Here is a 111,792-nt window from a genome sequence, read left to right as displayed (position 1 = left end):
GCCCCCACGAACAGCCATTTGCCCATGCCCGAGATGTCGCGCTTGATCACGGTCGAGAGGTTGGCCATGATGAAGAACACGCCGGCGGTGCCGCCAAACGCGGTCATGATCAGGCTGGAGCCGTTGGAGAAGCCCAGCACCATGGCCAGCATGCGCGAGAGCATCAGGCCCATGAAGAAGGTGAAGCCCAGCAGCACCGGCACGCCGGCGGCGGAATTCTTGGTCTTCTCGATGGCGAACATGAAGCCGAATGCACCGCCCAGGAACACGATCAGTCCCAGGCCTCCGCCCAGGCCGGCGGTGATGCCGGTCTGCACGCCCACCCAGGCGCCCAGCACGGTGGGCAGCATGGACAAGGCCAGCAGCCAGTAGGTGTTGCGCATGACTTTGTTGCGCTGCGCATCGCTCGATACCGCGGTGCCGAAGCGGCCGCTGGTCTGTACGTGGTCGGTCATGGTGGTGATCTCCTTCATCATCTGACGCGGTGGGCCGGATTCCGGGCATCTGGATGACGCCCGACCGGGGAAAGGGCATTGTAGGGTTCTGACCCACCTGTGCCACGCTGGAGTGCAAACCGCCTGTTTTGGTAAGGTCACTTGTGACCCCATGACCCTCAATGGTCGCGGTATCGTTCTCCCCATGGCACCCGGCGTGTTTCGCCCCGCCTGCTGCCTCCCTCTGACACCCCCACAGGACCAAAGTTCATGAAAAACAAACCCATGCTGGAAAGCGCCGACGTCAAACTGATTGCTGCGGCGGCCGAAGCCGAGGCGCTGAAGAACAACTGGGCGGTCACGATCGCCATCGTCGACGACGGTGGCCACCTGCTGGGCCTGCAGCGCCTGGACGGTGCACCGGCGATCTCGGCGCACATTGCACCGGCCAAGGCCCACACGGCGGCCATGGGCCGGCGCGAGAGCAAGGTCTATGAGGACGTGATCAACCAGGGTCGCGTGTCCTTCCTGAGTGCGCCGGCCCTCTCGGGCATGCTCGAAGGGGGCGTGCCGATCATGAAAGACGGGCAATGCCTGGGCGCGGTGGGCGTGAGCGGCGTGAAATCGACCGAAGACGCGCAGATCGCGCGCGCCGGCATCGCGGCCATCGGGCTCTGAGCCGCCGGGGCCGCACCGGCGATCAAAAAAAAGACCTGGCTAACCGGGCAGAAGGCCCGCTGGCTGGTCAAAAACGACCCGCGGGATGACGAATGCCCCGGGTCGCCCCACGATGGTGTCGCCTATTTGGTGAGGATCAGCTTGCCCTGGCGGGTGGTCTGAAGGCGGTAGAGGGCGCCGTTGTGGCGGATCGTCACGGCTTTCTGGCCGCGCAGCAGTGCCGTGCTGCACAGGCAGGGCAAGTCGTTTCCGGCGGTCTCGTCTTTCTGCGCGGTCAGCGCACCGGCTTCCCGGGCCCGATCCGCATGCGCGCCGGTGCTCATGGCGCCGGCTCGGTGATGAAACCGATCTTGCGCAGCCCGCTGCGCTGGGCGGCGGCCATGGCCTGGGCCACGCGCTCGTAACGCACCGCCTTGTCGCCGCGAATGTGCAGCTCGGGTTGCGGTTGCTGCGCCGCGGCGGCCTGCAGGCGGGCTGCGAAGTCGGCGTCCTGCACCGGCTGGTCGTTCCAGAAGTAGGCGCCGTCGGCGTTCACCGAGAGGCGGATGTTCTCCGGCTTGTCCTGCACTTTTTCGAGGCTGGCTTGCGGCAACTCGATGTTGACCGCGTGCTTGATCACCGGCACGGTGATGATGAAGATGATCAGCAGCACCAGCATCACGTCGATGAACGGGATCATGTTGATCTCGCTCATCATGTCGTCGTCGTCCTGGGTGGTTCCAATGGCCATGGTGGTGTTCCTCCTCAGGCTTTCTTCATCGGCAACACCTTGCCGTCGCCACCCGCGGTGACGCGGGCGCCAGTCACGAAATAGGCGTGCAGGTCGTGGGCGAAGCGGTTGAGCTGGTGGTTGATGCCCTTGTTGCCCCGCACCAGGGCGTTGTAGCCCAGCACCGCAGGAATGGCCACCAGCAGGCCCAGCGCGGTCATGATCAGCGCTTCGCCGATCGGGCCGGCCACCTGGTCGATGCTGACCTGGCCGGCGGCGCCGATGCCCAGCAGGGCGTGGTAGATGCCCCAGACCGTGCCGAACAGGCCGACGAAGGGCGCGGTGGAAGCCACCGAGGCCAGCACCGACAGTCCGGCCTGGGCGCGGGCATTGAAATCGTCCACGCTTTTGCGCAGCGAGCGCTCGACCCAGTCGCTCACGTCCAGGCTGTCGTGCAGCTGGCGTTGGGGCGGTGAGCCGTTGTGGCCGTCCTTGTGCAGGATGTGGCGGGTCGATTCGCGGCCTTCCAGGGCCACGGCGCGAAACGGATTGCCGTCGGGCGAACCCAGCTTGTCCAGGCCCTCGGCGAAGTCGGCGCTGTGCCAGAAGCCTTCCACGCCCCTGGCCTGGCCGCGCTGGGCGCGCTGGTCCAGCGCCTTCCACACGATGATGATCCAGGTGGCCAGCGACATGACCAGCAGCACGAGGGCCACCGAGCGGGTGACCCAGTCGCCCTGGGCCCAGACGTGGGCGATGCCCGAGGCTGCGAATTGCGGTTCCATGATGTTCCTGACTCCTGGGGACGGGGTTTATTCCAAAACGAAATTGATCGGCACGTTGAACCACATGGCCTCGGCCACGCCGGCGCGTTTGCCGGGCACGTAGCGCCAGCGCAGCACGGTCTGCAGGGCCGTCTGGTCCAGTCGCTCGAAGCCACTGGACCGGCGCAGCTCGGCACGCGAGGCGGTACCGTCCACCTCGATGAACACGCGCACCACCACCTGGCCCTGCTCACCCAGTCGCCGGGACAGTGGCGGGTAGGGCGGACGCGGGTTGTTGAGGTAATCCGCGCTGCTCGAGGGCAGGTCGATGCGGGGGGGCGCCGGGGGCGCGGGCGGGGCCGGCGGGACGACCGGCGCCGATGCGACGGGGGCGGGTGGTGCGGGGGGTGCGGGTGGACCGGGTGGGACCATGGGCGCCAGCACCGAGGGCTCGGGTGTCGGCACGGCCACCGGTTGCGGCAGGGGTTGGGGGACCGGCCGGGGTTTCGGTTTCGGTGGTGTCGGCGCCGCCACCGGTGGTGCCGGTGGTGGAGGCTCGACCACCGGCTGCGGCGGCTCGATGAATTCGGCCAGCACCTGCACCGGAATCACCAGTTCGACCGCCCGTCGCAGCAAGCCGTTCTGAAGCGCCCAGAGCGCGGCCACATGAAGCGCCACCACCGCAAGCACGATGGCAAGGCGGCGCTGCAGGCGGGAGGGCGCGGCGGCGAACATGGTGGTGGGAGAGGGCGCCAGGGTGGCGCTGAGTGGGCTCATCAGTTTAGCGAGGTGGGGCGTGCGGGCATCAGGTGCGAAAGATCCAGCACACGGCACCCAGGGTCAGGATCAGGCTGCTGCCGAGGGCGACAAGTCCAGTGGTCATGACGGGTCCTTCAGAGGGTTGGCGAGAGAGGCATTCACGGTGTCCATCATAAATGAGAATGCTTCGCATTTGCATGAAGGCACGGGAAAATGTTCAAGGGCCGGTGGCGAACAGGACGCCCGGCGCGTCGGCCAGGCTGCGGCAGCCGGTCAGCGCCATCGCGATCTCGAGCTCGTCGCGCAAGAGGCGCAGCACATGGGCCACACCGGTGGCTCCGGCATTGGCCAGGCCGTGCAGCACCGGTCGACCGACCAGCACGGCCGACGCGCCGAGCGCCATGGCCTTGAGCACGTCGGTGCCGCGCCGAATGCCGCCATCGACCAGCACCGGCGCATCGCCGGCGACCGCCTGCAACACACGCGGCAGCAACGCGGCGGTGGCGGGCATGGTGTCGAGGGTGCGCCCGCCATGGTTGGAGACGACCAGCCCGGCCGCGCCGCAGGCCAGTGCCTGCCGGGCATCGTCCGGATGAACCACGCCCTTGAGCAGCACCGGCAGGTGGGTGATGGAGCGCAGCCAGGCGATGTCGTCCCAGGTGGGGGCGTGGGTCATGAGGTCGTCGAACAACGCGCTCTGCCCCTGCTGCAGCGCGCGCCTGGCGGGCGCCACGCGCCCGGCCAGATTGACCGCCGTGATGTCGGGAGGTCGGCGAAAGCCGGCGCGGCGCTCGCGGTCGCGCGCTCCCTGCACCGGCGCATCGACCGTGAGCACCAAGGCGTCGAACCCAGCCGCCTCGGCGCGCTGCACCAGGGTCTGCATGAATCCGCGGTCGGGCAACAGGTACAGCTGGAACCACAACGGCCCGCGAGCGGCCTCGGGCAGGAAGGTGCGCGCCACGTCTTCGAGCAGGGTGCTGGCCTGGGTGCTGAGCACCAGGCCCGCGCCGAGTGCGGCTGCGGCGAGCGCGGTGGCCTGCTCGGCGTGCGGATGGGCCAGCCGCTGGTACGCCATCGGCGCAACCATGATGGGGTGGGGCCATTCGCGGCCCAGCAGGTTCACCCGGGTGTTTGCGCCGGACACACGGCGCATCACACGCGGCAGAAGTTGCAGCTGTTGCCAGGCCTGCACGTTGCCGCGCAGGGTGATCTCGTCGGCCGCGCCGCCGTTGAAATAGGCCCAGACCGATTCGTCGAGCACCAGGCGCGCGTGGTGTTCGTGATCGGCCAGGCTGACCACGCCTTCGGGCAGCTCCACGGGCGTCATGTGTCGGCCCACTGGCGCAGCAGGTTGTGGTAGGTACCGGTGAGCGCGGTGGTCTCGGGGGTCTCGCCGAGGCGCTGGCGCAAAGCGAGCAGGTTCATGTCGAAGTCGAACAGCAAACGGCGCTGCTCATCGCTGCGCACAAGACTCTGCACCCAGAAGAAGCAGGCCAGGCGCTCGCCCCGCGTGACAGGTGTGACCTGGTGCAGGCTGGTGCCGGGATAGATCACTGCGTGACCGGCGGGCAGCTTCACGCGGTGTTCGCCGTAGGTGTCGGACACCACCAGCTCGCCACCGTCGTAGTCGGCCGGATCGTTCAGAAAGACGGTGCATGACACGTCGGTGCGCACGCGCTCGCCGCCCTGCAACACACGAACCGCGTTGTCGATGTGATGGCCATAGGCGTTGCTGCTGCCGGCGTAGCGGTTGATGCGCGGTGTGAAGACCTTGAGCGGGAGCGCAGCCGAAAAGAAGCTTGGGCTGCGATCGAGGCCTTCCAGCACCATGGCGCGTATGGTTTGCGCGGCTTCGCAATCGTGCGGCAGCTGCAGGTTGTTCTTGACAGCACGTGCCTGCGGGCCGGCGCTGTCGCCGCCGTCGCTCCAGGGGGCCTTGCGCAGGGCCTCCCGGACCGCGCGCAGGTCGTCGGGATTCAGGATATCGGGCAAGGTCAACAGCATGGGAAGCGTTTCTTTGTGGCGTGGGGAACTGGCAGAAAGCCGCCCCAGGTGTCTGCAGGGCGGCCCAAGCCGCGGGTGTGGTGGAGTCAGAACTTCAGGCTGGCGGTCACCTGCAGCGTGCGGCCCGCCCCCGGTACGTAGTGCGCCGGGTACAGCGCGTCGGCATAGAGCTTGTTGGTGATGTTGGTGAGGTTGGCCTTGAGGATCAGGTTTTCGAAGTCAAAGCGGTACTCGGCCATGAGATCGGCGGTGACAAAGCCGGGCACGTGGAATTCCGACCGCAGAGGCTTTTGTTTGCTGCGGAAGTTCAGGCCGGCGCCCATGCGCAACCTGGGCGTGAGCTGCCAGGTGCTCCACACCGTGCCGCTGTGTTCGGGGGTGAGGGTCGGGCGATCTCCCACGCGCTCACCCGGGGTGTTCTGCGTGCAGGCACCCGTGGCCGGGCAAGGGGCCGCCTTGTCCACCCTGGCGATCGGGATCCACATGTAGGAGCCATAGACCTCCCAGATGGGCGACAGGCGCCCCGACATGTCGACCTCGAAGCCGGCCACATGGCGCTTGCCCGAGAGCGTGACCACCGGCAGGTCGGGGTCGGTGTTGCGCTCGTTGAGCTTGGTCGAGCGAAACAGCGCCAGCCGAGTGGTGAAGCGCTTGTCGGCCGAGTCCAGCTTGGCGCCGATCTCCAGGTTGATGCTTTTCTCCGGTGGCGTGTCCACGTTGCTCGCACCCAGCGAATAGGCGTCGCCCGAGGTGTTGAACGAGGTGCCTGCCGACGCGTGGAACGAATGCAGGGCATCGGGTTGCCACAGGGCGCCCAGGCGCTGGCTCACTTCGGACACTTTCATGCGGTAGCTGGTCGTTGTGACCGGGCCGGGGGCGTTGTTCGGGATGCCGAAGGCGTCGTAGTCGCCGGTGAGCTTGTCGTAGCGCACGCCACCCACGAGCTTCCAGGTGGGTGTGAGCTGCACCATGTCCTGCACATAGGCGCCCCAGCCGGTGGACACGTACTGGTTGTTCACCCGCAGCACGCGCAGGGACTCGTCCACGAATGCGCCGTCGTTGGGTGTGCCCACGGTGGTGAGTGGTTTGGTCGGGACCACGCCGCCTTGCAAGGCGTTGCGCGCGGCGTACACCGTCTTTTCTTCGCGCGAAGCGTCCACACCGGCCAGGATCTCGTGCTTGAAGCCCAGCGCTTCGAATGTGCCGTTGTAGTCGCTCTGCAACTGCACGGTGTCCATGTCCTGGATCTTCAGGTGCAGGTTGCGCTGCAGAACGGTGTCGGGGCCGAAGTTGGTCAGGTTGGCCGCCACGCCGCCGGGCTGGAAGCCTGCGGCCGCAAAGCGGATCGCTCCCGAGCGCTGGTCACGCCTGAACTGGCCCACACGCACCTGGGTCTTGACCTCGCTCTCGCGATCGAGCCGGTGGATGTGGCTGAAGCCGGCAATGGTGGCACTGCCGTCGTTGTAGTCGCTGGCCAGACCGTAGTGGTTCTTCGGGTCCAGCGGCAACAGCACGCGTTCGGTGGCGGGCGCGCCGGCGTACGGCGCGATGAACGGAATGCCGTAATTGATCCCGTTGTTGTTGTCCAGGTTGTAGATGCTGGCCTGAAACTCGTTTCGCTCGCCAATGCCCCAGCGGTAGGCTGCCGCCACACCGTTCTTGTCCAGGCTGGAGCCCGAGCCATTGTTGTCGGCCCTGGTCACCATGGCGTTGATGCGCAGCGCCGCGTCGGGCCCGGTCTGGATGTTGAAGTCCCCGGTGGCGCGCCGGTAGGCGTGGCTGCCCAACGTCAGGTCGACCTGGTGCTCGGTGATCAGGCGCGGCACCTTGCTCACCTGGTTGACCGCGCCACCGGTGGAGCCGCGGCCGAACAGCATGGAGGCGGAACCTCGCAGCACTTCCATGCGGTCGAGGTTGAAGGTGTCACGTTCGTAGAAGGCCGGGTCGCGCATGCCGTCGATGAACAGGTCTCCGGTGGCCTGCAGTGAAAAACCGCGCAGGCGAATGTCTTCTTCGGCGCCTTCGGCGGCCAGAAATGTGATGCCGGCGGTGTTCTTCAGTGCTTCCTTGACGGTGTCGAGATTGCGGTCGTCGATGAGCTTCTCGGTCACCACGGTCACCGACTGGGGAATGTCGCGCAACTGTTGGCGGCCCTTGCCGATCCCGGTTTCCGTGGCTCGCAGGGCGTCCTTGCCTTCCGGGGCTTCGGCCTGTTCGCGCACCGTCACGGTGGGCAGCGTGTTCGATGGCGTGGTTTGTGCCAGGGCGCTCAGGGAGCCGGCCAGCAGCATGGCGCCCAGGGGCAGCATCGCGGTGGATGCCGTGGAAGGCGCGGAAAAGGCGGGGCGAAGGGCGGTGACGGTGCGCTGGCGGGTTTTCCGTTGGGACATGGTGGCAACAAGCTGAAGGGGTTTTCGGCTGGCTGCACGCAGGGCGTTCTGGCTGGCTGGAAGGCCGATTCTATAACAAACAAGAACGATTCGCATTCAAGTAAAAGGCGTGTTTCTGCTGCAGCGCAACACCCTGGCTATCGACCAGATAGTGACTATCAATAAAGAATATCGATAGATCCGGGCTATAGTTCAACCCATCGCTGCGCAGGCAGCTCCGTTTTCACCCTTCCCGCAACTTCATCATTTCCAAGGAAACCACCATGTCTTTGATCAACACCACCGTCCAGCCCTTCCAGGCCCAGGCCTTCCACAACGGCAAGTTCGTGCCCGTCTCCGACGCCAGCCTGCGCGGCGAATGGTCGGTCCTGATCTTCATGCCCGCTGCCTTCACCTTCAACTGCCCGACCGAAGTGGAAGACGCTGCCGACAACTACGCCGAGTTCCAGAAGGCCGGTGCCGAGGTCTACATCGTGACCACCGATACCCACTTCGCGCACAAGGTGTGGCACGAGACCTCGCCCGCCGTGGGCAAGGCCAGGTTCCCGCTGATCGGTGACCCGACCCACACGCTGACCCGTGCGTTCGGCGTGCACATCGAAGAAGAAGGCCTGGCACTGCGCGGCACCTTCATCATCAACCCCGAAGGCGTGATCAAGACCGCTGAAATCCATGACAACGCGATCGCCCGCGACGTCAAGGAAACCCTGCGCAAGCTCAAGGCCGCCCAGTTCGTGGCCAACAACCCGGGCCAGGTGTGCCCGGCCAAGTGGAACGAAGGCGCCAAGACCATCACCCCTTCGCTGGACCTCGTCGGAAAGATCTGAGGCACCCCCGCGCCGCGCCTGCGGCGCGTCACCCCCTTGAGGGGGCCATGCCTGCGGGCCGGCGCAGCCGGACCCGCGGCATTCCGGGTGGATCCACGCGATCTCCCAGCACTGCTGAGTACCGCAGCCCGATGGGCCTTTCCGGCTCATCCACCGGCGGCATTGATGCCTCAACCCCTTTCAGGAGAATTTCATGCTCGACACCAACCTCAAGACCCAGTTGCAGGCTTACCTCGGCAAGCTTCAGCGCCCGATCCGTTTGATCGCTTCGCTCGACACGAGCGCGGGCGCGGCCGAGATGAAGGAGCTGCTGCAGGACATTGCAGCGCTCTCCGATCTGGTGAGCTTCGACGAGAGCGGCAGCGATGCGCGCAAGCCGTCGTTCGTGATCGCCCGCGACGGAGAAACCACCGGCGTGCGTTTCGCGGCGATTCCGCTGGGCCACGAGTTCACGTCCCTGGTGCTGGCGCTGCTCTGGACCGGTGGCCATCCTCCCAAGGTCGAGGCCGCGGTGATCGATCAGATCAAGGGTCTGGAAGGTGACTTCCATTTCGAGATGTACATGAGCCTGTCGTGCCACAACTGCCCCGACGTGGTGCAGGCGCTCTCGCTGATGTCCATCCTCAACCCCGCCGTGAAGGCCACCGTGATCGACGGCGGTCTGTACCAGGCGGAAGTGGAAGAGCGCCAGATCCTGGCCGTGCCGATGGTGTTCCTCAATGGCGAGCTGTTCGGCTCGGGTCGCATGCTGCTCGAAGAGATCGTGGCCAGGCTGGACGTGAAGTCCGACGAGCGCGAAGCCGCCAGGCTCAATGCCAAGGATCCCTACGACGTGCTGATCGTCGGCGGCGGTCCGGCCGGGGCCGCTGCTGCCGTGTACGCCGCCCGCAAGGGCATCCGCGTGGGTGTGGCCGCCGAGCGTTTTGGTGGCCAGACCAACGACACCATGGCGATCGAAAACTACATCAGCGTGCTGGAAACCGACGGCCCGAAGTTCGCCGCCGCGCTGGAAGCCCAGGTGCGCCACTACGACGTGGACATCATGAACCTGCAGCGCGCCGACAAGATCGTGCCGGCCACCGAGGCGGGTGGCCTGGTGCAGGTGCAGATGGCCAACGGCGCGGTCCTGCAGGCGCGCAGCGTGATCCTGTCGACCGGCGCGCGCTGGCGCAATGTCAACGTGCCCGGTGAAGCCGAGTACAAGAACAAGGGCGTGGCCTACTGCCCGCACTGCGATGGACCGCTCTTCAAGGGCAAGGACGTGGCGGTGATCGGTGGTGGCAACTCCGGCGTGGAAGCCGCGATCGACCTGGCCGGCATCGTCGGGCACGTCACGCTGGTGGAATTCGCCGACGCGCTCAAGGCCGACGCGGTGCTGGTGAGCAAGCTCAAGAGCCTGCGCAACGTGAGCATCCATGTGAACGCCCAGACCACCGAGATCACGGGCGCTGGCGGCAAGGTCAATGGCCTGTCGTTCAAGGACCGGGTGAGCGGCGAGGTCAAACACGTCGAACTTGAAGGCGTGTTCGTGCAGATCGGCCTGGTGCCCAACACCGAGTGGCTCAAGGGAACCGTGGCGTTGAGCCGCCATGGCGAAATCGAGATCGATGCCAAGGGTCACACCAACGTGCCAGGCGTGTTCGCCGCCGGCGACTGCACCACCGTGCCCTACAAGCAGATCGTGATTGCCGCAGGAGATGGCTCCAAGGCCGCGCTCAGCGCCTTCGACTACCTGATCCGCCAGCCGGTGGTGGCTGCCGAATCCCGGGAGGCTGTGGCGGCCTGAGCCCCTTCGCCGGGGCGGGCAGCCCGCAGCGGCGATTCGATGAACCGGCACCTCAGGGTGCCGCGTGGCTGCGCAGCACGGCCAGCAGGTCTGTTGCAGCCCGCTGGTCGGCGCCGGACATGCCGCGCAAATGCTCCAGCACGAAGCCCAGCTGGTCGGCGACCGAGGCCCACATCCAGCGGGTTCCGGCGCGCCGGTGCAGGTCGTCGAAGCTCGCCAGCACGTCCGGCAATTGCTGCGCCAGTGTGTGACTTGCCAGCGCCTCGTAGACGCTGAGCTCGGGCAGGCCCACCACGCTCCAGAAATCGGGGTCTTCGCGCCGCTTGCACTCCAGGCTTTGTCGCAGCCGCTGGATGCGATCGGCCTGCGCAGCCGTCTGGCGTTGACCGTTGGCGCGCACCAGCAGGTCGGCCGCCACCAGATTCAAGGCAGGGTAGAAGAGGTCCGAGAGACCGGTCTGCATCGCCAGTGCTTCGGCTCGGCGGTAGTGATCGGCCATCTGCGTGAGGGCATGGGTGGTGGCCGCCGAGGCCTGGCCCGCTGCCGCCAGCGCCTCGAGCCGGGCGATGCGCTTCCAGGTGGAGCCGAGCAGACTCTCGCGTTCCACCGTCGGCGCCAGGCCCACGAGCGCGTCCAGCCGCCGGACCGCCTCGCCCAGCTCGGTGCGGCCCTGTGCGACCAGCGCCTTCACGGTGGCGGGCCGGGCGCCCCGGGTGAGCGCGTCTTGCAGCCGTGTCCAGGCCTGGCGTGCTCCCAGGTTGGCCAGCTGTTCATTGGCTTTCACCGATGCACTGCCGTCGTTGGCCGCCACGGCGCGCCGGTACCAGTGCAGCGCGCGGTCGATGTCGCGCGCCGCGGCCCAGGCCACGCCATAGGCTTCGGCCACCGCACCCATGCCGCCCCATTCGCCTTCGAACCGGGCCTCGAGGTAGCGGATCTTCTCGCGCTGCGACGCTTCCGTCGCGCCCTGCGTGGCGCTCTGCACCGCCAACGTTTCCAGCGCCAGCGTCAGCGCCACGGGCGAGGCGATGCCGGCGTACAGCGTGGTCAGTGCGGGTGGCGCGCGGCGGGTGTCGATCTCGTGGCGTTGCCAGACCCAGTCCGGGTCGCCGTAGCACTGGTAGGCGGCCCAGGTATTGCCTTGCGGGTTGGCGTTGTAGGCCGCCAGGCGTCCGGCGTGCACCGCGTCCATGAAGCGCTGGCCCGACAGCAGCGAGCGGTAGAACGCGCCGGCAAACAGGTTGGCCGGTTCGTCTTCGACCGCCCAGCCGGCCGCCACCACGCAGCGCACGCCGACCCGGATCAGCTGCCTGGCCACACCCGCTGCGAACAGGGCCCGGTCATAGCCGGTCTTGAGCAGCTTGTCGGGGTCGGCCGCGAGGTGGCAGCAGTTCAAAAACACGAGTTCGGGCACCACCCGCATGGCCTGCACCTCGCGTGGGCCGAGGAAGGTGTCGTCGCTGAGCACCACGCCACGCAGCAGCGGCGGCTTGCCCGGGCGGTGCAGTTCGGGTTCGCCGTGACCGGCGATGTGCACGATGCGGTAGCGCCGCGCCAGCAGCGCGGAGGTCACCGCGGCAGCGTCCGGCCCCGGCTGGTCGCCAACGGCGTTGAGCGCGTGCACCCGCGAAGGGTCGAGCCCGAGCTGTCCGCTGAGCGCCTCGACCACGGCGTCGGCCTCGGCGCGCGCGGCCGGCAGCGGGGGGTAGCGCGCCGGGTCGCACAGGGGTTCACCGATCACCAGCACACCGTCTTCGAGGCGGGCATCGCTCACCTGGCTGCGAAAGGCGGCGGTGCGCAGGCGGCGCAGGAGCTTGTTGCGGATCGCCCAGGGCGCCGGCGGCCCGCCGCGCCCGTCGTCGGGCGCATCCAGCAACTCCCACGGAATGGCGGCGGTGCCGTCGTCGACCTCGAGCAGCAGCTCGGTCGTGCCGCCCAGGCTGGCTTCCATTTCCACCGGCACCAGCAGCTGGAACAGCGTGCGACCGATGCTGCGGTCGCGGTTGGCGTCGTTGGACGCCCGGCGCACCAGCTCGCCCACCAGCCGCGCCTGGGTGGCCTGCGCGCGCACCTCGGCGCGTGCGCGCTGCGTGTCCAGGGTGTAGACGATGCTGGGCTCACCCGCCTCGTCGTTCTCGGTCACAGCGCTGATGAAGTCGTAGGCGGTGCCGCGGTAGCCGTTGTCCAGCGGCCGGCGCAACGCCCCCACGCCGGAGCGGACCGTGGGCCAGAGCGTGAAGTGGTCGGGTGCGGCCGCGCTCAACAGCTTCAAGGCGTTCCACGCGTCGGTGGCGCGGTCGAGGTAGAGCTCCACGATATGCAGGTGCTGAACCTGCGGCCAGCCGCCCGCCTGCAGTTTTTCGTTGGCCTCGCGCACGCCCTGGGCCAGCGCCTGCGCCGAGGCGTTCACGCTGATGCCGCTGCCACCGCTGCCCACCAGCGTGATGGCCAGTTCAAAGCCGCTCGGGCCGCCCCCCGGCCCCTCGGCCACCCGCTGCGCCCAGGCCAGCGTGGCCTGGCGCACGGTGTGGGTGATTGCCGGGCTGCGCAGCTTGCCCTCCGCGCCCAGCCCCACCACCACCACATGGGGCGGGCGCGGCAGCGACAGCGGGCTGTCGGGGTCCTGCCGGTTGTTGATGAAGATCTGGTGGGAGCCGGGCACTTCGGGGTACAGGCCGGCGGCCAGCGAGGCGGACATCGCCCCCCCGATGAAATGGTCCACCACCGCCTCGGTGCCGCTGAGGGTGGAGGCCACGTAATGGCCGACCATCAGTGCCCGGCTGGTGAACTTGAGGTTGGTGTTGTGCACGCTGATGTGCAGCAGCTGGCGCGGCGCCTCGGTCGCGGTGGAGGGCTCGGCCACCGGCGCCATCAGCTCGGCCAGGCCGGTGGGTGGCACGACCACCACGCTGCGCTGGCGCGACGGGCGGTTGCGCACCAGCGCACTGGCCGGCGCAGCGCTGCCGCGCAGGCCTGCAGCCGCGCCCACCGCCGGCAGTCGCTGGGTCTCGCCTTGTTCCAGCAGGTCCAGGTAGGCCGGGAAGGCGGCTTTCACATCGGGCAGGTCGCCGTGAGAGCTGTCCACCCGCCAGGCACGCACGCCGGGCAGCAGTGCGTTGTCCAGCGTCACGCGACCGTCACCGCCCTCGGGCTGGTCGAGATACACCAGGCCCTCGCGTGCATCGAGTTCGAAACCCGCCGGTGTGAAGCGGGCCTGGCCCACCACCATCACCAGCCGGTCGCAGAAACCCGGCAGGGCGGCGTCGCGCTGCTGGTCGAGCCGGCGGCGCAGCGCCACCGCCTGGTCGAGCACTTCCTGCGTGGGCACGCCCCAGCGGTAGATGGCGCGCTGGCTGGCCGGGTCGTGCCAGAAGTTGGCGTCTTCCAGCGCCTTCATGTCCTGCTCGGCGAGGGTCTGCCAGCGTTCGCTGTGAGACAGCCCCAGCGACGGGTCGAGCAGGCCGGTCTGCAGTTGAAGGAAACCCGGCATGGCCGCCATCAGGCGGCGCGCCTGGTGGTCCTGGAACGGCAGGCCGAAGGCGGCCAGCGCATTGCCCATGGTGTCGTCGCCCGAGAGCACCTGCATCGGCGCGAACGAGCCGCCGTTGGGCGTGCCCAGCATCAGCAGCCGCGCGCCGGGACGCTCCAGCCAGCGCTGCCACACGTCGGGCCGCTCCAGTTGCACGGTGCGGGCGACCACGCCGCCCATGGAGTGCGCGAGCAGGCGCACCGGCTGGCCGCTGGCCGAGCGCGCCGTCAGGGCCTGGTCCATGACCTCGGCGAGCCGAACCGCTTCTTCCTCGATCGGGCGGCGCCAGTCGAACGAAAACTCGATGACCTCGTGGGTGGCCGACAGGAACGAGGCGAGGTCGTCGTAGACGCTGCCGATGGCGCCATCGGGCAGCACGCGCTCGCCGCTGTCGGGATAGGCCAGGCGCCCGAGACCGCCGAGGATGCGCGCGCTCAACCAGATGCGTTTGCCACCCACGCTCAGGTGACTGCCCAGGATGCCGGGCAGCAGGATCACCGCCGGGCGCCCGGACGCCGGTGGCAGGCCGGCCGATCGCGGCACGCCGCGCAGCCCGTCGCTCGAACTCCCGGCCCACGACATCGGACCGATCGGGCGGAAGCCCGCCGGCGTTTCCTGCACCAGCGCGTTGCAGATGGCCTCGGCCGTGCCCGGCTCGCTGAAGTAGCTGAAGTGGGTGACCTTGCCGCCGCGTTCGAGCACGAAGGTGGCCGCCGCATGGCCACCGGCCGGGGCGCGCGGGGCGCCGCCATACATCGAGCGCGTCTGCACCACCAGGTCGTTGTCGGTCCAGTAGAAGGCATCGGCCAGCAGGGTCTTGACCCAGGCGGTGATGGAGTCGCCCTGGATGTCGCCCGCCACCACCCGCAACTGGCCCGGCAGCGGCCCCGCGTCCTTGCCTTCGCTGGTGTGCAGCCACTGCACCAGCGGGCTCTGCGGCATCATGCATTCGAGTCCCGGGAGCAAGGCCGGGTCGGTGCGCTGGCTGGCCACCTCGCCGATGAAATCGAGCAGCGTGGGCGCCACCGGAATCGCGGCCAGCTCGAGCGACCACTTGAGCACCGACACGTAGGCGTCGAGCCGTCTGGAAGCCAGCAACGTGCCGCGGGCCGGGCAGGCCACGCGCACCACACGCTCGACGCGGATGTCCCGCTCCTTGAGCTCGGCGGCCAGCTCGCGCAGCGCCTTGAGCTGGTTGCGGTGCGCGGCCACCTTGAAGGGAGCCAGGGACTGTTCGTCGAGATCGGGTTTGGCACACACGCGCGCCAGCACCTCGGCCACCAGGCCGCCACGCGAATGGGTGAGCAGGTGCAGCCGCGCGCCATCGGGCAGCGCGCGCACCAGCATCAGCGCGTTGTCGATCGGGCTGGCCGTCAGGGTGGGGTGGTCGAAGCCGTAGACCCGGTCGCCGTGGCGCGCGAACAGCTCACGCACCCGTTGCGGATGGTGCTGCCACAGCTTCGCGAAGGTGCCGTGGGTGTTGGAGAAGGTGCCATGCAGCAGCACCAGCAAGGGGTCGGCAGGGTTGGCGGCCGGCGGCACCCTGGCGAGCCGTTGACCCGCGCCCTTGAGCGGGGCGGCGAAGGCGGCGGCCGACAGCGCGTAGAGGCCTGGCTCCACCTGGTCGTCGACGCGCGCGGCGATCCTGGCGGCGGTGACGCGGGAAGCCGGCTCCAGCAGCAGACCGGTGACCACCTCGATCGCCGACAGCAGCACATCACCGAGCCGTCCACGGGTGGCCCCGCGGGAGGCGCCCGCCTGCTCCAGCCCTTGCCAGCCGAGCTGTGCCGGCACCTGAACCTCGGTCGTCGGCCCGCCGGCCGAACGGCTGCGGCCCTGGGCCGCCAGGCCGCTGCGCGTGAGACCCGACTGCGCCAGCATCAGGTCGCGCGCGGTTTCGGGGTGCAGCATGAGCGAGGGGCCGTTGCTGATGTGCAGCACGACCGCGTCGAGCCCGGGCCGGGCGCTCAGGCGCACCGCATCCACGCTGCCCCGGGTGGCGCCCACCTGCACCCGTTGCACCGAGGTGCCGCGTCCGCCGAAGGAACTGCCTGCGGCAGCGCCCCCGCTGCGTGTGCGGCCGGCGTCCGTCGTGGTCTGCCCGCGGACGATGAAGGTGATGGGTGGGGAAGGTGCGTGGGAGGTGGTGGCCATGGGGATCTTTCGGCAGCGGGTGGGTCGGGATCAACGCGGGGTGCGGGGGGTGGCCCGGGTGGGCAGCGGCACCGCGCGCTGCGTGCGCGAGAGCACGGCCGGCCCGGAGCGGGTGGCCGCCTGGCGGGTCACAAAGTCGTTGCAGACCCAGCCTTCGAGGTCGGTGTCTCCCACCACCGCCACCCGGCTCCAGCGGTCGCGCGGCTCGAGCAGCAGCAGTTCGGTACCGCGCTTGAGCGCGGGCGCCAGCTTGGGATGCTCGGCAGCCGGTCCGCTGCGGATGTTCAGGCGTGGCGCCACCACCACCAGGCGCACCGGCACATCGGCACCCCGGCCCAGCGCGCGGGCGCGCACGGCGGCCAGCGGAAACGCAGGACCCGGGTCGAGCTTGCGCCCGCGCGCCACGTCTTCATGACCCAGCACGTCCTCCAGTCCGTAGTGCGCCACCAGCAGCTCGCACAGCTGCAGCGCGCGCTCGATCTGCACCTCGGTGTAGTGGTGCCAGGGCTGCAGGCCACCGCCGAACCGGTGTTCGGCCACCACCACCTCGCTGTCGGGGTAGGCCTTGCCGAACCACGAGACACAGCGCTCGCCCTCGCGGTGCAGCAGCCCGGCGTTGTCCAGCTCGATGCCGATGGCGTGGTGGTTCAGGCCATCGAGCCCGTTCCACTGGCTCACGCCGGCGTGCCAGGTCACGGCGTTGAAGGGCGCGAGCTGCACGATGCGCCCGTCGCGTCCGAGCACGATGTGCGCCGACGCGTTGCCCTGCGGCTTTTTGGTGCAGAGCGACTCCGCCGCGCTCTCCAGCGTGCGGCCGGCCGTGTAGTGCAGCAGCAGGTAGCGCGGGCGCAGTGCGCCGCCCACGTTGGGGGTGGCGCGAAAGCTCACCGCGGGGCCGGTCAGTCGATGTTTGAGGATGCCGAGCATGAAACCCTCCCAGGGTTGCCGGGTGCACGAAGTGGCGCTTGCCGGGTTGCCTCAGAGGGCGAACGGCTGCTGCTTGAGAAACGCCCCCGAGGGGCCGAGCGTGAACAGGTTGGGCGACTGGCTCGGCGGCAGGCCCGCACGGATGCGCGCGTGCCAGCTGGCGTAGCTGCCCTTGAACGCCCCGTTGTTCCAGATGCGCAGCAGTTGCTCGGTGAAGGCGCCGTTGTGATCGCCATCCATGGAGAACTGGTTGTCCTGGCAGCCCGAGATCAGGATCAGCGAGGGCTTGAAGTCCTTGACGATGCCGGTGAGCCGGGTGCTCACCGCCACGTTGGCCAGCGCCGTGTCGGGGTCACTGACCCGAGCGCCTGCCTGTTGGGCCACCGCCGTCTGCAGCTGGTCGTAGAACGCCTTGTGCGCCGCATAAACGCGCAAGCCCACCGCCGGTGGCAGGATGCGCGGGCGTTGCGCGCTGCCGCCTGGCGGGCGCGCCGCACGCACCACGGTGCCGCTGTGGCAGCTGTCCGAGAGCACCAGAATGCGCACACCGCGCGCAAAGCGGCTGAGTTCGAAATAGAGCTCGTCGTCGATCAGCTGGCCGTCGAACAGGCACCAGGTCTCGTCCTGTTTGTCGTCTTCCTCGCCACTCACGTCGGGCACCTGACCCCCGTGGCCCGAGAAGCTCAGGAAGAAGAAGTCACCCGCCACCAGGGCCTTGGCCGCCTTGCGCAATGCGGCCAGCAGGTTCGAGCGGGTGGCCTTCCTTGTGATCAACAGGGTGCTCTTCATGCCCCGGGAGCGGGCGATGGCCGCCATGTCGTGGGCATCGAACTCGCAGGCGGCGAGCGGTCCGGTCCAGCCCTCGTAGTGGGCGGCGCTCACCTCGTTGACGCCGATGTGCAAAGACAAGGCCCGGGGCTGTTTTGCCGCCGGTACGGACACAGGTTTGCTGGCCATTTGAACTCCCCCGCCTGGCTGTTTCAAATTGTTCTGGCTGTGCGATTCCTCACAAATTCTGGGGAGTTTGTCTTCATGAAGCAAACCTGAAGTTGTAAGCGAATGTCTGTTCTGCGTGCTTTCTGATTACCGGTGCGCCGTGCTGCAGTCGGCCGGTGATCCTTTTGCAAACCTGCTCGCCTGTGCCCGCGGCACCTCCATCGCGCTCTCATTTTGAAAGCTGGGCGTCAGGTTCACAGCTTTCTCTTAGGGGCATACCCTAGGTTTTCCGGCGATGGGGCGGGATCGCAATTTAGCTGTAAGAAAGCGCCAACACAGTGCGCCTCGTAGTGCCACGAGCCTTCGGGTTGGTGGAATGCACAAGCGGGTGGCCAAGGCTGCCCATCCCGGCAAGCATCACTCCAAGGAGATGACTTTCATGAACAGCGACAGCAACGCAAAGGCCTACTGGTCCGCCACGCTGGGACTGCTGACCAAGGTATTGGTCGTGTGGTTCCTGGTTTCCTACGGCGCGGGCATCTTGTTCGCACCTCTGCTCAACAACATCTCGCTCGGTGGCTACCCGCTGGGCTTCTGGTTCGCCCAGCAGGGCTCCATCTATGTGTTCATTGCATTGATCTTCTATTACGCCCACAAGATGGGCCAGATCGATCGCAAGTTCGGCATGCAGGAAGACTGAGAGAACACCATGGCACTTCAAACCACCATCTATCTGTTCGTCGGGCTCAGCTTCGCGCTGTACCTCGGCATCGCCTTCTGGGCACGCGCGGGCAGCACGTCCGAGTTCTATGTGGCTGGCGGCGGGGTTCACCCCATCACCAACGGCATGGCCACGGCCGCTGACTGGATGTCGGCCGCGTCCTTCATCTCCATGGCCGGCCTGATCTCCAACATGGGCTACGGCGGCGCCGTGTTCCTGATGGGCTGGACCGGCGGCTACGTGCTGCTGGCGATGCTGCTGGCACCCTACCTGCGCAAGTTCGGCAAGTTCACCGTGCCCGAGTTCATCGGCGACCGGTTCTACTCCAAGGCTGCGCGCAACGTGGCCGTGTTGTGCCTGCTGGTTGCATCGCTGACCTACATCATTGGCCAGATGACCGGCGTGGGCGTGACCTTCGCGCGTTTCCTGGGCGTGACCAGCGACCAGGGCATCTACATCGGCATGGCCATCGTGTTCGCCTATGCGGTGTTCGGCGGCATGAAGGGCATCACCTACACCCAGGTCGCCCAGTACATCGTGCTGATCCTGGCCTACCTGGTGCCTGCCTTCTTCATCTCGCTCAACCTCACCGGCAACTTCCTGCCGCAGCTGGGTCTGGGCTCGGCCATGGCCGGCACCGACGTGTCGCTGCTGACCAAGCTCGACCAGGTGGTGACCGATCTGGGCTTTGGCCAGTACACCACCACCACCGCGGGCACCACGCTCAACATGTTCTTCTACACCGTGTCGCTGATGATCGGTACCGCGGGCCTGCCCCACGTGATCGTTCGCTTCTTCACCGTGCCGAAGGTGGCTGATGCGCGCTCGTCCGCTGGCTGGGCACTGGTCTTCATCGCCTTGCTCTACACCACGGCACCCGCTGTGGGCGCCATGGCCAAGCTGAACCTGCACGGCACCGTCAACTCGGCGGTGGGTCTGGTGCGAAGCGCCGAAGGCGGCATCGGCGTGAGCGCCGACACGGTCAAGGCCAATGGCGACCTGTACGCCACCGAAGCCAGCCTGGTTTACGAGCAGCGTCCCGACTGGATGAAGCGCTGGGAGAAAACCGGCCTGCTGAAGTGGGAAGACAAGAACGCCGATGGCCGTATCCAGTACTACAACGACAAGACCAAGAACGAAGTCGCCAAAGGCAAGGCCGAAGCGGCTGGCTGGAAGGGCAACGAGCTGACCGTGAACGCCGACATCATCGTGCTGGCCAACCCGGAAATCGCGCTGCTGCCCAACTGGGTGATCGCACTGGTGGCTGCTGGTGGCCTGGCCGCTGCGCTGTCCACCGCTGCCGGTCTGTTGCTGGCCATCTCGTCGGCCGTCTCGCACGACCTGATCAAGGGCGCCATCAAGCCCGACATCAGCGAAAAGGGTGAGCTCATGGCCGGCAAGATCGCCATGGCCGCTGCCATCTTCGTGGCGGGCTGGCTGGGCCTGAACCCACCGGGCTTTGCGGCCGGTACCGTGGCCCTGGCCTTCGGTATCGCAGCGTCCACCATCTTCCCCGCGTTGATGATGGGCATCTTCAGCCGCACCGTGACCGACAAGGGCGCCATCGCCGGCATGCTGGCCGGCCTGTCCGTGACGCTGTTCTATGTGTTCGCACACAAGGGCATCTTCTTCATCAAGGGCACCGACTTCGTGAACATGGTCGGCGGCGTGAACGGCTTCTTCACCATCACGCCCGAAGCCTTCGGTACCGTGGGCGCCATCGTGAACTTCGCGGTGGCCTATGCGGTGAGCAAGATGTCGGCACCAGTGCCCAAGCACATCCAGGAACTGGTGGAGTCGGTTCGCGTGCCCAAGGGCGCGGGCACGGCCACCGGCCACTGATCGCTTGACACCCCACAGACCGGGCAGCCGCCCGGCCTGTTTGTGACCCAGACCCCGCCGGTGCGCCGGCGGGGTTTGGCGTTTCTGGAGAGCGCTGGAGGACAATCCGGCATCAACACACCGCGCACCATGAACCTGCCCAGCGTTTTCATCTTCAACTGGATCTTCCTGATCGCCCTGTTTCCGGTGGCCTTCTTCTGGCTGCGCCGCGCATACCGGATCCTCGTCAAGCGCGACTTCTCCGAAGTGGCCCTGAAAAAAGGCGTACCGCCGCCCAACGCGGAAAAGTACGCGCCCTACGAGATGGCGTTCAACCTCGTGGGGGGCATCGTGCTGGTGGGCGTGCTGGTGGCCGTGCTCGGCTTTCAGGCACTGGCCTCGGAAGACTGGATCGCCGTGGCCGGTGTGACCTTGTGGATGAAGCTGCTGGCTTCATTTGCACTCGGGCGCCAGGCGCACGGCCTGGGGCCGGGCCGCAAGAAGGGCTGACCGACAAGTCGATCCGGCGCCGGTTCAGTATTCGAGACGCTCGGGTCTGATTTCCTGAAGGATGGTGGTCGCGATTTCTTCAATCGACTTGGTCGTTGTCGACAGCCACCGGATGCCTTCGCGGCGCATCATGCCCTCGGCCTCGCTCACTTCCATGCGGCAGTTGTCCAGGCTGGCGTAGCGCGAGTTGGGGCGGCGTTCGTTGCGGATCTCGCTCAGGCGCTCGGGCGCGATCGTCAGGCCAAAGATCTTCTTGCGGTGCGCGACCAGCGCAGGGGGCAGCTTGCGGCGTTCGAAGTCTTCGGGAATCAGCGGGTAGTTCGATGCCTTCAGGCCGTACTGCATCGCCAGGTAGAGCGAGGTGGGCGTCTTGCCACTGCGGCTCACGCCCACCAGGATCACATCGGACCCCTGCAGGTCCTTGTGGCTCTGGCCGTCGTCGTGCACCAGCGAGAAATTGATGGCTTCGATGCGGTCGTTGTAGGCCTTGCTTTTCGAGGCGTCCGAGAAGCGCCCCACGCGGTGGTTGGACTTGATGCCCAGTTCCTTTTCCATCGGCTCGACAAAGGTGCCGAACATGTCGAGCATCATGCCGTTGCAATGGTGCTGGAACACCGCGAGCACCTCCATGTTGACCACGGTGGTGAAGACCAGCGGGCGCCGGCCTTCGATCTCGGCGGTGTGGTTGATCTGCCGCACCGCCTGGTGCGCCTTGTCCACGCTGTCCAGGAAAGGCAGCCGCACGCGACGCACCTCGGTCTCGAACTGGGCCAGCAAGGCGTTGCCGAAGGTCTCGGCGGTGATGCCGGTGCCGTCGGAGATGAAGAAGACCGTGCGGTTGGGCATGGGGGCTCGTCCTTACAATACCGGATGTTGTGTCGGGGTCATTATCAATGGCCCTGCCGTCTCATTTGCGTTCCTGCCCGGTGCCAGACCCACAACAGAACAACAGGTCGCCCGCCCCCTGCATGGACAACCCGGTTTTTCAACCTTAGGAGTTTTCCCATGTCCCACCTGTTTGGAGCGGCCGATCTGGTCGTGCCTTTCGAAAAGTTGCGAATGACCGATGTCGAGTCGGTCGGCGGCAAGAACGCCAGCCTGGGCGAGATGATCTCGCAGTTGCCCAGCGGCGTGAAAGTGCCCACCGGCTTTGCCACCACGGCACACGCCTTCCGCGAATTCCTGGCCTTTGATGGCCTGACCGATCGCATCAACGCCCGCCTGGACGCGCTGGACACCGAAGACGTGCGCGCCCTGGCCGAGGCCGGCGCCGAGATCCGCGCCATGGTGGAGAACCAGCCCTTCCCGGCCGATCTGGAACAGGCCATCCGCGACGCCTTTGTCACCCTCACCCACGGCAACGACACGGCCTCGTTCGCGGTGCGATCCTCGGCCACCGCCGAAGACCTGCCCGATGCTTCGTTTGCCGGCCAGCAGGAAACCTTCCTCAATGTGATCGGCATCGAAGAGGTGCTGCACAAGATGAAGGAGGTGTTCGCCAGCCTGTACAACGACCGCGCCATCAGCTACCGCGTGCACAAGGGGTTCGCGCACGCCGACGTGGCGCTGAGCGCCGGCGTGCAGCGCATGGTGCGCTCCGACCTGGGTGCGGCCGGCGTGATGTTCACCATCGACACCGAGAGCGGCTTCGAAGACGTCGTCTTCATCACCAGCAGCTACGGCCTGGGCGAGACCGTGGTGCAGGGCGCGGTCAACCCCGACGAGTTCTACGTGCACAAGCCCATGCTCAAGGCCGGCAAACGCGCGCTGATCCGCCGCAACCTGGGCAGCAAGCTGATCCAGATGGGTTTCACCTCCGGCACCGAGAAGGCCGGCGACGGCATGCACAAGGGCAAGCTGGTGAAGACCACCGATGTGCCGGTGGAACTGCGCAACCGCTACAGCCTGACCGACGCCGACGTCGAGCAGCTCGCCCGCTACGCCGTGGTGATCGAGCAGCACTATGGCCGCCCGATGGACATCGAGTGGGGCAAGGACGGCATCGACGGCGAGCTCTACATCCTGCAGGCCCGCCCCGAAACCGTGAAGAGCCAGAGCGCCGGCAAGACCGAGGTGCGCTACAAGCTCAAGGGCAAGGGCGTGGTGCTGGCTTCGGGCCGCGCCATTGGCCAGAAGGTGGGCACGGGGCCGGTGCGCCTGGTGCACAACATCAGCGAGATGGACAAGGTGCAGCCCGGCGACGTGCTGGTGACCGACATGACCGACCCGAACTGGGAGCCGGTGATGAAACGGGCGAGTGCCATCGTGACCAACCGCGGCGGGCGCACCTGTCACGCGGCCATCATCGCGCGCGAACTCGGGATTCCGGCGGTGGTGGGCTGCGGTGACGCCACCGAGCACCTGAAAGACGGCACGCTGGTGACGGTGAGCTGCGCCGAGGGCGACACCGGCCACATCTACGACGGTGTGCTGGAGACCGAAATCACCGAGGTCCAGCGCGGCGAGATGCCACCGCTGGACGTGAAGATCATGATGAACGTGGGCAATCCGCAGCTGGCCTTCGACTTCTGCCAGATCCCCAACAGCGGCGTGGGCCTGGCGCGGCTGGAATTCATCATCAACAACAACATCGGCGTGCACCCCAAGGCCATCCTCGACTACCCGCAGATCGATGCCGACCTGAAGAAGGCGGTGGAGTCGGTGGCACGCGGCCATGCCTCGCCGCGTGCGTTCTATGTGGACAAGGTCGCCGAGGGCGTCGCCACCATCGCTGCGGCCTTCTGGCCCAAGCCGGTGATCGTGCGCCTGTCCGACTTCAAGAGCAACGAGTACCGCAAGCTGGTCGGCGGCTCGCGCTACGAGCCCGACGAAGAGAACCCGATGCTCGGCTTCCGTGGTGCGGCGCGCTATATCAGCGAAGACTTCCGCGAGGCCTTTGCCATGGAGTGCGAAGCGCTCAAGCGCGTGCGCGAAGAGATGGGCCTGGACAACGTGCAGGTGATGGTGCCCTTCGTGCGCACGCTGGCCCAGGCCAGGCGCGTGACCGAGCTCCTGGCCGAGAAGGGCCTCCAGCGCGGCGAGCACGGTCTGAAGGTGATCATGATGTGCGAGATCCCGAGCAACGCGGTGCTGGCCAAGGACTTCCTGCAGTACTTCGACGGCTTCTCGATCGGCTCGAACGACCTGACCCAGCTCACCCTGGGCCTGGACCGCGACTCCGGCCTGGAGCTGCTTGCGCACGACTTCGACGAGCGCGACCCGGCCGTCAAGGCGCTGCTGCAGATGGCCATCGGCGCCTGCCGGGCCGAGGGCAAGTACGTGGGCATCTGCGGCCAGGGGCCGAGCGACCATCCCGACTTCGCGCAGTGGCTGCGCGACGAGGGCATCAGCTCGATCTCGCTGAACCCGGACTCGGTGGTCGACACCTGGCAGTTGCTCTCTTCGAGCCAGAAGTAAGCGCCCGGCCTGCGCCCGGGCGCAGAGGGGAGACAGCGGCAGCGGGCAACCCTGCCGCTTTTTTCATGGTCGCGAGCGTCAGTCTGTGGTCAGTGCATGGCGCACAATCGAACCGCCCGCCGGTGGCCCAGGTTTGCGGTGGACGATCGAGGAGACAAGCATGTTCAAAGGTCTTGCCGCCCAGCGACTGGTGGCCCTGTTCTTCGCCGCGGCGGCGTTGTTCAACTTTCCGTTGCTGGCGCTCTGGGACCACGATGCCCGCGTGCTGGGCCTGCCGCTGTTCCCGCTCGCCCTGTTCGTCATCTGGGGTGGCCTGATCGCGGCGCTGGCCTGGGTGATGGAGTACCACGGCAACGTCCCACCAGCCGACTGACCATGCTCTCGGCACCGCTGGTCATCGGCGTTTCCTTTGCCTACCTGCTGCTGCTGTTCGCGGTGGCCTACTGGGGCGACTTGCGGGCGGCGCAGGGCCGGTCGGTGATCTCCAGCCCCTGGGTGTACGCCTTGTCCATGGCCGTGTATTGCACCGCCTGGACCTACTTCGGCAGCGTGGGGCGCGCTGCGAACTCGGGTGTGTGGTTCCTGCCGATCTACCTCGGTCCCATGCTGGCCATGCTGCTGGCCTGGATGGTGGTGCGCAAGATGATCCGCATCGCCAAGACCTACCGCATCACCTCCATCGCCGACTTCATTGCCAGCCGATATGGCAAGAGCCCGCTGCTGGCCGGTCTGGTGACGCTCATCACGGTGGTCGGCATCGTTCCGTACATTGCCCTGCAGCTCAAGGCCATCGCCAGTGGTTATGCGGTGCTCACGTCGCCACTGGGCATGCCGGCGGTTCAGAGCGCCGACTGGTGGAGCGACAGCACGCTGTACGTGGCGATCGCGCTGGCGGGTTTCACCATCGTCTTCGGCGCGCGCCATCTGGACAGCACCGAGCGCCACGAAGGCATGGTGGCGGCGGTCGCGTTCGAGTCGGTGGTCAAGCTGGTGGCCTTCATGGCGGTCGGGCTGTTTGTCTGCTTCGGTCTCTTCGCCAGCCCGGCAGCGCTGTTTGACCAGGCGCACGCGGTGGACGAACTGCGCCGCCTGATGCAGTTCGGCCAGGGCCAGCCGTTTGCCTACGCGCAGTGGCTGGGCCTGACCTTGCTGGCGATGTTGTCGGTGATCTTCCTGCCGCGCCAGTTCCAGGTGATGGTGGTGGAGAACGTCGACGAGAACCACCTGCGGCGTGCGGTCTGGGCGTTCCCGCTGTACCTGCTGCTCATCAACCTGTTCGTGTTGCCGATCGCGCTCGGTGGCCTGCTGCACTTCGGCCCCGGCCGCATGGACCCGGAGACCTTCGTGCTCTCGCTGCCGCTGTCGCAGGGCCAGAGTGCGCTGGCGCTGTTTGCCTTCGTGGGCGGTCTCTCGGCCGCCACCGGCATGGTGATCGTGGAGGCGATCGCGGTCTCCACCATGGTGTGCAACGACCTGGTGATGCCGTTGCTGCTGCGCATGCGCCGTTTCGGCGCGCGCGCCAGCGGCGACCTCACCGCGGTGCTGCTGCGCATCCGGCGGCTGGCGATCCTGGGCATCCTGTTGCTGGGCTATCTCTACTTCCACCTGGCCGGCGAGGCCTATGCGCTGGTGAGCATCGGCCTCATCAGCTTTGCCGCGGTGGCGCAGTTCGCCCCCGCGCTGCTGGGCGGCATGTACTGGAAGGGCGGCACGCAGCGCGGGGCGCTGGCCGGCCTGCTGCTGGGCTTTGCGTTCTGGGCCTACACGCTCATGCTGCCCTCGCTCGTGAAGTCGGGCTGGCTCACCGCGGGCTTCATGGAGCAGGGGCCCTTTGGCTGGTGGTTGTTGCGCCCCGAGGCCTTTCTGGGCCTGGCCGGGCTGGACAACCTGACGCACTCGCTGATCTGGAGCCTGCTGGCGAACGTGGCGGGTTATGTGGGCGTGTCGCTCTGGCGCTCACCCACCGCGCGCGAAACCAGCCAGGCGCTGCTGTTTGTCGACGTCTTTCACCGCACGCCGGCCTCGCGCCCGGTGTTCTGGCAAGGCAAGGCGCAGGTGTCGGCCTTGCTGCCGCTGGTGGGACGTTTCCTGGGTGTCGAGGCCGCGCAGCGCCTGTTTGCCGACTACGCCCTGCGCGTGGGGGCACGGCAGATCGACCAGATTCCGGCCGATGCGCGGCTGGTGCACTTTGTGGAGACCCAGCTGGCGGGCGCCATCGGCAGCGCCTCGGCCCGCGTGATGGTCGCGTCGGTGGTGGAAGAGGAGGCGCTGGACCTCGACGATGTGATGCGCATCCTGGACGAGGCTTCGCAGCTGCGCGCCTATTCGCACGCGCTGGAGGAGAAATCACAGTCGCTGGAGCGCGCCACGGCCGAACTGCGCCAGGCCAACGAGCAACTCAAGAGCCTGGACCGCCTCAAGGACGACTTCATGTCGTCGGTGACCCACGAACTGCGCACACCCTTGACTTCGATCAGGGCTTTGGCCGAACTCATGCGCGACGATGTGCACATGGAGCCTGTGCAGCGCCAGCAGTTTGTCGGCATCATCGTGGCCGAAACCGAGCGGCTGAGCCGGCTGGTGAACCAGGTGCTGGACATGGCCAAGATCGAGTCGGGTCACGCCGAGTGGCATGACAACGAGGTCGAGATGACCAGTCTGCTGGAGCAGGCCGCCAGCACCATGGCCGAGCCGTTTCGCGAGCGCGGCGTGGCCTTGCAGCTGGAACTGCCCGAGCGGGTGGGTGTTCTGCATGCCGACGCCGACCGCCTGATGCAGGTGGTGCTCAACCTGTTGTCGAACGCGGCCAAGTACGCGCCGCGCGACACCGGGCAGGTGGTGTTGCGGCTGCGGGAGAGCGGGGAGGGCGTGGAGGTCGAGGTGCAGGACAACGGCCCGGGCATTGCGCCCGATCAGCAGGCCATGGTGTTCGAGAAGTTTCGCCAGGTGGGGGGTGATGCGCACTACCGCCCGGGAGGCACCGGACTGGGTCTGCCGATCAGCCGCCAGATCGTGGCGCATTTCGGCGGCCGCATGTGGCTGCGCTCGGAGGTGGGGCAGGGCGCCGTGTTCGGTTTCTGGCTGCCGCGACAGTTATCGACAACAACAACGCACAGTGCGAAAGGAGACGCGACATGAGCCACAAGATACTGATTGCCGATGACGAACCCAACATCCTGATCTCGCTGGAATTCCTCATGAAGCGCGAAGGCTTCGAGGTGGTGCTGGCGCGCGACGGGCAGGAAGCCATCGACGCGATCGTGCGCGAGCATCCGGCGCTGGTGCTGCTCGACGTGATGATGCCCGTCAAGACCGGCTTTGACGTGTGCAGCGAGGTGCGCGCCAACGAGGCCCTGAGCGACACCCTCATCGTGATGCTCACCGCCAAGGGCCGCGACACCGACATCGCCAAGGGCCTGGCATTGGGCGCCAACGCCTACATGACCAAGCCGTTCTCCACCAAGGAGCTGGTGCAGAAGGTGCGTGAATTGCTGGAGCCGGCCGCATGAGCCGGCGTCGGGTCGACCGGCGGGTCTGGCTGGGCGTGGCGCTGGCCGGTGGAGCGCTGCTGCTGTGGCTGGGGCTGACGGCGGGCATCGTGTGGTCGACGCTGGACCTGGAGCAGCGCCGTGTGCTGGCCGGGGTGCTGGTCGCGAGCAGCACCCTGGTGGCGATGATGCTGGTGGTGTTGCTCGGCGTGCTGGCCTTTGCCATGCGCTCGCTGGTCGCCCGCTTCATCGAACCCGCCGCCCAGCTGATGGAAGAAGGCATGGTGCTGGTGCGCACCGACGTGGCCCGCACCCTGCCGGCCCAGGGCAGCGCGGAGAACCGGGCCATCACCGGCGTGATCAACCAGCTGGTGGAGCAGCGCACCCGCCTGCGCGACGAGATGGGAGCCCGGGTGCAGGAGGCCAGCCGCAACATCGAGCAGGAAAAGAGCCGGCTGGCCGCGCTGATGTCCGAGCTCACGCAAAGCGTGGTGGTGTGCAATCTCGATGGCCGCATCCTGCTCTACAACCAGCGCGCGCGGCTGCAGTTCCGCGCGTTGTCGCAAGCGCCCGAGGTGGCCGGTGGCGCCGAGCTGATCGGCCTGGGCCGCTCGATCTACGCGGTGTTCGAGCGCAAGCTGGTGGCCCATGCGCTGGAGACCATCCAGCAGCGCATGCTCTCGGGCGTGGCGCAGCCCTCGGCCCAGTTCGTCACCACGACCGCTGTCGGCCAGTTGCTGCGTGTGCAGATGGCGCCGGTGCGCTCCAGCCAGGCCCAGGCGGCCGAAGACGCGGCCGACCGCGCCGAGCTGACCGGCTTTGTGCTGATGCTCGACAACATCACCCGCGAGTTCGAGGCCGAGTCGGCGCGCGACCGGGTGCTGCACACCCTGACCGAGGGCACGCGCTCGGCGCTGGCCAACACGCAGGCCGCGCTCGATGTGCTCGACCACCCCGAGCTGGAGGCGGCCGCCCGGGAACGCTTCCTGCGGGTGATCCGCGAGGAAACCACCGGGTTGGTGCGCCGCATCGCTGCCATCGAGGCCGACGCGGCAAAGAGCCTGAAGACGCGCTGGCCGCTCGAAGACATGCTGGGCGCCGACCTGGTGTCGGCGGCCTTGCGCCGCATCGAGATCGTGACCGGCCTGCAGACCTCGGTTCTGGAAGTCAACCCCGCGCTGTGGCTCAAGGTCGAGAGTTTTTCACTGCTGCAGGTGCTGGTGTATCTCGCCGGTCGCCTGGCTGATGAGTTCTCGGTGCGTTTTGTGCAGCTGCGCCTGGACCACGCTTCGGGCAGTGCGGGCAAGGCGCAGCTCGACCTGGTGTGGTCGGGCCAGGCCATGAGCAACGAGACGGTGATGAGCTGGGAGATGGACGCCATGACGGCGGGCAGCGAGGCCACGGGCCTGACGGTGCGCGACGTGGTGGAGCGCCATGGCGGTGCCTTCTGGTTCGAGCGCGAACGATCGCGCCACCAGGCGTTTTTTCGCATCCTGCTGCCGCTGGCCGACCCCCGTGACCAGAGCGACGCCGTCAACTTCGTGCGCAACGAGAGCCGGCCCGAGTACTACGACTTCGATCTGTTCAAGACAACCGAGCAAACGCGCTCGCTCGACGAGCGCCGTCTGGTCGATCTGGTCTACACCGTGTTCGACACCGAGACCACCGGACTGGAGCCCTCGCAGGGCGACGAAATCATCCAGATCGGGGCGGCTCGCATCGTCAATGGCAAGCTGCTGCGCCAGGAATGCTTCGAGCAACTGGTGGACCCGCAGCGCAGCATTCCGGCGGCCTCGATACCGATCCACGGCATCCAGCCGGCGATGGTGGTGGGCCAGCCGAAAATCAGCGAGGTGCTGCCTGCGTTCCATGCCTTTGCCCAGGACACGGTGCTGGTGGCGCACAACGCGGCGTTCGACATGCGGTTTCTGCAGCTCAAGGAAAAGTCCACCGGCGTGGTGTTCGACCAGCCGGTGCTCGACACCTTGCTGCTGTCGGCGGTGATCCACCCCAACCAGGACTCGCACCGCCTGGAGGCCATTGCCGAGCGCTTCGATGTGACGGTGATCGGACGCCACACCGCGATGGGGGACGCCATGGTCACGGCCGAGGTGTTCATCAAGCTGATCCCCTTGCTGGCGCAACAGGGCATCCACACCCTTGGCCAGGCGCGGGAAGCGGCCCAGAAGACCTACTACGCCCGCCTGAAGTACTGAAGCAGTGACCCCCGGCGCGGGTCACGTCCCTCCCGTGTTTCCTCAGAACTTGTAGCGGTTGGACAGGACGCTTTGCAGCGTCTGCACCACCTGGAACGCATCCCTGAGTTGTGTGCGCTCGAAGTTGGAGATCTCCGCCGGGTCGAGGAAGTTGTCGGGCGCCTCACCCTGCGCGATCTGGCGTGCCTGGTGCTGGATGCGCAGTGCGGCCAGAAACTCCAGTGCGTCGCGCAGGTCGCGTGCACTTTGCGGGCTGATGTCGCCGCCGTCTGCGGCACTCAGCAGACGGTCGTGGCTGTTGACCTCGGCGTGTCCGCCGGCGAGCGCGTAGACACGCGCCAGATCGACGATGGGCACCACGCCGGTGTGCTTGAGGTCGATGGTGCCCTTGTGCTCTCCGCTGCGCGCGGGCGTGAGGCCCTTGAACATGCCCAGCGGGGGCTGGTGGGTCAGGGCGTTGCCGACCATGTGGGCCAGGAAGAGGGTGTTGCCGCGGGTGCGCTGCAGCACGTCGCGGCGCAGACCGTCGAGCAGCGCGCTCTGGCCGTGAATGGCGCGCAGGTCGAAAAACACGCAGGTGAGCATAAGCGCCTTGGGCTCGGGTTCGCTGGTCCAGCGCCGGAAGTATTCGGCCCAGCGTGCACGCGGCTGGCGCCAGGTGTCGGTCATGGCCATCATCTCCCCGGGGCAGAACACATAGCCACAGGCGTCCAGGCCACTGCACACGAAATGCGTGAGCTGGCGAAAGTAGTCGCTGTGCAGGGCCTCGTCGAACGCATCGTCGAGCACCATGCAGTTGTCCTGGTCCGACTTGGCGGTCTGCTCGCTGCGGGCCTGGGAGCCCGCCGCCACCCAGACGTAGTCCACCGGCGCCGGACCCAGCCGCGCTTCGCCCAGTTGCAGCAGCCGGGTGGTGATGGCGTCGGTGATGGCGGTGATGATGTGGCCGGTGTTGTAGGCGGTCGCATCGGCCGCTGCCAGGCTTTGCTGCAGGGCCCGGATCCGGGTGCTGGCGCGCTGCAGACCCTCCACGCTGGTCTGCTTGTAGATGTCGCCCGCCAGGTAAACCGCCGACGTGCTGTGCTGCTCGGTCAGGTCGGTCGCGGTGATCATGCCGGCGATCCGCTGGCCATCGAGCACCGGCACGTGGTGGATGTTGTGGCGCGCCATCAGCAGCAGGGCATTGAACGCCGGGTCGTTCAGGTTGACGAAGAACGGCGCCAGCGTGGCGATGTCCATGATCGGACGCGAGGTGTCCAGGCCGGCCGCGATCACGCGGTTGCGCAGGTCGCGGTCGGTGATCAGGCCAAAGAGGTGGCCTTGCTCCACCAGCAGGATGGACGACACCCGCTGCTCGTTCATGAGCTGCGCGGCGGCACGGATCGTCGTCTGCGGCGGCAGCGTGATCGGGGCGCGTTTGATCAAGGCGCTCACCGGCGTGGTCATGAGGGTGAGCGCCGGGTCGGCGCCTCCGCCGCCCATGTCGCTGACGCCTGTTGCGGGTGGGTGTTCGTCGGAAGGAAGGGTGGTCATCGGTGGTGGTGTGAGTAGGACTTAAGAATCCTTTCTGGATCCTAAACCCTTGCTGCATAGGGAAATGCGGGTAAATCCCTAGAGGGTTTGACCTGCCTCAAAGGGTGTGGCGACGGCTTTGTAAGAAGTCGGTAAGGTGCGAATCCAGAATGGCGCCAACTCCCTCGAAGGCCCCATGCTCTTCTTCATTTCGTCCGTCAAGCTGATCGCTGAAATCGCGTTGTTGGCATTGTTCGGTCAGTGGGTGCTGGGCCTGCTGGCGGGTCAGAAACGAGACCAGAACCTCTTCTATCAGGTGCTGCAGCAGGTTGGCAAACCGTTTGTTCAGGTGGCCCGCCTGGTCACCCCCAAATTCGTGCTTGAACGCCACCTGCCCCTGGTGGCGTTTTGCATTCTGGTCTTTGTGTGGGTGGGCGCGACGATCGCCAAGATCAACCACTGCCTCAAGATCGGGGTGAGCCTGTGCCAATGAATCCCGTGAACCACTGGTTCGTGCGCTGGCAGGTTCGGGGCCTGCTCGTGCTCGGTCGCCGCGCTGGCGCGCTGGCGCAACTCGACGCCTTGCTGGTTGCCGACCCCTGCGATGTGTATGCACTGGCCACCCGGGCACATGTGCTGGCCGAGCTGGGCGAGAAGGCCGCAGCCCTGCAGGGACTGCAGCGGCTCGTGGAACTGCAGCCCGGGCAAGCTGCCGCCTGGTTCAACCTGGGCTTTCTGAGCGAGGAAATGGGTCAGCTGGAAGAGGCCGAGGCCGCTTTCCGCCGCGCGACCGAAATCGATCCCCAACTCGACCGGGCCTGGTACGGCCTGGCCCTGAGTCTCATCCGCCAGCGCCGCTTCGATGAAGCCATCCCCGCGCTGCGGAAAAACACCGAACTGCAACCCATGAGCCCCTACGGCTGGTATCAGCTGGCGCGCGTTCATGTGGACCGGCAAGAGCCCGACGAGGCGGCGAAGATCATTCGCCACCTTCGAAAGTTCGAGCCCAAAGTGGCGGCACAGCTGGAGCGCGAGACCGGACTCGGGCAAGCCCAGGCCTGAGATCGCGCTGCCGCTGTGCAGCCAACAAAAGGGGAGGCCGACGGGAGTCGGTTTCCGAGAAACGCGGACCGGTTGCAGGCTGCCTGGGGGATTGGGTGGCGTTCGTGATGTGCCCGAGAGGGTGATCTTGATGGAGGTCGATGGCATGGAACTGACTGACAAGCACCGCCGTTACTGGCGGAAGAACCTCAACATCACGGCCATATTGCTTGCAATCTGGTTTGTCGTGACGTTCGTGGTGAGCTACTTTGCACGTGAGCTGAGCTTCAACTTTTTCGGTTGGCCGTTCAGTTTCTGGGTGGGTGCCCAGGGCGCCCTGGTGGTGTACTGCGTGATCATTGGGTACTACGCCTGGTACATGAACAAACTCGACATCGAACACGGTGTTGAAGAGATCGAGGAGTAACACCATGGCAGGCATGTTCGAAACCAAAGCCGGCATGAGCGCGGGCGAGTCCAATCGCGCGTTCAAGCAACAACTCAACAAGGTCTACAAGTGGTACACGGGGGGCTTCTTCGTCTTCGTGGTCGTGCTTGCGATCCTCGAGCAGATGGGTCTTTCCCGCGAGTGGATCGGCTTCATCTTCCTGCTCGCCACCATCGGCCTGTATGCCGGCATCGGCATCATGAGCCGCACCACCGATGCGGCCGAGTACTACGTGGCCGGACGACGGGTTCCAGCCGTCTACAACGGCATGGCCACCGGCGCGGACTGGATGTCGGCAGCGTCGTTCATCGGCATGGCCGGTACGCTCTACCTGACCGGCTACAGCGGACTGGCCTTCATCATGGGCTGGACCGGGGGTTACTGCCTGGTGGCGCTGTTTCTCGCGCCCTACCTGCGCAAGTTCGGCCAGTTCACCATTCCCGACTTCCTGGGTGAGCGCTACGGTGGCAACCTGCCCCGCTTCATCGGCATCTTCGCTGCCATCCTGTGTTCGTTCACCTACGTGGTGGCGCAGATCTACGGCGTGGGCCTGATCACGTCGCGCCTGACCGGCGTGGCGTTCGAGCTGGGTGTGTTCCTGGGTCTGGGCGGCATTCTGGTGTGCTCGTTCCTCGGCGGCATGCGCGCAGTGACCTGGACGCAGGTGGCGCAGTACATCATCCTGATCGTGGCCTACATGATCCCGGTGGTGTGGCTCTCGGTGAAGCAGACCAGCGTGCCTGTGCCGCAGGCCATCTACGGCTTCCAGCTGGAGAAGGTCACGGCCAAGGAGAAGCTGCTCGCCGCCGACCCGAAAGAACTGGAAGTGCGTGGCATCTTCAAGGCGCGCTCCGACGCACTGGCCGAGAAGCTGAAAGACCCGGCGGCTGCGCTGGTGGCCGACAAGGCCGCAGCGGAGACCAAGCTGGCCCAGCTGCGGGCAGCCAATGCGCCGTCGAGCGAGATCTCTGCCGCAGAGAAGGCGATCGCAGACCTGCCCAAGGACGAAGCTGCAGCCAAGGCCGCATGGACCCGTGCGAAGGCGGCAGCTGACGCCAAGTCACGCCCGCTCAACGGCATGCCCCCGCACGCCCAGCAGTTCGCCGGAGACCCGAACGGCGACGCCAAGGCGGTGGCGGCCTACGACACGTCGCGACGCAACTTCCTGGCGCTGATCTTCTGCCTGATGATCGGCACCGCCGCGCTGCCGCACATCCTGATGCGCTACTACACGGTGCCCAGCGTGAAGGAAGCCCGGCAGTCGGTGACCTGGTCGCTGTTCTTCATCTTCCTGCTGTACTTCACGGCGCCGGCCCTGGCGGTGCTGGTGAAGTACGAGGTGTTCAACGTGGTGGTCGGCACGCCGATCGATCAGTTGCCCGCCTGGGTGGCCTCGTGGAACAAGGTGGATCCTTCGCTGATGTCGATCACCGACATCAACAGGGACGGCATCCTGCAGCTCAACGAGATGACGATCGGTGGCGACATCATCGTGCTGGCAACGGCCGAAATCGGTGGCCTGCCGTACGTGATTTCGGGCCTGGTGGCCGCTGGTGGCCTGGCCGCTGCGCTGTCCACCGCCGACGGCCTGCTGCTGACGATTGCCAACGCGCTGTCGCACGACCTGTACTACAAGATGATCGACCCCAACGCTTCCACCGCCCGCCGCGTCACCATCTCCAAGATGCTGCTGCTGATCGTGGCCCTGGCGGCGGCTTATGTGGCGGCGCAGAAACCGGCGGACATCCTGTTCCTGGTCTCGGCGGCGTTCTCGTTCGCGGCGGCGGCGTTCTTCCCGGCGCTGGTGTTGGGCATCTTCTGGAAACGCGCCACCGGCATCGCCGCCTCCATCGGCATGATCGCCGGCCTGGGCATCACCTTCTACTACATGGTGACCACCCAGCCCTGGATGCGCGGCCTCTTCGGCGTGACCTCGCCGGTGGAACTGTGGTTCGGCATCCAGCCGATCTCGGCCGGCATCTTCGGCGTGCCACTGGGTTTTGCCGTGATCATCCTGCTCAGCCTGGTGACGCCGGCCCCGAACCGCAAGATCCAGCAGCTGGTGGAACACGTGCGTTACCCGAGCCTGCGCATGAACTGAGCACCGACTCAGTCAACCCGGCTCACCCGCCGCCCTGGCGGCTGGTGAGCCCAGGAACCCGGCCAGTTTCGCGACTGGCCGGGTTTCTTGCTAGAATCGCGGGCTTGCCTTGCTGCACCCCATCTGACGCTGGGGGCAGCTTCAATCCAGGCCCGCCTTCAGGGGCGGGCGAATCCACAAGGAGAGTCCATGCGTCATTACGAAATCGTTTTGCTGATCCATCCGGATCAAAGCGAACAGGTTCCAGCCATGCTGGAACGCTACAAGGGCATGATCACCGCCGGCGGCGGCAAGATCCACCGCGTTGAAGACTGGGGCCGTCGCCAGATGGCTTACCAGATCAACAAGCTGTCCAAGGCCCACTACCTGTGCGTCAACATCGAGGCTGATCAGGCCGTGATGGCCGAACTGGAGCACGCCTTCAAGTTCAACGATGCCGTGCTGCGCCACCTGACCGTGCTGCGCAAGAAAGCCGATACCGGCCCATCGTCCATGATGAAGTCGGTCGAGCGCGAGGAAGCCCGCAAGCTTCAGCAGCCCGCCCAGCAGCATCAGCACCAGCACCAACCGCAGGAACAGGCCCAGGCTTGATGCCCGGTGCGCGTTAACGTCAACGGGTGAACCAGACACAATTGTCGGCCGTCGTGGTGCAGGTGCAGAGCCTGCGATACACACCGGCAGGCATACCGGCTGTCAACCTCGTGCTCGAACACGAGTCACAGATCGTCGAACTGGACGCCCCCAGGCAAGTGAAACTGCAACTCAGGGCCATCGCCTTCGGGTCGCATGCCGAGATCCTCTCCCGACAGGGACTTGATTCGGTTTGTGAGTTTCACGGCTTTCTGACCAACGCGCGCAATGGCAAAGGCGTGGTGTTCCACATCCAAGATTTCAGCAAGACATAGGAAGGCCCATCATGGCGTCACCCAAACGTTTCAACAAAGACAAGCGCCCCAAGCGCAACACCCAATCGCTGCTGTTCAAGCGCAAGCGCTTCTGCCGCTTCACGGTGGCCAACGTCGAAGAAGTCGACTACAAGGACGTCGATGTCCTGCGCGACTTCATCGCCGAAAACGGCAAGATCATTCCCGCGCGCCTGACCGGCACGCGTGCCTTCTACCAGCGTCAGGTCAACACCGCCATCAAGCGCGCGCGCTTCCTGGGCATGTTGCCTTACAGCGACCAGCACCGCGTCTGAAAGAGAGCCTGACATGCAAATCATCCTGCTCGACAAAGTTGTCAATCTCGGCGCCCTCGGCGATGTGGTCAAGGTCAAGGACGGGTATGCCCGCAACTTCCTGATCCCGTCAGGCCGCGCCCGCCGTGCCACGCAAAACGCCATCGCCGAATTCGAAGCGCGCCGCGCCGAACTCGAAAAAGTGGCCGCTGCCAAACACGCCGAAGCCCAGGCCCTGGGTGAAAAAATCGCCGCCGTGACGGTGAAGCTGTCGCAAAAGGCTGGTGTTGACGGCCGCCTGTTCGGCTCCGTGACCAACCACGACGTGTCCGAAGAGCTGAACAAGCAAGGCTTCAAGGTTGCGAAGTCCCAGGTCCGCATGCCCAACGGCCCGCTCAAGAACGTGGGTGACTACACGGTGAGCGTGAACCTGCACACCGATGTCACCATTGACCTCAACGTGTCGGTGCTTGGCGAAACCGCCTGAGTGCTGCGCGGGCGCGCAAGCGCTGCCTTTGAAAGCCGCCGCCCTTCGGGCCGCGGCTTTTTTCTTTCTCGTGCCCACGGGGCAGACCCGGGACCGCCGTCGGTCATCCACCGCTTTTACCGGACTTGTCCACAGACTTTTCCCATGACTTTCCGGGGTCCGGCGCGTACCATTCCCGTTTACTTTCCGCACGCCGATGTCCGCTGTCTTTTCCAGTTCCTTCTCTTCCTTTGACACCGGCCTGGACGAGGTCGGCGGCTCCGACCGCCAGATCGCCCAGCTGCGCGTTCCCCCGCACTCCATCGAAGCCGAATCCAGCGTGCTGGGCGGCCTGCTGCTGGACAACGCCGCCTGGGACCGCGTGGCCGACCTGGTCAACGACTCCGACTTTTACCGCTACGAACACCGACTGACCTATTCGGCCATCGCGACGCTGGTCAACGCCAGCAAGCCGGCCGATGTGGTGACCGTGTTCGAGCACCTGCAGAACCTGGGCAAGGCCGATGACGCCGGTGGTCTGGCTTACCTGAACTCGCTCGCGCAGTACGTGCCGAGCGCGGCCAACATCCGCCGCTACGCCGAGATCGTGCGGGAGCGCGCCATCCTGCGCAAGCTGATCGCTGCCAGCGACGAAATTGCGACCGCAGCGTTCAACACGCAGGGCAAGGCGGTGGACAAGATCCTGGACGAAGCCGAGCAGAAGATCTTCAACATCGGCGAGGAAGGCTCGCGGATGAAGGAGGGCTTTCAGGGCATGGACACGCTCGTGGTCGAGTTGCTCGACCGCGTGCAGGAAATGGCCGACAACCCCAACGACATCACCGGTGTGCCCACCGGCTTTGTCGATCTGGACCGCATGACCTCGGGTCTGCAGGCCGGCGATCTGGTGGTGCTGGCTGCCCGACCTTCCATGGGAAAAACCGCGTTCGCCATCAACATCGCCGAGCACGTTGCCCTCAACGAGGGCCTGCCGGTGGCCGTGTTCTCGATGGAAATGGGTGCTTCACAGCTGGCGGTGCGTATCGTCGGCTCGATCGGCCGCATCAACCAGACCCACCTTCGCAACGGCAAGCTCACCGACGACGAGTGGCCTCGCCTGACCGAAGCCATCGAGAAGCTGCGCAACGTTTCGCTGCACATCGACGAAACCCCGGGCCTGACCACCAGCGTGCTGCGCGCCAACGCGAGGCGCCTGTCGCGCCAGTGCGGCAAGCTCGGCCTGATCGTGGTGGACTACCTGCAGCTCATGAGCGGCAGCGGTGGCGATGGCGACAACCGAGCCTCCGAGCTCGGTGAGATCTCGCGGGGCTTGAAGATGCTGGCCAAGGAGCTGCAATGCCCGGTCATCGCGCTGTCCCAGCTCAACCGCAGCGTGGAAACCCGCACCGACAAGCGCCCGATGATGAGCGATCTGCGCGAGTCCGGCGCCATCGAGCAGGACGCCGACATCATCATGTTCATCTACCGCGACGAGTACTACACCAAGGACGCGTGCAAGGAGCCTGGCGTGGCCGAGATCATCATCGGCAAGCAGCGAAACGGGCCGACAGGCACGGTCAAGCTGGCCTTCCTGAACATGCTCACCCGGTTCGAGAGCCTGGCCGGAGGCGGTGACTACTGACCGTGGATACCCATGAAAAAACCCGGCTTCGGCCGGGTTTTTTCATGAAGGCGCCAACCAGTGCTTCAGAGCACTTCGCTCGCAAAATCGGCCAGACGTGAGCGTTCGCCACGCGCCAGCGTGATGTGCCCGCCATGCGGCCAGCCCTTGAAGCGGTCCACGGCAAAGGTGAGGCCGGACGAGCCCTCGGTGAGGTAGGGCGTGTCGATCTGCGCAAGGTTGCCCATGCAGATGATCTTCGTGCCCGGGCCGGCGCGCGTGATCAGCGTCTTCATCTGCTTGGGCGTGAGGTTCTGCGCCTCGTCGATGATCACGTACTTGTTCATGAACGTGCGCCCGCGCATGAAGTTCATGCTCTTGACCTTGATGCGACTGCGGATGAGCTCGTTGGTGGCAGCGCGCCCCCATTCGCCGGCGTTGCCGCCATCACCCTTGGCCAGGAACTCGAGGTTGTCATCGAGCGCGCCCATCCACGGGCCCATCTTTTCCTCTTCGGTACCCGGCAGAAAGCCGATGTCCTCACCCACGCTCACCGTGGCGCGGGTCATGATGATCTCGGTGTACCGGCGGTCATCGAGCACCTGTGTGAGACCGCTGGCCAGAGCCATCAGCGTCTTGCCGGTGCCGGCCGTGCCGGCGAGTGTCACGAAGTCGATCTCCGGGTCCATCAGCAGGTTGAGCGCGAAGTTCTGCTCGCGGTTGCGGCTGGTCACACCCCAAACCGCGTTCTTCAGGTGGGTGTAGTCCTTCAGGGTCTTGAGCACGGCCGTCTTGTCGCGAATTTCGGTCACGCGGGCATACAGCGAAGGCTCGCCCGGCGCTTCGAAGTAAACGAACTGGTTGATGTAGAACTGCCCCACCGCCGGACCGCTGACGCGGTAGAAGGTGTGGCTGCCGCTTTGCCAGCTCTCGATGGTCTTGCTCTGGCGGGTCCAGAAGTCCTGCGGCAATGCCAGCGCTCCGGCATACAACAACTCACCGTCGTCGAGCGTTTTGTCGTTCTGGTAATCCTCGGCGGCCAGGCCGAGTGCGCGGGCCTTCACCCGCATGTTGATGTCTTTCGACACCAGGATCACTTCGCGCTGCGGATGGCGTTCGCGCAATGCGTGCACCACGCCCAGGATCTGGTTGTCGGCCTTGCCCTGGGGCAGGCTGGCGGGCAAGGCGTTGTCCAGGGGCTCGGTCTGGAAGAACAGCAGTCCGCGTGCGCCGTGGTGGCCGGTGGCCGAGAGCTTGAGGCCCTTGGTCATCTCGCCGCCTTGCTGCGCCACCAGCGCGTCGAGCGTGCGGCTGGTCTGGCGGCCATTTCGCGCCACCTCGGTCATGCCCTTCTTGTGGCCGTCGAGCTCCTCGAGCACGATCATGGGCAGGAAGATGTCGTGTTCCTCGAACCGGAACAGGCTCATCGGGTCGTGCAGCAACACGTTGGTGTCGAGCACAAACAGCCTGGCAGGGCCCGATCCGCCCTTGCCCGCGGTGCGCCGACGGCTGCCGGCCGACGGTGTGACCTGGGCCTGCAGAGGACTTCGTTGCGGAGGGTTGGCCTGGACCGGCGCTGCAGTTTCCGGCACGGGCGCCATCTCGGCGCGCTGCGGCACTTCCGGCATGGCCGCAGGAGCGGGTTTGCGGCCACGCCCGCCGGACTTTGCGCCGCTTCGGGCCGCCGGCTGCGGGGTCAGGGGTGGGGTCTCGCGTTCAGCCGCCCGGACGGGCGCTGCCGCCGGCAGTGGCGGAATGGGCGTGGCATCGACCTCCGGTTCGAAAGGTTCGTCGGCAGCTCGCAGGCTGTAGGCCTCAGGTGAGAGAAGGGCGGCGCGTTTGGAGGGTGCGGGGGGCAGTGGCATGTGGGCTGGTGTGTTCAGCGTGAAGCTGGAAAACAAAAAGCCGCCGGGGTGACCAGGCGGCTTTGGGATCTGCTTGAGGAGGGCAGAAGTATTGTGGCTGAGAGGCTTCCCGGCGTCATGAAATCATTATGCATGAGTCCCGTGACGCCCCGCCTGCGCGATCTGCCCGCACAGGCTGGCGGAAATTCAGGCAGCCTTCTTGAGCGTCTTCACGGCCTTGAGCACGTCTTCGACATGGCCAGGCACCTTGAGGCCGCGCCATTCCTGCTTGAGCACGCCGTCGGGGCCGATGAGGAACGTGCTGCGCTCGATGCCCTTCACCTTCTTGCCGTACATGATCTTGTTCTTGACCACGCCGAACATGTGGCACATTTTTTCTTCGGTATCGGCGATGAGTTCGAAGGGGAGTTCAAGTTTGGTCTTGAATTCATCGTGCGACTTCATGTTGTCGCGGGAAACACCGAACACCTGGGCGCCGGCTTTCACGAAATCCTTGTACTTGTCGCGGAACTGCATGGCTTCCGTCGTGCAACCCGGGGTATTGTCCTTGGGGTAAAAGTACAGCACGATGGTCTGGCCCAGATGGGTCTGGTTGCTGACCTTGATGCCGCCGGTGGCCATCGATTCAAATTCTGGAATGGGTTTATTGACAACGACTGCCATACTGCGTGGACCCCTGACGTAAGTTGGTGGTGATGCGTTGGCTTCCCGGCTGCTTCACGGCGAACCCGGTGTTGCGGCACCGGGACCCGTGGCAGGAAACAATCCGCTATTTTACCCTGATTGGGCTCCCCCGTCACGGTGGAGCCCCCGCATGCCTGCGGTGCGCTCAGGTCTCCAGCAGAAGCGCCGCGACCACCCTGCGGCCTTCGCCGGCAAGGATGTTGTAAGTGCGGCAGGCGGCCGCCGTGTCCATGGTTTCGACGCCGATGCGCTGTGCCATCAGGCCACGCAACAAGGCAGGAGGCGCGAAGCGAAGACGCGTTCCACTGCCGAACACCACAAGCTCGGGTGGTTCGTCCGCGAGTCCGATCAGCTGGTTGAAGTGCAGGTCTTCAAGCGCCTCGAAGCGGGCACATGGCCAGGGCAGCAACTGCCCCTTGGGCGTGAGCACCAGGCTGTGGAAATGGCGTTGCCCGTTCACTGCGATCCAGCCATCGCCATAGCCGGTGACGGACTGGATATCCAGCTTGTCGGAGTGCAGTTTCATGGGGCGTTGGCCAATCTGGCAGGGTGCGGAACTGTGGTCAAATTGCAGGTTTTCCCTGCACACGAGACCGAATATAACGCCCGGCGCAGCGCACAGGCAGCAACGCCCCGCACGACCCCAGAACCCCCAGGGAGTGACTTTGAAGACCATCCAGAAATCAGCCAAGCTGGCCAACGTGTGCTACGACATTCGCGGGCCCATCATGGACGCGGCGCGCAAGATGGAGGACGAGGGCCACAAGATCATCCGCCTGAACATCGGCAACCTTGCGGTGTTCGGGTTCGACGCCCCGGAAGAAATCCAGCAGGACATGATCCGCAATCTGCCGAACTCGGCGGGATATTCGGACAGCAAGGGCATCTTCGGGGCACGCAAGGCGGTGATGCACGAAACCCAGACGCAGGGCATCAAGGGCGTGACCCTCGATGACATCTACCTGGGCAATGGCGCCAGCGAGCTGATCGTGATGGCGACCAACGCGCTCCTGGACGACGGCGACGAACTGCTGCTGCCGGCACCCGACTACCCGCTGTGGACCGCCGCAGTGAGCCTCTCGGGCGGCACACCGGTGCACTACCTCTGCGACGAAGCCAATGGCTGGATGCCCGATCTGGACGATATCCGCCGCAAGATCACGCCAGCGACCAAGGGCATCGTGGTGATCAATCCCAACAACCCGACCGGCGCGCTCTACTCGGACAGCCTGCTGCAGGCCATCGTCGATATCGCGCGCGAGCACGGTCTGGTGATCTTTGCCGACGAGGTCTATGACAAGGTGCTGTACGACGGCGTCAAGCACACCGCCATGGCGAGCCTGTCGGACGACGTGCTCACGCTGACCTTCAACTCGCTCTCGAAAAGTTACCGCTCTTGCGGCTATCGCGCGGGCTGGCTCGTTGTTTCTGGCGACAAGAAGCCGGCCAGGGACTACATCGAGGGCTTGAACATGCTCTCGAACATGCGCCTGTGTGCCAACGTGCCGGGCCAATGGGCGATTCAAACGGCGCTGGGGGGGTACCAGAGCATCAACGATCTTGTGGGCGAGGGCGGGCGGCTGCGGCGCCAGCGCGACCTGGCATACGACCTGATCACCGCCATTCCCGGCGTGACCTGTGTCAAGCCGTCGGCCGCGCTCTACATGTTCCCCAGACTCGACCCGAAGATGTACCCGATCGAGGACGACCAGCAGATGTTCCTTGAGCTGCTGCAGGAAACGCGGGTGATGCTGGTGCAGGGGTCCGGCTTCAATTACCCCGACAACCAGCATTTCCGGATCGTTTTCCTGCCGCACGAGGACGACCTGCGCGAGGCCATCGGCCGTGTCGCGCGGTTCTTCGAAGGCTGGCGCAAACGCCACGGCACCTGATATTCCGACACCAACCATGACCGACATGAAACCGATCCAAGTAGGCCTTCTGGGCATAGGCACCGTGGGCAGCGGCACCTTCAACGTGCTGCAGCGCAACCAGGAAGAGATCCGCCGGCGCGCCGGTCGCGGCATTGAAATCACCATGGTGGCTGACCTCGACGTCGCTCGCGCGCAGGCCATCGTCGGCCCGGACGTGAAGGTGGTGAACGACGCACGGGCCGTCATCGCCAATCCCGACATCGACATCGTGATCGAACTCATCGGCGGCTATGGCATCGCCAAGGCGCTGGTGCTCGAAGCCATTGCCGCCGGCAAGCACGTGGTCACCGCCAACAAGGCCTTGCTGGCGGTCCACGGTACCGAGATCTTTGCCGCGGCTTCTGCCAGGGGTGTGATGGTTGCGTTCGAAGCGGCGGTCGCCGGTGGCATCCCCATCATCAAGGCGCTGCGCGAAGGCCTCACGGCCAACAGCATCCAGTGGATCGCCGGCATCATCAACGGCACCACCAACTTCATCCTGTCCGAGATGCGCGACAAGGGCCTGGACTTTGCGGTGGTGCTCAAGGAGGCCCAACGCCTGGGCTACGCCGAAGCCGATCCGACCTTCGACATCGAGGGCGTGGACGCGGCGCACAAGGTCACGCTCATGAGTGCGATCGCCTTCGGCATTCCGGTGCAGTTCGACAAGGCCTATGTGGAAGGCATCACCCAGCTGGGTGCCACCGACATCAAGTACGCCGAGCAGCTCGGCTACCGCATCAAGCTGCTCGGTATCACGAAGCGAACCGCCAAGGGCATCGAGCTGCGCGTGCACCCGAGCCTGGTGCCGGCCAAGCGCCTGATCGCCAACGTGGAGGGTGCGATGAACGCGGTGGTGGTGCAGGGCGACGCCGTGGGCACCACGCTTTACTACGGCAAGGGCGCGGGCAGCGAGCCCACGGCCAGTGCGGTGATCGCCGACCTGGTCGACATCACCCGACTGCACACCGCAGATCCGCACCACCGCGTGCCGCACCTGGCGTTCCATCCCGATGCCATGAGCGACCTGAGCGTGCTGCCGATGAGCGAGGTCGTGACGAGTTACTACTTGCGGCTTCGCGTGGCCGACGAGGCCGGAGTGCTCGCGCAGGTGACCGGGCTGCTGGCCGGTGCCGGCATCAGCATCGATGCGGTGCTGCAACGCGAGGCCGATGAGGTCAGCGGCGAAGGCGGCACGTCCACCGACCTGATCATCCTCACGCACGACACCCGCGAGGGGATCCTGAACGACGCCCTGGCACAGCTGCAGAAGCTGCCCACGGTGCTGGCGCCGATCGTGCGCATCCGCAAGGAAGAGTTGAACTGATGTTGTACCTTTCCACGCGCGGTGATCCGGGGCGCAAGCATTTTTGCGAGATCCTGCTCGAGGGCCTGGCGCCCGACGGCGGCCTGTACCTGCCCGAGCATTACCCCCGGGTCGACGCCGCCACCCTGGCGCGCTGGCGCGGCGTGTTCAACGGCGGCGCGCCGGGGGGCTATGCGGCCCTCGCCTTTGAAGTGTTGTCGCTCTACATCGACGACATTCCCGCTGCCGACCTTCGCGCGCTGTGCGAGAAGACCTACACCGAAGCGGTGTACGGCACGCCGCAGATCGTGCCGCTGAAGCCACTGGAAGACGGTGTCTGGCTGGAGGCCTTGTCCAACGGGCCGACGTTGGCCTTCAAGGACATGGCGATGCAGTTGCTGGGCAACCTGTTCGAATACGAGCTCGCGCGCCGCGGTGAACAACTCAACATCCTTGGAGCGACCTCGGGCGACACCGGCAGCGCGGCCGAGTACGCCATGCGCGGCAAGAAAGGCGTGCGCGTGTTCATGCTCAGCCCGCACGGGCGCATGAGTCCCTTCCAGCAGGCGCAGATGTTCAGCCTGATGGACGAGAACATCCACAACATCGCCATCGAAGGCGTGTTCGACGACTGCCAGGACATCGTCAAGAACGTCAGCAACGATCTGGCGTTCAAGCGCCAGCACAAGATCGGCACGGTCAACTCGATCAACTGGGCGCGGCTGCTCGCGCAGGTGGTTTACTACTTCGCTGGATATCTCCAGGCAACCGACCCAACGACTGGCTCAGGGCGATCGGATCGTGTGAGCTTCACCGTGCCCAGCGGCAATTTCGGCAATGTCTGCGCCGGCCATGTGGCCCGCCAGATGGGCTTGCCGATCGAGCAGCTGGTGGTGGCGACCAACGAGAACGATGTGCTCGACGAGTTTTTCCGCACCGGTGTCTACCGTGTGCGTGCCAGCGCCGACACACACGAGACCTCCAGCCCCTCGATGGACATCTCCAAGGCCAGCAACTTCGAGCGTTTCGTGTTCGACCTGCTCGGACGCGATGGCGTGCGCGTGAAGGCGCTGTTCGGTGAAACGCTGTCGCGCGATGGCCGTTTTGACCTCGGTGCCGATCCGGCCTTCCCCGAGGCCGCCTCCCGCCACGGTTTTCGCAGCGGCAAGAGCACGCATGCCAACCGCATCGAGACGATCCGTGACGTGTTTCAGCGCCACGGCGTCATGATCGACACCCACACGGCCGACGGTGTGAAGGTGGCGCGCGAGTTTTTGCAGGATGGAACGCCCATGATCGTGCTGGAGACCGCACTGCCGATCAAGTTTGCCGAGACCATCGTTGAAGCACTGGGCCGCCAGCCCCATCGACCGCCGCAGTTCGAAGGCATCGAAGACCTGCCCAAACGCGTTCGCTTGATGCCGGCGAGCACCGCTGCCGTGCAGGCCTTCATCGCCGAGCACTGCGCCAGCGCATGAAGGTCGTCGGATTCGCGGGTTACTCCGGGTCGGGCAAAACCACGCTGGTCGAACAACTGATCCCGGCGCTGAAGCTGCGCGGCCAACGCGTGTCGGTCGTCAAGCACGCGCACCACAGCTTCGACATCGATCATCCGGGCAAGGACACCTGGCGGCACCGCGAGGCGGGCGCCTTCGAGGTGCTGGCCGCCTCGCCCCGGCGACTGGTGCTCATGCGCGAGCTGGAAACCGTCGCCGAGCACTCGGTGCACGATCTGCTGGCCCAGTTGCGCGCCGATGTGGACTGGGTGCTGGTGGAAGGCTTCAAACAGAGCGATCTGCCCAAGGTGGAGGTGTGGCGCCAGACCAATGCGAAGCCGCTGCGGTTTCCCGATGATCGACACGTCCTTGCCATCGCCACCGACAGCCCCGAAGCCTTGCCACCGGCCACACCGTGCACCGTGCTGGATTTGAACGGCGCCGATGACATCGCTGCCTGGCTGGTCGACAATGCCCTCAGCTTCGAATACCGCACCCCGCTTTTCCTGCCATGACCACTCCCCCATCTCCGCACCAGCGCCCGCCCCTGATGTCGCTCGACGATGCCTTGGTGCAGTTGCTGTCCCGGGCTGTTGCGCTGAAGTCCTGCGAGACGGTGGCCACCTTCGATGCCGACGGACGGGTGCTGGCCCAGGACCTCGTCTCCGCGCTGCAGGTGCCGCCCGACGACAACTCGTCCATGGACGGTTACGCCCTGAGGGCCGCCGATGTGAGCGGGCCCGGTCAGGTGCTGCCCGTGACCCAGCGCATCGCTGCGGGTCATGCGGCCGAACCGCTGGAGCCCGGTACCTGCGCACGCATCTTCACCGGCGCGCCCATGCCCGCTGGCGCCGATGCGGTGGTGATGCAGGAAGACACGGTCGAGGTGGGCGGCAACATCCACGGTGTGCACATCCAGGTGGTGCCGCAGCCCGGTCAGTGGGTCCGTCGAGCGGGTGAGGACGTGTTGCGTGGCGCGGTGGTGCTGGCCCGCGGTGCGCGCCTGTCACCCGCGAGCCTGGGCCTGGCCGCGAGTCTGGGCCTGGCGCACCTGAGCGTGGTGGCGCGACCGCGCGTGGCGCTGTTCTCCACCGGCGACGAACTCGTGATGCCGGGTGAGGTGTTGCCCGAGGCCATGAAGCCCGGCGCGATCTACAACTCCAACCGGTTTTTCCTGCGCGCCCTGCTGCGCCGCATGGGCTGCGAGGTGAGCGACCTCGGCATCGTGCCCGACAAGCGCGACGCCACCCTGGCTGCCCTGAAGTCTGCGGCCGATCACCACGACCTGATCCTCACCAGTGGTGGCGTGTCGGTGGGCGAGGAAGACCACATCAAGCCGGCGGTGCAGCAGTTGGGCAGCCTGAACCTGTGGCAGATCGCCATGAAGCCCGGCAAGCCTTTCGCGTACGGCAGCGTGCGGCGCGACGCCGGCGCAGGCCCGGCGGCGGGCGAGCACTGCCACTTCATCGGACTCCCGGGCAACCCGGTGTCCAGCTTCGTCACCTTCCTGTTGCTGGTGCGGCCTTTCCTGCTTCGCTTGCAGGGCGTGGATGCGCCCGCCCCGAAAGCCACCACGCTGCCCGCCCACTTCACGCTGGCCAGGGCCGACAAGCGTCGTGAATTTCTTCGGGTGCGCCGCAACGCCAGTGGCGGGCTCGACCTGTTCGCCAACCAGAGCTCGGGCGTGCTCACCTCGGCCGTCTGGGCCGATGGCCTGGTGGACAACCCGGCCGGCACCACCATCGCCCACGGCGATCCGGTGTCCTTCATTTCCTTTGCGGATCTGCTCGCATGAAAGTTCAACTGCGCTATTTCGCCTCCATCCGCGAGGCCCTGGGCACTGGAGGCGAAACGCTGGACACACAAGCCGGCACCCTGGCGGCGCTGCGCGCCGAACTGGTGGCCCGCGGTGGTGCCTACGCCGATGCGCTGGCGCCAGGCAGGTCGGTGCGGGTGGCGCTCAACCAGACCATGAGCGAGGAGTCGGCCGCGCTGTGCGATGGCGCTGAAGTCGGCTTCTTTCCACCCGTGACCGGGGGTTGAGATGGGCATGCGCGTCAGCATCCAGACCGAAGACTTCGACCTCGGCGCCGAGGTCGCCCGACTTCGTGAGGCGAACAAGGGCGTGGGCGCCGTGTGCAGCTTCATCGGCACCGTGCGCGATCGCAACGATGGCCAGAGCGTCAGCACCATGGAGCTCGAGCACTACCCGGGCATGACCGAAAAATCCATCGAGGCCATGATCGACGAGGCGCACCAGCGCTTCGACATCTTCGGCGCGCGCGTGATCCATCGCGTGGGGCTCCTGCAGCCGCTCGACCAGATCGTGCTGGTGGCGGTGACGTCGGCGCACCGGGGCCAGAGTTTCCAGGCCTGCGAGTTCCTCATGGACTACCTCAAGACCCAGGCGCCGTTCTGGAAGAAGGAACAGACGCCCGAGGGCGCGCGCTGGGTCGACGCCCGTGTCAGTGACGACGCGGCGCTGGCGCGCTGGGGCATTCAGGCCCGCAACAGCTGAGCGCTGGCGGCCTGGCCATGCCCGACGCTGCCGCCATCGAAGCCATCGAACGCGCGACGCTGCAAGCGGTCGCGCCCGAGCGGGTGGAGTCGCTCGGCGGCTGGCTGCTGCCCATGGACCACGGGACCGTGGGGCGCGCGCGAAGCGCAGTGCCGCTGCACCACGGCTCCCACGAACTTGCGCTGTTGCCCGCCATCCTCGCTCGCTACACCGCGCTGGGCTTTGTGCCCCGGCTGCGGCTGCCGGACCTGCCGGCGTTCCTTCCATGGCACGAGGCCCTGGCCCGGCGAGGCTGGCAGCGCCTTCAGCCGACGCTGACGCTGACCGGTGATGTCCAGCCGCTGCTGGCCGCGCCGGGCGGTCCGCCTGCCGACCTCGACAGCTCGCCCGATGACGCCTGGATGGCCATGTTCCTGGGCGCCGGTCTGGATCCGGACGATGGCGCCAGCCGCTCGCGCCTGCTCGCCCGTGCCACCGGCACCCTCTATGCGTCGGTGCGGGAGCAGGGGCAGACCGTCGCCTGTGGTGCAGCCTCGTTCGGTCACGGCTGGCTGGGCGTGCACGGGATGCGCACCGCGGCCGCCCGTCGGGGTGAAGGGCTGGCGGGGCGCATCCTGCATGCCATGGCGACCGAAGCCAGCCGGCGCGGGGTCACCGGGGTGTTCCTGCAGGTGGACGCCAGCAACCTGCCGGCCCTGGCCCTGTACCGGCGCGCGGGGCTCACCATGGCCTGGCCTTATGCCTATTGGCGCTGCGCGGTGACCGATTGATCTGAGTCAAGTTGGCGCGATGCGGTCTGGCGCACGCTGGGTGGCAGGCTTGAAAAACGCGTGAGCAGCGCCACCTGTCCAAGCATTCTGATCACCCGGAGAGCACCCTCATGCGACACGACAAACTCACCACCAAGTTCCAGGAAGCCCTGAGCGAAGCCCAGACGCTGGCCCTGGGCGCGGACCACGCCTACATCGAGCCTTCGCACCTGCTGCTCGCCCTGTTGCGCCAGGCCGACGGGCCGCAGTCGTTGCTGCAGCGCGCGGGTGTGAACGTGCCCGGGCTGGCCAAGGCCACCGAGGCCGCCATGAAACGCCTGCCCGAAGTGCAGGGGCAGGACCAGGTGCAGGTCGGCCAGGAGTTGGGCAAGCTGTTGCAGGCCACCGAAAAGGAGGCCATCAAGCGCGGCGACCAGTTCATTGCGAGCGAACTCTTTCTGCTCGCCGTGGCCGACAGCAAGGGCGAGCTGGGCCGCATCGCGAACGAAAACGGCCTGAACCGCAAGAGCCTGGAATCGGCCATCACCGCGGTGCGTGGCGGGCAGTCCATGGACAGCCCCGAGGCCGAGGGCCAGCGCGAGGCGCTCAAGAAATACACCATGGACCTCACCGAGCGCGCCCGCCAGGGCAAGCTCGACCCGGTGATCGGCCGCGACGATGAAATCCGCCGCGCCATCCAGGTGCTGCAGCGCCGCACCAAGAACAACCCGGTGCTCATCGGTGAACCCGGCGTGGGCAAGACCGCCATCGTCGAGGGTCTCGCACAACGCATCGTGGCGGGTGAGGTGCCCGATTCGCTCAAGGGCAAGCGGGTGCTGAGTCTGGACATGGCTGCGCTGCTGGCCGGCGCCAAGTTCCGCGGCGAGTTCGAGGAACGCCTGAAAACGGTGCTCAATGAACTGGCGAAAGACGAGGGCCAGACCATTGTTTTCATCGACGAGCTGCACACCATGGTGGGCGCGGGCAAGGCCGAAGGCGCGATGGACGCCGGCAACATGCTCAAGCCCGCGCTGGCGCGCGGCGAGCTGCACTGCGTGGGCGCGACCACGCTCGACGAGTACCGCAAGTACATCGAGAAGGACGCAGCCCTGGAGCGCCGTTTCCAGAAGATCCTGGTGGGTGAGCCCAGCGTGGAGGCGACCATCGCGATCCTGCGCGGCCTGCAGGAAAAATACGAGGTGCACCACGGCGTGCAGATCACCGACCCGGCCATCGTGGCCGCGGCCGAACTCAGCCACCGCTACATCACCGACCGGTTCCTGCCCGACAAGGCGATCGACCTGATCGACGAGGCGGCCTCCAAGATCAAGATCGAACTCGACTCCAAGCCCGAGGTGATGGACCGGCTCGACCGCCGCCTGATCCAGCTGCAGATCGAGCGCGAAGCCGTGCGCCGCGAGAAGGACGAGTCTTCGCAGAAGCGCTTCGGCTTGATCGAAGAAGAGATCGGCCGGCTGACCAAGGAGATCTCCGACTACGACGAAATCTGGAAGGCGGAAAAAGCCGCGGCGCTCGGCTCCAAGGACGTGATGGAAGAGATGGACCGCATCCGCTCGCAGATCAAGACCTTCACCGACAAGGGCGACTTCAACAAGGTCGCCGAGCTCCAGTACGGCAAGCTGCCCGAGCTCGAGAAACGCCTGAAGGACGCGCAGGCGGCCGAGTCGGGCAAGGCGCTGAACAAGGACGGCAAGGGTCGCCCGCAGCTGCTGCGCACGCAGGTCGGTGCCGAAGAGATCGCCGAGGTGGTGGCCCGTGCCACCGGCATCCCGGTGAGCAAGCTCATGCAGGGCGAGCGCGACAAGCTGCTGCTGATGGAAGGCAAGCTGCACGAGCGCGTGGTCGGGCAGGACGAGGCCATCGGTGCGGTGGCCAACGCCATCCGACGCTCGCGCTCGGGCCTGAGTGATCCGAACCGACCGACCGGCTCCTTCCTGTTCCTCGGCCCCACCGGCGTGGGCAAGACCGAACTGTGCAAGGCGCTGGCCGGCTTCTTGTTCGACAGCGAAGACCACCTGGTGCGCATCGACATGAGCGAGTTCATGGAGAAGCACTCCGTGGCCCGTCTCATCGGCGCGCCGCCCGGCTATGTGGGTTACGAGGAGGGCGGTTATCTCACCGAAGCCGTGCGCCGCAAGCCCTACAGCGTGCTGTTGCTCGACGAGGTGGAGAAGGCCCATCCGGACGTGTTCAACGTGTTGCTGCAGGTGCTCGACGACGGGCGCCTCACCGACGGCCAGGGTCGCACGGTGGACTTCAAGAACACCGTGATCGTCATGACGAGCAACATCGGCTCGCACATGATCCAGGCCATGGTGGGCGAACCGTACGAAGACGTGAAGGAAGCCGTGTGGAGCGAGCTCAAGAACCACTTCCGCCCGGAGTTCCTCAACCGCATCGACGAGACGGTGGTGTTCCATGCGCTGGACGCACAGCACATCGAGTCGATCGCTGCGATCCAGCTCAAGGTGCTCGAGGCGCGTCTGGCCAGGATGGACCTGCACCTGCAGGTGTCGCCCGCGGCGCTGGCCGAGCTGGCCAAGGTCGGATTCGATCCGGTGTTCGGTGCGCGTCCGTTGAAGCGTGCGATCCAGCAGCGCATCGAGAACCCGCTCTCGAAGTACCTGCTGGAGGGCCGCTATCCGCCCAAGTCGGCGATTCCGGTGGACGTGGACCCGGTGCAGAACCCGGGCGTGTTCGAGTTCGGTGACGCCGTGGCCGAGTCCTGATCGGGTGCCTGCGGGTTGCACTTCCATCCGTCGGGATGGGGGTGCACCTCTACCCCGACGGGGCAGCCAGTCCTATCATGGAAGCATGACAAAGATACCCCCGACCCTTCCCCTGCGCGCCCTGTTCGACGCCCAGCACAGCGCCAGCCGCCAGCAGATCGACGTGCCCCTGGCCTTGCGCCGGGACCGGCTGGCCCGACTGCGTGCCTTGATCGACACGCATGGCACCGCGCTGTCCGACGCGGTCCAGGCAGATTTCGGCGTGCGCTCGCGTCAGGTCACCGAGGTGGCCGACCTGTTCGTGCTGCGGGCGGCCATCGGCCAGCTGCACAAGGAACTGCCGCACTGGATGAAAACCCGTCGCGTGCCCACGCCGCTGTACCTGCAACCCGCCAGCGCCCACCTGCAGCGCCAACCCCTGGGCGTGGTGGGTGTCATCGGACCCTGGAACTACCCGCTGCAACTCAACCTTGGTCCGGCAGCGACCGCCCTGGCCGCGGGCAATCGCGTGATGCTCAAGCCCAGCGAGCTCACCCCGCACAGCTCGGCGCTCATGGCTTCGCTGGTGCAGGGGGTTTTTTCAGCCGAAGAATTCAGCGTCGTGCTCGGTGGTGCCGATGTGGCACACGATTTCGCCAGCCTGCCGTTCGACCACCTGTTCTTCACCGGCTCCACCGCGGTCGGCCGCAAGGTGGCGGCCGCTGCGGCGGCCAACCTCACGCCCACCACGCTGGAGCTCGGTGGCAAGTCGCCCTGCATCGTGGACGCGTCCTGCAACCTCGACGAGGCTGCGCTCAAGATCGCCCACGGCAAATTGCTCAATGCCGGGCAGACCTGCATCGCGCCCGACTACGTGCTGCTGCCGCGCGGTCAGGAGGCCGCGTTCGAGCGGGCCTACAGCGCGGCGGTGGCGCGGCTCTTCCCGGTCATCGCGGGAAACGCCGACTACACCGCGATCGTGAGCGATCGCCACTTCGCGCGCCTGCAGGCCTTGCTCGGCGAAGCCTCGGCGCAGGGCGCCCGGGTGGTCGACGTGGCCCCGGCAGGACCGACCGGGGCGAGCACCGCCCGTCAAATGAATCCGACCCTGGTGTTCGACCCGAGCCCGGGCCTGCGCTTGATGGACGAGGAAATCTTCGGCCCCATCCTGCCGGTGGTGGCGTACGGGTCGGTGGACGAGGCGATTCGCTACATCAACGCGCGGCCAAGGCCGCTGGCGCTCTACTGGTTCGGCAGCGACGCGGCCGTGCGCGAGCGGGTGATGGCCAGCACGGTGAGCGGCGGGGTGAGCATCAACGACACGCTCATGCACGTGGCTCACGAGGGCCTTCCCTTCGGCGGCGTGGGCGAGAGTGGCTGGGGTGCGTACCACGGCGAAACCGGGTTCCTGCGCTTCACCCAGCAAAAGCCCGTTCTGGTGCAGTCACGCTTCTCGATGGGGCATTTGTTCTACCCGCCCTATGGGGCGCGCTTCGACCAGATCATGGCTTTGCTCAAACGCTGGCTGTGAGGTGCTCCGGGCGGGCCCGTCCGCCCGGGAGCGCTCAGGCAGGGGTTGGCGCTTCGTCGTCGGCTTCGGCTTCGGGCAGCAGGGTGGCCTGCGTGTTCTGCAGGTAGCCTTTTTCCATCAGTCCATAGGCCAGTTCGCGGATGTCGGTGCCCAGCAGCAGCGAGAGCTCCTGTTCGCTGCGCCGGCCATTGGCCATGAGCAGCAAGGTGTGGACCTGGCGGCCCACCGCATCGGGGCGCGACAGCGCCTCCCATGCCATGGCGGTCTTGGCGTAACGCCGGATACTTCCCATTCTTGATTCCCTGAAGCCTGAACGCGGGTGACAGCCCTGCTTGCAGATTGCATGCCAGATGTGACGTGGCCTTGACAAAGGGCACAGGCGGCCCCTGCGCTATTCTCCGGCGGGCAGGCGCGAGCAGCGTCCCGCCCCGTCTTCCAATCCGCGCTCTCAACCCAGGTGGCCCCGCATGGCGTTTCCGTCTGCACCGTCTCCAGTTTCCCTGATCGAGGTCTTCTGGGTCTTTCTGCGCCTGGGCTGCACCTCGTTCGGCGGGCCGGCGGCGCACCTGGCTTTCTTTCGCACCGAGTTCGTCGAGCGCCGGCGCTGGTTGAGCGAGACCAGCTACGCCGATCTGGTGGCCTTGTGCCAGTTTCTGCCGGGGCCGGCGAGCAGCCAGGTCGGCATGGCGCTGGGCTGGCGGCGGGCGGGGTGGGGCGGCATGGCCGCCGCCTGGCTGGGCTTCACCCTGCCGGCGGCGGCGCTGATGATCGGTTTCGCCCACGGGGTCGCGTGGCTCGATGACGCCGGCGACGCCCCCGCCTGGCAGGCGGCGCTGCAAGGCCTGAAAGTGGCGGCTGTGGCCGTGGTGGCACAGGCCATCTGGGCCATGTCGCGCAGCCTGTGCCCCGACACGCCCCGGCGGGTGCTGGCAGGCGTGGCCGCGGCACTGGCGCTCGGACTGCCGTGGCTCACGGGGTGGGGTGGCGCCTGGGGCCAGTTGCTGGCCATCGGGGTGGCCGGTCTGACCGGCCTGTGGATGGGGTCGCGCTGGCTCGCCGCAAGCAGTGCGCCCGACGCGCAGCAGGGCTTTGGCATGACACGCACGGCCGGCGCCGTCGCGCTGGCGCTGCTGGCGCTGCTGCTGGTCGGTCTGCCCCTGTGGGCTGAAGCGAGTGGCTCGGCGCTGCTGGCACAGGTGGCGGGGTTTTTTGGTGCGGGTGCCCTGGTGTTTGGCGGGGGTCACGTCGTGTTGCCCCTGTTGCAGTCGTCGGTGGTGCCCGTGGGCGCGGTCAGCAGCGCCGACTTCCTGGCGGGCTACGGCGCGGTGCAGGCGATGCCCGGTCCCTTGTTCAGCTTTTCGGCTTACCTGGGCGCGGTCATGAACCCGGCGGTGCTCGCAGGACTGGCCCCCTGGCTGGCGGGCCTGTTGATGCTGGGCGCGGTTTTTGCGCCCGCCGCGCTGACCGTGGTCGGTGTGCTGCCGTTCTGGGATCTGTTGCGCCAGCGCATCGGTGTGCGCTCGGTGCTCACCGGCATCAACGCCGGGGTGGTGGGTTTGCTGGTGGCCGCTTTCATCGACCCGGTCTGGCCCGCCGCCATGCAGTCGGTGGGCGATGTCTTGCTGGCGGGCATGGCGCTGGCAGCGCTGTTGCGCTGGCGCATTTCACCCGTGTGGGTGGTTTCCGGTTGCGCGGCTGCCGCGTCGTTGTCGGTGCTGGTCTGACCGGGCGCGTGGGCCTTGCGGCACGTCGCCCGACCGTTCGGGGACAGATAAAGGCCTTATCTCCGCGCCGACATGTCAGTACCCGGGGGGGCAGGTATAACCGTGACTTGTCTCACATCCGATGCAGCGCCAGGCGATGACGGTACCCCCCAGATTGTTGCAACAGTGCCTCGCCGAGGCGCTCGAAGACGCCCCTGCCATGCTCGGGCGCTGTATCGACGCGGCGGTGGTGAGCCTGCAAGAGGCGGAAAAGCAGACCATGGATGTCGCCCAGCGCGACCGCCTCGCCACCGCCTGCTGGCGCATGCGCCAGGAAAAAGAGGGCTGGGTGGTCGATTTTCCCCAGCGACTGCGCGAAGCCTTCGCAGTGCCCACCGACGCCCCCCAGTCATCGCGCACCTCGCTGCTGAGCGAATCCACTTACCTGTCGCTGGTGGAAGACGACGCGGTGAGCGAGTCGATCGAATCCGCGCGCCTGCTGCAAAGCCTGCTGCCGCCGCTCGAGCAGGAACTCAAGGTGCTCGATGCGCTCATGAGTTCCCTGCAGGGCCTGTCCACCGTGCAGGCCGACCTGAACCCGTTGCGCCCGGCCGTGTTCGTGCGGGCGCTGCGCGAGATGATGGCGCTGGACGAATCCGACTCCCAGCTTCGAACCCTGTGGCTGCGCCATTGCGGCCGGGCCATCGGCCACGAACTCAAGGGCCTGTACGCCCGCCTGACGCTGGTGCTGCAGCGCGCCAACGTGCAGGAAGCTGGCTACCGGGTCCGTCTGCTGGCCGATGCGCCGGGTGCGGCGGCGCGCACCGCGGCCAGCTCGGCCAGGGCTGCGCGCGGTGCCGGCCCCGCCGCCACCGAGTGGAACCCGTCGGGCCATGCGCCGCTGGACCACCGGGGTGACAGCACGCGGGAAGCGCACTTTGGCGACTTCATCCCCGACATGCCGCAGCTCGCGCGCCTGCAGACGCCGGTGGACAACCAGTACCTGCACAACTTTCTGGAGCAGGGCGGGCAGCGCTACGAGCAGTCGCTGGCGCCCGAGTACTACGACCAGGTGAGCGAGGAGCTGGCGGCCATCGAGGCCTACGCTGCCATTCCCACGCTGGACGAATCGATGGTGGTCCAGCGCAGCGAGCAGTACAAGGCCCTGCCGGTGGTCGACCGGCCGGCGCGCGCGGTGGACATCGGCACCCAGCTCAGCCAGAAGACCTGGGGCGATTTCGCCGCTGCCCACGAGCGCGCCCGCGTGCTCATGCAGCTCAAGCAAAAGGCCGAACGCGTGGCGCAGGCCATGGGCCTGGACGTGGTGCGCAAGCTGGTCAACCAGGTCGCTCAAGACCCGCTGCTGCTGGCACCGGTGCGCGAGGCGGTGGTGGCGCTGGAGCCTTCGCTGTTGCGCCTGGCCATGGCCAACCCGCGCTTCTTCAGCGAAGACGCGCACCCGGCGCGTCGACTGATCGAGTGCGTTGCCCAGCGCAGCTTCAAGTACAACGACGAATTCGCCAGCGAGTTCGCCGAATTCTTCCAGCCGGTGCAGCAGGCGTTCAATGCCCTGAACGAACTCGAGACCGACGATCCGCAGGCTTTCGCCATCGCCCTGGACGAACTGCTTCAGGAGTGGGAAAGCCAGGACCGCGACGACGATGCCGCCAAGGACAACAACCTTCAGGCCATCCGTCATGCCGAAGCGCGGCAGACGCTGGCCGACCAGGTGGCCTGGGACCTGAGCCAGCGTCCCGACGTCGACCACGTGCCCGGCTTCATCCTGGACTTCCTCTACGGTCCGTGGGCGCTGGCGATCGCGTCGGCGCAGCTCAATGCGCCGCCGGGCGCGGTCGATCCGGGCGGTTACCGCAAGGTGGTGTCCAACCTGCTGTGGAGCACCAAAAAGGAAGTCACCCTGCGTCTGCCCTCGCAGTTGCTCGAAATGGTGCCCGGCATGCTCAAGACGCTGCACGCCGGCCTGGAGTCGCTGGGCAAGACGCGCGAGGAAACCAAGCCGTTCTTCGATGCCCTCATGCGCCTGCACCAGCCGGTGCTGGGCCTTCGGCGCGCTCGCGCGCGTGCCGACGCGAGCACCTCGAATCCGGTGCCGCTGGACAGTTCGTCCATGTCGATGGAACTCGACGAGACCTTGCCGGCCACCGCCGAGCAGCGCAAGCCGCGCAAGGCCGCCCAGCCCTGGCTGGGGCGGGTGGAACTGGAGGCCGCGGGTTTCCAGGACACGTTGCCGACCGATTTCTCCGAGCTCGCCGAAGCCCATGCTGCCACCGGCGCAGACGCGGTCGCGGTCGCTGCCTCGGGCTTCAACGAATCGGAGAGCGACGAAGACATTCCGTTCGACGCCATCACGCTGCTGGCGGGCCTGCGTGAGGGCGACTGGGTCGATCTGTACTCGCACCGCGAATGGCTGCGCGCCCAGCTCATCTGGGCCAGCACCCGCGGCACGCTGTTCATGTTCGTGAGCCGGGGCGGTCGTCCGCATTCCATGACCAAGCGCAGCTGCGAACGCCTGATCGCCAACCGCCTGCTGCGCCCGGTGGATGGTCAGAGCGTGGTGCGCAAGGCGATCGAGGCCATCGCGGCCGATCAGGCCCGGGTCGACGAGGCCGTGGCCGCCTGAGACTGGCTGCGGGCCCGGACCTGGGCCAGCAGTCGGGTGGGCGGCAGACCCATGGCCGACTTGAACATGGCGGAAAACGCGCTTTCGCTGGCATAGCCACTGGCCTGCGCCACCCGCCCCACCGACACGCCGCGCGCCAGCATGGGCATGGCGTGCGCCAGCACCACCTGCTGGCGCCAGCGCTGAAACCCGGTGCCCAGTTCGTCGCGAAACAGGCGCGCCAGCGTGCGCTCGCTGGCCCCGGCATGCGCGGCCCAGCCGGCCAGCGTGGTGTGCTGGGACGGGGCCTGCATCACGGCTTCGCAGAGGTTGCGCAGCCGGCGGTCGCCGCCGGTGGCGCTGGGCATGGGCACACCCAGCGGCTGGGTGTCGGCGTGCTCCATCTCGTGCAGCAGCAGGGTGAGCAGTGCGCGAGCGGCGGCCTGCGGGGGCTGCCGCGGCCGGTTCAGCGCATGCACCAGTTCGCGCAGCAGCGGCGTGACCACCAGCACGCGCGACGCGCTCCAGTGGCCGGGCAGCACGCTGTCGTCGATGTAGAGGGTGAGCAGCCGGGCCGCCTCGACGATGGTCACCGCGTGCCGCGCACCCGGCGGGATCCACACGGCACGCGACGGCGGCACGATGGTGGTGGTTTGTGCGGGCGATGCCTGCCGGCCGGCCGGGTCCGCCTGCAGCACCGTGACCTGCATCAGGCCACTGGCGCAAAAGGCCAGCTGCCCCCATGCATGGTGGTGCAGTGCAAACTGGTTGTCGCCGTCCAGGTGCCGCGCGCGGCAGCGCACCGGCTGTTCGGGCGTGGGGCGGTAGGGGTCGGTGTCACCCAGCGGCAGGGCGCGAAGCGGGGGGCGGCGTGCAGTCGGCATGGCTGGCGATCGGGGCAGGTTTGGCTGATTTTCGACGATGCTTGTCTTTCCGTCGCCATTTTGCATGCGCATCGCACCGTACGATCTCCGGCATGAACACCGCCGCGCTGGGTGCTGCTGCACCCGTCAACCCCGTGCCACTGCGGCAGGACGCCACCGTCATCGGGCTGGTCGGCCTGGCCCACGGCACCTCGCACTTCTCGCACCTGCTGCTCGCCCCCCTTTTCCCGGTGTTCATTCGCGACTTCGGCCTGAGCTACTCCGACGTGGGCCTGCTCATGAGCATCTTCTTCGTCATCTCGGGCGCCGGCCAGGCACTGGCGGGCTTTGTGGTGGACCGCATCGGCGCACGCCCGGTGCTGTTCGCCGCCATCGGCTGCTTTCTTCTGGCCGCTCTGGCCGCTTCGCAGGCCTCGGGTTATGCGGGGCTGGTGCTGGTGGCCATGCTGGCCGGGCTGGGCAACGCGCCGTTTCATCCGGCCGACTTCACCATCCTCAACCAGCGTGTCTCTGCCCCGCGCTTGGGTCACGCGTTCAGTGCGCATGGGCTGACCGGCAACCTGGGATGGGCCCTGGCACCGGCCTTTCTGATCGGCATCACGGCGCTCGCTGACTGGCGCACCGCCTACCTGGGAGCGGCCGTCCTGTATGTCGGCGTGTTGGCCGTGCTGTTCTGGCAGCGTGACAAGCTGCTGACCGAGGTGGTGGTGCGCCGCGCGGACGCGACGCAGGGCAGTGATCTCGCCTTCCTCAAGTTGCCCGTGGTGTGGTGGTGTTTTGCGTTCTTTCTGCTGTCGACGATGACGCTGGCGGTGGTCCAGACGTTCGCCCCGTCCATCCTCAAGGCGGTGCATGGCGTGGGTGTGGAGGTGGCCACGCTCACCATCAGCGCCTACATGCTGTGCTCGGCACTGGGCATGCTGGTGGGCGGCTTTGTCGCGGCGTACGGCCAGAGCCACCGCTGGTCCAGCGACCGCGTGGTGGCCATCGCCATGACCAGCGGGGCCCTGCTGTTGCTGGTCTGCGCCACGGGCTGGTTGGGCGCCGTGGGAACCATGGTGGCCTTGGCCGCCACCGGCTTCGCGGTGGGCGTGGGTGGACCCAGTCGCGACATGATGATCAAGAAGGCCACCCCCAAAGGGGCGACCGGCCGGGTCTACGGCACGGTCTATTCGGGTCTGGACGTGGGCTTCGCACTGTCACCCCTGATCTTTGGTCTGGCGATGGACCGTGGCTGGTACGCAGCGACACTGGCGGGCGCGGCGCTGGTGCTGCTGGTGTCGGTGTATGCCGCCATCGGTGTGGGTCGGCGCTCGGGGGCGGCCGTGGGCGGGCGCGGCACAATGCCGTCATGACCTCACAACTCGCCGGCCACCTCCTTGTGCAATGCCTGATCGCCCAGGGCGTGACCCACGCCTTCGGTGTGCCTGGTGAAAGTTACCTCGCGGTGCTCGACGGCTTTCACGCCCACGCCGACCGCATCCGCTTCGTGACCAACCGCCAGGAAGGTGGCGCGGCCTTCATGGCCGAAGCCCAGGGCAAGCTGACCGGGCGCCCCGGCGTCTGTTTTGTCACGCGCGGACCGGGTGCCACCAACGCCTCGATCGGCCTGCACACTGCGTTCCAGGATTCGACGCCCATGGTGTTGTTCGTGGGCGATGTGGCCAGCGACGCGCGCGACCGAGAGGCCTTCCAGGAAGTCGACTACGCGGCCTTCTTCGGGCCCTCCACCAGGGGCATGGCCAAGCGCGTGGAACGCATCGACGACGCTCGCCGCATTCCCGAATACGTGGCGCGGGCCTTTGCCACTGCCATGAACGGCCGGCCCGGCCCGGTGGTGCTGGTGCTGCCCGAAGACATGCTCACGCAGAGCGTGGACGCGCAGCCGCTGCCGCGCGTGGAGCCGGTGCAGGCCTGGAGCGACCCGGGCGCGCTGCGCGAGCTGCGCGAGCTGCTGCTGGCCAGCGAGCGGCCGCTGGTGATCGCTGGCGGCGGAGGCTGGACACCGCAGTCTGCCGCGGCCTTGCAACGCTTCGCCGAGAACTGGCAGTTGCCGGTGACCAACGCCTTCCGTTTCCAGGACACCTTCGACAACCACCACGCCCAGTACGCGGGCGATGTGGGCCTGGGCATCAACCCGGCGCTGGCGGCTCGCGTGCGCCAGAGCGATCTGCTGATCGCCATCGGGCCGCGCCTGGGCGAATCCACCACCGGCGGCTACACCCTCATCGAAGCGCCGCTGCCGAGGCAGAAGCTGGTGCACATCCACGCCAGTGCCGAAGAACTCGGCCGCGTCTACCAGCCCACGCTGGCGATCAATGCCACCATGAACGCGGCGGCCCGCAGCCTGGAGGTGCTCACAGCACCGCCCACGCTGCCCTGGACGGACTGGACCCAGGGCTGCCACGCCGACTACCTGGCCAACATCGACCCGGCCAATGGCGGCATCGAGCTGCCCGGCACCGTCGACATGCCGGCCATCGTGCACACGCTGCAGCAGCACCTGCCCGCCGATGCCGTGCTCAGCAACGGCGCCGGCAATTTTGCAAGCTGGTTGCACCGCTTCTTCCGCTACCACGGCCTGGTCAAGGGCCACAAGACGCAACTGGCGCCCACCAACGGCGCCATGGGCTACGGTGTGCCAGCCGGCATCGGCGCGGCCATCCTCACCGGCCGCACCGTGTTCACCATCGCCGGCGACGGCGACTTCCTCATGAACGGCCAGGAGCTCGCCACCGCCATGCAGCACGGCGCCAGGAGCATCGTGCTGCTGCTCAACAACGCCAGCTTCGGCACCATCCGCATGCACCAGGAGCGCGAGTACCCGGCCAACGTGAGCGGTTCGGTCCTGGCCAATCCCGACTTCTGCGCCCTGGCGCGCGCTTACGGGTATGCGGCCGAACGCATCACCCGGACAGCCGAATTCGAGCCCGCTTTGCAGCGCGCCCTGGCTGCGCCCGGTGGCAGCCTGATCGAGGTGATGCTCGACGTGGACGTCATCACGACCCGGGGCACGCTGGCGGCGATTCGTGCGCACGCCCAGGCGCCAGGCGCAGCGCCGGCTTGAGGGTGCTGCACCGGCCGCAGGCCGCGAGGTGAATACATCACAAAGGTGGCGGCACTGCCGTACACCTGGAGGCCGAGGCCTCTGCCTAGACTGGCTCACTGGTTCACCAAGGGGAATGGTCATGGCTCTGTCCACGGGAACGGTCTGGATGTCCGGCGCAGACGAAGCGCTCGAGCGCAGCGCGCAACAGTCCTTGGGCCGTGCGCACCTGCTGCGGGCGCTGGACGAGATCGACTACGGCATGCTGATCATCGATGCCCAGGGCACGATCCTGCATGCCAACCACCTGGCCCGGCATGAAATGGCCAGCTCGCGCATGCTGGTCGCCTATGGCAACAGCCTGCTGGGCAGCACGGCCGAGCTCACCGCGCAGATACAGACCGCCATGGAGGCGGCCTTTCGTGGCCAGCGCCGGCTGGTGTTGCTGCACCGGGGCGATCGCGAGTTGTCGCTGGCCTTCACGCCGCTGAGCCATCCACTGGAGGCCGACCCACCCACCGTGCTGGTGATGCTCTCGCGCCAGAGCACCTGCGACAACCTGGCGGTGCGCATGTTTGCCCGCACCATCGGTTTGAGCCCGAGCGAGGAAGCGGTGCTCATGGGCCTGTGCCGCGGCCTCGAAATTCCCGAGATCGCCCGCGAACACGGCGTGGCGCCGTCCACCATCCGCAGCCAGATCAAGACACTGCGCGAAAAAGCCGGGTCACCGAGCATTCGGCGACTGCTCCAGCGCATCAACAGCCTGCCGCCGGTGGTGCCCGCCTTGCGCATCGTGATGCCCATGCCCCACAATTCCACGGATTCAATCCACCCGTGAACATGGATGCCAGTCGCACCTGCCGCCACTCCCTTTGCCCATCCGAACCAACATGTCGAAGCGCTGGCGGCGCAAGGTGTGCAGCGGCGCTACCGCCGCGGCACGCTGCTGATCCAGGAAGGTGAGACCGGCGACACGCTGTACATCGTGCTGCAGGGCCGCTTGCGGGCCTTCCTGTCGGACAACAACGGTCGCGAGCTGACCCTGGGGCTGTACGGCCCGCTGGAATACGTGGGCGAGATGTCGCTCGACGGCGGGCCGCGCTCGGCCAACGTGGAGGCTGCCGAGCCCAGTGTCTGCGCCGTGGTCACGCGTGCCACCTTGCTGGCCTACATCGCCGAGCACCCCGAATTTGCGCTGGAACTCATGGCCCGCCTGATCCGCCGCGCGCGGCTGGCCACCGAGAGTGCACGCAGCGTCGCGCTGATCGACGTTTACGGGCGCCTGGTCCGCCTGCTCAACAGCATGGCCCAGATGCCCGACGAGCGCGGCGAACGCGCGCTCAAGGAGCGGCTGACGCACCAGCAGATGGCGCAGCACCTGGCCTGCTCCCGCGAAATGGTGAGCCGCCTGCTGAAAGACCTGGAGACCGGTGGCTACATCGCGGTGCGCGAGCGCTGGATCTGGTTGCTCAAGACCCTGCCTGCGCGCTGGTGAGGCTCAGGTCCGGTTGATCAGGCGCCGCGCTTCCAGCGGCGCCGCCGAGCTGGTACCCGCGAGCCGCACCACGCTGCCGCTGAGGCTGCCGGCACCCAGCACGCCCCACAGCGCCGGGTTGTCATCGCTTGGGGCCAGGGTGTCGGGCACTTTCTTCACGCCCGCGCGTTGCGGGCGGCTCGCGTCCGGGTCGGGCTTGCGCGGGGAATACAGCGCAAAGTGTGCGCCGGGCGAGGCCTGCTGGCGGGTGCCGCCGACGCTCACCGTGTTCTGCCCGGTCGACAGGCTGTTGAAGGTGCCGCTGCGGCGGATCGGGGTGGGGTTGTCCGGGTGGTCGACGAAGCTGCCGATGTTGCCGCTGGTGTCGTACCACGCATCTTCCAGGTACGACTGCCGTGCGCCGGTGTTCTGGCCCAGCGCCACGTCGTCGCGCTCCACGCAGGCGTCGAACACCACCGGCTCGGTGCCGCTGTTGGTGAGCGTCACCTGCCACGAGCCGAAAGGCGCGGTGACCGCTTTGCGGTTGTGGCTGAAGGTGGGTGCCAGCGCGAGCAGGGCGCAGGTGCTGCCAGTGCCCAGGGCCGAGTCGTTCGGAAACACCAGGCCGCACAGCGGCCGTCCAGCGGCATCCACCCACAAGCCAGACTGGCCTTTGTGCAGCGGCGGCAGAGGCTGCGCATGGCCCGGGGGCGTAACGCTGATGGCCATGCCCTGTGCCCCGCAGGGTATCCAGATTTCCAGAAAACTTTGTGTGCGGTCGTCCGGCTGCAGCCGCCAGTGCAAGGGCAGCGATGCACCGGGTGCCAGCGTGGCGTTGGCGTGGGTGCGGCTCTGGTAGGCGTTGCCTGCGGGCACCGTCACCTGCAAGCGCCCTTCGCCGAGATCGATCAGCTGGTCCATCGCGGCCTCCAGGATGGAGCTGCCGTCGTGCGGCCCGGCCAGCGTGCCCCAGCTGATGTTGACCACCAGTCGGGCTTGCGGCGTGCAGCGCGCCAGGATGTACATGAGCGCGTCGAGCACGCTCACGTTCATGGCGCCGCCCGAGGTGTCGAGCACGTTGGCCCAGTCCAGCTGCACCGCGATCAGAACGCAGCGGCTGGCCTCGTCGTCCTGGGGGTTCAACAGGTTGCCCTTGCCGCAGGCCAGGCTCATCACGTGGGTGCCGTGGTTGACGGGTTTGCCCAGGTCCCGAAGCTGGAGGTGCTGGTAGAGCGCGTCTTCGTCCAGCCGACCCCCGCGGGTGTACGTGACCATGGCGGCGTTGATGGCAGCGCCCGAGAGCTCGTGGCCATAGCCCATGTCGTGCGGCCGCGGGCCGGCGCGGGCCGGGTCCAGCGGGGTCTGGTGGTGCGGCTCGTTGCCGGTCCAGTTGCCATCCTGTGTGTCGTCCTGCCGCCAGAAGTGTTTGACGCGCGTGCGGCCCCGGGCGTTGAGGAACGCCTGGTTCGCAAAGGCCAGTCCACCGTCGATCAGTCCCAGCACCTGGCCACTGAGGCGGTCGGGCACAACCACGGGGTGCGAGCCCGGCGTGCAGGGGTCGTGGATCGGCTGGGTGTGGTGGCCCACCGGCAGGCCCAGCTCAAAGCGCTGGATCAGGCTGCGCAACAGCGGGTCGGAACGCAGCCTCTCGAAGAACCTGGGTTTCGCGTGCGCGGTGCAGAAGCGCAGCCCAGGCAGGTTGAGGTACACGCGCGGTATCTGCAGCCACTTGACGTTCGAGGCCTGCACCAGCGCCGGCACGCTGGCGCCCGGTGTGAGTTCGATGACGATGGGCAACCACTTCGGCGGCTTGCCTTTGGGTGCCACGCGGTAGCCCGCGAACCGGTCGGCTTCGGCCCAGGCCAGGTAGGGGTCTTGCCCGTCGATGGCGCCCGGCGCGCTCCAGTGAATGCCGGTGAATTCGCCGCCGGGCAACGGGGACCAAGCCGCGCTCATTCGAGATCTCTGCGTGCTGCGCACTGCATGGCTCTCACGCCCATTCCTTGAGTGCTTCCTTCCAGAGCCAGGCAACCAGGGGCGCGCTGCCCACCCCCGTGTTGCTGGCCGACCGTGTGTAGGCGTGGCCGCTGGTGTGGTCCATCGACTGGTGCAGGCTGAAGTCCAGCGGCTCTCCGCCGGGGCCTTCAAACAGGCGGCCGTCAAAGCCGCGCTCGTGCACCTTGGTGCCGGTGGCGCGCGCCACCAGGAACTCGGCCAGTGCCGTGCCGAGCAGGCGGCCCGCCGCGCTGTCCACCGGAAAGTGCACACCGGCCACCACCCGGTTGGTGGCGATGCGCGCGGCCAGGCGCTGCAGTTGTTCGTGGCACTCGGTGCCGTTGGGGCTGCCGTTCCTGCTGGATGCGGCATTGAGCAGCGCTTCCAGCAACACGGCAACAGCAAAGGCTTCGGTGGCGTGGCCACTGGGCCAGCTGCCGTGCCCCGGGGTCTCGATCATGGGCTGGATCTGGGGCGACATCGCCACCGGGCGCAGGCTGGCGAAGATGTGCTTGAAGCGCATCTCCACGAAGATGCTGAGCGAGAACGCCAGGTCCATCAGCTGCAAGGTCTTCTTGTGGCGGTGCGCCGTCAGACCCAGCATGGAAGACCAGAAGGCCATCGGTGGGGCCTGCTGGTCCACGATCTCTGCGCCGCGGTCCGCCCGCAGGTCTGCGTAGGCGGCCACGAGGTCGAGTTGTTTTCTGAACTGCGCCCCGGTCGGGGCGCGCAGCGTCACGAGTCGCTTGGGCTGGATGCTGCGGGCCTGCAGGTTGGCGAACTCCAGCGCGGCTTTCCCTGGCTTGCCATCGGTCTTGAACAGCAGCCCTTCGACCAGTTGGGTGAAACACGCTTCGATGCGTGGCCCATCGGTCCAGAGGGCGAGGTTGGCGGCCTGGTCAAAAGCCGGCTCGTTGACATGCAGCACCGCGCCGCTGAACGGGCCGACGATGGCGGCCCGGTTCAGGATCAGGGCGTCGGCCGAGACGATGGAGCCGCTCATGCCTCCGCTCATGCCTCCACTCATGCCTCCACTCATGCCGCCACTCATGCCGCCACTCATGCCTCCGCTCATGCCTCCGCTCATGCCTCCGCTCATATCAACTCCTTGGCAATTAGTGAACCGGGAGACCCAGTTGGGTCAGGGCGCTGGCGACACGTTTGCGCAGGGGGCTGTGCCCGCCCGCCGCCATGTACTTCGTGATCGTCAGATCGGGTTGAAGGGTGCGCATCAGCTCGAAAGACTCCCGGGCGGCGGCGAGACCGCCACTCTCCAGCTGCGCCACGATCAGGCACCGGATGGTGGGCAGGTGGTAGCGGTTTTTCATGAGGGACGAGCGGCAGATGTTCACGGCTCTTTCCCACTGGCCCATGGAGGCACAACTGGTGGCCAGCATCATTTCAAAGTAGTACTTCTGCGGGTCCAGCGGCGACAGGTGCAGGGCGTTCTCTGCCTCCACCATCGAGTCCTCGGGCGTGCCCCACATCGTTGACCACACGCTGTTGTACAGCCAGGCCATCGGGTCGTTGGGGTTGCTCTGCGTGGCTTCCTGCAACAGCCGGTGCGAGGCTTCGACGTCTTCTCCGAGGTGGCACAGCGCATGTCCCTTGATCGCCATCGCGAGCGAGCTGGCAGGCTCCAGATCGAGTGCACGGTCGGCGGTGTCGATGGCCCGCTTGAAATCACGCGCCGGTTCGGCCGACAGGCCCTGCACCACCTGCATGATGTGCCACTTGGCCAGCCAGGCCCAGGGCGTGGCCACCCGCTTGTGGCGCTCCACCACCGCCTCCAGCAACTGGTGGCTGCGCTGCAGGTCGCGCGGCGTGGAGCGGTGCATCAGCGTGATGCCGCCCAGCAGCAGGGCGTTGCTGTCCAGCTGTGGCAAGGGCAGCACCAGGGTTCGCTGCACCACGTCGTTCAGCAGTGCCCTGGAGCAGGCCGAGCACAGCGCGTCCAGCAACTCGCTCTGTGTTTCCATCAGGTCGCGCACGTCCCCATTGAGCCGATCGGCCCAGATCACTTCTTCACGGCGGTTGTCGGTCAGCTGGGCCATGATCACGACCTTGTCGCCGTAGGTCACGTAGCTGCCACCCAGGACAAACGTGGCCTCCAGATGCCGACCGATCTCGCCCGCAGACGAGGTGCGGCCGCGGAAGGCTGTGGTGGACAGGCGCGAGATCACGCGCAGGTCGGGACTGCGGGCGAGTTGGGCGATCACGCCGTCGGCGATGAGTTCGCCAATCACGAACTGCTCGGCCGCGTGACTGCGTGTCTCGAACGGCACCACCGCAATGGAAGGGCGGAAGTCCAGCGCGGAGCCTTCGGGCACCTGGGAACGGATCGCAGACGATCCTGCAGTGACGGAGTGGATGGCCCAGGTGCGCACCGGCTCCGGCCAATGCTTGAGATAGTTTTCGCCTCGGTCTTCCACCTCGGCGTCCATGCCCACCACGATGCCGTCAAAGATGCTGGCGGTGATGATGGTCTCGCCCGGGGCTGCGAGGTCGGCCACCCGTGCTGCCAGGTTCACCCCGTGGCCATAAACGTCGTTTTCATCCGCGTACAGGTTGGTGGCGTTGAGACCGGCCCGAAGATGGAGGCGCTGGTTCGCGGGCAAGGTCTCATTGAGCGGGGCAAAGTATGTGTGCAACCTGAGCGCGGCGCGCACCGCATCGGTGGGGTGGTCAAACTCCACCAGCATGCCGTCGCCCAGGCTTTTGACCGGACGGCCCTTGCAGTCCGGCAACACGATCTGGGTGGCGTGGTGCACGAAGCCGCGCCACTGGTTCACCACCGCTGCTTCGTTGGCCGCCATCAGGCGCACCGACTCCACCAGATCCATCACCAGCACCACCTTGTGGCGTTGCTGAGGCAGCGGGGGAAGAGACACCTGTGTCCCAACGTCAGCCTGAACGGAAGGGGAGGGTGAGGGGCTGCTGTTCATGCCGGTAGGGGTATGCGGGGTGCGTTGCAGTTTCTCACAGTTGACATCGAATGCCGTTGCTGCGACAGGCAAAAAACAGCAAAGCCGACTGGCGTCGGCTTTGCAAGAGGTCGCACCCTTCAAGGTGCGGGAGCCCGGATCACTTCAGGTGGTCGTTGACCAGCTTGGTCATCTCGAACATGGAGGCCTGGGCCTTCTTGAAGATTTCCTTGAGCTTGGCGTCGGCATTGATCATGCGACGGTTGACCGAGTCCTGCAGCTTGTTCTTCTTGATGTAGTCCCAGATCTTCTTGGTGACTTCGGTGCGTGGCAGGGGACTCGCGCCCACGATGGCAGCCAGGGCGGCGCTGGGGGTCAGTGCCTTCATGAATGCAGCGTTGGGGGTGCGCTTCTTGGCGGGAGCGGCCTTCTTGGCAGGGGCCTTCTTGGCGGGTGCCGCTTTTTTCGCTGGAGCGGCTTTCTTGGCCGGAGCAGCTTTCTTCGCAGGCGCAGCCTTCTTCGCAGGCGCGGCGGCTTTTTTCGCTGGAGCAGCCTTCTTGGCTGGAGCAGCTTTCTTGGCCGGAGCCGCAGCCTTCTTGGCCGGAGCCGCTTTTTTAGCGGGAGCTTTTTTCGCAGTTGCCATGGTTGAATTTCCTTCTAGAAGTGGAATTGTTCCCAGCGGAAAACGCGCTTTCACACTGGTGTCTCGGATGCTAATGGAGATGCCCAGGCAATCCAAGGAGGGCGGCGCGGTTTTTTCTCCGTTTTCAGCGGGGATGCGCGGCTTTTTGGCGACGAAAACAACACTTCGATGCGCCCGGCGCCAAGCGCTGCGGGGCTTGCGGGCGCATCTGCTCCAATGCGGCGCAGCCTTGGGCGCTGTGCGCAAATCCCTTTTCAAGAGAAATCACCATGACCAACACCTCTTCTTTTGCCACCTGTGACCTGTGCGACGTTCACAAGAGCGACAGCTCCGGCGCTTTTCGTGTGCTGCCGCCGGTGTTCCGCCGTTTTGGTGCCGTGCAGCGTTTTTGTGGGCCCGTGGTCACGGTGAAGTGCTTTGAGGACAACTCGCTGGTGAAGGCGGCCGTGGACAGCCCGGGAGAGGGTCGCGTGCTGGTGGTGGACGGTGGCGGCTCATTGCGGCGCGCATTGCTGGGCGGCAACCTGGGTGCGGCCGCTGCGCGCAACGGATGGGCCGGGGTGCTGATCGACGGTTGCGTGCGGGATGTGGCGGAACTGGCCGCGTGCGCCACCGGCATCCGGGCACTGGCGTCCATGCCGCTGCCCACCGACAAGCGCAACGAGGGCCAGCGCGATGTGGCCGTGCAGATTCAGGGCGTGTGGGTGCGCCCGGGGGACTGGTTGTATGCCGATGAAGACGGCATCGTGGTGGCCGACCGCGCGCTGACCTGAACCGGCTTCAGCGCCAGCGCGGCCTGCTAGGCGGTCAAGCCTTTGTAGAGCATGTAGGCCGCGAGCATGTAGAGCAGGCCCGCGAACACGCGCTTGAGCGACTTCACCGGCAGTGCATGCGCCGCCTTGACCCCAAGTGGCGCCATCAGCACGCTCACGCTGGCGATCACGACCAGCGCAGGCAGGTAGATGTAGCCGATCGCGCCCGTGGGCAGGTTCTGCACGTTCTGGCCGGCGACGATGTAGCCCAGCGCATTGGCCAGCGCGATCGGAAAGCCGAGCGCGGCGCTGGTGGCCACGGCGTTGTGGATGGTGACGTTGCACCAGGTCATGAAGGGAACGCTGACGAAACCCCCGCCTGCACCGACAAGACCGGAGAGGAAGCCGATGACGCCACCGGCACCCACCATGCCGGGTGTGCCGGGCATGGTGCGCGTGGGCTTGGGTTTTTTGTCCAGCAGCATTTGCGTGGCGGAGAAGCTCACGAAGCCGGCGAAGAAGAAGGCCAGCCAGCTGCCCTTGAGCAGGGCGAACACGCCCAGGCTGGCGATCATCGAGCCCAGCACGATGCCGGGTGCGAGACCTTTGACGATGTCCCAGCGAACGGCTCCGCGCTTGTGGTGCGCGCGTACGCTGGAGACGGAGGTGAAGATGATGGTGGCCATCGACGTGGCGATGGCCATCTTGACGGCGAGATCGGCCTCCACACCCCGGGTCGAGAGGATGAAGGTGATGAAGGGCACCATGAGCATGCCTCCACCGATTCCCAACAAGCCGGCCAGAAAACCGGTACACAGGCCGAGCACGGCCAACTCAAGGATCAACAGGGAATCAAAAGGCATGAAAGGTGTCTGCAAGTGCCGCCGGACCGGCATCCTGAACCGGGGTTCAGGTGGGCAAGGGCAGCGTGGCTTCGGGATCGTCTGACGCGAGACGCTCACGCCAGCCACGCAATGTACCAAGCCCGGGCTCTATGAGCATTGGTTCAAGGAAATATAAAGCCCGGCGCGCACTGCAGACAGGCAAATTGTAGGTGCTGTGCGCGGCCCGGACGGGCAAAGGAAAAAGAAAAGAAGTCGCAGTGACGGACGGTGCCCGATGTGCTCAGAGCAGTCGGCCGTCCTTGTCGAGCGTCTGGTCCAGGCGGCGCATGAGTTCGTCCACGCGCGCCTGTGTGTGCGCATCCAGCGGGTCGTGGTCGAACCCGCCCCCGGCCTCGGCAAACGCGCTGTTCTCGGGCTGGCCGAACGACGAGGCCTGAAAGCTCTCGGCTTCGAGCCGCTCGGCTTCCCTTTGCGAAAGTTCGAACGCCAGGTTGAGGGAGGCCAGCACCGCGATGCGGTCGCGCGCCTTGACCTTGCCGGCATCGCGGATGCGGCACATGGCGGTGTCCACGCGTTCCACCGCGTCGAGCAACGAGGACTCACCACCGGGTGGGCACGAGAGCAGGTAGCTCTGGCCCATGATCTGGACTTCGATCTGCTTGCTGCCGGGCTTGATCATGGGGAAACCTCCATGCATCGCAGGGTGGTGCGAGCTGTGCTGTGGCGAGCCGGCATCGGGTTCATGAGCGCTCCTTGTGGCCATCGGTCGGTGCGCGGTCGGCGTCGACCAGTGGGGGCGCCAGGCGTTCCAGCAGGGCGTCGATTCGGGCGCGTGCGGCCATCAATCGGGACTTGAGCGAATCGCGCTCGGCCTGCAGCGTGTGCACCTGGTCAACCAGCAGGGCGTTGGTGCGTTGCAGTTCTTCATGCCGCAACAGCAGGCGCTCGACACGCTCGGTGATCTGGTCCAGGTGCTTGTTGTCGGCCATGGTGAAGACTCGAAGTTTTCGCATTGTAGGGTTGGCCCCGGGGCCTGCGGCTTAGAATGCCGCCTGTTGGTGCTCGCGGTGTGGTTCACATGCCGCAGTTCAACGGGAAGCAGGAGGGCGAGTCCACAAGGGCGAACCTAACCTGCGCTGCCCCCGCAACGGTAAGCAGACGAGAGACCTGACGCAGATCGGGCCACTCCGCTTTCATCACGCAGCCACTGGACGACTCCCCTGTCGTCTGGGAAGGCGATGAAGGTTGTTCTGTCAGCCCGGATACCGGCCAACAAGGTGGTGGTGCGTCCGGCAACCGGCGAGCCACCGTGACGCTCAGGCACCGTCGGGGAAGGCGGTGAGGGCTTTGTCTCTTGTTTCTTCATCATGAAAATCCGACAACTGCGCGCGCCCCTGGCCGCGCTGCCGCTGGCCGTTCTGGCCGCATGGCCAGCCCACGCCCAGACCCTTGCTTCGAGCAACCTGCCCGAGACCGTGGTCACCGCCACCCGCTTCGCTGAATCGCTGGCCTCGTTGCCGCTGGGAGTGAGCGTGATCACCGCCGACGAGATCCGTGCGTCGGGCGCAAGCACCGTCAACGAGGCCGTGATGCGTCTGCTCGGCGTGCCGGGCCGGCAGGACTCGTATGGCGGTGGCGACTATGCGCTGGACCTTCGCGGTTTTGGCGCCACGTCCGACAGCAACCAGGTGGTGGTGCTTGACGGTGTTCGTCTCAACGAAGCCGACCTCGGAGGCACCCGTCTGGCCGGCATTCCCATCGATGCCGTGGAACGCATCGAGGTGCTGCGCGGCACCGGGGCCGTCCTGTACGGCGAAGGCGCCTCTGGCGGCGTGATCGTGATCACCACCAAGGCGGGCATGGGCAAGGAACGGCGCAACCAGGCCTCGGTCTATGGCGCGCTGGGCTCCAACGATCTGCGTGAGCTGCGCGCCAACGCCACGGTTTCCTCGGCCGGTTTTTCGCTCGATCTTTCCGCTCAGCGCCGTGAATCGGACAACCACCGGGACAACTTCCGGGCTGAGAGCGATGGAGCGGATCTCACGGCCCAGTGGTCGGGCGACAGTGTGCGCGTCGGCCTGCGCCATGGTCGTGATTCGCTGGACGGACGCCTGCCGGGCCCGCTCACGGCCCAGCAGTACCTGGACAATCCGGCACTCAGCTTCACGCCCGACGACTTTGCTGCCGTCCGCAATGAACGAACCGGCGCCTTCGCCGAGGCCTTGCTGGGGAACTGGCAGCTGGCCGCCGATGCGGGCTGGCGCGAGAAGCGGCTGGACACCACGCAAGGCGGTTTCCGTTTTGGCTACGACATTGATGCCCGGCAAACCGGGTTGCGGGCCCGGCACAGCGCTCCCCTGGCCGGCCATGCCAATGTTTTTGTGCTGGGTCATGACCGTGGACGCTGGACCCGGGTGAGCCAGAGCAACAGCGAGGCGCGGCAGACCACCCGTGCCTGGTACGTGAGGGACGACATCACCCTTGCGGGCGGCACACGCTGGTCGGCCGGCTTGCGCACCGAATCCTTCGACAAGCGTGCCCGCAACGGAGCGGACCGCCTGAACGACCGGCTCCGTGCATGGGAGCTCGGTGTCAGCCAGCCCCTGGACCCCCGAACCACGGTGTGGGCCCGGGTTGGCACCAGCTACCGGCTGGCCAACGTTGATGAATTCAGCTTCACCAGTCCAGCGGTGCCGATCCGCCCGCAGACCTCGCGCGATCTGGAGAGTGGTGTGCGCTGGAGCGAAGGCGCATGGAGGCTGGAGGCGCGGCTGTACCGCAGCGCGATCACCGACGAAATCGGATACGACCCGAACGCGGTGGGGCCGAGCTCCTCTTTTGGTTTCAATGGCGCCAACATCAATTTCGACCCGACGCGACGCATCGGGCTGGAGCTGGATGCGGACTGGAAGGTCGCCCCCGGGCTCAAGCTCGGGGCGAAACTGGCCTTGCGGCGATCCACCTTCCGAGACGGACCGTACAGCGGCAGCGACGTGCCCCTGGCGCCGCGGCGAACCCTGGCCTTGCGCGCCGACTGGGTGCCGCTGGCCGGCCACCGGGTCAGTGGTGGTTTGAACTTCGTCGGCTCGCAGCATCCCGACTTCGCCAACGCCTGCCGCATGCCGGCCTACACCACGGCGGATGCGCGCTACGCGGTGCAGGTGAAGAACATGGAGCTGTCGCTTGGCGTGAACAACCTGTTCGACCGCGACTTCTACACCCAGGCTTTCCGGTGCACGGCTGGCCAGGCCACGGCGATCTACCCTGAAGCCGGTCGCACCTTCACCGCCGCCCTGCGTGTGTCCTTCTGATGCTGCCATGACCTCGACCAGCCTCGGCCCCCAACGCATCGTCTGTCTCACCGAAGAGACCACCGAGTGGCTCTACCTGCTGGGGCAGGAGCGTCGCATCGTCGGCATCTCGGGCTACACGGTGCGGCCGCGCCGGGCGCGCGAAGAAAAGCCCAGGGTCAGTGCCTTTCTCAGCGCGAAGATCGACAAGATCCTCGCGCTGCAGCCCGACTGCGTGTTCGGATTCTCCGACCTGCAGGCCGACATCGCGGCGCAGCTGATCCGCGCCGGCGTGCAGGTGACGGTGTTCAACCAGCGCAGCGTGGACGAGATCCACGGCATGCTGTTCCAGGTGGCGGCCATGGTGGGTTGTGCCGACGAGGGCCTGGCCTGGATCGAGCACAACCGGGTGCAGCTCGATACCCTGCGGCAGTCGGTGCAGACGCTGCAGGCGCAGGGCAAACGTCGCCCGCGCGTGTTTTTCGAAGAGTGGGACGAGCCGCACATCAGCGGCATCCGCTGGGTCTCCGAGTTGCTCGGTATCGCCGGGGGCGATGACGTTTTTCCCGAACTCGCCAGGCAGTCGCTGGGCAAGGACCGCATTATTGCGGACGGCGCCGAGATCGTGCGCCGCAACCCGGACATCGTCATCGGCTCATGGTGTGGCAAGAAGTTCCGGCCCGAAAAGGTGGCTGCGCGCGCCGGCTGGCAGGACGTGGCGGCGGTGAAGACCGGGCAGCTGTTCGAGATCAAGTCGGCCGACATCCTGCAGCCGGGCCCGGCGGCCCTCACCGACGGCGTGGCGCAGATGCACCGCATCGTTTCCGAATGGATGGAAAACAGCGCCCCCACGCTTCCCCTTGCGGGTGGTGCGCTGCCCCCCGAGGGGGCCGCCCCCGCCTTGGGGCGGCCCGGCGGCGGGGAGTCGGCATGAGCAGCGAATTCATTCTCGGCGGCCAGAAGAGCGGCAAGTCGCGCCGCGCCGAAACGATCGCCCGGCGGTGGCTGGACGCCACCGTGGCGCACCGCGCCGTGCTGATCGCCACCGGCCAGGCCTGGGACGACGAGATGCGCGAACGCATCGAGCGACACAAACGCGATCGCAGGCAGCGCGTACCCGGCCTGCTCACGATCGAGGAGCCGCTGACGCTGGCCGAGGTGGTCCAACGGTACAGCGCGCCACACACCCTGGTGGTGGTGGACTGCCTCACGCTGTGGCTGACCAACCTGCTCATGCCGGCGCAGGGCGCGCCGCTCGATGCGGACGCGCCCATCAAGGAGCTGTGTCGCGCGATCGAACAGGCCCGGGGTCCGTTGGTGCTGGTGGGCAATGAGATCGGCCTGGGTGTGATTCCGATGGGCCGCGATGTGCGCGCCTTCGTGGACGCGCTGGGCTCCCTGAACCAGTCGGTGGCGGGTCTCTGCCAGCGGGTCACGCTGATGGCCGCCGGCCTGCCACTGAGCTTGAAGGCACCGTCATGACCCCGGCCTTGACCGCGCTTCGGCTCTGTGCCGCCGCCCTGTGGCTGTGGACCGGCGCGTTGCAGGCCGCCGGCATCCAGATCACCGACGACCGCGGCGTGACGGTGACGCTGGCGCAGTCGCCGCAGCGCATCGTGTCGCTGCTGCCCTCGCTGACCGAGACGGTGTGCGAGCTCGGCCAGTGCCACCGGCTGGTCGGTGTGGATCGCTATTCGAACCACCCCGCATCGGTGCGCCGGCTGCCGCAGGCCGGCGGCGGCATCGACCCCAACATCGAGGCGATCGTCGCGCTCCGGCCCGACGTGGTGCTGATGGCCGCTTCTTCGCGCGGCGTGCAGCGGCTGGAGTCGCTGGGCCTGAAGGTGCTGGCCCTGGAGCCCAAAAACTCGGCCGATGCGCAGCGTGTCATGGGCCGGCTGGGCCAGCTGCTGGAGGTGCCCGACGCCGACCGCCTCTGGCGCGCCATCGATGCCGGCGTGCTGGCTGCCGCACAGTCGCTGCCGCCGGCTGCGCGCTCGCTGCGCGTGTATTACGAGGTCAGCACCGGAGGTTATGCCGCCGGCACCCAGTCCTTCATCGGTGAACTGATGGCGCGACTGGGCGTGCAGAACATCCTCACGCCCGAGCTGGGGCCTTTCCCTCGCATCAACCCGGAATACGTGGTGCGTGCCAACCCCGACCTCCTCATGATCGGCGCGCGCCAGGCGCAGGGCCTGGCCGAGCGTCCGGGCTGGGCGGGCTTGCGCGCGCTGCGCGAACAGCGCGTGTGCGTCTTCACGGAAGCGGAGTCCGATGTGCTGGTGCGCCCCGGACCGCGCATGGCCGAGGCGGCCCGCATCATGGCGCGCTGCATCAACGGGCGAGGCCTGCGGTGAGCGGTGCGCGCCACAGCTGGTGGCTCGGTTCGGCCTTGCTGCTGGGCGCACTCCTGCTGCTGGTGCTGGGCGCCGGCGTGGGCAGCACCGGTCTGGAGAGCGTGCTGCGTGCGCGGCACGATCCGGTGGCCTGGCAGATCCTCTGGGACATCCGCCTGCCGCGCACGCTCGGCGCCTGGCTGGCCGGCGCGCTGCTGGGTCTGGCCGGCGCGGTGGCGCAGGGCCTGTTCCGCAATCCGCTGGCCGATCCCTACCTGCTGGGCAGCGCTTCCGGCGCAGCGCTGGGCGTGGCGCTGGCACTGGCCTTGTTCGGCGCGTCCCCGTTCGCCACGCAATGGCTGGTGCGGCTGGGTCTGACCGGTGCCGCCTTCGCGGGGGCGGTGCTCGGCGTGGCGCTCACGCTGGCGCTGGCCAGGGGCGTGCAACACACGCTTCGCCTGCTGCTGGCGGGCGTGATCGTGGGCGTGGTGCTGGGCGCAGCGCGCGACCTCGTCACCATCGCCTCGCCCGACACCTTGCAGGCCATGCAGGGCTTCATGCTCGGCAGCACGGGTTTCGTGGGCTGGGCGGCGTGCGGCGTCATGGCGGCCATGTTGTGGCTGGCGGTGCTGCTGGCTGCCTTGCTTGGACGGGTGCTTGACGGACTGGCCCTGGGCGAGGCCACGGCCCTGAGCCTGGGTCTGCCGCTGGCGGCGGTGCGCGGCGTGCTGGTGGCGGTGCTGGCGCTGGCCACCGGCGCAGCGGTGGCACAGACCGGCCTGATCGCTTTTGTGGGCCTGGCCTCGCCGCACCTGGTGCGATCCATCGTCAAGACCACCCACGGCCGACTGATTGTGTTGAGCGCCCTCATGGGGGGCTTGTTGCTCATGGCCGCCGACGTGCTCGCGCGCTGGATCATCGCGCCGCAGGAGCTGCCGGTGGGGGTGCTGACCGCCGTGCTCGGCGGCAGCTACCTGCTCTGGCTGATGCACAGGCGGCGCCGCCCCGGAGGCTTTTTGTGAAGCTCGCCCTGCAAGCCCTCGGGGTGGGCGTGGCGCTGGGCGGCACGCCCGTGCTGCATGGCATCGACGTGGGTTTTCCTGCAGCGCGCTGGACCAGCGTGGTCGGACCCAACGGCGCCGGCAAGTCGACCCTGCTCAAGGCGCTCGCCGGTCTGCTGACCCACAGCGGCCAGGTGCGGCTGCTGGAGCGGCCCCTGGCGCAGTGGCGCGGGCGAGAGCGTGCGCGCTGCCTGGCCTGGCTGGGGCAGGGCGAGCAGGGTGCGGACGACCTCAGCGTCTGGGATGTGGCCATGCTCGGGCGCCTGCCGCACCAGTCCTGGCTGGCCGCGCCGTCGGGCGCGGACCGTGCGGCTGTGGAGCAGGCCTTGCGTGCCACACAGGCCTGGGACTGGCGCGAGCGCCCGCTGGGCGCCCTCTCTGGCGGCGAGCGCCAGCGCGTGTTGCTGGCGCGCCTGCTCGCGGTGGACGCCCAGGTGTTGCTGATGGACGAACCGCTGGCCAACCTGGACCCGCCGCACCAGGCCGACTGGCTGCTGTTGGTGCGTGAACTGGTCGCACAAGGCAGAACAGTGGTGAGCGTGCTGCACGAGATCGGCATGGCCCTGCACGCCGACCAGATGGTGGTGATGGCGCATGGGCGGGTGGTCCACCAGGGCGCCTGCGAAGACGCCGGGACCCACCGGGCACTGGAGGAAGTGTTCGATCACCGTGTGGTTATCCACCCGCTGGGTGACCAGTGGGTGGCCCTGCCCCGATGAAGCATGGTCGACCGCAGCCCGGTGCTCGGGCCGCCGACCCGCTCGACGAGAATCCCCGTTTCTGAAAGAAGACCGCCATGACCACGACCAGCCTGAACGAACAACCCGTGCGCCTTGTCCCCCGTCCTGCCCCCGCCACCGCCAGCACCGAACGCTGGTCGGTCGACGAGGTGGCCGCGCTGTTTGATTTGCCGTTTTCCGAACTGATGCACCGCGCCCAGAGCGTGCATCGCGAACAGTTCGACCCGACCGAGGTCGAGCTGGCCACCCTGCTGTCGGTGAAGACCGGTGGCTGCCCCGAAGACTGCGGCTACTGCCCGCAGTCGGTGCATTTCGACACCGGCCTGGAGGCCGGCAAGCTGATGGGCGTGCACGCCGTGCGCGAAGCCGCGCAGCGTGCGAGGCAGGCCGGCGCCACGCGCTTCTGCATGGGCGCGGCCTGGCGCGCGCCCAAGGACCGCGATGTGGACGCCGTGGCCGAACTGGTGCGCGCCGTCAAGGACGTGGGCCTGGAGGCCTGCGCCACGCTGGGCATGTTGAACGACGGCCACGCCGAGACCTTGCGCGACGCCGGTCTGGACTACTACAACCACAACCTCGACAGCGCGCCCGATTTCTACGGCGAGGTCATCACCACACGCGACTACCAGGACCGGCTGGACACGCTGGAGCGCGTGCGGCGCGCAGGTGTGAAGGTCTGCTGTGGCGGCATCGTGGGCATGGGCGAGTCGCGCCGACAGCGCGCCGCGCTGGTGGCCCAGCTGGCCAACCTCGCGCCCGACTACCCCGAGTCGGTGCCGATCAACAACCTGGTGAAGGTGCAGGGCACGCCGCTGGGCGACCAGGCCGACCTCGATCCACTGGAGTTCGTGCGCACCATCGCGGTGGCCCGCATCACCATGCCGCGCGCCCGTGTGCGCCTGTCGGCCGGGCGCCAGCAGATGAGCGACGCGGTGCAGGCCCTGTGTTTCCTGGGCGGCGCCAATTCCATCTTCTACGGCGAGAAGCTGCTCACCACGGGCAACCCCGATGTGGCGGCCGACATGGCGCTGCTCGCCGGGCTGGGCCTGCGAGCCCGTCGCGCCTGAGGCCATGTCCGCACGCTGCGTGATGGTGCTGGGCACGACCAGCGGTGCCGGCAAGAGCTGGCTCACCACCGCGCTGTGCCGGCACTGCGCGCGGCTCGGCCTGAAGGTGGCGCCGTTCAAGGCGCAGAACATGAGCAACAACGCCAGGGTTGTGGCCCCCACGCTCCACCGCTCACGCGGGTCGCTGCCCCCCGAGGGGGCTGATTTTCCTTGGGGCGGCCCGGCGGAAAATCGGTCGCTCGGCGGTGAGATCGGTTCGGCCCAGTACTTCCAGGCGCTCGCGGCACGAGCCGAACCCGACGTTCGCATGAACCCGCTGCTGCTCAAGCCCGAGACCGACACGCGCAGCCAGGTGGTGTTGATGGGGCGGGTGAACGATGCACTCTCCCGCATGCCCTGGCGCGATCGAAGCCTGCATGTGTGGCCGCAGATCGCCGCAGCGCTCGATGCACTGCGCGAAGAGAACGACGTGGTGGTGATCGAAGGCGCGGGATCGCCGGCCGAGATCAACCTGCATGACAGCGACATCGTGAACATGCGGGTGGCGCTGCATGCGAAGGCGCGCTGCCTGCTCGTGACCGACATCGACCGCGGTGGTGCCTTCGCCCACCTCTACGGCACCTGGGCCTTGCTGCCGGCGCAGGAGCGCGCGCTGATCCACGGCTTCGTGCTCAACAAGTTCCGCGGCGACGCCAGCCTGCTCGCGCCGGCGCCGCAGATGCTGCAGGACCTCACCGGCGTGCCCACGGTGGCCACGCTGCCGATGTGGTGGCAACACGGCTTGCCTGAAGAGGATGGTGTGTTTGACGACAGGACGCACGCATCCGGCGCCGTGAGCAAGACGGTGGTGGTCATGGCCTGCCCGCGCATCAGCAACCTCGACGAATTCCAGCCGCTCAGGAACGTGCCGGGCGTGCGCGTGGTCTGGGCGCGCACGCCGGCCGAATGCGTGGGTGCCGACTGGATCGTGCTGCCCGGCAGCAAGGCCACCGCTGCCGACCTGGCCTGGCTGCGCACACAGGGGCTCGATCGCGCCATCGCGGCCCATGCGGCGCAGGGCGGAGCGGTGCTGGGCGTGTGCGGCGGGCTGCAGATGCTCGGCGAGGCGCTCATCGATCCGCACGGCATCGACGGCAACGCCCCTGGCCTGGGCCTGCTGCCGCTGGTCACGCAGTTCGAGCTGGAGAAAACCGTGCGCCACACGCAAACCGCGTTCGGCGAACTCACGGGCCTGTGGAGCGCGCTCACGGGCGTGACCGCTGCGGGTTACGAGATCCACCATGGCCGGACCGTGCAACACCCGGCCATGGCGGCGGGGGGCGACCTCGCACGCGAGGTGCTGCCCGGCGGCCTGGGCTGGCAGAACGCAGCGGGCAACGTGCTCGGCATCTACCTGCACGGCCTGTTCGAAGACCCGCGCGTGCTGCACGCCTTGTTTGGAGCCGCCGCACCCACGCTGGAGACCGTGTTCGACGGACTGGCCGACTTCATTGAAACCCACTTCGAGCCCGGCGCGCTCGAGCAACTCATCGCACCCCGGCCATGAACACGCACATTCCCGACATCACCCAACCCGAACTGGCCCGCGCACTGCAGCACACGCTGGACAACAAGACCAAACCGCGGGGTTCGCTGGGGCGCATCGAGGCGCTGGCGCAGCGCATCGGCCTGGTCCTGGGCACTGCTGAGCCGGTGATGCTGTCGCCGCAGATGCTGGTCTGCGCGGGCGACCACGGTCTTGCCGCGCGGGGCGTGTCGGCCTACCCGAGCGACGTGACCTGGCAGATGGTGGAGAACTTCCTCGCCGGCGGCGCGGCAGTGAGCGTGCTCGCCCGCCAGCACGGCATCGGCCTCACGGTGGTGGACTGCGGCGTGAAGCACGACTTCGCCCATCGGGAGGGCCTGTTGATCCGCAAGGTGGCGCACGGCACGGCCGACGCGCTCGAAGGCCCGGCCATGAGCGCGGCGCAGTGCGCGCAGGCCATCGCCAACGGGAGAGAGGTCTTGACGGGTCTGCCCGGCAATGCCTTGCTGCTCGGTGAAATGGGCATTGGCAACACCTCGGCCGCGTCGATGCTGCTGGCGCGCCTGGCCGGGCTCGACGTGGCCGAGGTCACCGGCGCCGGCACCGGACTGGACGCCGACGCGGTGCAGCGCAAGATCGTCATCCTGCGCGCGGTGCTGGCGCGCCACGCCGACGCGAAGGCGCCGCTGGACGCGCTCGCGGCTGTGGGTGGTTTCGAAATCGCCACGCTGGTCGGCGCGGTGCTGCAAGCCGCGCTGGAGCGGCGCGTGATCGTGGTTGACGGCTTCATCGCCAGCTCCGCCGTGCTGGTGGCCGCACACCTGCAGCCGCCGGTCCTGCAGCGCTGCGTGTTCGCGCACCGCTCCGGCGAACGCGGCCACGCGCTCATGCTGGCCCACCTGAAGGCCGAGCCCTTGCTCGATCTGGGCCTGCGGCTGGGCGAAGGTTCCGGCGCGGCGCTGGCCTGGCCGCTGCTGGTGAGCGCGTGTGCGCTGCTGCGCGAGATGGCGAGCTTCGAGGCGGCGGGGGTGTCGAGGAGCGAAGACACCTCCGTTCACCCTGAGCCTGGTACTTCCGTTCGCCCTGAGCCTGTCGAAGGGCCTCCCACGGTGTTGGTGAAGGCTTCGACAGGCTCGGCCCGAACGGAGGGATGAGTCGGTGAAGGGTTTTTTTCAGCACTTCCTGCTCGCCCTGCAGTTCTTCACCCGCATCCCGGTGACGGGCCGGCTGGCTGACTGGGTGGGGTTCAGCCCGGCCATGTTGCGCGCGAGCGCGGCGCATTTCCCGGGGGTGGGTTGGATCGTGGGCGGGCTCACGGCAGCGGTGTTGTGGGGCTTGCTGCTGGCGCTGCCGGCCTGGCCCGCCGCGCCCTGGGTGGCGGCCATCGCCAGCACCGTGTTCGGCGTGCTGCTCACCGGGGCGTTTCACGAAGACGGGCTGGCCGACCTTGCCGACGGCCTCGGCGGCAGTGCCGAGCGCACCCGCGCGCTGGAGATCATGAAGGACTCGCGCATCGGCAGTTTCGGCGCGATCGCTCTGCTGCTCGCGGTGCTGTTCAAGGTGGCGCTGCTGGCCTTGCTGGCCCAGGTCGATGCGTGGCTGGCGGTGGTGGCGCTGTTCGCTGCACACGTCACCTCGCGCACCATGCCGCTGTTCGTCATTCGCACGCTGGCGCATGTGGGCGACACACCGCAGTCGAAAAGCAAGCCGCTGGCCGAGAGCATCGGCAATGCCGGTCTGGCCGCCGGCCTGCTGTGGTGGCTGCTGGCGATGGCGCTGGTGGTCTGGCTGCTGCCTGGCGCACCCTGGGCGCAGGCGGTGCTGGGCGCGCTGATCGGACTGGCCTGGATGTGGCGCCTGCTGCGGCGGCGCCTGCAGGGCTTCACCGGTGACGGTCTGGGCGCCACGCAGCAGGTGTGCGAGCTGCTGTTTTACCTGGGGCTGGCCCTGTTCCTCGCATGAAACTCTGGCTGTTGCGTCACGCCCCGGTGTTGTTGCCCCAAGGCCTGTGCTACGGCGCGAGCGATGTGCCGGCCGATGCGGGGCGCACGCGCGAAGCGGCGCAGGCCTTCTCCAGCCTGCCACCGCCGGGCACGCCGGTGTGGGTGTCGGGTCTGGTGCGCGCGCAGCAGATGGCCGGAGCGCTGCAGGCCGAACGGCCCGACCTGGGCGCGGCGCGCATGGACACGCGCCTGAACGAAATGGACTTTGGCCGCTGGGAGCTGCAGCGCTGGGACAACCTGCCGCGCAGCGCCTTCGATGAGTGGATGGCCGACTTCGCACACCACCGCTTCGGTGGCGCCGAGAGCACGCAGATGCTGCTGGAGCGGGTGGCCGCGGCGCTTGGCGATCTGCGTCCGGCCAGGAGCCACGATGTGGTGTGGGTGACGCACGCCGGGGTGATCCGGGCGGTGCAGCACATCGTGGCCAGCGGCGGGGTGACCATCCGGGAAGCGAGCCAGTGGCCGAAGGATGCGCCCGGGCCGGGCGGATGGGTTTCGGTCGAACTCTGAAGCCGGGGCTCAGGCGCGGGTCTTGTCCTTGAAGTCGCAAAACGCCGACACCGCGCAGGTCGGGCACAGGGGTTTGCGTGCCTGGCACACATAGCGGCCGTGCAGGATCAGCCAGTGGTGCGAGTCCACCGCGTAAGCCGGCGGCACCCGCTTCATCAGTTGCCGCTCGACCGCCAGCGGGTTTTTGCCTGGCGCCAGGCCGGTGCGGTTGCTCACGCGAAAGATGTGCGTGTCCACCGCCATGGTCGGCTGGCCGAAGGCCACGTTGAGCACCACGTTGGCCGTTTTTCGGCCCACGCCCGGCAGGGCCTCGAGCGCCTCGCGCGTGCGCGGCACCTCGCCGCCGTGTTGATCCACCAGCATGCGGCAAGCCTGCATGAGGTGGCGTGCCTTGCTGCGGTACAGACCGATGGTCTTGATGTGGCCCTCCAGCCCTTCGAGCCCGAGATCCAGGATCTTCTGCGGCGTGTTGGCCACCGGGAACAGCCTGCGCGTGGCCTTGTTGACGCCCACATCGGTGGCCTGGGCCGACAGCAGCACCGCCGCCAGCAGCTCGAACACGCTGGTGTATTCGAGCTCGGTTTGCGGCTGCGGGTTGGCCGCGCGCAGGGTGGCAAAGAAGGACTCGATCTGATCGCGTTTCATGCAGACGAGTTTACGGGCGGCTTTGGCGGCACACCGGGGCCGCGCTGCAATGTCCGTCGCCATGGTCTGCGCGGTCGCAATTGCTAACATCGCTGCTCGTCCTTCAGAGCGCCCCGACATGACCATCCCCTTCGCCACCCGCCTCGACAACGTCGAAACCTCCGCCATCCGCGAACTCTTCAAGCTGCTGGGCAGGCCCGGCATCATCAGTTTTGCCGGCGGCTTTCCGGACAGCGCCCTGTTCGACGTGCAGGGCATCCGCGATGCGGTGAACACCGCACTCACCGAGGAGCCGGGTGCCGCGCTGCAGTACGGCGCCACCGAAGGCCATGCGCCACTGCGCGAGCAGATCGCCAGCTTCATGGCCGCCAAGGGCGTGCGCGAGGTGGCGGCCAGCGATCTCATCGTCACCACCGGCAGCCAGCAGGCCCTGGACCTGCTGGGCAAGACGCTGATCTCGCCCGGCGACAAGGTGATCGTCGAGGGCCCGACGTTTCTCGCCACCATCCAGTGCTTCCGTCTCTACGGAGCCGAGCTCATCACCGTGCCGGTGGACGGAGATGGCACGCAGACCGACGCGCTGGAGCAACTCATTGCCGAGCACCAACCGAAGTTCGTCTACCTCATTCCCACCTTCGGCAACCCCAGTGGGGCGCTCATGAGCCTGGAGCGGCGCCGGGCCGTGCTGGAGATGGCGGTGAAGCACCACATGCTGATCGTTGAGGACGACCCGTACGGCGACCTCTACTTCGGCGAGGCGCCGCCACCGAGCCTGCTGGCCCTGAGTGCCCAGGTGCCGGGCAGCCGCGAGCTGCTGGTGCATTGTGGTTCGTTGAGCAAGGTGCTCTCGCCCGGGCTGCGCGTGGGCTGGATGGTGGGGCCCGCCGAGTTGCTCGCCAAGGCCACCATGTGCAAGCAGTTCAGCGATGCGCACACCAGCACCTTTGCGCAAGCCACGGCCGCCCAGTACCTGAAGGCCGGGCGCATGCCCGCGACCCTGGCCAGGGTGCGCCAGGTCTATGCCGAGCGCGCCACCGCCATGGGCGAGGCGCTGCGGCGCGAGCTCGGTGACGCGATCGAATTCGTCCAGCCGCAAGGCGGCCTGTTCATCTGGGCCCGGCTCACCGGCGCCCGCGGGCAGCTGCAGGACGGTGGCGAGCTCGCCAGGCGCGCGATCGACAAGGGCGTGGCCTTCGTGCCCGGTGCGCCGTTTTACGCGCGTCACCCGGACCCCGCCACGCTGCGTCTGAGCTTCGCCACCGTGGGTCTGGACAAGATCGAAGAAGGTGTGGGCCGCCTGGCCCAGGCGCTCTGACGCGCTTTCTGGAATCAGTCCGCGGTTTCGAACTGCGCCGCGTTCCTGCCTTTGAACGGTGCGTAAAAGGCCTTGATGGTGGCCATGTCGGCGTCCACATCGCCGGTGGGTTCGAACAGTGGACCCAGGCCGCTGCGCTTGTTCGCATAGTCCATGTAGGCCATGACGATGGGCACTTGCGCTTCGCGGGCGATGTAGTAGAAGCCGGTCTTCCAGTAGCGCGTCTTGCTGCGCGTGCCCTCGGGCGGCACGATCAACTGCAGCGGACCGTCGGCCTCCCGGATCGCCTGGGCCGATGCGGCCACCAGGTTGGTGGACTGCTCGCGGTTGACCGGTATGCCACCGAGCCAGCGCATGACGCCGCCAAACGGTGCGCGGAAGATGCCTTGTTTGCCCATCCAGCGAACGTTGAGCCGAAGGGCGAAGGCCACCATCAAGGTGTAGGGCAGGTCCCAGTTGCTCGTGTGCGGTGCGGCGATCAGGACGCTTCTGGTGGCGTGGGCGGGCAGGGCACCTTCAATGCGCCATCCGGTGAGCTTGAGAAATCCGATCGAGAAGGCGCGCAGCACCGTGTTGACGACGGGCGTGGTGAAGATGGTGCGTTGCAGGTGCATGTCGACAAGTATCAGCGACCGGACACCGATGCCGCGTTAGCATGGCGCCACTTTTGATGGCCTTTGTGCCGCCTGTGTGACCCATGAAACCCGAAGACCTGGAGCGCTTGTTGACCGTGGAGATGCCGTTCGGCAAACACAAGGGGCGCGTGATCGCCGACCTCCCCGGCAACTACCTCAACTGGTTCGCTCGAGAAGGGTTTCCCCGCAGCGAGGTGGGTCGGCTGCTGCAGCTCATGCACGAGATCGACCACAACGGCCTGGGCGACCTGCTCACGCCGCTGCGCCGGCGCTGACTCAGCGTCTCAGCGCAGGCCCAGGGCATCGAACACACGGGCGGCGGCGTAGGCATCGTTGGCCGCGTAAACCAGCTGTGCTTCGCTCAGGTGCGGGTTGGCCCAGTTCGAGGTGGCGGCCTTTTTCGACTTGAGGAAGCGCTGGTTGAACAGCACCGCCACCGCGCCCTTCACCCCCATGTCCTTGCGGTAGCCGCGCTCCCGGAACACGCTGTTGAGCTCCAGCACGGCCGCGGGCTCCACCGCCAGTTTGGACACGATGCGCCGGGTGTCGTCGCCCAGACCGAACCCGGCCTTGGTGTGGCGGTCATCCGCGAGCAAGGCGGCCACCTGGTCGCGGCAGGCCGGATCAAACAGCTGGAACACCCAGGCGCGCTGGGCCGTGGCCAGCTGCACGATGTGCGGCCCGTCGGAGAGCTGGTCCTTGAAGAAGGTGGGCTTGGATTCGGTGTCGAAACCCCAGACCGCATGGTCGATCAGCGCCGCGCAGGCCTCCCGGGCCTGTGCGGCGGTGTTCACCAGCACGATGCGGTCGAGCCCGAGGCGCTCGAACGGTTCAAGCAGGGCGATCTCGTCCTTGCCGGGCGTGGGGTGTTGTTCGCGGGGAGTCATGTGCGACGCAGGATACCCCGGCGCGCATAATCGCGCCCTTCATTCCCGGACTTGTTCCCCGACTTCGCGCTGCCCGCGCGCCCGATTGCCATGCGAAAAACCTTTCAGTTGACCCAAGAGGGCCGTCACCGCGACCGTGTGCTTGAAGCCGTCAAGCACGAGATCCGCAAGTACCTCAAGCGCGAGCGTCGTCGCGAGCTGCCGGACGGCGTGGATTTTCTGGACTTCGATTGCCGCTGCGGCGCGACGAAAGATTCGGCCGAGGTGGTGCACCTGTCGGCCCTGATGGCAGGACTGGACGCCGTGGCGAAAGAGGGCGCGGCCGAGGCCTATGTGGAGATCCTGGCCAAGCCCGGGATTCGCCAGGCCCGCCCCAGCGGCACCAGCGCCAAAGATGACCATCCGGCACAATCTGCCGATGCTCCCGATCACACTGCCCCAACCGCCGAAGACCCCGCTGCTTGAGGTGGACAACGGGCCACCCGCCGAGGGTGAGTTCGTCCGGTTTCCCGGCTCTCCGTTCGAACTGTTCCTGCCCTATCCGCCCGCGGGCGACCAGCCCGAAGCCATCCGCAAGCTGGTCGAAGGCGTGAACGACGGCGAGGTGTTCCAGACCCTGCTGGGCGTGACCGGTTCGGGCAAGACCTTCACCATGGCCAACGTGATTGCACGGCTGGGCCGTCCGGCCATCGTGTTTGCACCCAACAAGACGCTGGCCGCGCAGCTCTACAGCGAATTCCGCGAGTTCTTCCCGAAAAACGCGGTCGAGTACTTCGTCAGCTACTACGACTATTACCAGCCCGAGGCCTATGTGCCGCAGCGCGACCTGTTCATCGAAAAGGACAGCGCGATCAACGAGCACATCGAACAGATGCGGCTGAGCTGCACCAAGAGCATCCTGGAGCGGCGCGACGTGATCATCGTGGCCACAGTCTCGGCCATTTACGGCATCGGCAAGCCCGAGAGCTACCACCAGATGGTGATGACGCTGCGGGTGGGCGACAAGGTGGGGCAGCGCGACCTGATCGCCCAGCTGGTTCGCATGCAGTACGCCCGCAACGAGCAGGACTTCAGCCGTGGCAAGTTTCGCGTGCGCGGCGACACCATCGATGTGTTTCCGGCCGAGCACTCGGAAATGGCGATCCGCATCGAGCTGTTCGACGACGAAGTCGAGACGCTGCAGTTGTTCGACCCGCTGACCGGCAAGGTGCGGCAGAAGATCCCGCGTTTCACGGTCTACCCCAGCAGCCATTACGTGACGCCCCGCGAGCAGGTGCTCAGCGCTGTCGAAGGCATCAAGCTGGAGCTCGCCGACCGACTGAAGGAACTGGTGGGCATGGGCAAACTGGTGGAGGCGCAACGGCTGGAGCAGCGCACCCGTTTCGACCTGGAAATGCTCAGCGAGGTCGGACACTGCAAGGGCATCGAGAACTATTCCCGCCATCTTTCGGGGAGTCTGCCGGGGGAGCCGCCATCCACGCTGACGGACTACCTGCCCAAGGACGCGATGATGTTCCTGGACGAGAGCCACGTGCTGATCGGCCAGTTCGGCGGCATGTACAACGGTGACCGCGCGCGCAAGACCACGCTGGTCGAGTACGGCTTTCGCCTGCCCAGTGCGCTGGACAACCGGCCCCTGAAGTTCGACGAATTCGAGCAGCGCATGCGCCAGGTGGTGTTTGTCTCGGCCACGCCGGCCGACTATGAAAAGACGCACGCCGGCCAGGTGGTCGAGCAGCTCGTGCGGCCCACCGGCCTGGTGGACCCGGAGCTCGAAGTGCGCCCGGCCACCCACCAGGTGGACGATGTGCTGCAGGAGATCCGCATCCGGGTGGAAAAGAACGAGCGGGTGCTGATCACCACCCTGACCAAACGCATGGCAGAGCAGCTCACCGACTACCTGACTGAAAACGGCGTGAAGGTGCGCTACCTGCACAGCGACGTGGACACGGTCGAGCGGGTGGAGATTCTGCGCGACCTGCGCCTGGGTGCGTTCGACGTGCTGGTGGGCATCAACCTGCTGCGCGAAGGCCTGGACATTCCCGAGGTGTCCCTGGTCGCCATCCTCGATGCCGACAAGGAGGGTTTCCTGCGGTCTGAGCGCAGCCTGATCCAGACCATCGGGCGCGCCGCGCGCAACCTCAACGGGCGCGCCATCCTGTATGCCGATCGCATCACCGAGTCGATGAAGAAGGCCATCGACGAGACCAACCGCCGTCGTGCCAGACAGGTGGCCCACAACCTGGCCATGGGCATCGAGCCACGCAGCATCAACAAGCGCATCAAGGACCTGATCGATGGCGTGTACAGCGAGAAGGCGGGCAAGGAAGCCGATCGCCTGGCCGCCGACAGTGCCCACCGCGCCAGCATCGACGAGATGAGCGAGAAGGATGTGGCGCGCGAGATCAAGCGGCTGGAAAAGCTCATGCTGGAGCACGCGCGCAACCTCGAATTCGAGAAGGCGGCGGGTGTGCGCGACCAGTTGGGCCGGCTCAAGGCATCGGTCTTCGGCGCGTCTGGCGTGGACAACATCGCCTGACGGTCGGCCAGGCGCCGGCGTTGCGTTCGCCTTTTCCCATCCCTTTTTTCCCTTTCGGCTGAACGTTTTCCCACGGAGGCATGTCTCACTCTGTGCACAAGTGCTCAAAAGTGACTGATTGGTCTCTTTTTATTCTTTTTAGTCTGAAACTCCATTTGTCCTAGACAAAGAGAGTTTTTGGATTAAGATGCTGAGCAAATCAGTAGGCTTTTAAGATATACTCGACGAAAACAGTCGGGAAAGCCTTCGATGAAGCGACCAGAAATGGTCAGGGTGGGCGGAGAAGGGGTTCAAGGGGTGATACCCGTTGGGCCAGTCAACGACGGTCAAGCCAACATTTAAGGAGCTTGAAAATGCGCCTCACGACCAAAGGCCGCTTTGCGGTCACAGCCATGATTGACCTGGCCCTGCGCCAGAACAACGGACCCGTGACGCTGGCGGCGATCAGCCAGCGGCAGCAGATCTCGTTGTCTTACCTCGAGCAGTTGTTCGGCAAGCTGCGCCGCCACGAACTCGTCGAGTCGACGCGTGGGCCAGGCGGTGGATACACGCTGGGCCGCAAGGCGGGCGAGATCACCGTGGCCGACATCATCGTGTCGGTGGACGAGCCGATCGACGCCACGCAGTGCGGAGGCAAGGAAAACTGCCTGGGCGAAGGGCACCGCTGCATGACGCACGAACTGTGGGCCGCGCTGAACACCAAGATGGTGGACTTCCTTGACTCTGTCTCGCTGCAGTCGCTGGTGGACGAACAGCTCGCCAAAGGCGTGGTGGTGGAAAACGCTCCCATGATCAAGCGCGCCATTTCCAGTGCACCGGTGGTCAAGCCCATTCGCGTCAACGCGCCCAATTCGGTGTTCGCACTGGGTGGAGTTGCGTTTTCCAAATGAGCCCGCGGGCCCGGGGCCTTGCCTCGGGCAAGCGCAGGCCTTGTGTCAGCCAGCACCGGCATCGTCCATTTTTTGATTCATTCAGCCAGCCTCGAGAACGCCAGCCATGAGCACTCCGCATTTCCCCATCTACATGGACTACAGCGCGACCAACCCCTGCGATCCGCGGGTGGTGGACGCCATGATCCCGTGGTTGCGTGAGCACTTCGGCAACCCCGCGTCGCGCAGCCACGCCTGGGGTTGGGAAGCAGAAAAGGCCGTGGAGGCCGCACGCGAACAAGTGGCCGCACTGATCAATGCCGACCCGCGGGAGATCGTGTGGACCAGCGGCGCGACCGAATCCAACAACCTTGCGCTCAAGGGCGCGGCGCATTTCTACAAGACCAAGGGCAAGCACCTGATCACGGTGAAGACCGAGCACAAGGCTGTGCTCGACACCTGCCGCGAACTCGAGCGCCAGGGCTTCGAGGTGACCTACCTCGATGTCCAGGCCGACGGCCTGCTCGACCTCGATGTGTTCCGGGCGGCGATCCGTCCCGACACCATCATTGCTTCTGTCATGTTCGTGAACAACGAGATCGGCGTGATCCAGGACATCGGCGCCATCGGCGCGATCTGCCGCGAGAAGGGCGTGATCTTCCACGTGGACGCGGCGCAGGCCACCGGCCGGGTTGACATCGACCTGCAGACGCTGCCGGTTGACCTGATGAGCCTGACGTCGCACAAGACCTATGGTCCCAAAGGCATCGGTGCCCTGTATGTGCGGCGCAAGCCACGCATCCGCATCGAGGCACAGATGCATGGCGGTGGACACGAGCGCGGCATGCGCTCGGGCACCCTGCCCACGCACCAGTGCGTCGGCATGGGCGAGGCTTACCGCATTGCCAAGGAAGAGATGCATGAAGAGAACCTGCGGATTCAGGCGCTGCACGAGCGCATGCTCGCCGGCCTGAAAGACGTGGAAGAGGTTTTCATCAACGGCCACGAGACAAAGCGTGTGCCGCACAACCTCAACATGAGCTTCAACTACGTCGAAGGCGAGTCGCTGATCATGGGCATCAAAGGCCTGGCGGTGTCGTCGGGTTCCGCCTGCACGTCGGCCAGCCTGGAGCCCAGCTATGTGTTGCGCGCCCTGGGTCGCAGCGACGAGTTGGCTCACAGCAGCCTGCGCATGACGATCGGCCGCTGGACCACCGAGGCCGAGATTGACTATGCGGTGGCCACGATCAAGGAAAACGTGGCGAAGTTGCGCGAACTCTCCCCGCTCTGGGAGATGTTCAAAGACGGTATCGACCTGTCCACCATCCAGTGGGCGGCACACTGAAGGAGAAAGAACATGGCTTATTCGGAAAAAGTGGTTGACCACTATGAAAACCCGCGCAATGTGGGCTCGTTCGAAAAGGGCGACGACAGCGTCGGCACCGGCATGGTGGGTGCTCCCGCCTGCGGCGACGTGATGAAGCTGCAGATCAAGGTCAACCCGTCCACGGGCGTGATCGAGGACGCGCGCTTCAAGACCTACGGCTGCGGCTCGGCCATTGCGTCATCGTCTCTGGTGACCGAATGGGTCAAGGGCAAGACGCTCGACGAAGCCGCCGCGTTGAAGAACAGCCAGATCGCTGAAGAGCTGGCGCTGCCACCGGTGAAGATCCACTGCTCCATCCTCGCCGAAGACGCGATCAAGGCGGCGGTCGACGACTACCGCAAGAAGCACAGCCACTGAGCGGCCAACCCATGTCCATTTCGATTTCTGAGGCCGCTGCGCGCCACGTCACCCGCTACATTGCCAAACGGGGCAGGGGCGTGGGCGTGCGTCTGGGCGTGAAGACCACGGGTTGCTCGGGCATGGCCTACAAGCTCGAATATGCCGACGAGATTGCGCCGGAGGACGTCGTGTTCGAAGACAACGGCGTGAAGGTACTGGTTGACCCCAAGAGCCTGGCCTACATCGACGGCACGCAGCTCGACTTCGTTCGCGAAGGCCTCAACGAAGGCTTTCGTTTCAACAACCCGAATGAACGCGACCGCTGTGGTTGCGGCGAAAGCTTCCGGGTCTGATGCCCTGACGGTCCCTTTTTGAAGCCGCCCGCACTGCGAAGTGCCGGCGGCTTTTGCTTGATGAACCTGAACCTGCAATCGAACGATTTCGCCATCTTCGGCATCGAGCCCCGCTTCGAGCTCGACCGGGCCGCGCTTGACGCGCGCTGGAAAGACCTGCAACGCGAAGCCCACCCCGACCGGTTTGCCACCGCAGATGCGCAGGCGCAGCGCCAGGCCATGCAATGGTCGGTGCGAATCAACGAGGCCCACCAGCGCCTGAAGGATCCGCTCAAACGTGCTGCCTACTTGTGCGAGTTGCACGGCGCGCCGATTCAGGCCGAGAACAACACGGCCATGCCCGCCGCTTTCCTCATGCAGCAGATGCAGTGGCGAGAGGAGCTTGACGAAGCCGGGGGGCTGGAAGAACTCGAACGCATGGCCGACGACGTGGCCGCCGCACGACGAGCCATGCTGGAAGGCCTGCAGACCACCGCCGACGAGAAACACGACTGGCCCGAACTGGCCCGCCAGGTCAGAGCCCTTATGTTCGTTGAGCGCTTTGCGCGCGATGTGGAAAGCCGTATCGATCTGCTGGGACAATAGACTGCTGTTTCCTTTGAACCGATCGTGACCCATGGCGCTTCTGCAGATTTCCGAACCCGGCCAATCCCTTGACCCCCATCAGCGCCGCGTGGCGGTGGGCATCGACCTGGGCACCACGCATTCGCTGGTGGCCGCTGTGCGGCACGGTGTCTCTGAATGCCTGCCGGCCGTTGATGGCCGTGTGATCCTGCCCAGCGTGGTGCGCTACCTCGACCCGGCGCAGGGCGGCGCTGGCCGGCAGATCGGTTATGAGGCGCTGGCCGCGCAGGTGCAGGACCCTGCCAACACGGTGAGTTCGGTCAAGCGCCTCATGGGACGCAGCCGGGCGCAGTTGGTCGATGTGGACAAACTTTCCTACCGCGTGGTTGAGCAGGACGGCATGGCGGTGGTCGAGACGGTGGCTGGGCGCAAGACACCGATGGAGGTGAGTGCGGAAATTCTCGCCACGCTGCGGTTTCGCGCCGAGGACAGCTTTGACGACGAGCTCTACGGTGCCGTGATCACGGTGCCTGCCTACTTCGATGATGCGCAGCGCCAGGCCACCAAGGATGCGGCGCAACTGGCCGGCATCAACGTGCTGCGCCTGATCAACGAACCCACGGCCGCAGCCATTGCCTATGGCCTGGACAACGGTTCCGAAGGCGTCTATGCCATCTACGACCTGGGGGGTGGCACCTTCGACATTTCCATCTTGCGCCTTACCAAAGGCGTCTTCGAAGTGATGGCCACCGGCGGCGATTCGGCCCTGGGTGGTGACGACTACGATCAGTTGCTGGCGGCCTGGGTGCTGGCGCAACAGGGCGTGAGCGCGGTGCTCGACGCTTCGGAGCGGGCCGCCGTGCACGCCGAAGCGCGCCGTGTGAAAGAGGCCCTGTCGTCAACGGCCAGTGAAACCTTCCGCGCCAGCGTGGCCGGTCGGGCCATCGAGCAGGCTGTGACCCCCGCCGACTTCGAGGCCTGCACCGCCGCGCTCACCAGCCGCACCATGACGGCTGTGCGCAAGGTGCTGCGTGATGCCGGCATCGGCAAGGACGAGGTGAAGGGTGTGGTCATGGTCGGGGGTTCGACCCGCATGCCGGTGGTGCGCCGCACGGTGGGCGAGTTCTTCGGCCAGGAGCCTCTGACCAACCTGAATCCCGACGAGGTGGTGGCGCTGGGCGCGGCCATCCAGGCCAACGCGCTGGCGGGCAACAGCCGCGACGGCGACCTGCTGCTGCTCGATGTGATCCCGCTCTCGCTGGGCCTGGAAACCATGGGGGGTCTGGTCGAACGCATCGTGCCGCGCAACAGCGCCATCCCCACGGCGCTGGCTCAGGACTTCACCACCTACCAGGACGGTCAGACCGCGCTGGCGCTGCACGTGGTGCAGGGCGAGCGCGATCTGGTTGCCGATTGCCGCAGCCTCGCGCGGTTCGAGCTGCGCGGCATTCCTCCCATGGTGGCCGGTGCGGCGCGCATTCGCGTGACCTTCACCGTGGATGCCGACGGCTTGCTGTCGGTCAGTGCCAAGGAGCAGGGCAGCGGCGTCGAGGCGCGCGTGGATGTCAAGCCGGCCTATGGCCTGTCCGACGAACAGATCGCCGCCATGCTGCAAGACAGTTTCGCCACGGCGGAGCAGGACATCCGTGCCCGCGCGCTGGTCGAAGCCCGCGTGGACGCAGACCGCATGATTGCCGCCACCCGCACCGCGCTGGCCGCCGATGCCGACCTGCTCGATGCACCGGAGCGCGAGGCGATCGACGGCCTCATGGCCACCCTGGCAGCGAGCGTGGGTGGCGAGGACGCGCAGGCGATCGAAGCCGCCACCAGCGAACTGGCCAAGGCCACGGAGCCTTTCGCCGCACTCCGCATGAACCGTGGCATTCGCCAGGCCTTGTCCGGCAAGAAACTCGAAGAAGTCTGAGAACCCCCCCCATGCCCACGATCAAAATCCTGCCCCACCCCGAATACTGCCCCCAGGGCGCGAGCATCACCGCCCCTGCGGGCACCTCGATCTGCGAAGCCCTGCTCGACAACAAGATCAACATCGAACACGCCTGCGACATGAGTGCGGCCTGCACGACCTGTCATGTGATCGTTCGCGAGGGTTTCAACAGCCTGAACGAACCCGACGAGACGGAAGAAGACCTGCTGGACCGCGCCTGGGGCCTGGAGCCGAACTCGCGCCTGTCGTGCCAGGCCTTGCTGGCGCAAGCCGACGTCACGGTGGAAATTCCCAAGTACTCGATCAATCACGCCAAGGAGCTTCACTGATGCGCCAGATCGTGCTGGACACCGAAACCACCGGCCTGTCTGCCGACAACGGTGACCGGATCATCGAGATCGGCTGTGTCGAGTTGCTCAACCGCAAGCTCACCGGCAACAACCTGCACTTCTATGTGAACCCCGAGCGCGACAGCCACGAGGACGCGCTCAAGGTGCACGGCATCAGCAACGAGTTCTTGCGCGACAAGCCCAGGTTCGCAGCCATTGCCGATGAATTGCTGGAGTACCTGCGGGACGCTGAACTGATCATCCACAACGCGCCGTTCGACATCAGTTTTCTGAACAAGGAACTCGAGCGGCTGGGTCGGCCCTCCATCAAGACCGTGATCGGGCAGGTCACCGACAGCCTGGTGATGGCCAAGGAGATGTTCCCGGGCAAGCGCAACGGCCTCGACGCCCTGTGCGACCGGCTCGGCGTGGACAACTCGGGCCGCACACTGCATGGCGCCCTGCTGGACGCCGAGCTGCTGGCCGACGTCTACATCAACATGACGCGTGGCCAGGACGCCCTGCTCATGGACCTGGGCGACGCGCCGGATGAGAACGGGCTGGTCGAGACAGTGGACCTGAGCCGCTTCACGCTGCCGGTGCTGGTCGCCAACGAACAGGAAGCGCAGGCCCACGAGGGCGTGCTGAGCGACCTCGACAAGGCCAGCAAGGGAAAAACCGTCTGGCGTTCGTTGCAGCTGTCCTGAAGCAGCGGAAAACCTGGCTATAATCTGAGGCTTCCGACAGATCGATCAGACGACAGGATCCGATTTTTCGGGCGGTTAGCTCAGTGGTAGAGCACTGCCTTCACACGGCAGGGGTCGCAGGTTCGAACCCTGCACCGCCCACCAGCAAATAAGCTGTAGAAACAAGGACTTACGAGAAATCGTAGGTCCTTTTTTCTTGTCGCGAGTTTTCTGCACTCCGCTTGGGACTCCGTCCAGTTTCTGGGCCCAATCTGCGTGCATATGCGGCCACCGCGCACGTTGCGCGGCTGCGACGGAATCGCATCCCCCTATTATTCGTTGCATGGCTGTCCCCACCTACATCGACTGCATGCTTCCCTTCCTGGCCCTGCTCAAGGACGGGAAAGAATGGCCCGTGCGTGAGCTCAACGAGGTACTCGCAGGCCACTTCGCGTTGACACCGGCGGAGCGCGCCGAGATGCTGCCCAGCGGCCAGGCGGGGCTCTTTGTGAACCGGGCCACGTGGGCCCGTACCTACCTCAAGAAGGCTGCGTTCATCGAGTCCCCTCGGCGCGGCGTGTTCAAGATCACCCCCCGTGGCCTGGATGTACTGGCTGAGGGTGTGACCTTGATCGACCCCAAGTACTTGGCTCGCTTCCCTGAATTCCAAGAATTTCAGCGTGCCTCGCAACCGCAGGAAGACAGCACCACTACATCACCGGCCACGAGCGTGACCGAAACGGAAGCCACCCCGGAAGAGGCCATCGAGAGCGCCTACCAGGGTCTGCGCCAGCAGCTTGCGCAAGAACTGTTGGCCAAGATCCTCACTTGCTCGCCGACCTTCTTCGAGTACCTGGTGGTGGAGCTCTGGTCAAGATGGGCTACGGCGGCAGCCGCAAGGACGCGGGCGAACGCATCGGCCAAAGCGGCGACGGCGGCATCGACGGGATCATCAAGGAAGACCGCCTGGGGCTCGACACGATCTTCATCCAGGCCAAGCGGTGGCAGGGTTCCGTCGGGCGCCCCGAGATCCAGAAGTTCGTTGGTGCGCTGCAGGGCCAGCGCGCTCGCAAGGGGGTGTTCATCACCACCTCAAGCTACACGGCCGAGGCAACCGCATACGCCGGTCAGATCGACACCAAAGTCGTGCTCATCGACGGCCAGAAGTTGGCCAGTCTGATGATCGATTTCGACGTCGGCGTTTCTGCTGCCGCGATCTACACGGTAAAGCGGATCGACTCCGACTATTTTGAAGAGGCTTGATGGCGGCGGAAGCTAGAAGCGACGGCCAGGCGTACGTCGTCTACAAAATCACTTACCCGAACGGAAAAATCTACGTTGGTCAGGATCGCACTGACAGTGCGAACTACTTCGGCAGCGCCGACAGCAAACTGATCGCACAAGACTTCACTCGCGAACAGTCGCGGGACTTCTCCATCAGGAAGGAAATCCTCTGGGAGTCGTCCACTGCGACACGCGAGGAGCTGAACCGGAAAGAGATCGAGCTGATCCTGGCGCTGAAGTCCAACGATCCTGTTGTCGGCTACAACCGATGGCCTCGGATTACCGCTCCCAAGCAAGCCGAGTGAACTCACAAAGGCGTAAGGGGCGTCGTAGCGACTGCGCCATCTTTGCGTTGCCTGCGAGCGCCAGCATGTTGGCTCGCCCGACAGACTTGAAACACCAAGGGCTTTGTCTTGCCGGTGTCCCACACCTATCTACGTTTGCCAAGCCCAGGTAGACCGCCACTAACGATGCTGACCCAGACGCTCTTCGGCGGTTTCTTGGACTCCTCCAGTTGACGCACCGCTTCACGATGAGCCGCCATCAAGTGTTGCTGCATGTGCAAGCTGTTGTAGTGCTCCCCACAGAATATGCATTCGACAACACTTATTGGTCTAGCCGTCCCTCTATTTACTTCTTTCCTCGGTACCACGTAGGTTCGAGCAGCGGCGGCTTTCTTTTTCGCCTTTTTTGACGATGCCTTCAGAACGACCTTGTTGGGTGGCTGCACCTTGGGGGCAACCACTTTGGAGTTGATTGCTCTCGGGGCTGGGCTTGCGGCAGCACCGCCCATCAAACCTTTTGCTCTTCGGACCAGGCATGGGAGACATTGAAATACCCCGGGCTGTTCAATATCAACTCCGCAGTCAACGCACGCTGTCATCACGTTGCAACTGCTCCCGTCTTCGGTATGCGCGACCAGAGAAAATTCATTTGCATGCAGCTACTCTTTTGAAAGCACCGCCAGATGTCACGGCAACAAAGTGTCTAGATGGCGCACAGCATAAACCGTCTGCTTAGCGAGCCGCTAAAATGTCGTTATGCATCAAGAGCGAGCCGCCGGGCTCCACCAACCTGCCGATCCGGGCAAGGTGGTCCACACGATGAGGCCCCCCGGGGCAACAAAGCGGAACCCGGCAGCCCGTCCTCGTGACGGGCATTGTTGTTTCTGATGCCCGATGGGCTGGTCCACCACAAGGACTGGGTGAGTTGTCTGCTTGCTGGCCCGGCGTTTTGCCAGACAGCTAAACCAGGAGTTCTTCATGAAGTTCAAGCTCGGCGATGTGTGCATTGCCATCAGCCCTTTCCCCCTCAACGACGGCTTGAAGGTCGTCATCGCTGGCGTGAACCCCACCTACGTGCTACCCGGTCACACCGATGTCCACCCCTACCTGATCCGCCGCGTTGGGGGTGCGCCGTTCCCTCGCATCTCGATGGGTGGTGGCCGCCAGGCCTGGTACCGCATAACGGCCGCCTGGGCGCGCGAGCGCCACCTGCTGCCCTGCGACGGGCTGACCGACGCTGAGGCCAAGGCGCTGGCCAAGATGCCCGTGCACCCGCACGACTGGCTGGTGGCGCTCAGCTCATGAACCACCACACCCAACGCCCCACACTGATGGCTCTGGACGTCCTGGTGAGCCACCGCGTGGCCGCTGGTCTGCCGGTGGACTTGGGCGTGATCACTGGCCTGCGTGAACAGGTTGAGGACGTTCTGGAGGCTGCCCTGGCCGGCGTGGAGGTCGGCGCCATGCCCGAGGGCTGGTCGGCCGAGGAAGCGCTCGAACAAGTGGCGCTACGCGCGGCCATGGAAATAATGCTGAGCGCGCCCCGCCATGGCTGAAGCGCAGTTCACCACCGGCTGTGGGCGCGAGGTTTTCCTCGAGCGGCTGGACATCCGCACCAGCACCCTCTGGATTTTGGAAGGCAGCGCCGAGACCATTCGGGCCGAGGTGCTGCAGCGCATCCCCGACGAGGTGAGCAGTGGCTATGGGCAAACAGGTCTGTTGCTGCACGAGCCGCCGCCAGGGCCCCTGCCAGCGTTCACCTACTTCATGCAGCTGCACAGCTACGTGCCGCTCAAGCCGGATGCAGACTGCTCGTCGATGGTGGCGGTCTGGTTCGACGACGCGCTGCCGGCCGACTTGCCGGGCGAACTGGCGGCGCAGGTGCGGCGCATCACGTGGGAGGAGCACGCGGTGGACGGGGTGTACTGAAGGTCGGCTTGGGCAGGCCGCTGGCCGGCTGCTTTGGGCCCACTGCGGCCGGCTGCCAACTCGGTGTCAAAAACTGTTGTGCAGCGACTGCCGTCGGTCGCGGCCGGGAGGCAAGTTCACGGTGCCTGGCACGACGCTGTTATCCACTTACTGCGTATCGCATCAGCATCGATAACCGGTATCGTGGAGCTGCAGTCATCTAGCGTGGCAGGCCGCAGGTAGCTGCCTGTTGCTACAGCTGCAGTGCAAACGTCCTGCGTGCCACTTCAAGCTCTGGCATCAATTTGTTCACGACATCGTCGCGAGACATGCGTGAAGTAGCTACCGACAGGCTCATTGCTCCCAATAGCTCGCCCTTACGATTGCGCACCGGTACGGCAATTGAGCGCAGTCCGATCTCCAGTTCTTCGTCGCTTATCGAGTAGCCGCACTCTCGCGCCGCCTGCACCTCGTTCATCAGTGCAGACACGTCGGTCTTGGTTTTTGGCGTAATTGCTTGTCGGCTCATACGCTGCAGGCGGAATTCGACCTCCTCATCCGGCATCCCCGCGAGAAGTACGCGACCGGTGGCCGAACAGTACGCGGGCAATCGCGCCCCGATGCCGAGTCCGAAGGACAAGCTGCGTCGCTGAGTTGAGCGCGCCACGAAAACGACAAAGTGCGAGTCAAGCACCGCGAGAGATGCGGACTCGCGCGTGCGCTCACTGGTGATTTCCAGGATCGGCTGCGCGACCTTTGTCAGCGGCGTGGAATTCACGTACGCGTGTACCAGCCGCAACGTACGAGGCTCAAGCGAAAAATGTCGGCCCGAAGCGCGTGCATACCCCAGCTTGACGAGGGTGAGCAGGGCGCGGCGGGTCGAGGCTTTGCTGTGTCCTGTGATGTCTGCCGCTTCGGTCAAGGTCAGCGGCGAATTGCTGACGCCGAACGCCTCGATAAGCAGCAGGCCTTTCTCCAGCCCCATTACGTATTCCTTGTCCACCACGGCACGCACATCGTCATCCATTTGTGGCCTCATTCAAAGTTGAATAAGTTCGATATTCGAACATTTTGCCCGATTTTGTTGACCCTCATCAATCCGAAAAATACAGTAGTGGTTCACTAAACGGTCAAAAGTTCGATATGCGAATTCTCAAAGACCCATCAGGTACCCAGATATGAGCGCCTCCGCAACAGCCTCCGCCACCACTACCCTGCTGAATTTTTGGCCAACTGGGAAATTCACCCGCATCCCATACCATCTATACCAGGAGCCGGCAGTGCTCGAAGCCGAGCAGCAGCGCGTATTCGAAGGCGCGACTTGGAACTACCTCTGCCTTGAAGCCGAACTGCCTGAACCCGGCGACTACCGCACCACCTTCCTCGGCCGCATGCCGGTGGTGGTGGCTCGCGACAGCGACGGTGAGGTTTACGCGTTCGAGAATCGCTGTTCGCACCGCGGCGCGCTGATCGTGCTCGACGACGGGGGCACCGCGCGCGACTTCCAGTGCGTGTACCACGCGTGGCGTTACGACCGCCAGGGCAACCTCAAGGGAATCGCGTTCCAGAACGGCGTGAACGGCGAAGGCGGCATGGACCCGGCCTTCTGCATGAAGAGCCACGGCCCGCGCAAGCTGCGCACCAGCGTGTTCTGCGGCCTGGTTTTCGGCAGCCTGAGCGACGATGTGCCCGACCTCGAGGACTACCTCGGACCCGAAATCGCGCGCGGCATCTCGCGAGTGCTGCATAAACCGGTGCAGATCCTGGGCCGCTTCAAGCAGACGCTGCCCAACAACTGGAAGCTCTACGTGGAGAACGTGCGCGACACCTACCACGCCAGCCTGCTGCACGTGTTCTTCACCACCTTCCGCCTCAACCGCCTTTCGCAGAAGGGCGGCGTGGTGGTCAGCGAAGACGGCGGCAACCACATCAGCTTCTCGGCTATCGATCCGGCGGCCGAAATGAGCGAGGACTACCAGGCCGAGGAACTGCGCTCGGAGAAGGACGACTTCAAGCTTGAGGACTCCACATTGCTGAAAGGCCTGGACGAATTCGGCGACGGCGTGACGCTGCAGATACTCTCGGTGTTCCCGGGTTTCGTGCTGGCGCAGATCCAGAACACCTTGGCGGTGCGCCAGGTACTGCCCGAAGGCGTCGAGTCCACGGCGCTGAACTGGGTCTACCTCGGTTTCAAGGACGATACGCCCGAGCTGCGCACCAAGCGCCACAAGCAATCCAACCTGATCGGTCCGGCCGGTTTCGTCTCGATGGAAGACGGTGCGGTAGGTGGCTTCGTGCAGCGCGGCATCGCCAGCGCCGGTGGCCATGCAGCGATCGTCGAGATGGGTGGCGACAGCGTGCGCTCGCAAGGCAGCCGCACCACGGAAGCGTCCGTGCGCGGCTTCTGGAAAGCCTACCGCCTGCACATGGGAGCGGGTGCATGAGCGCGGTGATCGACACCGCGAGCGCGTTGGCGCTCAATGCTTATTGCGCGCGCTGCATCGACAACGACGAGCTCGAGGCCTGGACCCAGCTCTTCACCGAGCAGTGCGTGTACCGCGTGACCACCGCAGATAACCACGCGCAGGGCATGGAAGCCAGCCTCATCTACGCCGACTCGCGCGCGATGCTCAACGACCGCGTGCTCTCGCTGCGCACGGCAAACGTGTACGAGAAGCAGCGCTACCGGCACCTGGTGGGCCTGCCTGTGCTGCTCGGCGAAACGCAGCGCGGCCAGCATAGCGAAACACCCTTCCTGGTGGTGCGCGTCATGCGCGGCGGCGAGACAATGATCTTCGCCACCGGTCGCTACCTCGATGAACTGGTGATCGACGGCACCGACACGCTGCGACTGGCCAGTCGCGTCGTGGTCTGCGACAGCCACAACACCGACACGCTGCTGGCTATTCCACTGTGAGCACGCCGTGAGCACCACATACCTCATCCATATCGCCGGACTTGGCAACGCTGTGCCCTGCACCGAGGGCCAGACCGTGCTCGACGCGGTACGACACGCGGGCTACGAGATGCCGTTCTCGTGCAACTCGGGCGTGTGCGCAAGCTGCAAGGGCCGCGTGGTCTCGGGTCGGGTGAGCCCCGGCGCGGCCGGCGACCACACTCTCACCGCCGACGAGATCTTGCAAGGGCAGGTGCTGTTCTGTCAGGCCAGGCCACTCACCGATATCGCGATCGAACCGCGCCAGATCGAGAAGACCGATCCGAACGCGCGCCGCCAGCTCGACGCCAGGGTCATGCGCATTGACTTTCTGGCCGGCGACGTGGCACGTCTCAAGCTGCGTTTTCCCGCAGGCGAGAAAGTTAAATTCAAGGCAGGTCAATACCTGCAGGTCCTGCTGCCAGATGGCCAGCGCCGCAGTTTCTCCATGGCCAATCCACCACACCAGAACGACGGCGCCGAACTGCACATCCGCCTGCTCGGGGGAGGTGCGTTTTCACAAAGGCTCGCGCAGGACCTCAGCGTCGGCGACACACTTCCGGTGGAGTTGCCGCACGGCGACTTCCACCTGCGCGAGAACAGCGACGCTCCCATCGTCATGCTGGCCAGTGGCACCGGTTTTGCACCGATCAAGTCCATGGTGGAAGACGGCCTGCGCCAGGGCCAGCGGCGCGAGATCGCGTTGTACTGGGGCGCGCGCACCGAGAAAGACCTGTACCTGCTCGACCTAGCGCGCGGTTGGGCCCGACAGGCCGGCCTGCGCTTCGTGCCCGTGCTTTCCGAACCCGATACCGGCTGGACCGGCCGCACCGGCTTCGTGCACCAAGCCGTGCTGCAAGACCACGACAGCCTCGCCGGCCACCAGGTGTATGCATGCGGTGCGCCCGCCATGGTGAGCGCGGCGCGAAGCGAATTCATTGCCACACGGGGTCTACCGCACGACGCGTTCTTCTGCGACTCGTTCGTGATTGCCCAACCCCGCACACCCGCGCTGGCCGATTGAAGCGCACCCGAAGAGGAGCTCACAGATGACCCACCCCAACCCCTACACCGACGTTCCCACCAGCGACTTCGATCCCTACATCACCGAGGTACTGGCCAACCCCTACCCGCACTACGAACAATTGCGCGAGCTTGGCACCTGGGCCTGGCTGGAGCGTTACGGTGTGCTTGCGGTCGCGCGCCACGCCGAGGTGCAGCGCATCCTGTCGCAGCCAGATGTGTTTTGCTCCAGCGCTGGCGTGGGCCTGGCCAACTTCCACACTGAAACGCCGTGGCGCAAACCCAGCATCATTCTGGAAGCCGACCCACCCCACCACAGCCGCACGCGCAAGGTGGTAGCGCGCGTGCTGTCGCCAGCGTCCATCGGCCGCTTGCGCGCCACCTTCGAAGACGTGGCGGCGCGCATGGTCGACAGTCTGGTGGAGCGCGGTTCGTTCGACGCCGCCAAAGACCTCTGCGAAGCCTTCCCCATCAAGGCCTTCGGTGACGCCGTGGGCCTGCCCGCCGAGGGGCGCGAGCACCTGCTTCCGTATGGCGACATGGTGTTCAACGGTTTCGGCCCGATCAACGAGCGCTTCCAGGCTCGCATGGACAGCTCTGGCGAGGCGGTGAACTGGATCGCCCAGGTGTGCCAGCGCGACGCGCTCACCAAGGATGGCCTGGGTGCACAGCTCTTCGCCGCCGCCGACGCGGGCGAGATCGGCCACGACGAAGCTGGCATGCTGGTGCGCACCCTGCTCTCCGCCGGGCTGGACACCACCGTGTTCACGCTGTGCAACGCCATCACCTGCTTCGCGCGCCACCCCGAACAATGGGCGCTGCTGCGCGAAGACCCTTCGCTGGCCCGCCAAGCGCTCGAGGAGGTGCTGCGCTTCGACAGCACCTTCCATTCGTTCTACCGCACCAGCACGCAGGACGTGGAACTCGGCGGCATCATCGTGAAAGCCGGCCAGAAGATCGTCGTATTCATTGCCTCGGCCAACCGCGACCCGCGCCGCTGGCCCAACGCCGACCGCTTCGACATCACACGCCGCGCCACCGGCCACATGGCCTTCGGCACCGGCATCCACGGCTGCGCGGGCCAGATGATGGCGCGCCTCGAGGGCGAGATCGTGCTCACCGCGCTGGCGCGCCGAGTGGCTTCGTTCCGTCTTGACGGCGAGCCAGTCCAGCATTTCAACAACACCGTGCGCGGGCTGAAGCACATGCCGGTTACGGTCGAGCCGCTGCTGGCGGCCGTTGACTAACTATTCCACAGAAACCACGAAAGAGGCCCACGATGCCCCAGATTGTTTACGTGCAACCCGACGGCTCGCGCGAATCCGTCCCCGCCAGCGCCGGTGCCACGGTCATGGCGACGGCCGTCACCCACGGCATCGCCGGCATCGTCGCCGAATGCGGTGGTTCGGCCATGTGCGCCACCTGCCATGTGTACGTGGACCCGGCCTCGGTCGGCCTCCTGCCGTCCACCAGCGAAGTCGAGAACGAAATGCTCGCCAGCGCAGCGAGCGAACGCCAGGAACACAGCCGTCTCGGTTGCCAGCTCGTGCTCGCCGCCGGCGTTGACGAGCTGATCGTGCACATCCCGGAGCGCCAGGTCTGATGGTCCACGGCGTCGTCATCGTCGGCACCGGGCAGGGCGGTTTTCAGCTTGCGGCGTCGCTGCGCGAGTCGGGCTTTGCGGCGCCCATCACCCTGGTGGGCGACGAGCCAGGCCTGCCTTACCAGCGCCCGCCACTGTCCAAAGGTTTCCTGCAGGCCAAGGTGGACGAGACCGGCCTGCTGCTGCGCCCGCCCGCGTTCTACGAGCGCATCGGCGCACGCGTGCTCGGCGGTACGCGGGTGCAAGGTATCGACCGTGTGGCGCGCCTGGTGCGGCTCTCCAACGGCGAGGCGCTGTCCTACGACCACCTGGTGCTCGCCACCGGCGCGGCCGCACGCACGCTGGCCGTGCCAGGCGCCGACCTGCAAGGCGTCTTCGTGCTGCGCGGACTCGTGGATGCACAGCGCATCCGCGCGCGGCTGGCCCAGGCGCAAGCGGTGGCCGTGGTCGGCGCCGGCTTCATCGGTCTGGAACTCGCGGCCGTGGCGCGCGGCATGGGCCTGCCAATGCACGTCGCCGAGACCGCCGCGCGGCCCCTGGCGCGCGCTCTCTCGGTGCCGATGGCGCTGCACCTGCAGGCGTTCCACGAAGCGCAGGGCACGCGGTTTCATCTATCGGCGCAGCTCGCTGCCATTGAAGGCGCACACGGCCACGCCACCGGCCTGCGCCTGCGGGATGGCAGCCACATCGCGGCCGACCTGGTGGTGGTCGCGGTCGGCGTGAGCCCAAACGACCAGCTGGCGCGCGGTGCCGGCCTGGCGGTCGGCAACGGCATTGAGGTAGACGAGCTGCTGCTCACCAGCGATCCGGCCATTTCCGCACTCGGCGATTGCGCGAGTTTTCCATTTGTTTTCAGCGGTGGTGCCCGTGTGCGCATCGAGTCGGTGCAGAACGCAGTCGACCAAGCGCGCTGCATCTCCGCGCGCCTGTGCGGCCAAGCAGCGCCATACGCCAAAGTGCCCTGGTTCTGGAGCGAGCAAGGTCTTTGCCGGCTGCAGATGGCGGGCCTGGCCGAGCCGGGTGACCGCAGCGACATCGAGGGAGACCCGGCCAGTGGCCGCTTCTCGGTGCTGCGCTACCGCGGCGACCAGCTGAGCGCCGTCGAATCCCTAAACGACCCCGCCGCGCACATGCGCGCACGCAAAGCCCTCGCGCCCGCGCCCACGCTCGCACCGGCCTAAGGCCATAGCCCTATTCAACACCTACCCCTTCCCACAGAAAGAGACAACACATGACAGCAGCATCCCGGGTCATAGCGGTCACTGGCGGCGCCAGCGGCATTGGTTTCGCCTTCTCTGAAGCGCTCTCGCGCGCCGGCCACCAAGTCGTCATCGCCGACCTTCGCGGTGCCGCAGAAGCGGCCGAGCGCCTCAAGGCCCAGGGCTTGAAGGCCATAGGCACGCAGACCGATGTGGTCAATCCTGCCGACGTGGCAGGGATGGTCGAACAGGCCGTGAAAGCGTTCGACCGGCTCGACGTGCTGGTGAACAACGCCGGCCTGTTCACCACGCTCACGCTCAAACCATTCGAACAGATCAGCGACGCCGAGTGGATGCGTGTGATGGAAGTCAACACCCTCGGGCCCTTTGTGTGCGCAAAAGCGGTCGTGCCCGCGATGCGCAAGAACGGCTTTGGCCGCATCGTGAACATCGCGTCCACCACGCCGATCAAGGGCACGCCCAACATGTTGCACTACGTGGCCAGCAAGGGTGCGGTGATCGCATTCACCCGCTCACTGGCACGCGAACTCGGCAAGGACAACATCACCGTCAACGCCATCGCACCAGGCTTCACGCTGAGTGACGGCGTGCTCGAAAACGACATGCACAGCAAGATGGGCGACGTGGTGCGAAAAACCAGCCGCTCGCTGCAGCGCGACCAGGTGCCCGAGGATCTGGTCGGCGCGCTGTTATTCCTCGCGAGCGACGGCGCGGGGTTCATCACCGGCCAGACCATTGCCGTCGATGGTGGCTCAGTGTTCATCTGATCGGCTGATCCGCCATGACCGACTCTACCTACGGCAAGCCGTTCCTTTACATCGATGGCGAATTCATTGAAGGTGGCGACCGCCCGCACCAGAACATCATCAACCCGGCCAACGGCGAGGTAATCGGCTCGCTACCGCATGCACGCGGCGACGACCTCGACCGTGCGCTGCATGCGGCGCAACGCGCCTTCGAAACCTGGCGCAAGAGTTCACCGCTCCAGCGCTCAAAGGTACTGCGCCGTGTGGCCGAACTCACGCGCGAACGCGCACCGCAGATTGCGCGCCAGATCACGCTCGATCAGGGCAAGCCGCTAGGAGAGGCTCTGCTGGAAGTGACCACCTGTGCCGAACACGCGGAGTGGCACGCCGAGGAATGCCGCCGAATCTATGGGCGCGTCATTCCAGCGCGTTTGCCGCATGTACGTCAGCTGGTTCTTCGTGAGCCTGTCGGAGTATGTGTGGCCTTCACGCCCTGGAATTTTCCGTTCAACCAGGCCATTCGAAAGATGGTGGCGGCGATCGGCGCGGGCTGCACGCTGGTGCTGAAGGGGCCGGAGGATTCGCCGGGCGCAGTGATTGCACTCGCACGCATGTTCCACGAAGCAGGCCTGCCGGCGGGCGTGCTCAATGTCGTATGGGGCGTGCCGTCAGAGGTGTCGGACCACCTGATCCGCTCGCCCATCTCGCGCAAGGTGTCGTTCACCGGCTCAGTGCCGGTGGGCAAGCAGCTGGCGTCGCTCGCCGGTCTGCACATGAAGCGCATCAGCATGGAGCTTGGCGGGCACTCGCCCGTGGTGGTTTTCGACGACGCCGACGTTGACGACGCAGCGACTCTGCTGGCACGTTTCAAGGCGCGCAACGCGGGGCAGCTGTGCATTGCGCCCAGCCGCTTCTTCGTGCAGGAGAAGGTGTACGACCGCTTCCTCGACACCTTCACGAAAGCCTACGGTGGCTTAAAGGTTGGTGACGGAATGGACGAGCACACGCAGATGGGCCCACTGGCGCATCTGCGCCGGGTCGATGCCATGGAGAGTTTCGTGGCCGATGCGCTGGAGCGCGGTGCGAAGCTGGCTATCGGCGGCACACGGCTCGCCGGCCCGGGCTACTTCTACCCGCCCACCGTCCTCACCGACATCCCTGACGACGCCCGCCTGATGGTCGAAGAACCCTTCGGCCCGGTCGCGCCGATCACACGCTTCAAGGATGCAGAAGAAGTGTTGCAGCGCGCTAACGCCCTGCCATTCGGCCTTACCGCTTTCGTGTTCACCGGCTCCATCAAAACGTCCGAACGCATGGTCAACGGCCTGGAGGTGGGCATGGTGAACGTGAACCACTTCGGCATCACGTTGGCAGAAACACCATTCGGTGGCGTGAAGGACAGCGGAATGGGCAGCGAGGGCGGCAGTGAAACCTTCGACAGCTACCTCGTCACAAAGTTCGTTTCGCAGGCCAGCCCTGCTTGATCACCCTCATTACAAGAAGCCAGCACCGACCAGGGGGCCGGAACGCCTTTCCCATCAATCCAGGAGACAACACCATGATGCAACGCAGAACCCTCATCAAATCGGCGGCGGCAGCCGTTTCCCTTGGAGCGCCCACCCTGGGCGTCTTCGCTCAGCAAGTCATAACTCTGAAGTTCCACACCTTCATGGCCCCGACTTCAAATGTTTATCTCAACGCACACAAGGCATGGATGTCGAAAGTGGAGAACGACTCGGGCGGACGTATCCGCTTCGAAGGCTATCCCGCCATGCAGCTGGGGGGTTCACCGGGTCAGCTCTTCGACCAGGCGCGAGATGGTGTTGTCGACATCGTATGGACTCTGGCCGGCCTCACACCCGGGCGATTCCCGCGGACCGAAGTGTTCGAACTTCCGTTCATGACCATGGACGCCATCGGAGCTTCCCGTGCGGCATGGGAGTACCTCGAAACCCTCGCAGCCGATGAATTCAAGGACGTTCAGCCGCTTGCCTTTCACACCCACGGGCCAGGCGTGCTGCACTCAAAGAGCAAGGCCATCAACAGCGCTGCTGACCTGCGGGGTCTGAAGATGCGCGGTCCGACCCGCCAGGCCACCAAACTGCTCGCCGCCGCCGGGGCTTCTGCCGTGGGCATGCCATTGCCACAGATTCCCGACGCGTTGTCCAAAGGAGTCATCGACGGTGCAGCGTTGCCCTGGGAGGTGATTCCTTCGGTGAAGGTGCATGAGCTTGTGCAACACCACAGCGAATTCGCTCCAGGAAAGCCAGCACTCTACAACACCGCGTTCGTGATGGTGATGAACAAAAGGAAATACGCTTCGCTGACAGGGGACGTCAAGAAGGTGATCGATGACAACTCGGGCGTGGAGACCTCGGCCTGGTTCGGGAAGGTGCAACAGGACCACGATCCCATCAGCCGCAAGATGGCGACCGATCGCGGCAACAAGGTGCACGTTTTCAACGAGGCTCAAACTAACGAGTTTGTACAACTCACTGGCGCCATCGCCAGCGAATGGGTCCAGGAGATGAACAGGCGGGGACAGGACGGCGAGAAGCTCCTGGCGGGTGCAAAGGCGCTCATTGCTAAACACAGGCCCAAGACCGCATGACCAGCAGTGCGCGGCTTGCCATTTCGATTGGCGACCCGAATGGCATCGGACCTGAGATCGCGCTCAAGGCGATAGCTGCAATGCCCCCGTCCGAGCATGACCGCTTTGTGCTGTTCGGCCCGGATTCGGTGCTGCGCCGCTGCGCCGAGCAGCTGAACCTGAGCTGGGTGCTAGAGGGTGTTCGCTGCCACGAGGCAGGCGCCCTTGATCCGGCTGCAGCCATTCCGGGTCGGATTGACGCAGCGGCTGGCGCTTCAGCAGTGGCAAGTGCCACCGCGGCCATTCAGGCGGCACAGGCGGGCGCTTGCGACGCTGTCATTGCCTGCCCGCACCATGAGACAGCGATCGCGAAGGCAGGCATCACATTCAGCGGATACCCTTCTCTGGTCGCGCGAGTGTGCGGTCAGCCTGCTGAATCTGTTTTCTTGATGCTGGTGGGCGGAGGCTTGCGTATCGTGCATGTCACTCTGCACGAGAGTGTTCGAACTGCTCTTGATCGCCTCAGCACCGACTTGATTGTGCATGCCACACACGCAGGCATCCTTGCCTGTCGGCAATTAGGCCTGGCGACACCTCGCATAGGCATGTTCGGCATCAATCCACACGCATCAGAGGGCCAATTGTTTGGCTTGGATGACTCGCTGATGGTGCAGCCTGCGGTGGCGCAGTTGCGTGCGGAAGGCCACGACGTAAGCGAGCCGACGGGCGCAGACACCATACTGGCCAATAGGCAGCACGACCTCTATGTAGCCATGTTCCATGATCAGGGGCATATTCCAATCAAGCTGCTTGCACCCAACGCCGCAAGCGCGCTCAGCGTGGGAGGAGACGTGGTGCTTTCCAGTGTGGGCCACGGAAGCGCGATGGACATTGCCGGCAAAGGCATCGCCAGTCCCGAGGCATTGCTCCGAACCATTGGCCTGCTGAGTTCCGCACCCAGCGTGTAACGCCTCTAATGGGACATTGAGGAAGCGATAGCTGTTGTGGACGTCTCGCGTTCAGCTCAACCGCTTCTTGTCGCCTACGGAATAGCTGCAGGTCACGTCTAACTGAAGGTTAGGCATAAAAAATCGATTGAACGAAGTGAGCGAATGTCCGGTCGTGGCCGATTGCTGTCTCTTCAGCTCATTGCCGATACTTCTTGGGGATGGGGTGCGTACGGCAGTCGAAGGGGCCGTCAGATCCGCTTCCGCGAATGCGCGTCTGAAAGTACTGGCGCTTTGAACTGGCCTGGAGAAGACCTTGCACAGTTGCGGCGTCGATCTCGCAGTAGTGGTAGTTCGTGGCCTTCAGCTGAATGACCATGTACCGCTCTGCCTTGTCGTAGCAGATCCGCGAAACGTCGCTGCTCTCGTTGACCGCCGTGCACGCGAACGAGTCCAATGAAACTGCACCGTGGTACTTCACTTGAACCGTCTCGGCCGTTGCGAGTTGGCATGCGAACACAAGCGCTGAAAGAATGACGATCTTCAAAGTGCCCTCCAATTCCCCGACATATTTTTAAGCTTGCCGCAACGTCTGCCGCCCGTGGCGAGTGTACTGTCGCCCGACAACAATGTGGGCCTGCCAGGATCGGGAGCCCTCACTCCTCAATTACCCGCTCTGGAGACGGCAAAATCCACCCATCAGATTGCAAAAAGGTCAATACTTCGGCGTACTTCTCAGTTCGACGAACACGATGAACGTGTTGATAAAAGCGACCTCGCGCGTCAATTGTTGGCCGGTCTGTTGGTTTAGCATTGCGAAGCAAGGCGAGCAGAAGCGTGTCTGTTTCTGCTGCGTCCCAGTTCTGATCGTTCGAAATGACAGCATCGCACACTTGGTCAAGCTGTTTGCTGCTTAATCGGCCAGCAAAAGGGTTGATGAGGTCACTGAAGTTCATTTCTGAAGTACGCCATCCACCAGATTCTTGGTATTCCTCGATCGCCTTCGACCACAGATCGGTAAGTGATTGAAAGGCTATTGCCTCAGCCAACTGTTTGCGACTGAGACCTGCGATCAAGCTTAATAGCGCAACACGGAACTGCGGAAGTGTCACTCCGGCCAAGATACGATAGTCAAATCCAGCATCAGCGCTTGCATTGTGGACAGTCTCTTGCAGGGCTGTCTGCGTCGATTGCTGAAGCCGAGGCCAAAAATCCGGAAAGGCAGCGACGAAGGCAATTGTGCGGGGTCTGTTTGTAGGGTCCTGACTGTCCAAAAGCCACACGATAGCGAGTGAAACATCTGCCCAGGAATGACCAGCACGATCCCGTATCGCGACGAGCGAAGAGGCGATTTTGTTGTTGAGCGAATTCCATTGGACAGGAACTCCCTTGAGAAGAGATTTCGCGAGCACAGTTCCAAAATTGCGAACGTTTTGAGCGCGTACGCGCGCGAGGTACCGTTGCTCGACATAGTCTAGGATGCGATCGTGGTTCCCAGGAAAGCCAGGCGACTGCACATCAACGTCATAGAGATCGAAGATGGCTTTGCCTTGCAGTGGCTCCTGGGAGAGCACCAGATCAACCGCATTGACGAGGTGAAGGCGCACCAGTTCAGACGATGGCTCAAACAGCTCGGCTTCGGCGGAGAACGCCGGATGAGCACATAGGTGTCTATCTTCGCGCAGACGGTGCAAGTGCGATCGGGCTATACGGTTGACGACCTGGGTGTTGGCAGTTGCGTCCTCCAAGAGGTTCGCCTCAAGGTGAAGCAACTTTGGGACGTCGCCTGAGGCAGTCGCGTTGTCCCAAGACTGAAGAAATGCAGTCGCAGCGGCATCGCCCATGGCACTTAACTCACGGTACTTCGAGATCAAGTCGTACACAAGCGAGACCCATGCAGATGTGAGTGCACCACGTAGCGCGCCCGCCTTATACGCCTTCACGGCGTCAAGAAAGTACGTTCTCGACTGAGGATGCCGAATTCGTGTGAGCAGGATGTCTAGATCAATAAAGCCTGTATCCACGGGGCCAATTCCAAAGAGTATCAATCATGGGAGTATCACCTAGGGATGGTGTTCAAAACCGGCGCAGCGAAGCCTGCTGAGCGCATGAATTTC

Annotated in this window: 106 protein-coding genes, 1 tRNA gene, 1 other RNA gene, 1 pseudogene and 2 riboswitches (1 of these 111 only partly in view); of the genes and pseudogenes, 77 read left to right on the top strand and 32 right to left on the bottom strand. The window is 65.9% G+C overall.

The annotated features are described in order from the left end of the window. Window positions 1-455 carry the 5' portion of a Bax inhibitor-1 family protein gene (locus QUV35_RS01800; protein ID WP_300870426.1) on the bottom strand. 241 nt of this gene lie to the left of the window's left edge, so the window shows 455 of its 696 coding nt (coding positions 1-455); the start codon lies at window positions 453-455; its stop codon lies off the left edge, out of view. A gap of 249 nt (window positions 456-704) precedes the next feature. Between QUV35_RS01800 and QUV35_RS01795 the strand changes: the two genes are divergently transcribed. Beyond that, window positions 705-1,112, top strand: a complete 408-nt coding sequence (locus tag QUV35_RS01795; protein WP_300870425.1) for a heme-binding protein — start codon at window positions 705-707, stop codon at window positions 1,110-1,112. A 122-nt stretch (window positions 1,113-1,234) separates the two neighbouring features. Here QUV35_RS01795 and QUV35_RS01790 read toward each other — a convergent pair whose 3' ends face one another. From QUV35_RS01790 to QUV35_RS01760, 7 genes are all read right to left on the bottom strand, one after another. Then, complete coding sequence (locus QUV35_RS01790; RefSeq protein WP_300870424.1) at window positions 1,235-1,435, bottom strand: hemin uptake protein HemP; 201 nt, start codon at window positions 1,433-1,435, stop codon at window positions 1,235-1,237. Continuing rightward, window positions 1,432-1,842, bottom strand: coding sequence for a biopolymer transporter ExbD (locus QUV35_RS01785; protein ID WP_300870423.1), 411 nt, complete (start codon window positions 1,840-1,842; stop codon window positions 1,432-1,434). The genes QUV35_RS01790 and QUV35_RS01785 overlap by 4 nt, the downstream gene beginning before the upstream one ends. 14 nt (window positions 1,843-1,856) lie before the next feature. Then, a complete protein-coding gene (locus QUV35_RS01780; RefSeq protein WP_300870422.1) occupies window positions 1,857-2,603 on the bottom strand; it encodes a MotA/TolQ/ExbB proton channel family protein in 747 nt (248 codons plus the stop codon). Window positions 2,604-2,630: 27 nt separating this feature from the next. Continuing rightward, on the bottom strand, window positions 2,631-3,317 hold the full coding sequence (locus QUV35_RS01775) for an energy transducer TonB (protein ID WP_300870523.1): 687 nt from the start codon (window positions 3,315-3,317) through the stop codon (window positions 2,631-2,633). Window positions 3,318-3,558: 241 nt separating this feature from the next. Continuing rightward, window positions 3,559-4,668 carry an alpha-hydroxy acid oxidase gene (locus QUV35_RS01770; RefSeq protein ID WP_300870421.1) on the bottom strand — a complete coding sequence of 370 codons (1,110 nt, stop codon included), beginning with the start codon at window positions 4,666-4,668 and terminating at the stop codon, window positions 3,559-3,561. After that, window positions 4,665-5,345 (bottom strand): Fe2+-dependent dioxygenase, encoded by a 681-nt coding sequence (locus QUV35_RS01765; RefSeq protein ID WP_300870419.1) that lies wholly within the window; start codon window positions 5,343-5,345, stop codon window positions 4,665-4,667. The genes QUV35_RS01770 and QUV35_RS01765 overlap by 4 nt, the downstream gene beginning before the upstream one ends. An 86-nt stretch (window positions 5,346-5,431) precedes the next feature. Beyond that, window positions 5,432-7,735 carry a TonB-dependent siderophore receptor gene (locus tag QUV35_RS01760; RefSeq protein ID WP_300870418.1) on the bottom strand — a complete coding sequence of 768 codons (2,304 nt, stop codon included), beginning with the start codon at window positions 7,733-7,735 and terminating at the stop codon, window positions 5,432-5,434. 263 nt (window positions 7,736-7,998) lie between these two features. Here QUV35_RS01760 and ahpC point away from each other — a divergent pair, with 263 nt between their 5' ends. Both ahpC and ahpF read left to right on the top strand, forming a co-directional pair. Continuing rightward, a complete protein-coding gene (gene ahpC, locus QUV35_RS01755) occupies window positions 7,999-8,562 on the top strand; it encodes an alkyl hydroperoxide reductase subunit C (RefSeq protein WP_300870417.1) in 564 nt (187 codons plus the stop codon). A 193-nt stretch (window positions 8,563-8,755) separates the two neighbouring features. Beyond that, window positions 8,756-10,348, top strand: a complete 1,593-nt coding sequence (ahpF, locus tag QUV35_RS01750; RefSeq protein WP_300870416.1) for an alkyl hydroperoxide reductase subunit F — start codon at window positions 8,756-8,758, stop codon at window positions 10,346-10,348. Window positions 10,349-10,400: 52 nt separating this feature from the next. Here ahpF and QUV35_RS01745 read toward each other — a convergent pair whose 3' ends face one another. Genes QUV35_RS01745 through QUV35_RS01735 form a run of 3 tightly spaced genes read right to left on the bottom strand, consistent with a single transcriptional unit; the run spans window position 10,401 to window position 17,915 of the window. Beyond that, entirely contained in the window at window positions 10,401-16,031 is a 5,631-nt protein-coding gene (locus QUV35_RS01745) for a CHAT domain-containing protein (RefSeq protein WP_300870415.1), read from the bottom strand. Window positions 16,032-16,061: 30 nt separating this feature from the next. After that, entirely contained in the window at window positions 16,062-16,958 is an 897-nt protein-coding gene (locus tag QUV35_RS01740; protein ID WP_300870414.1) for an N-acetylmuramoyl-L-alanine amidase, read from the bottom strand. Window positions 16,959-17,009: 51 nt separating this feature from the next. Next, a complete protein-coding gene (locus QUV35_RS01735) occupies window positions 17,010-17,915 on the bottom strand; it encodes a caspase family protein (RefSeq protein ID WP_300870412.1) in 906 nt (301 codons plus the stop codon). Between the two features lie 418 nt (window positions 17,916-18,333). Between QUV35_RS01735 and QUV35_RS01730 the strand changes: the two genes are divergently transcribed. The 3 genes from QUV35_RS01730 to QUV35_RS01720 all read left to right on the top strand — a co-directional run bounded on the left by QUV35_RS01730 (window position 18,334) and on the right by QUV35_RS01720 (window position 20,946). Next, complete coding sequence (locus tag QUV35_RS01730; protein ID WP_056276888.1) at window positions 18,334-18,594, top strand: DUF4212 domain-containing protein; 261 nt, start codon at window positions 18,334-18,336, stop codon at window positions 18,592-18,594. A 9-nt stretch (window positions 18,595-18,603) separates the two neighbouring features. Further along, on the top strand, window positions 18,604-20,457 hold the full coding sequence (locus QUV35_RS01725) for a sodium:solute symporter family protein (RefSeq protein ID WP_300870411.1): 1,854 nt from the start codon (window positions 18,604-18,606) through the stop codon (window positions 20,455-20,457). Window positions 20,458-20,586: 129 nt separating this feature from the next. After that, entirely contained in the window at window positions 20,587-20,946 is a 360-nt protein-coding gene (locus tag QUV35_RS01720) for a hypothetical protein (protein ID WP_300870410.1), read from the top strand. Window positions 20,947-20,970: 24 nt separating this feature from the next. Here QUV35_RS01720 and QUV35_RS01715 read toward each other — a convergent pair whose 3' ends face one another. Next, on the bottom strand, window positions 20,971-21,792 hold the full coding sequence (locus QUV35_RS01715; RefSeq protein ID WP_300870409.1) for a pyruvate, water dikinase regulatory protein: 822 nt from the start codon (window positions 21,790-21,792) through the stop codon (window positions 20,971-20,973). 159 nt (window positions 21,793-21,951) lie between these two features. Between QUV35_RS01715 and ppsA the strand changes: the two genes are divergently transcribed. The 5 genes from ppsA to QUV35_RS01690 all read left to right on the top strand — a co-directional run bounded on the left by ppsA (window position 21,952) and on the right by QUV35_RS01690 (window position 30,067). Then, window positions 21,952-24,363, top strand: a complete 2,412-nt coding sequence (gene ppsA / locus QUV35_RS01710) for a phosphoenolpyruvate synthase (RefSeq protein WP_300870408.1) — start codon at window positions 21,952-21,954, stop codon at window positions 24,361-24,363. Between the two features lie 160 nt (window positions 24,364-24,523). Then, window positions 24,524-24,736: a hypothetical protein gene (locus QUV35_RS01705; RefSeq protein ID WP_300870407.1), complete on the top strand. Its 213-nt coding sequence runs from the start codon at window positions 24,524-24,526 to the stop codon at window positions 24,734-24,736. Window positions 24,737-24,738: 2 nt separating this feature from the next. Further along, complete coding sequence (locus QUV35_RS01700) at window positions 24,739-27,501, top strand: sensor histidine kinase (protein WP_300870406.1); 2,763 nt, start codon at window positions 24,739-24,741, stop codon at window positions 27,499-27,501. Further along, a complete protein-coding gene (locus QUV35_RS01695; RefSeq protein ID WP_300870404.1) occupies window positions 27,498-27,872 on the top strand; it encodes a response regulator in 375 nt (124 codons plus the stop codon). Before QUV35_RS01700 ends, QUV35_RS01695 begins: the two co-directional genes overlap by 4 nt. Continuing rightward, window positions 27,869-30,067 (top strand): exonuclease domain-containing protein, encoded by a 2,199-nt coding sequence (locus QUV35_RS01690; RefSeq protein WP_300870403.1) that lies wholly within the window; start codon window positions 27,869-27,871, stop codon window positions 30,065-30,067. The genes QUV35_RS01695 and QUV35_RS01690 overlap by 4 nt, the downstream gene beginning before the upstream one ends. A gap of 42 nt (window positions 30,068-30,109) precedes the next feature. Here QUV35_RS01690 and QUV35_RS01685 read toward each other — a convergent pair whose 3' ends face one another. After that, entirely contained in the window at window positions 30,110-31,600 is a 1,491-nt protein-coding gene (locus tag QUV35_RS01685) for a putative nucleotidyltransferase substrate binding domain-containing protein (RefSeq protein ID WP_300870401.1), read from the bottom strand. Window positions 31,601-31,775: 175 nt separating this feature from the next. On the opposite strand from QUV35_RS01685, the gene QUV35_RS01680 reads away from it, so the two are divergent. The 9 genes from QUV35_RS01680 to dnaB all read left to right on the top strand — a co-directional run bounded on the left by QUV35_RS01680 (window position 31,776) and on the right by dnaB (window position 38,454). Continuing rightward, the gene (locus tag QUV35_RS01680; RefSeq protein ID WP_300870400.1) at window positions 31,776-32,072 is read left to right on the top strand and encodes a hypothetical protein; all 297 of its coding nucleotides are present in this window, start codon (window positions 31,776-31,778) and stop codon (window positions 32,070-32,072) included. Then, the gene (locus QUV35_RS01675; protein WP_300870399.1) at window positions 32,069-32,641 is read left to right on the top strand and encodes a tetratricopeptide repeat protein; all 573 of its coding nucleotides are present in this window, start codon (window positions 32,069-32,071) and stop codon (window positions 32,639-32,641) included. Before QUV35_RS01680 ends, QUV35_RS01675 begins: the two co-directional genes overlap by 4 nt. 145 nt (window positions 32,642-32,786) lie before the next feature. Next, the gene (locus QUV35_RS01670; RefSeq protein ID WP_300870398.1) at window positions 32,787-33,047 is read left to right on the top strand and encodes a DUF4212 domain-containing protein; all 261 of its coding nucleotides are present in this window, start codon (window positions 32,787-32,789) and stop codon (window positions 33,045-33,047) included. A 4-nt stretch (window positions 33,048-33,051) separates the two neighbouring features. Further along, window positions 33,052-35,169, top strand: a complete 2,118-nt coding sequence (locus QUV35_RS01665) for a sodium:solute symporter family protein (RefSeq protein ID WP_300870397.1) — start codon at window positions 33,052-33,054, stop codon at window positions 35,167-35,169. Between the two features lie 189 nt (window positions 35,170-35,358). Next, a complete protein-coding gene (gene rpsF / locus QUV35_RS01660; protein WP_300870396.1) occupies window positions 35,359-35,760 on the top strand; it encodes a 30S ribosomal protein S6 in 402 nt (133 codons plus the stop codon). Between the two features lie 26 nt (window positions 35,761-35,786). Further along, window positions 35,787-36,074 carry a primosomal replication protein N gene (gene priB / locus QUV35_RS01655; RefSeq protein ID WP_300870395.1) on the top strand — a complete coding sequence of 96 codons (288 nt, stop codon included), beginning with the start codon at window positions 35,787-35,789 and terminating at the stop codon, window positions 36,072-36,074. Window positions 36,075-36,085: 11 nt separating this feature from the next. After that, on the top strand, window positions 36,086-36,367 hold the full coding sequence (rpsR, locus tag QUV35_RS01650; RefSeq protein ID WP_056276851.1) for a 30S ribosomal protein S18: 282 nt from the start codon (window positions 36,086-36,088) through the stop codon (window positions 36,365-36,367). Between the two features lie 13 nt (window positions 36,368-36,380). Next, a complete protein-coding gene (gene rplI, locus QUV35_RS01645) occupies window positions 36,381-36,833 on the top strand; it encodes a 50S ribosomal protein L9 (protein WP_300870394.1) in 453 nt (150 codons plus the stop codon). Between the two features lie 196 nt (window positions 36,834-37,029). Next, on the top strand, window positions 37,030-38,454 hold the full coding sequence (gene dnaB, locus QUV35_RS01640; RefSeq protein ID WP_300870393.1) for a replicative DNA helicase: 1,425 nt from the start codon (window positions 37,030-37,032) through the stop codon (window positions 38,452-38,454). A 65-nt stretch (window positions 38,455-38,519) separates the two neighbouring features. Here the strand turns inward: dnaB and QUV35_RS01635 are convergent, their stop codons facing one another. From QUV35_RS01635 to QUV35_RS01625, 3 genes are all read right to left on the bottom strand, one after another. Next, on the bottom strand, window positions 38,520-40,298 hold the full coding sequence (locus tag QUV35_RS01635) for a PhoH family protein (protein ID WP_300870392.1): 1,779 nt from the start codon (window positions 40,296-40,298) through the stop codon (window positions 38,520-38,522). 186 nt (window positions 40,299-40,484) lie between these two features. Beyond that, on the bottom strand, window positions 40,485-40,961 hold the full coding sequence (locus QUV35_RS01630; protein WP_300870391.1) for a peroxiredoxin: 477 nt from the start codon (window positions 40,959-40,961) through the stop codon (window positions 40,485-40,487). Window positions 40,962-41,127: 166 nt separating this feature from the next. Continuing rightward, window positions 41,128-41,508, bottom strand: a complete 381-nt coding sequence (locus QUV35_RS01625) for an Mth938-like domain-containing protein (protein ID WP_300870390.1) — start codon at window positions 41,506-41,508, stop codon at window positions 41,128-41,130. 139 nt (window positions 41,509-41,647) lie between these two features. On the opposite strand from QUV35_RS01625, the gene QUV35_RS01620 reads away from it, so the two are divergent. The 10 genes from QUV35_RS01620 to QUV35_RS01575 all read left to right on the top strand — a co-directional run bounded on the left by QUV35_RS01620 (window position 41,648) and on the right by QUV35_RS01575 (window position 53,224). Next, a complete protein-coding gene (locus QUV35_RS01620) occupies window positions 41,648-42,874 on the top strand; it encodes a pyridoxal phosphate-dependent aminotransferase (RefSeq protein WP_300870389.1) in 1,227 nt (408 codons plus the stop codon). Window positions 42,875-42,899: 25 nt separating this feature from the next. Continuing rightward, a complete protein-coding gene (locus tag QUV35_RS01615) occupies window positions 42,900-44,222 on the top strand; it encodes a homoserine dehydrogenase (RefSeq protein WP_300870388.1) in 1,323 nt (440 codons plus the stop codon). Further along, window positions 44,222-45,679, top strand: a complete 1,458-nt coding sequence (gene thrC, locus QUV35_RS01610; protein ID WP_300870387.1) for a threonine synthase — start codon at window positions 44,222-44,224, stop codon at window positions 45,677-45,679. Before QUV35_RS01615 ends, thrC begins: the two co-directional genes overlap by 1 nt. Continuing rightward, window positions 45,676-46,212, top strand: coding sequence for a molybdopterin-guanine dinucleotide biosynthesis protein B (gene mobB / locus QUV35_RS01605; protein ID WP_300870386.1), 537 nt, complete (start codon window positions 45,676-45,678; stop codon window positions 46,210-46,212). Before thrC ends, mobB begins: the two co-directional genes overlap by 4 nt. Beyond that, window positions 46,209-47,492 (top strand): gephyrin-like molybdotransferase Glp, encoded by a 1,284-nt coding sequence (gene glp, locus QUV35_RS01600; protein ID WP_300870384.1) that lies wholly within the window; start codon window positions 46,209-46,211, stop codon window positions 47,490-47,492. The genes mobB and glp overlap by 4 nt, the downstream gene beginning before the upstream one ends. After that, the gene (locus QUV35_RS01595; protein ID WP_300870383.1) at window positions 47,489-47,740 is read left to right on the top strand and encodes a MoaD/ThiS family protein; all 252 of its coding nucleotides are present in this window, start codon (window positions 47,489-47,491) and stop codon (window positions 47,738-47,740) included. Before glp ends, QUV35_RS01595 begins: the two co-directional genes overlap by 4 nt. A gap of 1 nt (window position 47,741) precedes the next feature. Beyond that, on the top strand, window positions 47,742-48,215 hold the full coding sequence (gene moaE, locus QUV35_RS01590; protein WP_300870382.1) for a molybdopterin synthase catalytic subunit MoaE: 474 nt from the start codon (window positions 47,742-47,744) through the stop codon (window positions 48,213-48,215). Between the two features lie 17 nt (window positions 48,216-48,232). Next, window positions 48,233-48,985 (top strand): GNAT family N-acetyltransferase, encoded by a 753-nt coding sequence (locus tag QUV35_RS01585; RefSeq protein ID WP_300870381.1) that lies wholly within the window; start codon window positions 48,233-48,235, stop codon window positions 48,983-48,985. A gap of 110 nt (window positions 48,986-49,095) precedes the next feature. Further along, window positions 49,096-51,714, top strand: a complete 2,619-nt coding sequence (gene clpB / locus QUV35_RS01580) for an ATP-dependent chaperone ClpB (RefSeq protein ID WP_300870380.1) — start codon at window positions 49,096-49,098, stop codon at window positions 51,712-51,714. A gap of 85 nt (window positions 51,715-51,799) precedes the next feature. Beyond that, window positions 51,800-53,224, top strand: coding sequence for a coniferyl aldehyde dehydrogenase (locus tag QUV35_RS01575; RefSeq protein WP_300870379.1), 1,425 nt, complete (start codon window positions 51,800-51,802; stop codon window positions 53,222-53,224). A 34-nt stretch (window positions 53,225-53,258) separates the two neighbouring features. On the opposite strand, the gene QUV35_RS01570 is transcribed toward QUV35_RS01575, so the two are convergent. Further along, entirely contained in the window at window positions 53,259-53,516 is a 258-nt protein-coding gene (locus QUV35_RS01570) for a hypothetical protein (protein ID WP_300870378.1), read from the bottom strand. 175 nt (window positions 53,517-53,691) lie between these two features. Between QUV35_RS01570 and chrA the strand changes: the two genes are divergently transcribed. Together chrA and QUV35_RS01560 are read left to right on the top strand one after the other, a co-directional pair. Then, window positions 53,692-54,948: a chromate efflux transporter gene (gene chrA / locus QUV35_RS01565; protein WP_300870377.1), complete on the top strand. Its 1,257-nt coding sequence runs from the start codon at window positions 53,692-53,694 to the stop codon at window positions 54,946-54,948. Between the two features lie 157 nt (window positions 54,949-55,105). Beyond that, window positions 55,106-57,568 carry a DUF1631 family protein gene (locus QUV35_RS01560; RefSeq protein WP_300870376.1) on the top strand — a complete coding sequence of 821 codons (2,463 nt, stop codon included), beginning with the start codon at window positions 55,106-55,108 and terminating at the stop codon, window positions 57,566-57,568. On the opposite strand, the gene QUV35_RS01555 is transcribed toward QUV35_RS01560, so the two are convergent. Next, a complete protein-coding gene (locus QUV35_RS01555; protein ID WP_300870375.1) occupies window positions 57,535-58,431 on the bottom strand; it encodes a helix-turn-helix transcriptional regulator in 897 nt (298 codons plus the stop codon). The two genes, QUV35_RS01560 and QUV35_RS01555, sit on opposite strands and share 34 nt — an antisense overlap. A gap of 92 nt (window positions 58,432-58,523) precedes the next feature. Between QUV35_RS01555 and QUV35_RS01550 the strand changes: the two genes are divergently transcribed. The 4 genes from QUV35_RS01550 (at window position 58,524) to QUV35_RS01535 (ending at window position 62,972) form a co-directional block, all read left to right on the top strand. After that, entirely contained in the window at window positions 58,524-59,786 is a 1,263-nt protein-coding gene (locus QUV35_RS01550) for an MFS transporter (RefSeq protein WP_300870374.1), read from the top strand. Next, window positions 59,783-61,498 (top strand): thiamine pyrophosphate-binding protein, encoded by a 1,716-nt coding sequence (locus QUV35_RS01545; protein WP_300870373.1) that lies wholly within the window; start codon window positions 59,783-59,785, stop codon window positions 61,496-61,498. Before QUV35_RS01550 ends, QUV35_RS01545 begins: the two co-directional genes overlap by 4 nt. Before the next feature lie 121 nt (window positions 61,499-61,619). Then, the gene (locus tag QUV35_RS01540) at window positions 61,620-62,315 is read left to right on the top strand and encodes a helix-turn-helix transcriptional regulator (protein WP_300870372.1); all 696 of its coding nucleotides are present in this window, start codon (window positions 61,620-61,622) and stop codon (window positions 62,313-62,315) included. 6 nt (window positions 62,316-62,321) lie between these two features. Then, window positions 62,322-62,972 (top strand): Crp/Fnr family transcriptional regulator, encoded by a 651-nt coding sequence (locus QUV35_RS01535; RefSeq protein WP_300870371.1) that lies wholly within the window; start codon window positions 62,322-62,324, stop codon window positions 62,970-62,972. 3 nt (window positions 62,973-62,975) lie between these two features. Here the strand turns inward: QUV35_RS01535 and QUV35_RS01530 are convergent, their stop codons facing one another. The 4 genes from QUV35_RS01530 to QUV35_RS01515 form a co-directional block, all read right to left on the bottom strand. Next, window positions 62,976-64,907, bottom strand: a complete 1,932-nt coding sequence (locus QUV35_RS01530) for a S8 family serine peptidase (protein WP_300870370.1) — start codon at window positions 64,905-64,907, stop codon at window positions 62,976-62,978. Between the two features lie 34 nt (window positions 64,908-64,941). Continuing rightward, complete coding sequence (locus QUV35_RS01525; protein WP_300870368.1) at window positions 64,942-66,045, bottom strand: phosphatase PAP2 family protein; 1,104 nt, start codon at window positions 66,043-66,045, stop codon at window positions 64,942-64,944. A 16-nt stretch (window positions 66,046-66,061) separates the two neighbouring features. After that, on the bottom strand, window positions 66,062-67,837 hold the full coding sequence (locus QUV35_RS01520) for a hypothetical protein (protein ID WP_300870367.1): 1,776 nt from the start codon (window positions 67,835-67,837) through the stop codon (window positions 66,062-66,064). A 193-nt stretch (window positions 67,838-68,030) separates the two neighbouring features. Next, window positions 68,031-68,513: an SWIB/MDM2 domain-containing protein gene (locus tag QUV35_RS01515; protein ID WP_300870522.1), complete on the bottom strand. Its 483-nt coding sequence runs from the start codon at window positions 68,511-68,513 to the stop codon at window positions 68,031-68,033. A 269-nt stretch (window positions 68,514-68,782) separates the two neighbouring features. On the opposite strand from QUV35_RS01515, the gene rraA reads away from it, so the two are divergent. After that, window positions 68,783-69,286, top strand: coding sequence for a ribonuclease E activity regulator RraA (rraA, locus tag QUV35_RS01510; RefSeq protein WP_300870366.1), 504 nt, complete (start codon window positions 68,783-68,785; stop codon window positions 69,284-69,286). Between the two features lie 26 nt (window positions 69,287-69,312). Here the strand turns inward: rraA and QUV35_RS01505 are convergent, their stop codons facing one another. From QUV35_RS01505 to QUV35_RS01490, 4 genes are all read right to left on the bottom strand, one after another. Beyond that, window positions 69,313-70,128 (bottom strand): sulfite exporter TauE/SafE family protein, encoded by an 816-nt coding sequence (locus tag QUV35_RS01505; RefSeq protein ID WP_300870365.1) that lies wholly within the window; start codon window positions 70,126-70,128, stop codon window positions 69,313-69,315. A 2-nt stretch (window positions 70,129-70,130) separates the two neighbouring features. Next, a non-coding RNA gene (ssrS, locus tag QUV35_RS01500) (6S RNA) lies at window positions 70,131-70,310 on the bottom strand. A gap of 80 nt (window positions 70,311-70,390) precedes the next feature. Further along, the gene (locus tag QUV35_RS01495) at window positions 70,391-70,789 is read right to left on the bottom strand and encodes a cell division protein ZapA (RefSeq protein WP_300870364.1); all 399 of its coding nucleotides are present in this window, start codon (window positions 70,787-70,789) and stop codon (window positions 70,391-70,393) included. Between the two features lie 61 nt (window positions 70,790-70,850). Beyond that, window positions 70,851-71,099 carry a DUF904 domain-containing protein gene (locus QUV35_RS01490; RefSeq protein WP_300870363.1) on the bottom strand — a complete coding sequence of 83 codons (249 nt, stop codon included), beginning with the start codon at window positions 71,097-71,099 and terminating at the stop codon, window positions 70,851-70,853. Between the two features lie 50 nt (window positions 71,100-71,149). Next, a riboswitch (cobalamin riboswitch) is annotated at window positions 71,150-71,399 on the top strand. A 78-nt stretch (window positions 71,400-71,477) separates the two neighbouring features. On the opposite strand from QUV35_RS01490, the gene QUV35_RS01485 reads away from it, so the two are divergent. The 11 genes from QUV35_RS01485 (at window position 71,478) to QUV35_RS01435 (ending at window position 82,642) form a co-directional block, all read left to right on the top strand. Next, on the top strand, window positions 71,478-73,421 hold the full coding sequence (locus QUV35_RS01485) for a TonB-dependent receptor (RefSeq protein WP_300870362.1): 1,944 nt from the start codon (window positions 71,478-71,480) through the stop codon (window positions 73,419-73,421). Window positions 73,422-73,428: 7 nt separating this feature from the next. Then, the gene (locus tag QUV35_RS01480; RefSeq protein ID WP_300870361.1) at window positions 73,429-74,334 is read left to right on the top strand and encodes an ABC transporter substrate-binding protein; all 906 of its coding nucleotides are present in this window, start codon (window positions 73,429-73,431) and stop codon (window positions 74,332-74,334) included. Further along, window positions 74,331-74,882, top strand: coding sequence for a bifunctional adenosylcobinamide kinase/adenosylcobinamide-phosphate guanylyltransferase (locus QUV35_RS01475; protein ID WP_300870360.1), 552 nt, complete (start codon window positions 74,331-74,333; stop codon window positions 74,880-74,882). The genes QUV35_RS01480 and QUV35_RS01475 overlap by 4 nt, the downstream gene beginning before the upstream one ends. Continuing rightward, window positions 74,879-75,757 carry an ABC transporter substrate-binding protein gene (locus QUV35_RS01470; RefSeq protein ID WP_300870359.1) on the top strand — a complete coding sequence of 293 codons (879 nt, stop codon included), beginning with the start codon at window positions 74,879-74,881 and terminating at the stop codon, window positions 75,755-75,757. The genes QUV35_RS01475 and QUV35_RS01470 overlap by 4 nt, the downstream gene beginning before the upstream one ends. Next, window positions 75,754-76,758 (top strand): iron ABC transporter permease, encoded by a 1,005-nt coding sequence (locus QUV35_RS01465; protein WP_300870358.1) that lies wholly within the window; start codon window positions 75,754-75,756, stop codon window positions 76,756-76,758. Before QUV35_RS01470 ends, QUV35_RS01465 begins: the two co-directional genes overlap by 4 nt. Beyond that, window positions 76,755-77,516 (top strand): ABC transporter ATP-binding protein, encoded by a 762-nt coding sequence (locus QUV35_RS01460; protein ID WP_300870357.1) that lies wholly within the window; start codon window positions 76,755-76,757, stop codon window positions 77,514-77,516. The genes QUV35_RS01465 and QUV35_RS01460 overlap by 4 nt, the downstream gene beginning before the upstream one ends. A 77-nt stretch (window positions 77,517-77,593) precedes the next feature. Next, window positions 77,594-78,604: a biotin synthase BioB gene (gene bioB, locus QUV35_RS01455; RefSeq protein ID WP_300870356.1), complete on the top strand. Its 1,011-nt coding sequence runs from the start codon at window positions 77,594-77,596 to the stop codon at window positions 78,602-78,604. 4 nt (window positions 78,605-78,608) lie between these two features. Beyond that, complete coding sequence (locus tag QUV35_RS01450) at window positions 78,609-80,150, top strand: cobyric acid synthase (protein WP_300870355.1); 1,542 nt, start codon at window positions 78,609-78,611, stop codon at window positions 80,148-80,150. Next, the gene (cobT, locus tag QUV35_RS01445) at window positions 80,147-81,283 is read left to right on the top strand and encodes a nicotinate-nucleotide--dimethylbenzimidazole phosphoribosyltransferase (RefSeq protein WP_300870354.1); all 1,137 of its coding nucleotides are present in this window, start codon (window positions 80,147-80,149) and stop codon (window positions 81,281-81,283) included. The genes QUV35_RS01450 and cobT overlap by 4 nt, the downstream gene beginning before the upstream one ends. 4 nt (window positions 81,284-81,287) lie before the next feature. Continuing rightward, window positions 81,288-82,091: an adenosylcobinamide-GDP ribazoletransferase gene (locus tag QUV35_RS01440; RefSeq protein WP_300870353.1), complete on the top strand. Its 804-nt coding sequence runs from the start codon at window positions 81,288-81,290 to the stop codon at window positions 82,089-82,091. Next, window positions 82,088-82,642: a histidine phosphatase family protein gene (locus tag QUV35_RS01435; RefSeq protein WP_300870352.1), complete on the top strand. Its 555-nt coding sequence runs from the start codon at window positions 82,088-82,090 to the stop codon at window positions 82,640-82,642. Before QUV35_RS01440 ends, QUV35_RS01435 begins: the two co-directional genes overlap by 4 nt. Window positions 82,643-82,651: 9 nt before the next feature. Here the strand turns inward: QUV35_RS01435 and nth are convergent, their stop codons facing one another. Then, window positions 82,652-83,287 carry an endonuclease III gene (nth, locus tag QUV35_RS01430; protein ID WP_300870351.1) on the bottom strand — a complete coding sequence of 212 codons (636 nt, stop codon included), beginning with the start codon at window positions 83,285-83,287 and terminating at the stop codon, window positions 82,652-82,654. A gap of 124 nt (window positions 83,288-83,411) precedes the next feature. On the opposite strand from nth, the gene QUV35_RS01425 reads away from it, so the two are divergent. Further along, window positions 83,412-84,602 (top strand): PLP-dependent aminotransferase family protein, encoded by a 1,191-nt coding sequence (locus QUV35_RS01425; RefSeq protein ID WP_300870521.1) that lies wholly within the window; start codon window positions 83,412-83,414, stop codon window positions 84,600-84,602. A gap of 14 nt (window positions 84,603-84,616) precedes the next feature. Here the strand turns inward: QUV35_RS01425 and QUV35_RS01420 are convergent, their stop codons facing one another. Continuing rightward, window positions 84,617-85,210, bottom strand: a complete 594-nt coding sequence (locus QUV35_RS01420; RefSeq protein ID WP_300870520.1) for a lysophospholipid acyltransferase family protein — start codon at window positions 85,208-85,210, stop codon at window positions 84,617-84,619. A gap of 89 nt (window positions 85,211-85,299) precedes the next feature. On the opposite strand from QUV35_RS01420, the gene QUV35_RS01415 reads away from it, so the two are divergent. After that, window positions 85,300-85,512, top strand: a complete 213-nt coding sequence (locus QUV35_RS01415; protein WP_159605578.1) for a DUF3820 family protein — start codon at window positions 85,300-85,302, stop codon at window positions 85,510-85,512. 9 nt (window positions 85,513-85,521) lie between these two features. Here QUV35_RS01415 and QUV35_RS01410 read toward each other — a convergent pair whose 3' ends face one another. After that, complete coding sequence (locus QUV35_RS01410) at window positions 85,522-86,124, bottom strand: 3'-5' exonuclease domain-containing protein 2 (RefSeq protein ID WP_300870350.1); 603 nt, start codon at window positions 86,122-86,124, stop codon at window positions 85,522-85,524. A 90-nt stretch (window positions 86,125-86,214) separates the two neighbouring features. On the opposite strand from QUV35_RS01410, the gene QUV35_RS01405 reads away from it, so the two are divergent. The 17 genes and pseudogenes from QUV35_RS01405 (at window position 86,215) to QUV35_RS01325 (ending at window position 98,632) form a co-directional block, all read left to right on the top strand. Further along, window positions 86,215-86,589, top strand: a complete 375-nt coding sequence (locus QUV35_RS01405; RefSeq protein ID WP_300870518.1) for a DUF6172 family protein — start codon at window positions 86,215-86,217, stop codon at window positions 86,587-86,589. Further along, window positions 86,543-88,663, top strand: coding sequence for an excinuclease ABC subunit UvrB (gene uvrB, locus QUV35_RS01400; protein ID WP_300870349.1), 2,121 nt, complete (start codon window positions 86,543-86,545; stop codon window positions 88,661-88,663). The genes QUV35_RS01405 and uvrB overlap by 47 nt, the downstream gene beginning before the upstream one ends. A gap of 353 nt (window positions 88,664-89,016) precedes the next feature. Beyond that, window positions 89,017-89,553 (top strand): Fe-S cluster assembly transcriptional regulator IscR, encoded by a 537-nt coding sequence (gene iscR, locus QUV35_RS01395; RefSeq protein WP_300870348.1) that lies wholly within the window; start codon window positions 89,017-89,019, stop codon window positions 89,551-89,553. A 106-nt stretch (window positions 89,554-89,659) separates the two neighbouring features. Beyond that, window positions 89,660-90,877 (top strand): IscS subfamily cysteine desulfurase, encoded by a 1,218-nt coding sequence (locus QUV35_RS01390; RefSeq protein WP_300870347.1) that lies wholly within the window; start codon window positions 89,660-89,662, stop codon window positions 90,875-90,877. 12 nt (window positions 90,878-90,889) lie between these two features. Then, window positions 90,890-91,276 (top strand): Fe-S cluster assembly scaffold IscU, encoded by a 387-nt coding sequence (gene iscU, locus QUV35_RS01385; RefSeq protein ID WP_300870345.1) that lies wholly within the window; start codon window positions 90,890-90,892, stop codon window positions 91,274-91,276. Window positions 91,277-91,287: 11 nt separating this feature from the next. Then, complete coding sequence (gene iscA, locus QUV35_RS01380) at window positions 91,288-91,611, top strand: iron-sulfur cluster assembly protein IscA (RefSeq protein WP_300870344.1); 324 nt, start codon at window positions 91,288-91,290, stop codon at window positions 91,609-91,611. A gap of 66 nt (window positions 91,612-91,677) precedes the next feature. Next, the gene (gene hscB / locus QUV35_RS01375) at window positions 91,678-92,196 is read left to right on the top strand and encodes a Fe-S protein assembly co-chaperone HscB (protein ID WP_300870517.1); all 519 of its coding nucleotides are present in this window, start codon (window positions 91,678-91,680) and stop codon (window positions 92,194-92,196) included. Window positions 92,197-92,227: 31 nt separating this feature from the next. Then, window positions 92,228-94,099: a Fe-S protein assembly chaperone HscA gene (gene hscA / locus QUV35_RS01370; RefSeq protein WP_300870342.1), complete on the top strand. Its 1,872-nt coding sequence runs from the start codon at window positions 92,228-92,230 to the stop codon at window positions 94,097-94,099. Between the two features lie 11 nt (window positions 94,100-94,110). Then, on the top strand, window positions 94,111-94,449 hold the full coding sequence (fdx, locus tag QUV35_RS01365) for an ISC system 2Fe-2S type ferredoxin (protein WP_300870341.1): 339 nt from the start codon (window positions 94,111-94,113) through the stop codon (window positions 94,447-94,449). After that, on the top strand, window positions 94,449-95,156 hold the full coding sequence (gene dnaQ, locus QUV35_RS01360) for a DNA polymerase III subunit epsilon (RefSeq protein WP_300870340.1): 708 nt from the start codon (window positions 94,449-94,451) through the stop codon (window positions 95,154-95,156). The genes fdx and dnaQ overlap by 1 nt, the downstream gene beginning before the upstream one ends. 69 nt (window positions 95,157-95,225) lie before the next feature. After that, window positions 95,226-95,300: transfer RNA gene (locus QUV35_RS01355), tRNA-Val, on the top strand. Window positions 95,301-95,478: 178 nt separating this feature from the next. After that, window positions 95,479-95,691, top strand: a pseudogene (locus QUV35_RS01350) (winged helix-turn-helix domain-containing protein); the annotation flags it as partial. 272 nt (window positions 95,692-95,963) lie between these two features. Further along, on the top strand, window positions 95,964-96,398 hold the full coding sequence (locus QUV35_RS01345; protein ID WP_300870339.1) for a restriction endonuclease: 435 nt from the start codon (window positions 95,964-95,966) through the stop codon (window positions 96,396-96,398). Beyond that, window positions 96,398-96,724, top strand: coding sequence for a GIY-YIG nuclease family protein (locus QUV35_RS01340; RefSeq protein WP_300870338.1), 327 nt, complete (start codon window positions 96,398-96,400; stop codon window positions 96,722-96,724). Before QUV35_RS01345 ends, QUV35_RS01340 begins: the two co-directional genes overlap by 1 nt. A gap of 732 nt (window positions 96,725-97,456) precedes the next feature. Next, window positions 97,457-97,555: riboswitch (SAM-I-IV-variant riboswitch) on the top strand. 126 nt (window positions 97,556-97,681) lie between these two features. Next, window positions 97,682-98,008 (top strand): hypothetical protein, encoded by a 327-nt coding sequence (locus QUV35_RS01335; protein WP_300870337.1) that lies wholly within the window; start codon window positions 97,682-97,684, stop codon window positions 98,006-98,008. Further along, on the top strand, window positions 98,005-98,259 hold the full coding sequence (locus tag QUV35_RS01330; RefSeq protein ID WP_300870336.1) for a hypothetical protein: 255 nt from the start codon (window positions 98,005-98,007) through the stop codon (window positions 98,257-98,259). The genes QUV35_RS01335 and QUV35_RS01330 overlap by 4 nt, the downstream gene beginning before the upstream one ends. After that, on the top strand, window positions 98,252-98,632 hold the full coding sequence (locus QUV35_RS01325; RefSeq protein ID WP_300870335.1) for a hypothetical protein: 381 nt from the start codon (window positions 98,252-98,254) through the stop codon (window positions 98,630-98,632). Before QUV35_RS01330 ends, QUV35_RS01325 begins: the two co-directional genes overlap by 8 nt. A gap of 232 nt (window positions 98,633-98,864) precedes the next feature. Here QUV35_RS01325 and QUV35_RS01320 read toward each other — a convergent pair whose 3' ends face one another. Beyond that, window positions 98,865-99,638 (bottom strand): IclR family transcriptional regulator C-terminal domain-containing protein, encoded by a 774-nt coding sequence (locus QUV35_RS01320; RefSeq protein WP_300870334.1) that lies wholly within the window; start codon window positions 99,636-99,638, stop codon window positions 98,865-98,867. Between the two features lie 151 nt (window positions 99,639-99,789). On the opposite strand from QUV35_RS01320, the gene QUV35_RS01315 reads away from it, so the two are divergent. From QUV35_RS01315 to QUV35_RS01270, 10 genes are all read left to right on the top strand, one after another. Further along, window positions 99,790-101,055 carry a Rieske 2Fe-2S domain-containing protein gene (locus tag QUV35_RS01315; protein WP_300870333.1) on the top strand — a complete coding sequence of 422 codons (1,266 nt, stop codon included), beginning with the start codon at window positions 99,790-99,792 and terminating at the stop codon, window positions 101,053-101,055. Then, entirely contained in the window at window positions 101,052-101,528 is a 477-nt protein-coding gene (locus QUV35_RS01310; RefSeq protein ID WP_300870332.1) for an aromatic-ring-hydroxylating dioxygenase subunit beta, read from the top strand. Before QUV35_RS01315 ends, QUV35_RS01310 begins: the two co-directional genes overlap by 4 nt. A 7-nt stretch (window positions 101,529-101,535) precedes the next feature. Next, complete coding sequence (locus QUV35_RS01305; RefSeq protein ID WP_300870331.1) at window positions 101,536-102,570, top strand: 2Fe-2S iron-sulfur cluster-binding protein; 1,035 nt, start codon at window positions 101,536-101,538, stop codon at window positions 102,568-102,570. Between the two features lie 25 nt (window positions 102,571-102,595). Continuing rightward, entirely contained in the window at window positions 102,596-103,816 is a 1,221-nt protein-coding gene (locus QUV35_RS01300; protein ID WP_300870330.1) for a cytochrome P450, read from the top strand. A gap of 32 nt (window positions 103,817-103,848) precedes the next feature. After that, entirely contained in the window at window positions 103,849-104,172 is a 324-nt protein-coding gene (locus QUV35_RS01295; protein WP_300870329.1) for a 2Fe-2S iron-sulfur cluster-binding protein, read from the top strand. After that, window positions 104,172-105,353: an FAD-dependent oxidoreductase gene (locus tag QUV35_RS01290; RefSeq protein ID WP_300870327.1), complete on the top strand. Its 1,182-nt coding sequence runs from the start codon at window positions 104,172-104,174 to the stop codon at window positions 105,351-105,353. Before QUV35_RS01295 ends, QUV35_RS01290 begins: the two co-directional genes overlap by 1 nt. Window positions 105,354-105,403: 50 nt before the next feature. After that, complete coding sequence (locus QUV35_RS01285) at window positions 105,404-106,159, top strand: glucose 1-dehydrogenase (protein WP_300870325.1); 756 nt, start codon at window positions 105,404-105,406, stop codon at window positions 106,157-106,159. A gap of 14 nt (window positions 106,160-106,173) precedes the next feature. Then, the gene (locus tag QUV35_RS01280; RefSeq protein WP_300870324.1) at window positions 106,174-107,622 is read left to right on the top strand and encodes an NAD-dependent succinate-semialdehyde dehydrogenase; all 1,449 of its coding nucleotides are present in this window, start codon (window positions 106,174-106,176) and stop codon (window positions 107,620-107,622) included. Window positions 107,623-107,696: 74 nt separating this feature from the next. After that, window positions 107,697-108,749 carry a TRAP transporter substrate-binding protein gene (locus tag QUV35_RS01275; protein WP_300870322.1) on the top strand — a complete coding sequence of 351 codons (1,053 nt, stop codon included), beginning with the start codon at window positions 107,697-107,699 and terminating at the stop codon, window positions 108,747-108,749. After that, window positions 108,746-109,696, top strand: a complete 951-nt coding sequence (locus QUV35_RS01270; protein WP_300870321.1) for a 4-hydroxythreonine-4-phosphate dehydrogenase PdxA — start codon at window positions 108,746-108,748, stop codon at window positions 109,694-109,696. The genes QUV35_RS01275 and QUV35_RS01270 overlap by 4 nt, the downstream gene beginning before the upstream one ends. A gap of 178 nt (window positions 109,697-109,874) precedes the next feature. Here the strand turns inward: QUV35_RS01270 and QUV35_RS01265 are convergent, their stop codons facing one another. Both QUV35_RS01265 and QUV35_RS01260 read right to left on the bottom strand, forming a co-directional pair. Further along, window positions 109,875-110,222 (bottom strand): KTSC domain-containing protein, encoded by a 348-nt coding sequence (locus QUV35_RS01265; protein WP_300870320.1) that lies wholly within the window; start codon window positions 110,220-110,222, stop codon window positions 109,875-109,877. 109 nt (window positions 110,223-110,331) lie between these two features. After that, window positions 110,332-111,699, bottom strand: coding sequence for a hypothetical protein (locus QUV35_RS01260; RefSeq protein WP_300870319.1), 1,368 nt, complete (start codon window positions 111,697-111,699; stop codon window positions 110,332-110,334). Between the last annotated feature and the right edge of the window lie 93 nt (window positions 111,700-111,792).

The sequence above is a fragment of the Hydrogenophaga sp. genome, assembly GCF_030373225.1.
Lineage (GTDB): Bacteria > Pseudomonadota > Gammaproteobacteria > Burkholderiales > Burkholderiaceae_C > Hydrogenophaga.
The sequence above is the reverse complement of the archived record's forward strand: the minus strand, read 5'-3'. Positions and strand labels throughout refer to the sequence as shown.

Excerpts from the sequence above, each read along its gene's own strand:
- QUV35_RS01745 (WP_300870415.1), bottom strand. The coding sequence starts at position 16,031 with ATGGCCACCACCTCCCACGCACCTTCCCCACCCATCACCTTCATCGTC.
- glp (WP_300870384.1), top strand. The coding sequence starts at position 46,209 with ATGACCACTCCCCCATCTCCGCACCAGCGCCCGCCCCTGATGTCGCTC.
- QUV35_RS01670 (WP_300870398.1), top strand. The coding sequence starts at position 32,787 with ATGGAACTGACTGACAAGCACCGCCGTTACTGGCGGAAGAACCTCAAC.
- uvrB (WP_300870349.1), top strand. The coding sequence starts at position 86,543 with ATGCTCCCGATCACACTGCCCCAACCGCCGAAGACCCCGCTGCTTGAG.
- QUV35_RS01770 (WP_300870421.1), bottom strand. The coding sequence starts at position 4,668 with ATGACGCCCGTGGAGCTGCCCGAAGGCGTGGTCAGCCTGGCCGATCAC.
- QUV35_RS01490 (WP_300870363.1), bottom strand. The coding sequence starts at position 71,099 with ATGGCCGACAACAAGCACCTGGACCAGATCACCGAGCGTGTCGAGCGC.
- QUV35_RS01780 (WP_300870422.1), bottom strand. The coding sequence starts at position 2,603 with ATGGAACCGCAATTCGCAGCCTCGGGCATCGCCCACGTCTGGGCCCAG.
- QUV35_RS01690 (WP_300870403.1), top strand. The coding sequence starts at position 27,869 with ATGAGCCGGCGTCGGGTCGACCGGCGGGTCTGGCTGGGCGTGGCGCTG.
- rplI (WP_300870394.1), top strand. The coding sequence starts at position 36,381 with ATGCAAATCATCCTGCTCGACAAAGTTGTCAATCTCGGCGCCCTCGGC.
- clpB (WP_300870380.1), top strand. The coding sequence starts at position 49,096 with ATGCGACACGACAAACTCACCACCAAGTTCCAGGAAGCCCTGAGCGAA.
- QUV35_RS01485 (WP_300870362.1), top strand. The coding sequence starts at position 71,478 with ATGAAAATCCGACAACTGCGCGCGCCCCTGGCCGCGCTGCCGCTGGCC.
- QUV35_RS01320 (WP_300870334.1), bottom strand. The coding sequence starts at position 99,638 with ATGGATGACGATGTGCGTGCCGTGGTGGACAAGGAATACGTAATGGGG.
- QUV35_RS01775 (WP_300870523.1), bottom strand. The coding sequence starts at position 3,317 with ATGTTCGCCGCCGCGCCCTCCCGCCTGCAGCGCCGCCTTGCCATCGTG.
- rpsF (WP_300870396.1), top strand. The coding sequence starts at position 35,359 with ATGCGTCATTACGAAATCGTTTTGCTGATCCATCCGGATCAAAGCGAA.
- QUV35_RS01685 (WP_300870401.1), bottom strand. The coding sequence starts at position 31,600 with ATGACCACCCTTCCTTCCGACGAACACCCACCCGCAACAGGCGTCAGC.
- hscA (WP_300870342.1), top strand. The coding sequence starts at position 92,228 with ATGGCGCTTCTGCAGATTTCCGAACCCGGCCAATCCCTTGACCCCCAT.
- QUV35_RS01765 (WP_300870419.1), bottom strand. The coding sequence starts at position 5,345 with ATGCTGTTGACCTTGCCCGATATCCTGAATCCCGACGACCTGCGCGCG.
- chrA (WP_300870377.1), top strand. The coding sequence starts at position 53,692 with ATGGCGTTTCCGTCTGCACCGTCTCCAGTTTCCCTGATCGAGGTCTTC.
- QUV35_RS01550 (WP_300870374.1), top strand. The coding sequence starts at position 58,524 with ATGAACACCGCCGCGCTGGGTGCTGCTGCACCCGTCAACCCCGTGCCA.
- QUV35_RS01310 (WP_300870332.1), top strand. The coding sequence starts at position 101,052 with ATGAGCGCGGTGATCGACACCGCGAGCGCGTTGGCGCTCAATGCTTAT.
- QUV35_RS01295 (WP_300870329.1), top strand. The coding sequence starts at position 103,849 with ATGCCCCAGATTGTTTACGTGCAACCCGACGGCTCGCGCGAATCCGTC.
- QUV35_RS01625 (WP_300870390.1), bottom strand. The coding sequence starts at position 41,508 with ATGAAACTGCACTCCGACAAGCTGGATATCCAGTCCGTCACCGGCTAT.
- QUV35_RS01280 (WP_300870324.1), top strand. The coding sequence starts at position 106,174 with ATGACCGACTCTACCTACGGCAAGCCGTTCCTTTACATCGATGGCGAA.
- QUV35_RS01530 (WP_300870370.1), bottom strand. The coding sequence starts at position 64,907 with ATGAGCGCGGCTTGGTCCCCGTTGCCCGGCGGCGAATTCACCGGCATT.
- QUV35_RS01740 (WP_300870414.1), bottom strand. The coding sequence starts at position 16,958 with ATGCTCGGCATCCTCAAACATCGACTGACCGGCCCCGCGGTGAGCTTT.
- QUV35_RS01705 (WP_300870407.1), top strand. The coding sequence starts at position 24,524 with ATGTTCAAAGGTCTTGCCGCCCAGCGACTGGTGGCCCTGTTCTTCGCC.
- QUV35_RS01575 (WP_300870379.1), top strand. The coding sequence starts at position 51,800 with ATGACAAAGATACCCCCGACCCTTCCCCTGCGCGCCCTGTTCGACGCC.
- dnaB (WP_300870393.1), top strand. The coding sequence starts at position 37,030 with ATGTCCGCTGTCTTTTCCAGTTCCTTCTCTTCCTTTGACACCGGCCTG.
- iscA (WP_300870344.1), top strand. The coding sequence starts at position 91,288 with ATGTCCATTTCGATTTCTGAGGCCGCTGCGCGCCACGTCACCCGCTAC.
- QUV35_RS01340 (WP_300870338.1), top strand. The coding sequence starts at position 96,398 with ATGGCGGCGGAAGCTAGAAGCGACGGCCAGGCGTACGTCGTCTACAAA.
- QUV35_RS01540 (WP_300870372.1), top strand. The coding sequence starts at position 61,620 with ATGGCTCTGTCCACGGGAACGGTCTGGATGTCCGGCGCAGACGAAGCG.
- QUV35_RS01535 (WP_300870371.1), top strand. The coding sequence starts at position 62,322 with ATGCCAGTCGCACCTGCCGCCACTCCCTTTGCCCATCCGAACCAACAT.
- QUV35_RS01785 (WP_300870423.1), bottom strand. The coding sequence starts at position 1,842 with ATGGCCATTGGAACCACCCAGGACGACGACGACATGATGAGCGAGATC.
- moaE (WP_300870382.1), top strand. The coding sequence starts at position 47,742 with ATGGGCATGCGCGTCAGCATCCAGACCGAAGACTTCGACCTCGGCGCC.
- QUV35_RS01435 (WP_300870352.1), top strand. The coding sequence starts at position 82,088 with ATGAAACTCTGGCTGTTGCGTCACGCCCCGGTGTTGTTGCCCCAAGGC.
- QUV35_RS01335 (WP_300870337.1), top strand. The coding sequence starts at position 97,682 with ATGAAGTTCAAGCTCGGCGATGTGTGCATTGCCATCAGCCCTTTCCCC.
- mobB (WP_300870386.1), top strand. The coding sequence starts at position 45,676 with ATGAAGGTCGTCGGATTCGCGGGTTACTCCGGGTCGGGCAAAACCACG.
- QUV35_RS01480 (WP_300870361.1), top strand. The coding sequence starts at position 73,429 with ATGACCTCGACCAGCCTCGGCCCCCAACGCATCGTCTGTCTCACCGAA.
- nth (WP_300870351.1), bottom strand. The coding sequence starts at position 83,287 with ATGAAACGCGATCAGATCGAGTCCTTCTTTGCCACCCTGCGCGCGGCC.
- QUV35_RS01315 (WP_300870333.1), top strand. The coding sequence starts at position 99,790 with ATGAGCGCCTCCGCAACAGCCTCCGCCACCACTACCCTGCTGAATTTT.
- ahpF (WP_300870416.1), top strand. The coding sequence starts at position 8,756 with ATGCTCGACACCAACCTCAAGACCCAGTTGCAGGCTTACCTCGGCAAG.
- QUV35_RS01515 (WP_300870522.1), bottom strand. The coding sequence starts at position 68,513 with ATGGCAACTGCGAAAAAAGCTCCCGCTAAAAAAGCGGCTCCGGCCAAG.
- QUV35_RS01720 (WP_300870410.1), top strand. The coding sequence starts at position 20,587 with ATGAACCTGCCCAGCGTTTTCATCTTCAACTGGATCTTCCTGATCGCC.
- QUV35_RS01790 (WP_300870424.1), bottom strand. The coding sequence starts at position 1,435 with ATGAGCACCGGCGCGCATGCGGATCGGGCCCGGGAAGCCGGTGCGCTG.
- iscR (WP_300870348.1), top strand. The coding sequence starts at position 89,017 with ATGCGCCTCACGACCAAAGGCCGCTTTGCGGTCACAGCCATGATTGAC.
- QUV35_RS01275 (WP_300870322.1), top strand. The coding sequence starts at position 107,697 with ATGATGCAACGCAGAACCCTCATCAAATCGGCGGCGGCAGCCGTTTCC.
- ppsA (WP_300870408.1), top strand. The coding sequence starts at position 21,952 with ATGTCCCACCTGTTTGGAGCGGCCGATCTGGTCGTGCCTTTCGAAAAG.
- QUV35_RS01525 (WP_300870368.1), bottom strand. The coding sequence starts at position 66,045 with ATGAGCGGAGGCATGAGCGGAGGCATGAGCGGAGGCATGAGTGGCGGC.
- QUV35_RS01715 (WP_300870409.1), bottom strand. The coding sequence starts at position 21,792 with ATGCCCAACCGCACGGTCTTCTTCATCTCCGACGGCACCGGCATCACC.
- QUV35_RS01290 (WP_300870327.1), top strand. The coding sequence starts at position 104,172 with ATGGTCCACGGCGTCGTCATCGTCGGCACCGGGCAGGGCGGTTTTCAG.
- QUV35_RS01630 (WP_300870391.1), bottom strand. The coding sequence starts at position 40,961 with ATGGCAGTCGTTGTCAATAAACCCATTCCAGAATTTGAATCGATGGCC.
- QUV35_RS01410 (WP_300870350.1), bottom strand. The coding sequence starts at position 86,124 with ATGACTCCCCGCGAACAACACCCCACGCCCGGCAAGGACGAGATCGCC.
- thrC (WP_300870387.1), top strand. The coding sequence starts at position 44,222 with ATGTTGTACCTTTCCACGCGCGGTGATCCGGGGCGCAAGCATTTTTGC.
- iscU (WP_300870345.1), top strand. The coding sequence starts at position 90,890 with ATGGCTTATTCGGAAAAAGTGGTTGACCACTATGAAAACCCGCGCAAT.
- QUV35_RS01665 (WP_300870397.1), top strand. The coding sequence starts at position 33,052 with ATGGCAGGCATGTTCGAAACCAAAGCCGGCATGAGCGCGGGCGAGTCC.
- fdx (WP_300870341.1), top strand. The coding sequence starts at position 94,111 with ATGCCCACGATCAAAATCCTGCCCCACCCCGAATACTGCCCCCAGGGC.
- QUV35_RS01475 (WP_300870360.1), top strand. The coding sequence starts at position 74,331 with ATGAGCAGCGAATTCATTCTCGGCGGCCAGAAGAGCGGCAAGTCGCGC.
- dnaQ (WP_300870340.1), top strand. The coding sequence starts at position 94,449 with ATGCGCCAGATCGTGCTGGACACCGAAACCACCGGCCTGTCTGCCGAC.
- QUV35_RS01595 (WP_300870383.1), top strand. The coding sequence starts at position 47,489 with ATGAAAGTTCAACTGCGCTATTTCGCCTCCATCCGCGAGGCCCTGGGC.
- ahpC (WP_300870417.1), top strand. The coding sequence starts at position 7,999 with ATGTCTTTGATCAACACCACCGTCCAGCCCTTCCAGGCCCAGGCCTTC.
- QUV35_RS01675 (WP_300870399.1), top strand. The coding sequence starts at position 32,069 with ATGAATCCCGTGAACCACTGGTTCGTGCGCTGGCAGGTTCGGGGCCTG.
- QUV35_RS01390 (WP_300870347.1), top strand. The coding sequence starts at position 89,660 with ATGAGCACTCCGCATTTCCCCATCTACATGGACTACAGCGCGACCAAC.
- QUV35_RS01505 (WP_300870365.1), bottom strand. The coding sequence starts at position 70,128 with ATGCCTTTTGATTCCCTGTTGATCCTTGAGTTGGCCGTGCTCGGCCTG.
- rraA (WP_300870366.1), top strand. The coding sequence starts at position 68,783 with ATGACCAACACCTCTTCTTTTGCCACCTGTGACCTGTGCGACGTTCAC.
- QUV35_RS01495 (WP_300870364.1), bottom strand. The coding sequence starts at position 70,789 with ATGATCAAGCCCGGCAGCAAGCAGATCGAAGTCCAGATCATGGGCCAG.
- QUV35_RS01415 (WP_159605578.1), top strand. The coding sequence starts at position 85,300 with ATGAAACCCGAAGACCTGGAGCGCTTGTTGACCGTGGAGATGCCGTTC.
- QUV35_RS01330 (WP_300870336.1), top strand. The coding sequence starts at position 98,005 with ATGAACCACCACACCCAACGCCCCACACTGATGGCTCTGGACGTCCTG.
- QUV35_RS01615 (WP_300870388.1), top strand. The coding sequence starts at position 42,900 with ATGAAACCGATCCAAGTAGGCCTTCTGGGCATAGGCACCGTGGGCAGC.
- QUV35_RS01700 (WP_300870406.1), top strand. The coding sequence starts at position 24,739 with ATGCTCTCGGCACCGCTGGTCATCGGCGTTTCCTTTGCCTACCTGCTG.
- QUV35_RS01545 (WP_300870373.1), top strand. The coding sequence starts at position 59,783 with ATGACCTCACAACTCGCCGGCCACCTCCTTGTGCAATGCCTGATCGCC.
- rpsR (WP_056276851.1), top strand. The coding sequence starts at position 36,086 with ATGGCGTCACCCAAACGTTTCAACAAAGACAAGCGCCCCAAGCGCAAC.
- QUV35_RS01450 (WP_300870355.1), top strand. The coding sequence starts at position 78,609 with ATGTCCGCACGCTGCGTGATGGTGCTGGGCACGACCAGCGGTGCCGGC.
- QUV35_RS01760 (WP_300870418.1), bottom strand. The coding sequence starts at position 7,735 with ATGTCCCAACGGAAAACCCGCCAGCGCACCGTCACCGCCCTTCGCCCC.
- QUV35_RS01680 (WP_300870400.1), top strand. The coding sequence starts at position 31,776 with ATGCTCTTCTTCATTTCGTCCGTCAAGCTGATCGCTGAAATCGCGTTG.
- QUV35_RS01585 (WP_300870381.1), top strand. The coding sequence starts at position 48,233 with ATGCCCGACGCTGCCGCCATCGAAGCCATCGAACGCGCGACGCTGCAA.
- QUV35_RS01285 (WP_300870325.1), top strand. The coding sequence starts at position 105,404 with ATGACAGCAGCATCCCGGGTCATAGCGGTCACTGGCGGCGCCAGCGGC.
- QUV35_RS01300 (WP_300870330.1), top strand. The coding sequence starts at position 102,596 with ATGACCCACCCCAACCCCTACACCGACGTTCCCACCAGCGACTTCGAT.
- QUV35_RS01695 (WP_300870404.1), top strand. The coding sequence starts at position 27,498 with ATGAGCCACAAGATACTGATTGCCGATGACGAACCCAACATCCTGATC.
- QUV35_RS01570 (WP_300870378.1), bottom strand. The coding sequence starts at position 53,516 with ATGGGAAGTATCCGGCGTTACGCCAAGACCGCCATGGCATGGGAGGCG.
- QUV35_RS01270 (WP_300870321.1), top strand. The coding sequence starts at position 108,746 with ATGACCAGCAGTGCGCGGCTTGCCATTTCGATTGGCGACCCGAATGGC.
- QUV35_RS01730 (WP_056276888.1), top strand. The coding sequence starts at position 18,334 with ATGAACAGCGACAGCAACGCAAAGGCCTACTGGTCCGCCACGCTGGGA.
- QUV35_RS01470 (WP_300870359.1), top strand. The coding sequence starts at position 74,879 with ATGACCCCGGCCTTGACCGCGCTTCGGCTCTGTGCCGCCGCCCTGTGG.
- QUV35_RS01325 (WP_300870335.1), top strand. The coding sequence starts at position 98,252 with ATGGCTGAAGCGCAGTTCACCACCGGCTGTGGGCGCGAGGTTTTCCTC.
- QUV35_RS01725 (WP_300870411.1), top strand. The coding sequence starts at position 18,604 with ATGGCACTTCAAACCACCATCTATCTGTTCGTCGGGCTCAGCTTCGCG.
- QUV35_RS01405 (WP_300870518.1), top strand. The coding sequence starts at position 86,215 with ATGCGAAAAACCTTTCAGTTGACCCAAGAGGGCCGTCACCGCGACCGT.
- bioB (WP_300870356.1), top strand. The coding sequence starts at position 77,594 with ATGACCACGACCAGCCTGAACGAACAACCCGTGCGCCTTGTCCCCCGT.
- cobT (WP_300870354.1), top strand. The coding sequence starts at position 80,147 with ATGAACACGCACATTCCCGACATCACCCAACCCGAACTGGCCCGCGCA.
- QUV35_RS01555 (WP_300870375.1), bottom strand. The coding sequence starts at position 58,431 with ATGCCGACTGCACGCCGCCCCCCGCTTCGCGCCCTGCCGCTGGGTGAC.
- QUV35_RS01635 (WP_300870392.1), bottom strand. The coding sequence starts at position 40,298 with ATGCCACTGCCCCCCGCACCCTCCAAACGCGCCGCCCTTCTCTCACCT.
- QUV35_RS01735 (WP_300870412.1), bottom strand. The coding sequence starts at position 17,915 with ATGGCCAGCAAACCTGTGTCCGTACCGGCGGCAAAACAGCCCCGGGCC.
- QUV35_RS01795 (WP_300870425.1), top strand. The coding sequence starts at position 705 with ATGAAAAACAAACCCATGCTGGAAAGCGCCGACGTCAAACTGATTGCT.